The 110,984-nt window shown below is 66.6% G+C and carries 113 protein-coding genes and 1 tRNA gene (1 of these 114 running past the window's edge); 65 read left to right on the top strand and 49 right to left on the bottom strand.

The window, feature by feature from the left end:
* The 3 genes from DI606_RS02460 to DI606_RS02450 form a co-directional block, all read left to right on the top strand.
* Nucleotides 1–1,813: the 3' portion of a ferrous iron transporter B gene (locus tag DI606_RS02460; RefSeq protein ID WP_293979517.1), read on the top strand. Its footprint begins 44 nt before the window's first position; only the last 1,813 of its 1,857 coding nucleotides appear in the window; its start codon lies beyond the left edge, outside the window; its stop codon occupies nucleotides 1,811–1,813.
* A 26-nt stretch (nucleotides 1,814–1,839) separates the two neighbouring features.
* A complete protein-coding gene (ssb, locus tag DI606_RS02455) occupies nucleotides 1,840–2,436 on the top strand; it encodes a single-stranded DNA-binding protein (RefSeq protein ID WP_293979516.1) in 597 nt (198 codons plus the stop codon).
* Nucleotides 2,437–2,747: 311 nt separating this feature from the next.
* Entirely contained in the window at nucleotides 2,748–2,879 is a 132-nt protein-coding gene (locus DI606_RS02450) for a hypothetical protein (protein WP_293979515.1), read from the top strand.
* Nucleotides 2,880–2,881: 2 nt separating this feature from the next.
* On the opposite strand, the gene DI606_RS02445 is transcribed toward DI606_RS02450, so the two are convergent.
* The 3 genes from DI606_RS02445 to DI606_RS02435 all read right to left on the bottom strand — a co-directional run bounded on the left by DI606_RS02445 (nucleotide 2,882) and on the right by DI606_RS02435 (nucleotide 4,614).
* Entirely contained in the window at nucleotides 2,882–3,757 is an 876-nt protein-coding gene (locus DI606_RS02445) for a UTP--glucose-1-phosphate uridylyltransferase (protein WP_293979514.1), read from the bottom strand.
* 78 nt (nucleotides 3,758–3,835) lie between these two features.
* Complete coding sequence (locus tag DI606_RS02440; RefSeq protein ID WP_293979513.1) at nucleotides 3,836–4,324, bottom strand: hypothetical protein; 489 nt, start codon at nucleotides 4,322–4,324, stop codon at nucleotides 3,836–3,838.
* Between the two features lie 116 nt (nucleotides 4,325–4,440).
* The gene (locus tag DI606_RS02435) at nucleotides 4,441–4,614 is read right to left on the bottom strand and encodes a DUF1674 domain-containing protein (protein ID WP_293979512.1); all 174 of its coding nucleotides are present in this window, start codon (nucleotides 4,612–4,614) and stop codon (nucleotides 4,441–4,443) included.
* Nucleotides 4,615–4,704: 90 nt separating this feature from the next.
* On the opposite strand from DI606_RS02435, the gene htpX reads away from it, so the two are divergent.
* The 11 genes from htpX to DI606_RS02380 all read left to right on the top strand — a co-directional run bounded on the left by htpX (nucleotide 4,705) and on the right by DI606_RS02380 (nucleotide 16,999).
* Nucleotides 4,705–5,634: a zinc metalloprotease HtpX gene (gene htpX / locus DI606_RS02430; protein WP_293979511.1), complete on the top strand. Its 930-nt coding sequence runs from the start codon at nucleotides 4,705–4,707 to the stop codon at nucleotides 5,632–5,634.
* A gap of 45 nt (nucleotides 5,635–5,679) precedes the next feature.
* Nucleotides 5,680–6,972, top strand: a complete 1,293-nt coding sequence (locus DI606_RS02425) for a transcription antitermination factor NusB (protein WP_293979510.1) — start codon at nucleotides 5,680–5,682, stop codon at nucleotides 6,970–6,972.
* Between the two features lie 53 nt (nucleotides 6,973–7,025).
* Nucleotides 7,026–7,514 carry a diguanylate cyclase gene (locus tag DI606_RS02420; RefSeq protein WP_293979509.1) on the top strand — a complete coding sequence of 163 codons (489 nt, stop codon included), beginning with the start codon at nucleotides 7,026–7,028 and terminating at the stop codon, nucleotides 7,512–7,514.
* 90 nt (nucleotides 7,515–7,604) lie between these two features.
* The gene (gene rpe / locus DI606_RS02415) at nucleotides 7,605–8,267 is read left to right on the top strand and encodes a ribulose-phosphate 3-epimerase (protein WP_293979508.1); all 663 of its coding nucleotides are present in this window, start codon (nucleotides 7,605–7,607) and stop codon (nucleotides 8,265–8,267) included.
* A complete protein-coding gene (locus DI606_RS02410; RefSeq protein ID WP_293979507.1) occupies nucleotides 8,264–10,030 on the top strand; it encodes a heparinase II/III family protein in 1,767 nt (588 codons plus the stop codon). The genes rpe and DI606_RS02410 overlap by 4 nt, the downstream gene beginning before the upstream one ends.
* Before the next feature lie 53 nt (nucleotides 10,031–10,083).
* A complete protein-coding gene (locus tag DI606_RS02405; protein ID WP_293979506.1) occupies nucleotides 10,084–11,043 on the top strand; it encodes a phosphatase PAP2 family protein in 960 nt (319 codons plus the stop codon).
* A gap of 14 nt (nucleotides 11,044–11,057) precedes the next feature.
* On the top strand, nucleotides 11,058–12,647 hold the full coding sequence (purH, locus tag DI606_RS02400; RefSeq protein ID WP_293979505.1) for a bifunctional phosphoribosylaminoimidazolecarboxamide formyltransferase/IMP cyclohydrolase: 1,590 nt from the start codon (nucleotides 11,058–11,060) through the stop codon (nucleotides 12,645–12,647).
* A 167-nt stretch (nucleotides 12,648–12,814) separates the two neighbouring features.
* Nucleotides 12,815–13,147, top strand: coding sequence for a UrcA family protein (locus tag DI606_RS02395; protein ID WP_293979504.1), 333 nt, complete (start codon nucleotides 12,815–12,817; stop codon nucleotides 13,145–13,147).
* A gap of 160 nt (nucleotides 13,148–13,307) precedes the next feature.
* Complete coding sequence (locus tag DI606_RS02390; RefSeq protein WP_293979503.1) at nucleotides 13,308–14,861, top strand: NAD(P)/FAD-dependent oxidoreductase; 1,554 nt, start codon at nucleotides 13,308–13,310, stop codon at nucleotides 14,859–14,861.
* Nucleotides 14,862–14,877: 16 nt separating this feature from the next.
* Nucleotides 14,878–15,264: a GtrA family protein gene (locus tag DI606_RS02385; RefSeq protein WP_293979502.1), complete on the top strand. Its 387-nt coding sequence runs from the start codon at nucleotides 14,878–14,880 to the stop codon at nucleotides 15,262–15,264.
* Nucleotides 15,242–16,999 carry a hypothetical protein gene (locus DI606_RS02380; RefSeq protein WP_293979500.1) on the top strand — a complete coding sequence of 586 codons (1,758 nt, stop codon included), beginning with the start codon at nucleotides 15,242–15,244 and terminating at the stop codon, nucleotides 16,997–16,999. The genes DI606_RS02385 and DI606_RS02380 overlap by 23 nt, the downstream gene beginning before the upstream one ends.
* Here the strand turns inward: DI606_RS02380 and msrB are convergent.
* Genes msrB through DI606_RS02365 form a run of 3 tightly spaced genes read right to left on the bottom strand, consistent with a single transcriptional unit; the run spans nucleotide 16,986 to nucleotide 19,643 of the window.
* The gene (gene msrB / locus DI606_RS02375) at nucleotides 16,986–17,462 is read right to left on the bottom strand and encodes a peptide-methionine (R)-S-oxide reductase MsrB (protein ID WP_293979499.1); all 477 of its coding nucleotides are present in this window, start codon (nucleotides 17,460–17,462) and stop codon (nucleotides 16,986–16,988) included. The genes DI606_RS02380 and msrB overlap by 14 nt on opposite strands.
* A 19-nt stretch (nucleotides 17,463–17,481) precedes the next feature.
* Entirely contained in the window at nucleotides 17,482–18,672 is a 1,191-nt protein-coding gene (locus DI606_RS02370) for an ABC transporter permease (RefSeq protein WP_293979497.1), read from the bottom strand.
* Nucleotides 18,669–19,643: an ABC transporter ATP-binding protein gene (locus tag DI606_RS02365; protein ID WP_293979495.1), complete on the bottom strand. Its 975-nt coding sequence runs from the start codon at nucleotides 19,641–19,643 to the stop codon at nucleotides 18,669–18,671. The genes DI606_RS02370 and DI606_RS02365 overlap by 4 nt, the downstream gene beginning before the upstream one ends.
* Before the next feature lie 43 nt (nucleotides 19,644–19,686).
* On the opposite strand from DI606_RS02365, the gene queG reads away from it, so the two are divergent.
* Nucleotides 19,687–20,727, top strand: a complete 1,041-nt coding sequence (queG, locus tag DI606_RS02360) for a tRNA epoxyqueuosine(34) reductase QueG (RefSeq protein ID WP_293979596.1) — start codon at nucleotides 19,687–19,689, stop codon at nucleotides 20,725–20,727.
* On the opposite strand, the gene DI606_RS02355 is transcribed toward queG, so the two are convergent.
* Nucleotides 20,715–21,080 (bottom strand): hypothetical protein, encoded by a 366-nt coding sequence (locus DI606_RS02355; protein ID WP_293979493.1) that lies wholly within the window; start codon nucleotides 21,078–21,080, stop codon nucleotides 20,715–20,717. The two genes, queG and DI606_RS02355, sit on opposite strands and share 13 nt — an antisense overlap.
* Nucleotides 21,077–21,736 (bottom strand): EI24 domain-containing protein, encoded by a 660-nt coding sequence (locus tag DI606_RS02350; protein ID WP_293979491.1) that lies wholly within the window; start codon nucleotides 21,734–21,736, stop codon nucleotides 21,077–21,079. The genes DI606_RS02355 and DI606_RS02350 overlap by 4 nt, the downstream gene beginning before the upstream one ends.
* A 110-nt stretch (nucleotides 21,737–21,846) precedes the next feature.
* Between DI606_RS02350 and DI606_RS02345 the strand changes: the two genes are divergently transcribed.
* Entirely contained in the window at nucleotides 21,847–22,848 is a 1,002-nt protein-coding gene (locus DI606_RS02345; RefSeq protein WP_293979489.1) for an adenosine kinase, read from the top strand.
* Between the two features lie 24 nt (nucleotides 22,849–22,872).
* Here the strand turns inward: DI606_RS02345 and DI606_RS02340 are convergent, their stop codons facing one another.
* The 3 genes from DI606_RS02340 to tsaD are packed head-to-tail and all read right to left on the bottom strand — an operon-like array spanning nucleotide 22,873 to nucleotide 26,444.
* Entirely contained in the window at nucleotides 22,873–24,396 is a 1,524-nt protein-coding gene (locus tag DI606_RS02340) for a lipopolysaccharide biosynthesis protein (RefSeq protein ID WP_293979487.1), read from the bottom strand.
* A gap of 45 nt (nucleotides 24,397–24,441) precedes the next feature.
* Nucleotides 24,442–25,413 carry an NAD(P)H-dependent glycerol-3-phosphate dehydrogenase gene (locus tag DI606_RS02335; RefSeq protein ID WP_293979485.1) on the bottom strand — a complete coding sequence of 324 codons (972 nt, stop codon included), beginning with the start codon at nucleotides 25,411–25,413 and terminating at the stop codon, nucleotides 24,442–24,444.
* The gene (gene tsaD, locus DI606_RS02330; RefSeq protein ID WP_293979483.1) at nucleotides 25,410–26,444 is read right to left on the bottom strand and encodes a tRNA (adenosine(37)-N6)-threonylcarbamoyltransferase complex transferase subunit TsaD; all 1,035 of its coding nucleotides are present in this window, start codon (nucleotides 26,442–26,444) and stop codon (nucleotides 25,410–25,412) included. The genes DI606_RS02335 and tsaD overlap by 4 nt, the downstream gene beginning before the upstream one ends.
* A gap of 44 nt (nucleotides 26,445–26,488) precedes the next feature.
* Here tsaD and hemC point away from each other — a divergent pair, with 44 nt between their 5' ends.
* From hemC to DI606_RS02310, 4 genes are all read left to right on the top strand, one after another.
* Entirely contained in the window at nucleotides 26,489–27,415 is a 927-nt protein-coding gene (gene hemC / locus DI606_RS02325; RefSeq protein WP_293979481.1) for a hydroxymethylbilane synthase, read from the top strand.
* The gene (locus DI606_RS02320) at nucleotides 27,412–28,083 is read left to right on the top strand and encodes a uroporphyrinogen-III synthase (RefSeq protein WP_293979479.1); all 672 of its coding nucleotides are present in this window, start codon (nucleotides 27,412–27,414) and stop codon (nucleotides 28,081–28,083) included. The genes hemC and DI606_RS02320 overlap by 4 nt, the downstream gene beginning before the upstream one ends.
* A gap of 7 nt (nucleotides 28,084–28,090) precedes the next feature.
* Nucleotides 28,091–28,987, top strand: coding sequence for a hypothetical protein (locus tag DI606_RS02315; RefSeq protein ID WP_293979478.1), 897 nt, complete (start codon nucleotides 28,091–28,093; stop codon nucleotides 28,985–28,987).
* Nucleotides 28,988–29,115: 128 nt separating this feature from the next.
* Entirely contained in the window at nucleotides 29,116–29,862 is a 747-nt protein-coding gene (locus tag DI606_RS02310; protein WP_293979477.1) for an alpha/beta hydrolase, read from the top strand.
* Here DI606_RS02310 and gltX read toward each other — a convergent pair.
* Nucleotides 29,859–31,187 carry a glutamate--tRNA ligase gene (gltX, locus tag DI606_RS02305; protein ID WP_293979475.1) on the bottom strand — a complete coding sequence of 443 codons (1,329 nt, stop codon included), beginning with the start codon at nucleotides 31,185–31,187 and terminating at the stop codon, nucleotides 29,859–29,861. The two genes, DI606_RS02310 and gltX, sit on opposite strands and share 4 nt — an antisense overlap.
* Nucleotides 31,184–32,839, bottom strand: a complete 1,656-nt coding sequence (locus DI606_RS02300) for an NAD+ synthase (protein WP_293979473.1) — start codon at nucleotides 32,837–32,839, stop codon at nucleotides 31,184–31,186. The genes gltX and DI606_RS02300 overlap by 4 nt, the downstream gene beginning before the upstream one ends.
* A gap of 127 nt (nucleotides 32,840–32,966) precedes the next feature.
* Between DI606_RS02300 and DI606_RS02295 the strand changes: the two genes are divergently transcribed.
* A complete protein-coding gene (locus DI606_RS02295) occupies nucleotides 32,967–33,902 on the top strand; it encodes a ribose-phosphate pyrophosphokinase (RefSeq protein ID WP_293979471.1) in 936 nt (311 codons plus the stop codon).
* A gap of 6 nt (nucleotides 33,903–33,908) precedes the next feature.
* On the opposite strand, the gene DI606_RS02290 is transcribed toward DI606_RS02295, so the two are convergent.
* The gene (locus tag DI606_RS02290; RefSeq protein ID WP_293979469.1) at nucleotides 33,909–34,145 is read right to left on the bottom strand and encodes a hypothetical protein; all 237 of its coding nucleotides are present in this window, start codon (nucleotides 34,143–34,145) and stop codon (nucleotides 33,909–33,911) included.
* Between the two features lie 76 nt (nucleotides 34,146–34,221).
* Here DI606_RS02290 and hisN point away from each other — a divergent pair, with 76 nt between their 5' ends.
* The 6 genes from hisN to pheT all read left to right on the top strand — a co-directional run bounded on the left by hisN (nucleotide 34,222) and on the right by pheT (nucleotide 40,025).
* On the top strand, nucleotides 34,222–35,034 hold the full coding sequence (gene hisN, locus DI606_RS02285) for a histidinol-phosphatase (RefSeq protein WP_293979467.1): 813 nt from the start codon (nucleotides 34,222–34,224) through the stop codon (nucleotides 35,032–35,034).
* 136 nt (nucleotides 35,035–35,170) lie between these two features.
* The gene (gene rpmI, locus DI606_RS02280; protein WP_066699836.1) at nucleotides 35,171–35,374 is read left to right on the top strand and encodes a 50S ribosomal protein L35; all 204 of its coding nucleotides are present in this window, start codon (nucleotides 35,171–35,173) and stop codon (nucleotides 35,372–35,374) included.
* Between the two features lie 13 nt (nucleotides 35,375–35,387).
* Nucleotides 35,388–35,750: a 50S ribosomal protein L20 gene (gene rplT, locus DI606_RS02275; protein WP_007711871.1), complete on the top strand. Its 363-nt coding sequence runs from the start codon at nucleotides 35,388–35,390 to the stop codon at nucleotides 35,748–35,750.
* A gap of 84 nt (nucleotides 35,751–35,834) precedes the next feature.
* Nucleotides 35,835–36,449 carry a LysE family translocator gene (locus DI606_RS02270; RefSeq protein ID WP_293979466.1) on the top strand — a complete coding sequence of 205 codons (615 nt, stop codon included), beginning with the start codon at nucleotides 35,835–35,837 and terminating at the stop codon, nucleotides 36,447–36,449.
* 70 nt (nucleotides 36,450–36,519) lie between these two features.
* Nucleotides 36,520–37,611: a phenylalanine--tRNA ligase subunit alpha gene (gene pheS, locus DI606_RS02265; RefSeq protein WP_293979465.1), complete on the top strand. Its 1,092-nt coding sequence runs from the start codon at nucleotides 36,520–36,522 to the stop codon at nucleotides 37,609–37,611.
* The gene (pheT, locus tag DI606_RS02260; protein ID WP_293979463.1) at nucleotides 37,608–40,025 is read left to right on the top strand and encodes a phenylalanine--tRNA ligase subunit beta; all 2,418 of its coding nucleotides are present in this window, start codon (nucleotides 37,608–37,610) and stop codon (nucleotides 40,023–40,025) included. The genes pheS and pheT overlap by 4 nt, the downstream gene beginning before the upstream one ends.
* 43 nt (nucleotides 40,026–40,068) lie before the next feature.
* On the opposite strand, the gene DI606_RS02255 is transcribed toward pheT, so the two are convergent.
* The 7 genes from DI606_RS02255 to DI606_RS02225 all read right to left on the bottom strand — a co-directional run bounded on the left by DI606_RS02255 (nucleotide 40,069) and on the right by DI606_RS02225 (nucleotide 42,513).
* On the bottom strand, nucleotides 40,069–40,302 hold the full coding sequence (locus DI606_RS02255) for a hypothetical protein (RefSeq protein WP_293979462.1): 234 nt from the start codon (nucleotides 40,300–40,302) through the stop codon (nucleotides 40,069–40,071).
* Nucleotides 40,303–40,334: 32 nt separating this feature from the next.
* Nucleotides 40,335–40,586 carry a hypothetical protein gene (locus tag DI606_RS02250; protein WP_293979461.1) on the bottom strand — a complete coding sequence of 84 codons (252 nt, stop codon included), beginning with the start codon at nucleotides 40,584–40,586 and terminating at the stop codon, nucleotides 40,335–40,337.
* Between the two features lie 28 nt (nucleotides 40,587–40,614).
* On the bottom strand, nucleotides 40,615–40,902 hold the full coding sequence (locus tag DI606_RS02245; RefSeq protein ID WP_293979460.1) for a hypothetical protein: 288 nt from the start codon (nucleotides 40,900–40,902) through the stop codon (nucleotides 40,615–40,617).
* Nucleotides 40,903–40,932: 30 nt separating this feature from the next.
* The gene (pspC, locus tag DI606_RS02240; protein WP_293979459.1) at nucleotides 40,933–41,313 is read right to left on the bottom strand and encodes an envelope stress response membrane protein PspC; all 381 of its coding nucleotides are present in this window, start codon (nucleotides 41,311–41,313) and stop codon (nucleotides 40,933–40,935) included.
* A 1-nt stretch (nucleotide 41,314) separates the two neighbouring features.
* The gene (gene pspB / locus DI606_RS02235; protein ID WP_293979458.1) at nucleotides 41,315–41,581 is read right to left on the bottom strand and encodes an envelope stress response membrane protein PspB; all 267 of its coding nucleotides are present in this window, start codon (nucleotides 41,579–41,581) and stop codon (nucleotides 41,315–41,317) included.
* A gap of 4 nt (nucleotides 41,582–41,585) precedes the next feature.
* A complete protein-coding gene (gene pspA, locus DI606_RS02230) occupies nucleotides 41,586–42,254 on the bottom strand; it encodes a phage shock protein PspA (RefSeq protein ID WP_293979456.1) in 669 nt (222 codons plus the stop codon).
* A gap of 85 nt (nucleotides 42,255–42,339) precedes the next feature.
* Entirely contained in the window at nucleotides 42,340–42,513 is a 174-nt protein-coding gene (locus DI606_RS02225; RefSeq protein ID WP_293979454.1) for a hypothetical protein, read from the bottom strand.
* A gap of 186 nt (nucleotides 42,514–42,699) precedes the next feature.
* Here DI606_RS02225 and pspF point away from each other — a divergent pair, with 186 nt between their 5' ends.
* Nucleotides 42,700–43,731 (top strand): phage shock protein operon transcriptional activator, encoded by a 1,032-nt coding sequence (gene pspF / locus DI606_RS02220; RefSeq protein WP_293979451.1) that lies wholly within the window; start codon nucleotides 42,700–42,702, stop codon nucleotides 43,729–43,731.
* Nucleotides 43,732–43,738: 7 nt separating this feature from the next.
* Here pspF and DI606_RS02215 read toward each other — a convergent pair whose 3' ends face one another.
* Nucleotides 43,739–44,617, bottom strand: coding sequence for a 3-hydroxyacyl-CoA dehydrogenase NAD-binding domain-containing protein (locus DI606_RS02215; RefSeq protein WP_293979450.1), 879 nt, complete (start codon nucleotides 44,615–44,617; stop codon nucleotides 43,739–43,741).
* Between the two features lie 182 nt (nucleotides 44,618–44,799).
* Between DI606_RS02215 and DI606_RS02210 the strand changes: the two genes are divergently transcribed.
* The 7 genes from DI606_RS02210 to DI606_RS02180 all read left to right on the top strand — a co-directional run bounded on the left by DI606_RS02210 (nucleotide 44,800) and on the right by DI606_RS02180 (nucleotide 50,634).
* Nucleotides 44,800–45,264 (top strand): YbgC/FadM family acyl-CoA thioesterase, encoded by a 465-nt coding sequence (locus DI606_RS02210; RefSeq protein WP_293979449.1) that lies wholly within the window; start codon nucleotides 44,800–44,802, stop codon nucleotides 45,262–45,264.
* Nucleotides 45,261–45,965 carry a protein TolQ gene (gene tolQ, locus DI606_RS02205; RefSeq protein WP_293979447.1) on the top strand — a complete coding sequence of 235 codons (705 nt, stop codon included), beginning with the start codon at nucleotides 45,261–45,263 and terminating at the stop codon, nucleotides 45,963–45,965. Before DI606_RS02210 ends, tolQ begins: the two co-directional genes overlap by 4 nt.
* A gap of 34 nt (nucleotides 45,966–45,999) precedes the next feature.
* Nucleotides 46,000–46,476, top strand: a complete 477-nt coding sequence (gene tolR, locus DI606_RS02200; protein WP_293979446.1) for a protein TolR — start codon at nucleotides 46,000–46,002, stop codon at nucleotides 46,474–46,476.
* A gap of 18 nt (nucleotides 46,477–46,494) precedes the next feature.
* Complete coding sequence (locus tag DI606_RS02195; protein ID WP_293979445.1) at nucleotides 46,495–47,559, top strand: cell envelope biogenesis protein TolA; 1,065 nt, start codon at nucleotides 46,495–46,497, stop codon at nucleotides 47,557–47,559.
* Nucleotides 47,556–48,890, top strand: coding sequence for a Tol-Pal system beta propeller repeat protein TolB (gene tolB / locus DI606_RS02190; RefSeq protein WP_293979444.1), 1,335 nt, complete (start codon nucleotides 47,556–47,558; stop codon nucleotides 48,888–48,890). The genes DI606_RS02195 and tolB overlap by 4 nt, the downstream gene beginning before the upstream one ends.
* A 106-nt stretch (nucleotides 48,891–48,996) precedes the next feature.
* Nucleotides 48,997–49,521: a peptidoglycan-associated lipoprotein Pal gene (gene pal, locus DI606_RS02185; RefSeq protein WP_293979443.1), complete on the top strand. Its 525-nt coding sequence runs from the start codon at nucleotides 48,997–48,999 to the stop codon at nucleotides 49,519–49,521.
* Nucleotides 49,522–49,587: 66 nt separating this feature from the next.
* Nucleotides 49,588–50,634 (top strand): LacI family DNA-binding transcriptional regulator, encoded by a 1,047-nt coding sequence (locus DI606_RS02180; RefSeq protein WP_293979442.1) that lies wholly within the window; start codon nucleotides 49,588–49,590, stop codon nucleotides 50,632–50,634.
* 6 nt (nucleotides 50,635–50,640) lie between these two features.
* Here the strand turns inward: DI606_RS02180 and DI606_RS02175 are convergent, their stop codons facing one another.
* Entirely contained in the window at nucleotides 50,641–51,174 is a 534-nt protein-coding gene (locus DI606_RS02175; protein WP_293979441.1) for a hypothetical protein, read from the bottom strand.
* Between the two features lie 63 nt (nucleotides 51,175–51,237).
* Entirely contained in the window at nucleotides 51,238–52,515 is a 1,278-nt protein-coding gene (purD, locus tag DI606_RS02170; RefSeq protein WP_293979440.1) for a phosphoribosylamine--glycine ligase, read from the bottom strand.
* A gap of 7 nt (nucleotides 52,516–52,522) precedes the next feature.
* Between purD and xseA the strand changes: the two genes are divergently transcribed.
* The 3 genes from xseA to DI606_RS02155 are packed head-to-tail and all read left to right on the top strand — an operon-like array spanning nucleotide 52,523 to nucleotide 55,078.
* A complete protein-coding gene (gene xseA / locus DI606_RS02165; RefSeq protein ID WP_293979439.1) occupies nucleotides 52,523–53,992 on the top strand; it encodes an exodeoxyribonuclease VII large subunit in 1,470 nt (489 codons plus the stop codon).
* Nucleotides 53,993–54,011: 19 nt separating this feature from the next.
* Nucleotides 54,012–54,224 (top strand): DUF2093 domain-containing protein, encoded by a 213-nt coding sequence (locus DI606_RS02160; protein WP_293979438.1) that lies wholly within the window; start codon nucleotides 54,012–54,014, stop codon nucleotides 54,222–54,224.
* A gap of 8 nt (nucleotides 54,225–54,232) precedes the next feature.
* Nucleotides 54,233–55,078, top strand: coding sequence for a M23 family metallopeptidase (locus DI606_RS02155; protein WP_293979436.1), 846 nt, complete (start codon nucleotides 54,233–54,235; stop codon nucleotides 55,076–55,078).
* On the opposite strand, the gene DI606_RS02150 is transcribed toward DI606_RS02155, so the two are convergent.
* Nucleotides 55,079–55,615, bottom strand: a complete 537-nt coding sequence (locus tag DI606_RS02150) for a hypothetical protein (protein ID WP_293979594.1) — start codon at nucleotides 55,613–55,615, stop codon at nucleotides 55,079–55,081.
* Nucleotides 55,616–55,985: 370 nt separating this feature from the next.
* On the opposite strand from DI606_RS02150, the gene DI606_RS02145 reads away from it, so the two are divergent.
* Entirely contained in the window at nucleotides 55,986–58,868 is a 2,883-nt protein-coding gene (locus DI606_RS02145; protein ID WP_293979435.1) for a TonB-dependent receptor, read from the top strand.
* A 117-nt stretch (nucleotides 58,869–58,985) separates the two neighbouring features.
* Here DI606_RS02145 and DI606_RS02140 read toward each other — a convergent pair whose 3' ends face one another.
* Both DI606_RS02140 and clpB read right to left on the bottom strand, forming a co-directional pair.
* A complete protein-coding gene (locus DI606_RS02140; RefSeq protein WP_293979433.1) occupies nucleotides 58,986–59,717 on the bottom strand; it encodes a 2OG-Fe(II) oxygenase family protein in 732 nt (243 codons plus the stop codon).
* 78 nt (nucleotides 59,718–59,795) lie between these two features.
* Entirely contained in the window at nucleotides 59,796–62,375 is a 2,580-nt protein-coding gene (clpB, locus tag DI606_RS02135; protein WP_293979432.1) for an ATP-dependent chaperone ClpB, read from the bottom strand.
* A 208-nt stretch (nucleotides 62,376–62,583) separates the two neighbouring features.
* Here clpB and DI606_RS02130 point away from each other — a divergent pair, with 208 nt between their 5' ends.
* The 7 genes from DI606_RS02130 (at nucleotide 62,584) to DI606_RS02100 (ending at nucleotide 70,916) form a co-directional block, all read left to right on the top strand.
* Nucleotides 62,584–65,451 (top strand): pitrilysin family protein, encoded by a 2,868-nt coding sequence (locus DI606_RS02130; RefSeq protein WP_293979431.1) that lies wholly within the window; start codon nucleotides 62,584–62,586, stop codon nucleotides 65,449–65,451.
* Between the two features lie 23 nt (nucleotides 65,452–65,474).
* Entirely contained in the window at nucleotides 65,475–65,777 is a 303-nt protein-coding gene (locus tag DI606_RS02125) for a hypothetical protein (RefSeq protein ID WP_293979430.1), read from the top strand.
* Between the two features lie 122 nt (nucleotides 65,778–65,899).
* Nucleotides 65,900–66,352, top strand: a complete 453-nt coding sequence (locus tag DI606_RS02120; protein ID WP_293979429.1) for a MarR family transcriptional regulator — start codon at nucleotides 65,900–65,902, stop codon at nucleotides 66,350–66,352.
* Entirely contained in the window at nucleotides 66,349–68,400 is a 2,052-nt protein-coding gene (locus DI606_RS02115; RefSeq protein ID WP_293979428.1) for an FUSC family protein, read from the top strand. The genes DI606_RS02120 and DI606_RS02115 overlap by 4 nt, the downstream gene beginning before the upstream one ends.
* On the top strand, nucleotides 68,397–68,612 hold the full coding sequence (locus DI606_RS02110) for a DUF1656 domain-containing protein (protein ID WP_293979426.1): 216 nt from the start codon (nucleotides 68,397–68,399) through the stop codon (nucleotides 68,610–68,612). The genes DI606_RS02115 and DI606_RS02110 overlap by 4 nt, the downstream gene beginning before the upstream one ends.
* A complete protein-coding gene (locus DI606_RS02105; RefSeq protein ID WP_293979425.1) occupies nucleotides 68,609–69,511 on the top strand; it encodes an efflux RND transporter periplasmic adaptor subunit in 903 nt (300 codons plus the stop codon). Before DI606_RS02110 ends, DI606_RS02105 begins: the two co-directional genes overlap by 4 nt.
* Nucleotides 69,504–70,916, top strand: coding sequence for an efflux transporter outer membrane subunit (locus DI606_RS02100; RefSeq protein WP_293979423.1), 1,413 nt, complete (start codon nucleotides 69,504–69,506; stop codon nucleotides 70,914–70,916). The genes DI606_RS02105 and DI606_RS02100 overlap by 8 nt, the downstream gene beginning before the upstream one ends.
* Nucleotides 70,917–70,959: 43 nt before the next feature.
* On the opposite strand, the gene DI606_RS02095 is transcribed toward DI606_RS02100, so the two are convergent.
* Complete coding sequence (locus tag DI606_RS02095) at nucleotides 70,960–71,472, bottom strand: outer membrane protein assembly factor BamE (protein WP_293979421.1); 513 nt, start codon at nucleotides 71,470–71,472, stop codon at nucleotides 70,960–70,962.
* Between the two features lie 169 nt (nucleotides 71,473–71,641).
* On the opposite strand from DI606_RS02095, the gene DI606_RS02090 reads away from it, so the two are divergent.
* The 3 genes from DI606_RS02090 to dinB all read left to right on the top strand — a co-directional run bounded on the left by DI606_RS02090 (nucleotide 71,642) and on the right by dinB (nucleotide 73,871).
* Complete coding sequence (locus DI606_RS02090; RefSeq protein WP_293979592.1) at nucleotides 71,642–72,166, top strand: ubiquinol-cytochrome C chaperone family protein; 525 nt, start codon at nucleotides 71,642–71,644, stop codon at nucleotides 72,164–72,166.
* Entirely contained in the window at nucleotides 72,163–72,705 is a 543-nt protein-coding gene (locus DI606_RS02085; RefSeq protein ID WP_293979419.1) for a DUF177 domain-containing protein, read from the top strand. The genes DI606_RS02090 and DI606_RS02085 overlap by 4 nt, the downstream gene beginning before the upstream one ends.
* Before the next feature lie 83 nt (nucleotides 72,706–72,788).
* Nucleotides 72,789–73,871 (top strand): DNA polymerase IV, encoded by a 1,083-nt coding sequence (dinB, locus tag DI606_RS02080; RefSeq protein WP_293979417.1) that lies wholly within the window; start codon nucleotides 72,789–72,791, stop codon nucleotides 73,869–73,871.
* Nucleotides 73,872–73,874: 3 nt separating this feature from the next.
* Here the strand turns inward: dinB and DI606_RS02075 are convergent, their stop codons facing one another.
* The gene (locus DI606_RS02075; protein ID WP_293979416.1) at nucleotides 73,875–74,669 is read right to left on the bottom strand and encodes a DUF1134 domain-containing protein; all 795 of its coding nucleotides are present in this window, start codon (nucleotides 74,667–74,669) and stop codon (nucleotides 73,875–73,877) included.
* A 234-nt stretch (nucleotides 74,670–74,903) separates the two neighbouring features.
* On the opposite strand from DI606_RS02075, the gene DI606_RS02070 reads away from it, so the two are divergent.
* A tRNA-Ser gene (locus DI606_RS02070) sits at nucleotides 74,904–74,995 on the top strand.
* Between the two features lie 33 nt (nucleotides 74,996–75,028).
* On the opposite strand, the gene DI606_RS02065 is transcribed toward DI606_RS02070, so the two are convergent.
* Entirely contained in the window at nucleotides 75,029–76,342 is a 1,314-nt protein-coding gene (locus DI606_RS02065; protein ID WP_293979415.1) for a chloride channel protein, read from the bottom strand.
* Between the two features lie 212 nt (nucleotides 76,343–76,554).
* Between DI606_RS02065 and DI606_RS02060 the strand changes: the two genes are divergently transcribed.
* Nucleotides 76,555–77,109 carry a phosphotyrosine protein phosphatase gene (locus DI606_RS02060; RefSeq protein WP_367119453.1) on the top strand — a complete coding sequence of 185 codons (555 nt, stop codon included), beginning with the start codon at nucleotides 76,555–76,557 and terminating at the stop codon, nucleotides 77,107–77,109.
* On the opposite strand, the gene DI606_RS02055 is transcribed toward DI606_RS02060, so the two are convergent.
* The 4 genes from DI606_RS02055 to DI606_RS02040 form a co-directional block, all read right to left on the bottom strand.
* Nucleotides 77,075–78,292 (bottom strand): carboxylate--amine ligase, encoded by a 1,218-nt coding sequence (locus DI606_RS02055; RefSeq protein ID WP_293979411.1) that lies wholly within the window; start codon nucleotides 78,290–78,292, stop codon nucleotides 77,075–77,077. The genes DI606_RS02060 and DI606_RS02055 overlap by 35 nt on opposite strands.
* Complete coding sequence (locus DI606_RS02050) at nucleotides 78,289–79,269, bottom strand: hypothetical protein (protein ID WP_293979409.1); 981 nt, start codon at nucleotides 79,267–79,269, stop codon at nucleotides 78,289–78,291. The genes DI606_RS02055 and DI606_RS02050 overlap by 4 nt, the downstream gene beginning before the upstream one ends.
* Nucleotides 79,270–79,370: 101 nt before the next feature.
* Entirely contained in the window at nucleotides 79,371–79,865 is a 495-nt protein-coding gene (locus DI606_RS02045) for a flavin reductase family protein (RefSeq protein WP_293979408.1), read from the bottom strand.
* A 42-nt stretch (nucleotides 79,866–79,907) separates the two neighbouring features.
* Nucleotides 79,908–82,169, bottom strand: coding sequence for an NADP-dependent malic enzyme (locus DI606_RS02040; protein WP_293979406.1), 2,262 nt, complete (start codon nucleotides 82,167–82,169; stop codon nucleotides 79,908–79,910).
* Nucleotides 82,170–82,308: 139 nt separating this feature from the next.
* Between DI606_RS02040 and mutS the strand changes: the two genes are divergently transcribed.
* Complete coding sequence (gene mutS, locus DI606_RS02035; RefSeq protein WP_293979404.1) at nucleotides 82,309–84,957, top strand: DNA mismatch repair protein MutS; 2,649 nt, start codon at nucleotides 82,309–82,311, stop codon at nucleotides 84,955–84,957.
* Nucleotides 84,958–84,966: 9 nt separating this feature from the next.
* Nucleotides 84,967–87,729 (top strand): [protein-PII] uridylyltransferase, encoded by a 2,763-nt coding sequence (locus DI606_RS02030; RefSeq protein WP_293979402.1) that lies wholly within the window; start codon nucleotides 84,967–84,969, stop codon nucleotides 87,727–87,729.
* Here DI606_RS02030 and DI606_RS02025 read toward each other — a convergent pair.
* The 12 genes from DI606_RS02025 to DI606_RS01970 form a co-directional block, all read right to left on the bottom strand.
* Nucleotides 87,726–88,229: a L,D-transpeptidase family protein gene (locus DI606_RS02025; protein WP_293979400.1), complete on the bottom strand. Its 504-nt coding sequence runs from the start codon at nucleotides 88,227–88,229 to the stop codon at nucleotides 87,726–87,728. The genes DI606_RS02030 and DI606_RS02025 overlap by 4 nt on opposite strands.
* Nucleotides 88,226–89,287 carry a GTP cyclohydrolase II gene (gene ribA, locus DI606_RS02020; protein WP_293979399.1) on the bottom strand — a complete coding sequence of 354 codons (1,062 nt, stop codon included), beginning with the start codon at nucleotides 89,285–89,287 and terminating at the stop codon, nucleotides 88,226–88,228. The genes DI606_RS02025 and ribA overlap by 4 nt, the downstream gene beginning before the upstream one ends.
* A complete protein-coding gene (locus tag DI606_RS02015; RefSeq protein ID WP_293979397.1) occupies nucleotides 89,284–90,084 on the bottom strand; it encodes an exodeoxyribonuclease III in 801 nt (266 codons plus the stop codon). The genes ribA and DI606_RS02015 overlap by 4 nt, the downstream gene beginning before the upstream one ends.
* A gap of 277 nt (nucleotides 90,085–90,361) precedes the next feature.
* Nucleotides 90,362–90,997 carry an outer membrane lipoprotein carrier protein LolA gene (locus DI606_RS02010; protein ID WP_293979395.1) on the bottom strand — a complete coding sequence of 212 codons (636 nt, stop codon included), beginning with the start codon at nucleotides 90,995–90,997 and terminating at the stop codon, nucleotides 90,362–90,364.
* 263 nt (nucleotides 90,998–91,260) lie between these two features.
* Nucleotides 91,261–93,585 (bottom strand): DNA translocase FtsK 4TM domain-containing protein, encoded by a 2,325-nt coding sequence (locus tag DI606_RS02005; protein WP_293979393.1) that lies wholly within the window; start codon nucleotides 93,583–93,585, stop codon nucleotides 91,261–91,263.
* Between the two features lie 142 nt (nucleotides 93,586–93,727).
* Nucleotides 93,728–94,216: a GNAT family N-acetyltransferase gene (locus DI606_RS02000; RefSeq protein WP_293979391.1), complete on the bottom strand. Its 489-nt coding sequence runs from the start codon at nucleotides 94,214–94,216 to the stop codon at nucleotides 93,728–93,730.
* On the bottom strand, nucleotides 94,213–95,094 hold the full coding sequence (locus tag DI606_RS01995; RefSeq protein WP_293979590.1) for a DMT family transporter: 882 nt from the start codon (nucleotides 95,092–95,094) through the stop codon (nucleotides 94,213–94,215). The genes DI606_RS02000 and DI606_RS01995 overlap by 4 nt, the downstream gene beginning before the upstream one ends.
* Before the next feature lie 28 nt (nucleotides 95,095–95,122).
* The gene (gene ispG, locus DI606_RS01990) at nucleotides 95,123–96,280 is read right to left on the bottom strand and encodes a flavodoxin-dependent (E)-4-hydroxy-3-methylbut-2-enyl-diphosphate synthase (protein WP_293979389.1); all 1,158 of its coding nucleotides are present in this window, start codon (nucleotides 96,278–96,280) and stop codon (nucleotides 95,123–95,125) included.
* 52 nt (nucleotides 96,281–96,332) lie between these two features.
* The gene (locus DI606_RS01985; RefSeq protein WP_293979387.1) at nucleotides 96,333–97,634 is read right to left on the bottom strand and encodes an OmpP1/FadL family transporter; all 1,302 of its coding nucleotides are present in this window, start codon (nucleotides 97,632–97,634) and stop codon (nucleotides 96,333–96,335) included.
* Nucleotides 97,635–98,028: 394 nt separating this feature from the next.
* Entirely contained in the window at nucleotides 98,029–99,405 is a 1,377-nt protein-coding gene (gene pgmG, locus DI606_RS01980; RefSeq protein ID WP_293979385.1) for a phosphoglucomutase/phosphomannomutase PgmG, read from the bottom strand.
* Entirely contained in the window at nucleotides 99,402–99,824 is a 423-nt protein-coding gene (locus tag DI606_RS01975; protein ID WP_293979383.1) for a DnaJ domain-containing protein, read from the bottom strand. The genes pgmG and DI606_RS01975 overlap by 4 nt, the downstream gene beginning before the upstream one ends.
* Entirely contained in the window at nucleotides 99,824–100,630 is an 807-nt protein-coding gene (locus tag DI606_RS01970) for a division plane positioning ATPase MipZ (RefSeq protein WP_293979382.1), read from the bottom strand. Before DI606_RS01970 ends, DI606_RS01975 begins: the two co-directional genes overlap by 1 nt.
* A gap of 107 nt (nucleotides 100,631–100,737) precedes the next feature.
* On the opposite strand from DI606_RS01970, the gene panC reads away from it, so the two are divergent.
* Nucleotides 100,738–101,583 (top strand): pantoate--beta-alanine ligase, encoded by an 846-nt coding sequence (gene panC, locus DI606_RS01965; RefSeq protein ID WP_293979381.1) that lies wholly within the window; start codon nucleotides 100,738–100,740, stop codon nucleotides 101,581–101,583.
* 8 nt (nucleotides 101,584–101,591) lie between these two features.
* Here panC and DI606_RS01960 read toward each other — a convergent pair whose 3' ends face one another.
* On the bottom strand, nucleotides 101,592–102,032 hold the full coding sequence (locus DI606_RS01960; protein WP_293979379.1) for a CopD family protein: 441 nt from the start codon (nucleotides 102,030–102,032) through the stop codon (nucleotides 101,592–101,594).
* 13 nt (nucleotides 102,033–102,045) lie between these two features.
* Nucleotides 102,046–103,089 carry a uroporphyrinogen decarboxylase gene (hemE, locus tag DI606_RS01955; protein ID WP_293979377.1) on the bottom strand — a complete coding sequence of 348 codons (1,044 nt, stop codon included), beginning with the start codon at nucleotides 103,087–103,089 and terminating at the stop codon, nucleotides 102,046–102,048.
* Between the two features lie 290 nt (nucleotides 103,090–103,379).
* On the opposite strand from hemE, the gene DI606_RS01950 reads away from it, so the two are divergent.
* The 11 genes from DI606_RS01950 to DI606_RS01900 all read left to right on the top strand — a co-directional run bounded on the left by DI606_RS01950 (nucleotide 103,380) and on the right by DI606_RS01900 (nucleotide 110,479).
* Nucleotides 103,380–104,204: a pyruvate, water dikinase regulatory protein gene (locus DI606_RS01950; RefSeq protein WP_293979376.1), complete on the top strand. Its 825-nt coding sequence runs from the start codon at nucleotides 103,380–103,382 to the stop codon at nucleotides 104,202–104,204.
* Nucleotides 104,201–104,806: a Maf family protein gene (locus DI606_RS01945; RefSeq protein WP_293979375.1), complete on the top strand. Its 606-nt coding sequence runs from the start codon at nucleotides 104,201–104,203 to the stop codon at nucleotides 104,804–104,806. The genes DI606_RS01950 and DI606_RS01945 overlap by 4 nt, the downstream gene beginning before the upstream one ends.
* A complete protein-coding gene (gene aroE, locus DI606_RS01940) occupies nucleotides 104,803–105,630 on the top strand; it encodes a shikimate dehydrogenase (RefSeq protein ID WP_293979374.1) in 828 nt (275 codons plus the stop codon). The genes DI606_RS01945 and aroE overlap by 4 nt, the downstream gene beginning before the upstream one ends.
* A complete protein-coding gene (coaE, locus tag DI606_RS01935) occupies nucleotides 105,627–106,220 on the top strand; it encodes a dephospho-CoA kinase (protein ID WP_293979373.1) in 594 nt (197 codons plus the stop codon). The genes aroE and coaE overlap by 4 nt, the downstream gene beginning before the upstream one ends.
* A 32-nt stretch (nucleotides 106,221–106,252) precedes the next feature.
* Complete coding sequence (dnaQ, locus tag DI606_RS01930) at nucleotides 106,253–106,945, top strand: DNA polymerase III subunit epsilon (RefSeq protein WP_293979371.1); 693 nt, start codon at nucleotides 106,253–106,255, stop codon at nucleotides 106,943–106,945.
* Nucleotides 106,946–107,023: 78 nt separating this feature from the next.
* The gene (raiA, locus tag DI606_RS01925; RefSeq protein WP_293979369.1) at nucleotides 107,024–107,617 is read left to right on the top strand and encodes a ribosome-associated translation inhibitor RaiA; all 594 of its coding nucleotides are present in this window, start codon (nucleotides 107,024–107,026) and stop codon (nucleotides 107,615–107,617) included.
* A 181-nt stretch (nucleotides 107,618–107,798) separates the two neighbouring features.
* A complete protein-coding gene (locus DI606_RS01920) occupies nucleotides 107,799–108,266 on the top strand; it encodes a PTS sugar transporter subunit IIA (RefSeq protein WP_293979368.1) in 468 nt (155 codons plus the stop codon).
* Complete coding sequence (locus DI606_RS01915) at nucleotides 108,226–108,714, top strand: PaaI family thioesterase (protein ID WP_293979366.1); 489 nt, start codon at nucleotides 108,226–108,228, stop codon at nucleotides 108,712–108,714. Before DI606_RS01920 ends, DI606_RS01915 begins: the two co-directional genes overlap by 41 nt.
* Nucleotides 108,704–109,045: a DUF1491 family protein gene (locus DI606_RS01910; protein ID WP_293979364.1), complete on the top strand. Its 342-nt coding sequence runs from the start codon at nucleotides 108,704–108,706 to the stop codon at nucleotides 109,043–109,045. Before DI606_RS01915 ends, DI606_RS01910 begins: the two co-directional genes overlap by 11 nt.
* 179 nt (nucleotides 109,046–109,224) lie before the next feature.
* Nucleotides 109,225–109,872: a cell wall hydrolase gene (locus DI606_RS01905; protein WP_293979362.1), complete on the top strand. Its 648-nt coding sequence runs from the start codon at nucleotides 109,225–109,227 to the stop codon at nucleotides 109,870–109,872.
* 112 nt (nucleotides 109,873–109,984) lie between these two features.
* Nucleotides 109,985–110,479, top strand: a complete 495-nt coding sequence (locus DI606_RS01900; protein WP_293979360.1) for an MmcB family DNA repair protein — start codon at nucleotides 109,985–109,987, stop codon at nucleotides 110,477–110,479.
* Nucleotides 110,480–110,497: 18 nt separating this feature from the next.
* On the opposite strand, the gene DI606_RS01895 is transcribed toward DI606_RS01900, so the two are convergent.
* A partial coding sequence (locus DI606_RS01895; protein ID WP_293979358.1) for an ankyrin repeat domain-containing protein occupies nucleotides 110,498–110,984 on the bottom strand: 487 nt, incomplete at its 5' end.

Here is a 110,984-nt window from a genome sequence, read left to right as displayed (position 1 = left end):
CGGCAAGAGCGCGCTGTTCAACGCGCTGACCGGCGCGCGGCAGAAGCTGGGCAACTATCCCGGCGTCACCGTCGAGCGCAAGGCAGGCCGTCTGGCGCTGGCCGATGGCCGTCCGGTCGAACTGGTCGACCTGCCCGGCACCTACAGCCTGTCGCCCGGCAGCCCGGACGAACAGGTGACGCGCGACATGGTTCTGGGGCGACAAGCGGGCGAGAAGCGCCCCGACGCACTGGTGATCGTGGTCGATGCGTCCAACCTCGACAATCATCTGCGCTTCGCCCTGGAACTCATCGCGCTGGGCCTTCCCACCGTGCTGGCGCTCAACATGGTGGATCTGGCGACGCGCGACGGACTGGAACTGGATGCGGCGATCCTATCGCGCGAACTGGGCGTGCCGGTGGTTTCGACGGTCGCCGTACGCAAGCGCGGTCTCGACCATCTGCGCGAGGAACTGGGCGCGGCGCTGGGCGGCGCACAGGCCCCCGCCCCGGCCCGGCCCGACCGAGATTTCGAAGCCACCCGCAAGGAAGCGCGGCGCATCGCCCGCGCGACCGTGGTGCGCGAAACGCCCTCGCGACGATTGACTGCGGCGGTGGACCGGGTGGCGCTGCATCCCGTGGCAGGCCTGATCCTGCTGCTCACGCTGCTCTTCGTCATGTTCCAGGCGGTCTATAGCTGGTCGGCCGCGCCGATGGCGATGATAGAGGGGGTGGCCGAAGCCGCCGCCGGGGCGGTGCGCGAAACGCTGCCAGACGGTATCGTGCGGTCCTTTCTGGTGGACGGCGTCATCAACGGCGTTGGGTCGGTGATTGTATTCCTGCCGCAGATCCTGATTCTCTTCTTCTTCATCCTGATGCTGGAAGCGACCGGCTACATGGTCCGCGCCGCCTTCCTGATGGACAGCCTGATGGCGAAGGTCGGCCTGTCGGGCCGGGCTTTCATCCCTCTCCTCTCCTCCTTCGCCTGCGCGGTGCCTGGAATCATGGCGACCCGCACGATCGCCGACCCCAAGGACCGGCTGACCACGATCCTCATCGCCCCGCTCATGACCTGTTCGGCCCGGCTGCCGGTCTATGCCGTCATCATCGGTGCCTTCATTCCGGCGCGCGACATCGGCTATGGCATCGGCTTGCAGGGCTTCGTCCTCTTCTGCCTCTATGTCGCAGGGATCGTCGGCGCGATGCTGGTCGCGCTGATCCTGCGACTGACGGTCACCAAGGGCACGAGCGGCGGATTCCTGATGGAAATGCCCAAATATCAGTGGCCGCGCCCGCAGGACATTCTACTCGGCCTGTGGCAGCGCGCGGTCATCTTCCTGAAGCGCGCGGGCACGATCATCTTTGCCTCGACCGTGATCCTGTGGCTGCTGCTCAGCTTCCCGCGCGTGCCGGACGGCAATCCCACCAGCCAGGTCGATCATTCGATCGCCGGGCGGATCGCGGGCGGGTTGCAGGTCGTGCTGGCACCGGTCGGCTTCAACCGCGACATATCGCTGGCGCTCATCCCCGCGATGGCCGCGCGCGAGGTGGCGGTGTCTGCGCTCGCGACCGTCTATTCGATCGACGCGGGCAGCGACGAGGCGGCGCTCGAACAAAGCCTGGGAGACCGGCTGAAACGCCAGTGGCCGCTGCCCACCGCGCTCGCTTTCCTCGCCTGGTTCATTTTCGCGCCCCAGTGCATCTCCACCATCGCGGTAACGCGGCGGGAGACGAACGGGTGGAAATGGCCGCTTTTCATGGTCGGTTACCTGTTCCTGCTCGCATATGTGGCAGCCGGTATCACTTTCTGGACTGCGAGCGCTGCGGGACTATAAGGGCCGATCAACGCATCGGAGGAATCATGGCAGGCTCGGTCAACAAGGTCATTCTGGTCGGCAATCTGGGTGCCGATCCGGAGGTCAAGAGCTTCCAGAACGGTGGCAAGGTGTGCAACCTGCGGATCGCCACGTCGGAAAACTGGAAGGACCGCACGACCGGGGAGCGCAAGGAGCGCACCGAATGGCATAGCGTCGCGATCTTTTCCGAAGGTCTCGTAGGCGTGGCCGAACGCTTCCTGCGCAAGGGGTCGAAAGTCTATATCGAAGGCCAGTTGCGCACCCGCAAGTGGCAAGACCAACAGGGCAACGACCGTTACACGACCGAAGTCGTGTTGCAGGGTCTGGGTTCGGTCCTGACGATGCTCGACGGTGCGCCCGGCGGTGGCGGCGGTCAGGGCGGCGGCGGGCGCGGCCAGGGTGTGTCCGACTGGAGCGGCGGCTCCAGCGGCTTTGGTGGCGGCGATTATGACGATTTCGGCGGTCAGGGCGGCGGTTCGGGCGGCGGCTATGGCGGCCAGGGCGGTGGACGCTCGCAAGGCGGCGGTAGCGGCAATTTCGGCGGCGGGCGTGCCGGTGGGCCGAATTTCGACAACGATCTGGACGATGAAGTGCCGTTCTGACGCTGTCCCGCCGCGCGGCTAGCCCGGTACGGCACCGCCGTGGCGCCGGGCGCGCGGCGGGCGCCGTTCCCACAGGGAGCGAGCGACGCAGCGGCGTCTGACGGTTTCGCGTTCGATATCCTGCTCAGCGATTCGGTCGTCGCCCATGGCACGTTTGCGCTGCGCATCCAATCCTCAAGCGCCGCGCGAGGCGTAGGAGAAGCTGGAAGGGGATATATTGCGGTCGGCGTAGATGCCTGATCGCTTCCGTCGATGGAAGTGAGCGGAATAATCGACGCGACCGTCCGAGGATAGCGTCCTATATCGGACGCATGTCCAGAATCGAAACCGCCGTCGCCCTGCCCATCCGTCGCATGGTCCACCCCGCCCAGCTTGCCCTGGGCAGCGCCATCGCCCTGTCGGGCGTGGCGCTGCTGCTGATGGGTACGATGCCCCCGCTATAGGATCAGCGAGCCAGTTCCTCGGTCGCGAAAGCGCGAATATGCTCGCGCAGGTCTTCGCGCTCCAGCGACAGGGCCAAATTGGCCTCGATATAGCCCGCCTTCGACCCGCAGTCGAAACGGCGGCCATCGAAAGTGACGCCGTGGAAGGGCTGCTTGCCGATCAGCGATGCCATCGCGTCGGTCAGCTGGATTTCGCCGCCCGCACCCTTTTCCTGCGTCTCGAGGATTTTCATCACGTCGGGCTGAAGGATGTAGCGGCCCGGCAGGATGAGGTTGGATGGCGCGGTGCCGAGCTTGGGCTTTTCGACAAGGCCCTTGACCTGCGTCAACGCGCCATCGCGGGCACCGGGATCGATGACGCCGTAGCTGGGTGTCTGCTCCATCGGGATTTCGAGCGCGCAGACGAGGTTGCCGCCGACCTTTTCATAGGCGTCGACCATCTGCTTCATGCAGCCGCGCCCGGGCGCGCCCTTCATGAATTCGTCGGGCAGCAGGATCGCGAACGGTTCGTCGCCGACGATGTCGCGCGCACACCAGATCGCGTGGCCAAGGCCGAGCGGCTCCTGCTGGCGCAGGAATACGGCATTGCCCGGATCGAGCCGCGTACCCTCCAGCGCCGACAGGTCCTTGCCGCGTTCGCGTTGCGTCACTTCGCATTCGAAGGCGATGTCGAAATAATCCTCGATCGCGCCCTTCCCGCGTCCGGTGACGAAGATCATCTGTTCGATCCCCGCCTCGCGCGCTTCGTCGACGGCATATTGGATCAGCGGACGGTCGACGACGGGAAGCAATTCCTTCGGCACCGCCTTGGTCGCGGGCAGGAACCGCGTGCCGAGGCCGGCTACGGGAAAGACGGCTTTGCGGATACGCTTGGTCAAGGTCGATTCCCCTGTGGACGCAGTTGCATTGTCTTTGCCGCGCCTGCGAGAAAGGTCAAGCGAAGCGGCTGACGCTATCTAGACGGCGAGCAGGCGGGTGGCGATGGTTTCGAGCGCCGCGATTTCCGCTTCGAGTTGATGCAGCGCGATATGCTGGATGTTGTTGCGCCCATCGCGGCAGGTGAAGCCCCCCTCCGCTGGCTGATGAAATCCCTGTATGATGAGCGCGCGAAAACGGTCGATGCGCTGCATGTTGCGCTCGATCTCCGAAATTTCGGTGAGCGCGCTGGCGTTGCGGCGGTCGCGCATGGCGACCATGGTGCGCAATTCGGTCATCAGTTTCGCCATGCTGGGCCGCGTGCGCGCGCCCACGGTGCGGATATCGCCCATCGCCTCGCGCATCAGCCCGATCTTGGTTTCCAGGCTTTGTTCCAGCATCGTCCAGGCGCAAACCAGCCGCCCCACCGCGCAGAGCAGCGCCGCATCCTCCGGCGCGTAATCCGAAACCGTCTTCGTCGTCATGTCAGCAACCAGATGCACACCCACGCTCTTGTCTCCCTCTTGCATGGCGGTGTGCACAGGGCCGGACGGATAAGGCCAGAGCAGGCGGCAAGGCTCCTCGCGCCAGCGGCACGATCCATCGTCAATCGTGCATAATCATCGGCGAAGCGTGGTGCGAAATATCAGAAATCTATCGCGATTCCCTTGCGCTCCCAATCGCCGTAGCGGGTGGGGCTCAGTTCCTCGTCGTTACGCGACGGCGCGTCCAGGGGATCGGGGGCGGGCAGCGGCGGGCTTTTCGAAAGATGCTCGGGCGGCTTCACATGCGCCGGACGCTTGCCGTTGAAAGTTCCCATGGCGGCGGCCTTTTCAAATTGCGGGCGGGGCCGGTCAACCCCATATTCAGCTTGAACCCGCTATCTGGGCGGGGAAGGAGTGTATTGCAAGTGAACGGGATGAAGACGGCCATGCTGCTGGCGGCGCTGACCGCCCTGTTCATGGCGCTGGGCTATACGCTGGGCGGCACCGGCGGGGCGATCGTCGCGCTGCTGGCGGCGGCGGGCATGAACCTCTTCACCTTCTGGAACGCCGACCGCATCGTCCTGTCCATGCACGACGCGCGGGAGGTCGACGCCACCAACGCGCCCGATTTCTACAATCTGGTGCGTGACCTTGCGCAGCGGGCGCAGCTGCCGATGCCGCGCGTCTATATCATCGACCAGGACGCGCCCAACGCCTTTGCGACCGGGCGCAATCCGCAGAACGCCGCCGTCGCCGCGACCACCGGGCTGCTGTCGATGCTGAGCCGCGAGGAGGTGGCGGGCGTGATGGCGCACGAACTGGGCCATGTGAAGCATCGCGACACGCTCATCATGACGATGGTGGCGACGATTGCGGGCGCGATTTCGATGCTGGCGAATTTCGGCCTGTTCTTTCGCGGCGGCGATCGGGAGGGGCATGGCAATATCGCGGGGAGCCTGCTGGCGGTATTGGTCGCCCCCTTCGCCGCGATGATCGTGCAGATGGCGATCAGCCGCACGCGCGAATATGGCGCGGACCGCGCGGGCGCGGAGATCAGCGGGAATCCCCGTGCGCTCGCGTCCGCGCTCGCTCGGATTTCGGGTGCGGCGCAGGCCATCCCCAACCCGGTGGCGGCGCGCAATCCGGCGACGGCACAACTCTACATCGTCCCTACGCATGTGAGCGAGTTGTTCTCGACCCATCCGGCGACGGAAAAGCGCATCGCCGCGTTGCAGGACATCGCAGCGGAGATGGGCGCGCCCGCCCTGGCACCCGCGTCGCGCACGGCATCCGCACTCGCCCCGGTGGCGACGCCGGCCCGCCCCCGCAGCGCGCTGGACCCGCACCGGCGCTGACGAAGGACGGTTGCTTTTGGCCGGGATTGGCCTAACCGCCTGCCCATGCCCAGCCGCCGCCCCGCCCCCCGCCCCGAAGACGTCCCCGGCCTGCCCGCCCGCCGCGCGGCGCTGAAGCTCCTCGACGCGGTGCTGCGGCGCGGCGAACCGCTGGAACAGGCGCTGCACGGCGCGGGACAGGGATTGCCGCGGGAAGACCGGGCGCTGACCCATGCCATCGCGGCCGAGGTGCTGCGCCACTTGCCCGACCTGGACGCCCTGATCGACGGAGCGACAAGGCAGGTGCTGCCCGACGACGCGAAGGCACGGATGGTGCTGCGCATCGCGCTTGCCCAGACGTTGAAGCTCGACACGCCGCCCCATGCCGCGATCGCGACCGCTCTCCCTTTGGTGGACGGCGGGCCCCGCAAGCTGGTGCATGGCGTGTTCGGCACCGTGACCCGTGCGACACCGATCCTGCCCGATCCGCCGACGCTCCCCGTCGAGGTGGCGGACCGGTGGGCCGCGCAATGGGGCGAAGCGATGCCGCAGGCGGCAGCGCGCGCCTATGCGGTGAGGCCGCCGGTGGACATCAGCTTGCGCGACGCAAGCGAGACAGCGACGTGGACAGTTCGAACGGGGGGCGCTTCTTTCGCGCCCGGCCATGTCCGCCTGCCCGAAGGGGTCGCGATCCCCGACCTTCCCGGCTTTGCCGAAGGGGCATGGTGGGTGCAGGATATCGCGGCATCCTGCGCCGCGCGGCTGCTGGGCGGCGGGGGCGGGCGCACCGCGCTCGACCTGTGCGCCGCGCCCGGCGGCAAGACGATGCAGCTGGCCGCAGCGGGATGGCAGGTGACGGCGGTGGACCAGTCGAAGAAGCGGCTGGAGCGATTGTCCGAAAATCTGGCGCGCACACGGCTGGACGCACAGGCGGTGCAGGCGGACCTGCGCCAGTGGCAACCGGATGCGCCGGTCGACGCGATCCTGCTCGACGCGCCCTGTTCGGCGACGGGAATCTACCGCCGCCATCCCGACGTGCTCCATCGCATCGGCCCGCGCCAGATCGCTGAGCTGGCGGAATTGCAGACCGAACTGCTGGCCCGTGCGGCCGGGTGGCTGAAGCCGGGCGGGCGGATCGTCTATGCCACCTGTTCGCTCGAACGGGCGGAGGGGGAGGATCAGGTAGAACGCTTCCTGAAAGATCGCGGCGACTTCGCGCTGGCGACGCCCGAAGCGGGCGCCCTGCCGGACGGCATCGCGCCCACGCCCGAGGGGTGGCTGCGCACCCTGCCCGATACGCTGGCGGCGCAGGGCGGCACCGATGGCTTCTTCATCGCCGCCCTGACAAAAAGACCGTAGAGATTGTTAACCCCGCTTCGGTTAGGGTCACCGCCGTAACGAAAGGGGTTCTCATGCGTCCGGTCGAACCGCTACCGCTGCACCATAGCTGGCCGCTGTTCGATCTGCGCGCGCATCTTTCGACCGCCGCGCTCGACCCGGATGCAGCGGAGCATGAGGAGGCGCTGGCGGAACGCGGGCTGGGCCTGTGGCGGTGCGACCTTGCCGACAACCGATTGAGCTGGAGCGTGGGGGTTTACGACCTGTTCGGGCTGGAACGCGGATCGCCGGTCGACCGATGCCGGGCGGCCGCGCTCTATACCCCGGATTCGCGCGATGCCATGGAGCGGCTGCGTGCCTATGCGATCGGCCACAAGCGCGGCTTCACGCTGGACGTCGACATCGACCGGGCGGACGGCGGGCGCTGCGCGATGCGCCTTGTCGCAGCGCCCGTGCTGGACGCGCAGGGAGACGTGATCGCACTGCACGGGGCAAAGCAGCTCCTGCCCCGCGACGCCGCACCTTCGCGCGGGCTGGCGCCGGCCATTTTCGTCATGCTTTGAACAGGTTGGGCAGGCGCGGGCCGCCCACGTTCGGATCGCCGAAAATCCTCGTTGCCCTCTGCCCGGACGGGCACTAAGGCGAACGGTCACATGACCTGTCCTGTCCTCATTTCCCCATCCATCCTCTCCGCCGATTTCGCACGGCTGGGCGAGGAAGTCCGCGCCATCGACGAAGCCGGTTGCGACTGGGTGCATATCGACGTGATGGACGGGCATTTCGTGCCCAACATCACCATCGGCCCGGCGGTGGTGAAGGCGCTGCGCCCGCACACGCAAAAGCCGTTCGACGTGCACCTCATGATCTCTCCGGTGGACCTTTATATCGACGCCTTCGTGAACGCGGGCGCCGACATCGTCACCGTCCATCCCGAAGCGGGGCCGCATATCCACCGCACCGTCCAGCACATCAAGTCGCTGGGCGTGAAGGCAGGCGTGGTGCTGAACCCCGGCACCCCGGCCAAGATGTTGGATTATCTGATCGACGACGTCGACCTGATCCTGGTCATGAGCGTCAATCCCGGGTTCGGCGGGCAGAGCTTCATCCCCAACCAGTTGCGCAAGATCGAGGCGATCCGCAAGATGATCGAGAAGTCGGGCCGTGACATCCGCCTTCAGGTGGACGGCGGCATCGATCTTTCGACCGCGCCGCAGGCGATTGCGGCGGGCGCGGACGTGCTGGTCGCCGGCACGGCGACCTTCCGTGGCGGGCCGGGCGCCTATGCCGACAATATCCGGGCGCTGCGGGGCGGGTGAACGAGGCGCGCCGCCTCCCCGCCCGCAAGGGCCAGAGCCCTGCCGCCGAGCCGGAAGAGGACGGCATCGAGCAGGGCAAGCGGCTCATCCGCGTCGCGGATGACAAGGGGCTGTCGCTGGCGCAGCGGATCGCCAACCAATTCTACTTGCTCAGCTGGAAGACGCCGATCCACGGGCGGCGGCTTAAGGGCAAATATCCGCTGAAGCTGCTCGCCGTGCCTGACGACGCGGTGCCCGGGGACGCGCGGGCGGGCGCGGCGTTGCGGGCGGGCTACCTGCTGTTCCGGGGGCAGAAGCAGATTATCGCCTCGCTCGACTTCGCGCGGCTCGATCTGCCTTCTCCCTTTGCCGACTATCTGCACAGCTTCCGCTGGCTGCGCGATCTGGCCGCGAGCGCCAGCCGGGAACAGGGCGCGCCGATTGCCGAAAGCATCATGCGCAAATGGCTGGAGGCGCACGCCGAAACGCCGAGCGAACCGGCATGGCGCGCCGACAATGCAGGATGGCGGCTGCTGTTCTGGACCGCGCACGCGCCGCTGATCCTGTCTTCGAGCGACCTTGTCTATCGATCTCTGGTGCTGAACTGCATCGCGCGCACCGCCCGGCATCTCGACCGCAGTGCCGACAAGGGGCCGATGGGCCTGCCGCGCCTTGCCGCGTGGGGCGGCATTCTGGCCGCCGCGCTGCTGATCCCCGGCGGCGAAGCGCGGCGCGTCTTCGGCGAAGCGGGGATGAAGCGCGCAATCGACAGCGGCTTCCATGGCGATGGCGGCATCGTGTCGCGATCGCCGCTGGCGCAGATGGAAGCGGTGATGCTGCTGACCATGGTGCAGGCGGTGTATCAGGTGCGGCGGGAAACGCCCCCGCCCTGCATCGGCGACGCGCTGGCGCGCGCGGTTCCCGCGCTGCTGGGCCTTGCTCATGGCGACGGCGGCCTTGGCAACTGGCAGGGTGCGGGCGCGATTGCCCCCGACACCGTGCGCGCGGTGGTGGAGGCGAGCAGGGTGCGCGCCCGCCCGCTGCGGCAGGCGCGCGACTGGGGGTATCAGCGGATCGCGGCGGGCGCGACCGTCGTGCAGGTCGATGCCGCGCCGCCGCCGGTCGCGCATCTGGCGGCGGCTGGCTGCGCGTCCACCGGCGCGATCGAGATCAGCGACGGGCCGCAACGCCTGATCGTCAATTGCGGGGGCGCGGCGCTGGAAGGCGCATGGGTGCCGCGCGACCTGGCGCAGGGGTTGCGCACCACGGCAGCGCACAGCACGCTGGTGCTCAACGATAGCAATTCGACCGCGCTGCAGCCCGACGGAACGCTGGGCAAGGGCGTGACCGAGGTCGAACTGACCCGGCAGGAAATGGACAATGGCAGCCGCATCGACATCAGCCATGACGGCTATGTCCGGCGGCTGGGCTATGTCCACCGCCGGCTGCTGATGGTGAGCGGCGACGGGCGCGAGGTGCGGGGCGAGGATATGCTGACGCCCGCCGAACGCCGCCGCAAGCCGGTGCGCCAGCCGGTGCAGCTGCGCTTCCATCTCGCGCCCGGCGTCGAACCCACGCTGACCGCCGACAGCCAGGGCGCGGTGCTGCGCATCGACAGCGGCACGATGTGGCAGTTCCGCACCGGGGCAGGCATGCTCGCCGTCGAGGAAGGCCTGTGGGTCGACGGCGACGGACGACCGCATCCCACGCGCCAGCTGGTGGTGAGCGCCGAGGCGCTGCCGGGCGGGTCCAATATCGGCTGGTTGTTCAAGCGGATGGGTTGAGGGCAGACTGGTCGTGACGGTCGGTTAACGGTTGGTCGCTAGGGTTCGCAGCCATGCCCGGTAGCCATCCCTCGCCATCCAATTCCCCGTTTTCCGGTCCCGCACGGCGCATCGGCTGGATCGCGGTCGCGCTCAGCGTGCCGGGCGCGGTGACGGTCGTCCTCGCCAGCGGCATGCGTACCGTCGCCCAGAGTTTCCTGCCGGTCGGCCTGCCCGCCATCCTGCTGTTGGCAGCCCACATCGTCTATGCGCGCTGGCGGCCCGATCCCCGTGTCGTCGACGCGACCGGCCTTATGGCGATGATGATCCTCGCCTGCATGCTGGCGGCGGTGATCAGCCATGCAGGATTGCGCCTGCGCTTTCCTTACGTTGACGAGAGTCTTGCAGCCGCCGACCGGGCCATGGGGTTCGGCACGCCTCGCCTTGCCCTGAAGCTGGCCCTGAGTCCAGTCTGGGGCAACTGGCTGGCAGCGGCCTATGTCAGCAGCTTTCCAGCTGCCTTTCTGCTGGCGCTGGCGCTGTCTCTAACCCAGCGGGCGGAGCGCGCATGGGAACTGGCGGCGGCCTTTAGCGCGTGCATTCTGGCGGCGGCGGCGGCATCGGTTTTCTGGCCCGCCATTGGCAGCATGGTGTATCATGCCGTCGACGGAACGAAGGGATTGCCCCCCGGCAGCGGAAACTACCACCTCGCTGCCGTCGCCTATTACCGGTCCGGCGACGCACCCTCGCTCGACATGGCTCGGTTCAGCGGCATCGTCACGATGCCGTCCTTTCACATGATCCTGGCACTGATCGTCCCATTCGCCCTGCGCGGAACGGGATGGCCGTTTCAGGCAGCGCTGCTGTGGTGCGCAGTCGTCACCCTGTCCACCATCGGCATCGGCGGGCATTATGTCGTCGACCTGATCGCGGGCGTGGTGTTGTGGGCCGGGGTCGCCTGGTGCACGCGGGGCTGTATTTTTCCCGAAGGGACGCTTAAGGGACCGCGCAACGCCGTCCTGTCCGTGCCCTAAGAGAAAGCCTTTCCATGACCGACGTGACCATCAAGCGCGCCCTTCTGTCCGTGTCCGACAAGACGGGGCTGGTGGAATTGGGCAAGGCGCTCGGCGCGCATGGGGTGGAACTGGTGTCGACCGGCGGCACGGCGAAGGCGCTGCGCGAGGCGGGGCTTGTCGTCATGGACATTTCGGACCTCACCGGTTTCCCCGAAATGATGGACGGGCGGGTCAAGACGCTGCACCCCAAGGTGCATGGCGGCCTGCTCGCCGTGCGGAACAATGCCGAGCATGTGGCGTCGATGGACGAACATCGGATCGGCGCGATCGACCTTGTCGTCGTCAACCTCTATCCCTTCGCCGCGACGGTCGCCAAGGGCGCCGAGCGCGAGGAGATCATCGAGAATATCGATATCGGCGGCCCGTCGATGGTCCGCTCCGCCGCCAAGAATCACGAAAGCGTGGCGATCCTGACCGATCCCGCCGACTATGCCCGCCTGATCGCGGAGATGGGCGAGAAGGGCGGCGCGACCAGCTATGACTTCCGCCGGATGCTCGCGGCCAAGGCCTATGCCGCGACCGCCGCCTACGATGCGACGATCGCCAGCTGGTTCGCCTTCGCCGATCAGGGCGTGACGTTCCCCGAAAGCCTGTCGGTATCGAACCGGCTGGGCGCGACCCTGCGCTACGGCGAAAACCCGCACCAGTCCGCCGCACTCTACCTGCCGACCGGGCCGTCCGCCAACGGCATCGCGCAGGCGCGGCAGGTGCAGGGCAAGGAACTGTCCTACAATAACTACAACGACGCGGACGCCGCGCTGGAGCTGGTGAGCGAGTTTCGCGACGGGCCGCCCACCGTGGTGATCGTCAAGCACGCCAACCCGTGCGGCGTGGCGACCGGCGAGACGCTGATCGAAGCCTATGAGGCTGCGCTTGCCTGCGATAGCGTGTCCGCGTTCGGCGGCATCATCGCGGTCAACCGCCCGCTCGACGGGCCGACCGCCGAAGCGATCAGCGGCATCTTCACCGAAGTGGTCGCCGCGCCCGACGCGGACGAGGATGCAAGGGCGATCTTTGCGAAAAAGAAGAATCTGCGCCTGCTGCTGACCGGCGACCTGCCCGATCCGGCGCGTCCGGGCCTTCAGATGAAGAGCATCGCGGGCGGAATGCTGGTGCAGAGCCGCGACAACGGACGGGTGACGCGCGACCAGCTCAAGGTCGTGACGCAGCGCCAGCCGACCGAGCAGGAGGTGAAGGATTGCCTGTTCGCCTGGACGGTGGCGAAGCATGTGAAGTCGAACGCCATCGTCTATGCCCGTGACGGCAGCACCGCAGGGGTGGGCGCGGGCCAGATGAACCGCCTCGAATCGGCGCGCATCGCCGCGTGGAAGGCGAAGGACGCAGCGGAAAAGGCGGGCTGGGACACGCCGCGCACGGTCGGTTCGGCGGTCGCGTCCGACGCCTTCTTCCCCTTTGCCGACGGATTGCTGGCGGCGGTCGAGGCCGGTGCGACGGCCGTGATCCAGCCGGGCGGTTCGATTCGCGACGACGAAGTGATCGCGGCGGCGGACGAGGCGGGGCTGGCCATGGTCTTCACCGGGATGCGGCATTTCCGGCACTAAGTCGTTGATCTGCCTGCCCGGCTGATCTTCGCATTCGCAAAAAGCGCGGAAATCAGCCATTTTCCGCCAAGTGGCCTCTTTTCAAGCACGGGGCGTGCACTTATTTAGAGCGCGACCCTGCTTCCATGTCAGACGTGGGGCGAACTTCGTTCGACAGGAGACCTTGGATGACCAACAAGATGCTGGCGGCGCTGGCCGCCACCCTCGCCCTTTCCCTTCCCGGCGTCGCGAGCGCGGGCAGCACCGACATGGACGTGATCGTCGATGGCAGCACCGGATCGCAGACGCGGTCGATGACGGTGTCGCTGACCGACCTCAACCTTGCGAATCGGTCCGACCTGCGCCGCGCCGACTATCGCCTGATCCGTGCGTCCAAGCAGGTGTGCGGTTACATGAGCGGGTCGATCATGCCGGTGACCGAGGATTATCGTACCTGTTACGGCAGCGCGATCGACAGCGCGCGCAACGATCTCAACACGCTCGCGCAGCGCATGGGCTGACACCCCCGCGTCACGCGGTGGATCAAGGGCCGTCCCGCATCGTCGGGGCGGCCCTTTGGCGTTTTGCCGACGGCATCATCCTTACCGGCCATTAACCAGTCCTTAGAGGATTTCCTTCACTCCGGCAGACATGAAGGACAAGCCCGAGGACCCGTCTGTGATGCCGCGCACCGAACGCCCTGTGGATGCCGCCGTGGATGTCGCCATCATCGGCGCGGGACCGGCGGGACTGACCGCCGCCTATCTGCTGACCAAGCAGGGGCTGTCGGTCACCGTGATCGAAAAGGATCCGACCTATGTCGGTGGGATCAGCCGCACGGTGGAACGGGACGGATTCCGGTTCGACATCGGCGGGCACCGGTTCTTTTCCAAATCGCAGCAGGTCGTGGACCTGTGGAACGAGATCCTGCCGCACGACTTCATCCAGCGTCCGCGCATGAGCCGCATCTATTACGAGGGCAAATTCTACAGCTATCCGCTGCGCGCGTTCGAGGCGTTGTGGAACCTCGGTCTGTGGCGTTCGACGCTGTGCATGGCGAGCTTTGCCAAGGCGAAACTCTTTCCCAACCGCCATGTCCGCTCGTTCCAGGACTGGACGGTGAATGCGTTCGGCCACCGGCTGTTCTCGATCTTCTTCAAGACCTACACCGAAAAGGTATGGGGGATGCCATGCGACGAAATGTCGGCGGACTGGGCGGCGCAGCGGATCAAGGGGCTTTCGCTGTGGGGCGCGGTCACCGACGGCCTCAAGCGCAGCCTTGGCCTGAACAAAAAGCCCAATGACGGCATGGCGACCAAGACGCTGCTGGAAACCTTCCGCTATCCCCGCCTCGGCCCCGGCATGATGTGGGACGCGGCGCGCGATCATGTGGTGGCGGGCGGCAACCGGGTGCTGATGGGGCACAGCTTCAAGCGGCTGGAAGAGGATCGCGCGAACGGACGGTGGCGACTGGTGGCGCAGGGGCCGGACGGCGACGTCGCGATCGACGCCGCGCATGTCATTTCCTCGGCGCCCATGCGTGAGCTTGCGGCGCGCATCCATCCCCTGCCCGCGTCGCTCCCTGCGGCGATGGACCTTAAATATCGTGATTTCCTGACCGTCGCGCTGATGGTGAAGGGCGAAGACATCTTTCCCGACAACTGGATCTACATTCACGATTCCAAGGTGCAGGTCGGCCGTATCCAGAATTTCCGCAGCTGGTCGCCCGAAATGGTGCCCGACCCGAGCCTCGCCTGCGTCGGCCTCGAATATTTCTGTTTCGAGGGCGACGGACTGTGGGCCTCTGCCGACGACGACCTGATCGCGCTCGCGACGAAGGAAATGGCGATCCTCGGCCTGTGCCGACCCGACGATGTCGTGGGCGGCGCTGTGGTGCGGCAGGAAAAGGCCTACCCCGTCTATGACGACGCCTATGCCGCCAACGTGCTGGCGATGCGCACCGAGCTGGAAGCACGCTATCCGACGCTGCACATGGTGGGGCGGAACGGGATGCACCGGTACAACAACCAGGATCATGCGATGATGACGGCGATGCTGACCGTCCGGAACATCGTCGCGGGCGCGCGCATCCATGACGTGTGGCAGGTCAACGAAGATGCCGAATATCATGAAGCGGGCGACGAAGGGCAGATCGGCGGACAAAGTGCCGACGCCGATGCGCAGGCCGCGCTCGGCAGCGTGCGCGCCGTGCCCGAGCGGCTTCGGGCCGCCTGATCCCATGGCGAAGGCGATGGCGATCGTCCTGATGCGGATGACCTTCGCCCGCTATCTGCTGGCGAGCGTCTGCGCACTCGCGTGCGATTTTCTGGTCTTCATGGCCATGTCCCGCGCGGGGCTGTGGCCGATGGGCGCGGCGGCGGGCGGCTATTGCGCCGGCCTGCTGGTCCATTGGCTGCTGAGCGTCCGCTTCGTATTCCTCCGCGATGCCGACGCGTCGCCCGCCCAATGCGCGGGGTTCGCGCTGAGTGCGCTCGCCGGGCTGGCGGTCACCACCGTCCTTGTCGGCGGCCTCACCGCCATCGGCCTGCCGCCCGCCACGGCCAAGGCGCTGGCGGTGCCGGTGAGCTTCCTCGCCGTCTATGCGATCCGCCGCTATGGCGTCTTTGCGCGCGCCTGACGTGCGGACCGCCGCCCCGCGCGCGCTGATCGCGTGGCTGCTGTGCTGCGCGGCGATGCTGTGGCTGTTCCGGGGCGCATATCCAACGTTCGGCTTCAAGGATCCGGACGATGCGATGCGGCTGGCGCAGGTGCGCGACTGGCTGGCGGGGCAGGCGTTCTGGGACGTGAGCCAGCATCGGGTGAACCCGCCCATCGGCGGCCCGATGCACTGGAGCCGCATCGTCGACATGCCCATCGCCGCAATCATCCTGATGCTGCGCCCGCTTATGGGTGCGACCGGGGCGGAACTGGTCGCGATGATCGCAACGCCGCTGTTGCTGCTGGGCGGGCTGGCCACGGCGATCTTCGTCGCGGCGCGCCGGCTGGCGGGAGCGCAGGTAGCGCTGGGCGCTGTCCTGCTGCTGTGCGTGACGCCGACCATCCTCGTCCAGTTCACGCCGCTGCGCATCGACCATCATGGGTGGCAGATCATGCTGGCGGCGGTCGCGCTGGCAGGCGCGCTGGACGCACGCACGGGGCGCGGCGGGATGGTCGCCGGGATCGCACTGGCGGTCTGGCTCCAGATTTCGAGCGAGGCGCTGCCCTATGCGGCGTTGCTGGGCGCGCTGTTCGCGCTGCGCCACTGGATCGACCGGGACGAATCGAAACGCTTCGTCGCCTATGCCGCGACGCTCGGGGGATGCGCGCTGCCGCTGCTCGTCCTGCTGCGGGGACCGGGGGCAGCGCTGATCCGCTTTTGCGATGCCCTGTCCTACGCCTATGTCTGGCCGCTGGCCGCGATGGCGGTCGCGGTTCCGGTGGCGGCCCGGATCGTCGGGCTGGGCAGCGCCACGCGTCGCCTGGCGATCGCGATGCTCGGCGGGGGCGTTGCGGTCGCGCTCTTCGCGATCACGGGCGGGCCGTGCGTCACCGGCGATCCCTTCGCCGCGCTCGGCCCGGTCGCCTATCGTTTATGGTATCTCCAGGTGATGGAGGGTCGCCCGATCTGGGAACAGACCCGCGCATTGCAGGGCCTGATCCTGCTGCCCGCGCTGGTCGGCATGGCAGCCACGCTGGCGGCGGCCCGCTGCGCGCGGGGAGGCGAGCGGGCGCGCTGGCTGGTGACCGCCGCGCTGCTGGCGGGGGCGGCGGCGGTGTCGGTGATGGTGATGCGCGCCTTGTCGGTCGCGCATGTCTTCGCACTGCCCGGCATCGCCTGGGCGATCCTTGCCGCATTTCGCCGGGCGCAAGCGGACAGTCGGGCGACCGTGCGTGTGCTGGGATCGGTGGCGCTGGTCATGCTGACCCCGGTGGGGCTGTGTTCGGCCTGGGCGGCGCTGGCGTCGAAGGACGATGGGGCCGAGCGGCCTGCGGTCAACTGCCGCGCGGCGCAGGTGCTGGCACCGCTCAGGGCGCTACCGCCCGCAACGCTGTTCGCGCCCATCGACATGGGGCCGGATATCCTCGTGCAGACGCACCACAATGTCATCGGCACGGCGCATCACCGCAACGCGGTGGGCATCACGGCGGTGATCGACGGGTTCGTCGATGCGCCGGACGCCGCCCGTGCGGTCATCGGCCGGACGAGCGCCGCCTATGTCGTGGGGTGCGAGGGCCTTAACGAGAACAGGATTTACGCGAAGGACAATCCACGCGGGCTGGCGGCGATGCTGGAACGGGGCGTCGTGCCCGGCTGGCTGGAGCCGGTGCCGGTGAAGGCTCCCCTGCGGCTCTACCGTATCAGGCGGGAGTGAAAGCCATGGCGACACCGTTCATGCAATAACGCTTGCCGGTGGGCTTCGGGCCGTCATCAAAGACATGACCCAGATGCCCGCCACAGCGCGCGCAATGCACCTCGGTACGGGCATAGCCGAGGTCCAGGTCGCGACTCGTCGCGACCGCCCTGGGCAGCGGCGCCCAGAAGCTGGGCCAGCCGGTGCCGCTGTCGAACTTGGTTGTCGAGCCGAACAGCTTCTGCGCGCAGCCCGCGCAGGAAAAGACGCCCTTGCGATGCTCCCGGTTGAGCGGGCTGCTGTCGGGATATTCGGTCGCCTGCTGCCGCAACACCTTATAGGCCCAGGGGCTGAGCTTCTTGCGCCATTGCGCGTCGGTGAGAGTGTAGGGATAGGCGGCTTCCGCCTCGCCGGGCAGGAACTGCCAGAGCGCAAGCGCGCCCGCGCCGCTTGCAAGCCCGCCAAGAAAATGCCGCCGGTTCATGATAGGGCTCCTACGCCGTTCAGCCTGTCGCGGGCCTGAACAGATTCGTCCACCAACGCCCGCCCGACTGCATCACATGCCGGCGGAATAGGACGACGCCGACGCGGATGATGAAGCCGACGAATAACGCCTGCCATAGCAGCGCGAGAAGGTGCGGCCAGAGCGCGGCGTCCTGCGCCGCGCGCACGATCATGGCGAAGGGCGAACTCCACGGGAAGATGCAGGCGGCGACCTCCGCCGTCGATCCGGGATGTTCCACCGCATAGCTGGCGAACAAGAAGATCAGCATCTGCCCCATGGTGATCGGCATGTTGAGCGTCTGCACTTCGCGCACCGTTGCCGCCTGGGCTCCGATGCCGAGGAACAGCGACCCCAAAAGCGTGTAGGCCATCGCGAAATAGAGGATGGCGAGGAGAAGGAACGCGGGCCAGCCGACTGCGGGCGCAGGCAGGGCCGAAGGCTGGCCGCCGAGCGCTGCGAAGACGGCGAAGGCCGTGCCGCCCCAAAAGGCGATGCCCACGAAGCTCATCGCCAGCATCGCCATCAGCTTGCCGAGGAAGATCGCGTCGATCGGCACGGCGGCGGCGAGAATCTCGATGATCTTGTTCGTCTTTTCCTCCACCAGATTGGACAGGATCATGCCCGCCAGCAGGATGGTGAGGAAGAACATGATGACCTGCGCCACGCGACCGACGAGCAGTCGGCCCTGCGCCTGCGCGCCGAGGCTGGTGGCGACTTCCTGCCGCTCGACCGCGACGAAGCGCAGCGTCCGCTCGGCCAGGGCGGCGGTGGAAAGCAGGCTCACATCGCCTTGCAGCCGGTCGAGATCCTCCGCCTTGCCCGTCAGCCGGGGGCGGGACAAAGTGCCGGTGAGCACCGCCACGGCCCCGTTGCCGGGCCGGGCGAGCAGGCCGCGCGGATCGTCGGTGGGAGCGATCAGGCGGACGCGGGCAATCGCCTTGTCGCCCATGCGTTCGACGAGACGCGTATGGGCGCGACCGATCGCGGCATTGTCCCGCGCCGACATGGCGACGCTTATCACGGGGCGAAGGTCGGTGCTGCTGATCTTGTCGCCGAGGCCGCCGAAGGCGAAACCGATGAGGATCGGCAGCAGAGGGCCGAGCAAGAAGAAGAGGAACGTGCGGGAGAACACGACGGCGGTGAAATCCCGCCGGGCGATGACGAGGGCGGCGCGCCACAATGCGCTCATGCGGCGTCCTCCTGCGGGCGGGCATCCATCGCCCGCGCAGCGTCGGGACCGGCGATGGCGACGAAGGCGTCATGCAGCCCGGGCCGTTCGATCGACAGGCTTTCGATCCCGGCCGAATTGTCGATCAGCGCCCGCAGCAGCGGCTCTATCCCCCCGTCAGGGAGCGTGAAATGCCATGCACCGTCCTGCGCCACGGTGTCGGACGGCAGGGCGCGCCGCCATGCGCCGTCGACGGCGTGGGTGCGCAGCCGCACCTGCGGACGCAGACGGTCGCGCGCCTGCGCGGGCGTGCCCTCGAACCGGATGCGCCCGCCCGCGACGATGGCGATGCGTTCGCATAAACGTTCGGCATGGGCGATGACATGCGTGGAAAAAAGGATGGTGACGCCGCGCCTGGCCTGTTCGCGAATCAGCGCCTCCAGCTTTTCCTGGTTGATGGCGTCGAGACCGGAAAAGGGTTCGTCCAGTACGATGAGGCGGGGTTCGTGGACGATGGTGCCGAACAGCTGCACGGTCTGCGCCATCCCCTTGGACAGTTGGCGAACCGGTTTTTCGACGGATGCGCCCATGCCGTGCGTCTCCAGCATCGCCTTCGCCCGCCTGCGCCCCTCGGCCAGCGGCAGGCCGCGCAGCGCGCCCATGAAGGCGATCGCCTCGAACGCCTTCATCGAGGGGTAGAGGCCCCGCTCCTCCGGCAGATAGCCGACCTGCGGCGCCATGCGCAGCGGCTGGTCCGCGCCCAGCAGGGTGCGGTGGCCCTCGTCGGGATCGACGATGCCGAGCAGCGTGCGCAGCAGCGTGGTCTTGCCCGCGCCATTGGGGCCGAGAATGCCGTAGATGGTGCCGGCGGGCACCGCGATGTCGATACCGTCCACCGCACGGAAGCCGCTGAAAATCTTGACAAGGCCATGGCCTTCGACCGCGTTTCCGGGGTAGGGAGCTGCCGCAGGGGCCGGTGTGTCGCCGATCATTCCGCCCTGATAAGCTGGACCCGTGCCCGTGCCTATAGAAACATTGGAACAGCGGCTGAAAAGCGAGGCAGCGCGCTTGGGCTTCGCCGCGTGCCGGATCGCGACCGCCGACGCCGCGCCGGGCGCCGGGCAGCGGCTGCGCGCGTGGCTGGACGCAGGGCATCATGGCGACATGCTGTGGATGGAGGACCGGGCGGAGCAGCGCGGTTCGCCCAAGGGGCTGTGGCCCGACGTGCGCAGCGTCGTGATGCTGGGCATGAGCTATGCCCCTAGGCGCGATCCGCTGGCGCTCGCCCACGTGCCCGACCGTGCGCGGGTATCGGTGTATGCGCAGGGAAAGGATTATCACGATGTGGTCAAGAAGGCGCTGAAGGCGCTTGCCCGCTGGCTGGTGGAGCAGCAGGCGGGCAGCCTCAAGGTGTTCGTGGACACAGCCCCCGTCATGGAAAAGCCGCTGGCGCAGGGTGCGGGCCTTGGCTGGCAGGGCAAGCACAGCAACCTCGTTAGCCGGGACCATGGCAGCTGGCTGTTCCTGGGGGCGATCTATACCGAAATCGTCCTGGAACCCGACGGCCCGGAACGCGACCATTGCGGCAGTTGTACCGCCTGCCAGGCCGCCTGCCCGACCGACGCCTTTCCCGCGCCCTATGTGGTCGATGCGCGGCGCTGCATCTCCTACCTCACCATCGAACATAAGGGGCCGATCCCGCACGACCTGCGCGCAGGGATCGGCAATCGCGTCTACGGCTGCGACGATTGCCTGGCGGTGTGCCCGTGGAACAAGTTCGCGGACCATGCGGCGGCGAACAGGGCATTCGTCGGGCGTGCGGAACTGGCCGCGCCCGCCATCGCCGACCTGCTCGACCTTGACGACGCGGCGTTCCGGGAGATTTTCGCCGGATCGCCGATCAAGCGGATCGGGCGCAACCGCATGGTGCGCAATGCCGCCATCGCGGCGGGCAACAGCGGCGACGCGGGGCTGATCCCACGCCTTGAGGCTTTGTTGGACGACGCCGATCCGGTGGTGGCGGAAGCGGCGCGATGGGCGGTGGAGCAGCTGGCGGGCGCGGGCTATTTCGCCTGAAGCGCGGTCGCACACCCTGCGGGATCGACATCGGCCCCGGCAGGCGTGCGCGCGTCGACATGCGTCACCACCGGCTCCCGCCCCTGCGCGGGCGCGTAGAGATAGGCGTCGAGCACGCAGCGCCCGTTCGCGAATTGCAGCTTGCGTACGGTCGTTTCGCGAATGTCGAGGCGGGGCTGTCCGAACAGGCGGGTCAGCGCCTTCGCGTCCGACCCCATGAGCGGCCCCTGTTTCAGGAACGCGCTGGCGGGCGGACCGGCGGGCGGGGGCGTATAGCCGGTGGCAGGCACCACGCCGCCGCAGGCCGCAAGAGGCGCGAGCAGCAGGATGGGAGCGAGGCGGGATGGGATCATGGCCGTGTCTTTCGCCCGAGCAGCATGTGCACCGCCATAGCCGCGCTGAAGACGGGCGCAAGCAGGTTGACCAGCGGAACGAGGAACAGAAGCGCCGAGACGAGCCCCATGAGCCACCGGCCGGTGCGGGAAACCGGCGCCAGCGCGGGATGGCGCGGTTCGACCAGATCGGCCATGTCGCGCCCGAGCAGGTAGGCGTTGAGGGCGAGGAACAGCCCGACCGTACCGATCCCCGTCACCAGCAGCACGAGATAGGCGGGCAGCGCCAGCAGGTTCCAGCCGACGGTCCGGCGCAGCGATGCCAGCGCGAGCCGCACGCTGCGCCCCCATCCGACAGGCCGCGCGGCGACATGCGGGTAATCGGCGCGCTCCACAGCCTCGACGATGTCGTCCGCGAACAGGCTCATCACCGCCATCGCCGTCGCGCGGAACAGCAGCCACCCCGCCGCGACCAGCGCCAGCGCCGTGGCGGTCGCTTCCGCCGCGCTCCCGCCGCCCCAGCCGAGCCAGAGGCGCAGGCCATGGACAACCGCCCACAATCCGCCCGCTAGCGCTGCGAAGAGCAGCAGCGTCAGCAACAGCGTCTTGCCCAGCAGGCGCAGGGCCGCCGCCTGGAAGATCGAGGGGACGGCGCGCAAGGCAGCGTGGAGGACCATGACCCATCCTATCCCCCCGCCTGCCGCCCCCGTCAATCAGCGGCGTTGCGCCGGTCCGCCCCCGTCGGTAGAGACAGCGAAATTTTTCTCCCTTTTCCGAAGGACCTCGCGTGACCGCTTCCGCCCCTACCCTCGACGTCGTCGCCATCGGCAATGCCATCGTCGATGTCCTCGCCCGCAGCGACGACGCGTTCCTCGCCGAACATGCGCTCACCAAGGGGGGCATGCAGTTGATCGACGCGGAAATGGCCGAAACGCTGTATGCCGACATGCCCCAGGCGAAGGAGATCAGCGGCGGATCGGCGGCGAACACGCTGGCCGGGCTGGCTGCGCTGGGCAAGGCGTGCGGTTTCATCGGACAAGTGAACGACGACCAGCTGGGCGCGGTATTCGCGCATGACGTGCGCGCGCTCGGCATCCGGTTCGACACGCCTGCGGTGCAGGGCGATGTGCCGACCGCCCGCTGCCTGATCCTGGTGACACCCGACGCGCAGCGGACGATGAACACGTTCCTCGGCGCGTCGCAATTCCTGCCCGAAGACGCGCTCGACCTCGACATGATCCGGTCTGCGGGCATCCTCTACCTGGAAGGGTATCTGTGGGACCCCGAACAGCCGCGCGCGGCGATGCGCGCCGCCATCGACGCGGCGCGGGACGCGGGGCGCAAGGTCGCCTTCACCCTGTCCGACAATTTCGTGATCGACCGGCATCGCGCCGATTTCATCGACCTGATCGAACAGGGGCTGATCGACATCCTCTTTTCCAACGAAGGTGAGATCCGTTCGCTGGCGGAGGTCGAGGATTTCGACGGCGCGCTGTCGCGCTTTGCCGGCAAGGTGCCGGTGCTGGTGTCGACGCGGGGCGAACGGGGCGCGGTGGCGATCGTCGATGGCGTGCGGTATGAAGCGCCCGCCGCGCCGGTCAGCCAGATCGTCGACACGACAGGGGCAGGCGACCTGTTCGCCGCCGGGTTCCTCGCCGCGCATATCGAAGGGCGTTCGGTCGAGGATTGCCTGGCGCTGGGCGCGGCGGCGGCGGCGGAAGTGATCGCGCATTGGGGCGCGCGGCCCGAAGACGATCTGGTGGTGATCCGCGACCGCCTGTTCGCCTGACGACACTGAACGGAAGGCGGCGGGTCAGTCCGCCGCCTTCTGCTTGCGGAACAGCGTCCGATCCTCCGGGCCAAAGCCCCAGCGCCAGATGACGATGCCATAGGCGCCCAGGATCGCCCAGACCCCGAACACCAGCTCCACCCATTCGTAGCGCGGCGGCACCGACACGAACGCCGCCCCCACGACGCAGGCGACACCCGCCGCGATCAGCAGCGGCCAGCGCCATGCGTTGATCGGCGCGTCGAGCAGGCGTGAGAGCAGCCGCGCTTTCACCAGCGCGCTGACGCCGAGCGCCAGGCACAGCGCCAGCGCGGGCGCCGCCGCGATCCACATCACGGGCAACCCCATGTGCCGGGCGAGAAGGATCAGGATGAAGCTGAAAGCGGCCTGCAATCCGATCATGACCAGCGAGATCATGAGATTGCGGTGGCGCGCGATGTAGACGAGCGCCGATTCGCTGACCACCGCCGTCGCGGCGACGACTTCGGCGAGCAGCAGGAAAGCGAGCGCGCCTGTGCCGCCGACGAAATGCGGCCCCACCAGACCCATTACCGCTTCGCCCGGAATGCCGAGCGCGAGCGCGATGCCCGCCTGCGCCGCGATGATCCAGAAGCCGACCTGGCTGACCTGCCGCGCGATCGCCCCCAGATTGTTTTCCGCAAGGTTGCGGGTGATGACCGGACCGAGGATGGGGTCGAAACTGGTCTTGAGCTTTTGCGGCAGGGACGCGACCTGTTGCGCGACATAATAGATGCCGATGACCGCCGGACTGACGAACAGGCCGAGGATAGCCATGTCGAGCCGCCGCGATCCCCACTCCACGCCGTCCGCCGCCGCGAGCGGAAAGTTGCGCCGGGCAAGCCGCCACAATCGCAGGGGATCGGGCCGCCAGCCGCGCGGCACGCCATAATGGCGCGCCAGCGGAAGCAGCGAGGCGACGAGCGCCGCGATCATCGATACGGCATAGGACAGGATGAGGCCGTCGCGCTTGGAATAGAAGGCGAAGGCGAAGGCACCGATGCTGATCGCCCACGGTTCGATGATCGCGCGGGCGCGCACGGTCGCGCCGACGTCGAACCGGTAGGCGCAGGCCGCAAGTGCGACGTCCGATCCCGCGACCGCGATCACGGTCAGCGCCAGCAGCCGGTCAAGGCCGTTGATCGTGCTGTTGGGGAACATCGCCTGGGGGAAGGCGACGAGGATCGCGGCCCCCAGCACGGCGGCAAACAAAGTTACCGCCATGGCGTCGGTGACGACATGGGCATGGGGCCGCTCCGTCTGCGCGAGCGCGCCGGCAAGGCCGCGCTTGAGGCCGAGCGTCGCGATCTGCGCGACGAATTCGACCACCAGCACCGCATAGGCGAACCGCCCGAGCGCATCCGCGCCGTACCAGCGCCCGGCAATGAACAGGAAGGGCAGCCGCGCCGCCAGCCGAAGCAGGAAACCGAAGATATTCGTGCGCCCGCCCTTCGCCAGTGCGGCGATATCGTCCCTGTCGTCAGGAAGGGTGCGATCCGTCGCCGTGAGGGGAGGCTGGGCCTGGGTCATCGCTGCGGACGGCTTGTAGGGAGTTTCGGGCTAATGCGCGACGGGTTATTCGGGGCGCAGCGGACGCGCGAGGAGCGCGTCGATCACGTGCCCCAGCGGCGCGGCGTCGGCCAGCAATGCACAGACCGCTTCCACCACCGGCATTTCGACGCCGACGGCGCGCGCCGCGTCGCGCAGCACCGGCGCTGTATGCGCGCCTTCGGCCACGGTGCGGCGATTGGCGAGCAGGTCGGCGGCGCTCTGCCCCTCGCCCAGCCCCTTGCCGAGCGAAAAGTTGCGCGAATTGGTAGACGAGCAGGTGAGGACGAGATCGCCCAGCCCCGAAAGGCCGCCCAGCGTTTCCGCCCGCGCCCCGCGCGCAAGGCCGAAGCGCGTCATTTCGGCAAAGCCGCGCGAAATGAGCGCGGCGCGGGCGTTGAGGCCAAGGCCCGCCCCCTCCGCAACGCCGCAGGCGATGGCGAGCACGTTCTTGACCGCGCCGCCGATCTCCGCGCCGATCACATCGTCGGACACATAGGGGCGGAAGGAGGCACGGGCGATCCGCGTCGCGAGCCGCTGCCCCAGATCCTTGTCCTCGCAGGCCAGCGTGATCGCGGTCGGCAGCCCTTTTGCCACCTCATGCGCGAAAGTGGGGCCGGAAAGAACGGCGATGGGCGAGGACGGCTGCGCGTGCTGCGCGACCTGCGACATGAGAAGGCCTGTGCCCGCCTCTATCCCTTTGGAACACAGGACGAGCGGCACGCCTGCCGGAGCCTGCGCCACGACGGAGCGCAGATGCTGCGCCGGGCTGACGACGAGCAGCAGGTCGCAATCGGCAAGGTCTGCCATCGCGCTGCTGGCGCGGATGCCGGCTGCCAGGGCGATGCCGGGCAGATAAAGCGGATTTTCGCGACGCATGTTGATCGCGTCCACCACGTCCGGCTCCAGCGCCCACAGGGCCACGTCCTGTCCATCCGCCGCCATGAGCTGCGCCAGCGCGGTGCCCCACGCGCCTGCCCCGATGATTCCCGCCTTCATGCCTTGACCCCCGCTCCCCGCGCCTTTTCCGCCGTCGGATCGAGCGGCCAGCGCGGCCTTGCCGGGACCGTCAGGTCGTCGACCAGTCCCACGGCATAACGCTCGGCCCCCGCCCAGGCGATCATGGCGGCATTGTCGGTACAAAGCCAGAGCGGCGGCGCGACGAAGGGCAGGTCGCGCGATGCGGCAAGCGTTTCGAGCGCGGCGCGGATCGGGCCGTTGGCCGCGACGCCCCCGGCGACGACCAGTGCCGCGATGCCGTCGCACCGATCCAGCGCGCGACGGGTGCGGTCGATCAGGCAGTCGATCACCGCCTGCTGAAAGGATGCGGCGATATCGTCCGTGCGATACCGGCCCGACTGGGCAGCGCGCATGACCGCGCTCTTGAGCCCCGCGAAGGAGAAATGCGGCTCGGGCGTACCGACCAGCGGGCGGGGAAGCGGCACGGCGGCAGCATTGCCCCGCGCCGCCGCCTGTTCCACCAGCGGCCCGCCGGGATAGCCGAGGCCGAGCAGCTTGGCGGTCTTGTCGAACGCTTCGCCCGCCGCATCGTCGATGGTGGTGGCAAGGCGCGCATAATCGCCCGGCCCCTTGACCAGCAGCAACTGGCAATGGCCGCCCGACACCAGAAGCAGCAGATAGGGAAAGCGCAGGTCGCGGTCGGCAAGGCGGGGCGAGAGGGCGTGCCCTTCCAGATGATTGACCGCGATCAATGGCTTGCCAGCCGCGTGGGCCAGCGCCTTTCCCGTGACGAGGCCGACCATCACGCCGCCGATGAGGCCCGGTCCCGCCGTCGCGGCGATCACGTCCACGTCCGCCAGCGTCATTTTCGCGTCGGCGAGCGCCGCCTCGACCAGCGGAGTCAGCATCTCGACATGGGCGCGGGCGGCGATTTCGGGCACCACGCCGCCATAGGGCCGGTGCGCTTCCTCCTGCGTGGCGAGGCGGTGCGCGAGAATGCGACCGTCCGCGCTCACCAGCGCGGCGGCGGTTTCGTCGCAGCTCGATTCCAGGCCCAGGATGATGGTCATTGCCGCTTCCATCTAATGCCGCCGGACAGTAGAGCAAGCCGGATATGTTTTTGACAGACAGACCGTTGCGCCTGGGCACCAGGGGATCGCCGCTGGCGCTGGCGCAGGCGCATATGACCGCACGGGCGCTGATGGCCGCGCACGGTTGGGGCGAAGAGGCGATCGAGATCGTTACCGTGCAGACCAGCGGCGACCGCATTCAAGACCGCGCGCTTGCCGACATCGGCGGCAAGGCGCTGTGGACCAAGGAACTGGACCGGGCGCTGGTGTCGGGCGCGATCGACTTTGCCGTGCACAGCATGAAGGATGTCGAGACGATCCGTCCGGACGAATTCCGCATCGCCGCGATGCTGCCCCGCGCGGACGTGCGCGACCGGCTGATCGGGGCGGAGAGTTTCGAGGCGCTGCCCGACCAGCCGCTGATCGGCACCAGCTCGCCGCGCCGGTCGGCACAGGTGAGGCGGCTGCGGCCCGATGCCACGATCACGCTGTTCCGCGGCAATGTGGCGACGCGCCTGTCCAAGCTGGCGGCGGGCGAGGTTCATGCGACATTGCTGGCGGCAGCTGGCCTCGACCGGCTGGAGCAGCAGGGCGTGGGCGCGGCGCTGCCGGTCGACACGATGCTGCCCGCCCCGTCGCAGGGTGCGGTCGGGGTCGAGACGCTGGACGACAATGACGCGGTGCTCGAAGCGCTGGCCGCGATCAACGATGGCGACACCTTCGACGCGGTGATGAGCGAACGCGCGGTGCTGGAGGCGCTGGGCGGCACATGCCATTCGCCGATCGCCGCGCTGGGCGTGATCGAGCATGGGGCGGTTCGCCTGCGCGCCGAGATCATCAGCCCGGACGGCACGGAAACGGTGCGCGAGGAATGCCGCCTGTCCCGCGACGACCGGGCGGCGGCAAAAGAAGTCGGTCGCGCCCTGCTCGACAGGGCGAGCCCGGCGCTGCGCGCACTGTTCGAGGGATGAGGCGCATCATCGTTCTGCGTCCCCAACCTGCCGCCACCCGCACGGCGGACAGGGCGCGGGGGATGGGCATGGACGTGCGGGTGCATCCGCTCTTCGCGCCGCGGGCCGTGGCGTGGGTCCCGCCGCCGCCCGGCGATTTCGACGCGCTGCTGTTCACCAGCGCCAACGGCGTGCGACTGGCAGGCGGGCGGATCGATCGGTATCGCGCGATCCCGGCCTATGCGGTGGGCAGCGCGACGGCGCAGGCGATGGCCGACGCGGGCTTTGCCGATGTGGGGTGCGGAGAAGGTGACGGCAGTGCGATTGCACGGCGCATCGCGGCGGATGGGCATAGGCGGGTGCTGCACCTGGCTGGCACGACGGTCGCGGCCATGGACGCAGGGCCGCTGCAGGTGACGCGCATTCCCGTATACAGCATGGCGGCGCTGCCGCACGACCCCGCGCTGGCGGCGGACGCGGAGCCGGGATCGATACTGCTGGTCCATTCCCCGCGTGCGGGCGAACGGCTGGCGGAACAGTTGGTCGGAACCGCCCGCTCAGGGTTGCACGTCGTCGCCATCAGCGCCGCGGCGGCGCACGCCTGCGGGAGGGGATGGGCCAGCGCCACGCACCCGGCGTCGCCGCGCGACGACGATATGCTGGCCCTCGCCCGCCGATTGTGCGAATGACTGCGCCATGAGCGGTGAAAGGGTCGGAATGAGCGAGGAGGAGGGGGCTGGCGGCGCCGGAGCGCCCAGCCCGAAGCGCGGGCGAGGCGCAATGCCGGTCATCCTCCTTGCCGTTATCGCCTTCGCGCTGGGCGTGGGCGGCACCATCTGGGCATGGCCCTTCATGCAGAAACAGCGGAGCGGACAACCGCAGACCGGGGTAGCCCGCGCGCCCGCTTCGGCCCCGGCGACAGCGCCCGCCCGCAGCGCCGCAGCGCCCCTTTCTCCGCAGGCCGAACAGATGCTGGACGGGCGCATCGCGCAGTTGGAGGACCGGCTGAACCGGATCGTGGTCGAGGCGCAGGCCGCGTCGGGCAATGCCGCGCGCGCCGAAGGGCTGCTGGTCGCGTTCGCCGCGCGGCGTGCGCTCGATAGCGGACAGCCGCTCGGCTATGTCGAGGGGCAGTTGCGGCTGCGCTTCGGGCAGGCCCAGCCGCGCGCCGTCGCCGCGATCATCAATGCCGCGCGTGAGCCGATCACACTGATAGACCTGCGCGCAGGTCTGAACGGCATTGCCGACCGGCTGACCAAGCCGCCGGCAGGCGCCAGCTGGTGGGACATGGTGGCGCGCGAAGCGCGTGAGCTGGTGACGATCCGCCGCGAGGCCACGCCCTCCCCCCGGCCCGAAGTCGCGATGGAGCGCGCGCTGCGCTACATCGACAGCGGGCGCGTGAATGCCGCCCTGTTGGAAGTGCAGAAGATGCCCGGCAACCGTATCGCGGACGGTTGGATGCAGGCGGCACGGCGTTACATGGAAGCGCGGCGCGCGCTCGACCTCATCGAAACGGCGGCGATCCTCGAACCGCGCCAGCTTCGCACCGCCGAGGGCGGGGCTGTGGCGCAGACCTCTCCGCTCGCGCCCTAAAAGCGCTGTCACAATCGACGAACCGTTCGTCGCGGTCGTCGAAACCGATGGACGCAGGGTGCGTTTGTCACGACAATGTCATCTTTCCCCGTCGCCCGTGGCACGGGACATGAGGATTTGTCGTCGCCGTGCCGCCTGCCGTTCAATATGTCAGCCATTTCTGGAAGGATCGCCTTGCGACCGGGCCACGCCCGCCGCAGGTGCCGACGTTGCAGCATCTGCTCGGCAATCTGAGCCTGCCCTTCGACCTGGCTCGTACGCGCGCACAGGCGGAGGCGCTGGCCTCCCGGATCGACGGGGACGGGCGGCAGGTTCTACTGATCCCCGGCCTGATGGCGTCCGAACAGCGGATGGAATGGATGCGGCATATCCTTACCGCCGCAGGATTTGCCGCGCATGACTGGGGCATGGGGCGGAACTTCGGCCCGCGTCCCGACAGCCTGGAAAAGATCGACGCGCGCGTCGACGCGATCCGGCAGCAAAGCAGCGCGCCCGTGACGCTGGTGGGTTGGAGCCTGGGTGGGCTCTATGCGCGCGAATATGCCAAGTTTTCGCCGGAAAAGGTCGGCGGCGTGGTGACGATGGGCACCCCCTTTTCGGGCGATCCCCGCGCCAATCACGCCTGGCGGCTTTATCAGCTGGTGTCGGGCTTTCCCGTCGACAGACCGCCTTTCCCCTGCACGCGCGAGGAAAAGCCCCCGGTGCCCACCGTTGCGCTGTGGTCGCGGCGCGACGGCGTGATCCTGCCCGAATGCGCCAAGGGTCGTGCGGGTGAGCGGGACAAGGCGATCGAGGTCGATTGCACCCATATGGGCTTTGCCGCGTCGCCCGAAGGCATATTGGCGGTGGGCCAGGCGCTGGAAGCGATGGCCTAGACCGACAGGCGCCGCAACGCTTCGTCCCGCCCGATCAGCGGCAGGAGCAGCGCCATGTCCGGCCCATGATCGAGCCCGGTCAGCGCACGGCGCAGCGGCAGAAACAGCGCCTTGCCCTTGCGCCCGGTCCGATCCTTGAGCACGCCGGTCAGCGTGCGCCATATGTCCGCATCGAAGGAGACGTCCGACAGGATCGCGTGCGCCGCCGCCAGATAATCCCGGTCATCCGCGTCCGGTCCCGGCGCATCGACAGGTCCGGTGACGATGCGCCACCAGTCCGCCGCGCCCGCCACCGTTTCGAGATTGGGGCGGATGGCGTCCCAAGCGGCGACATCCATGCCCTGGGGCAAGCGATCCGCCACCGCTTCGTGGGGAAGAAGGTGCACGATCTTTTGATTGAGCGTTGCCAGTTCGACTTCGTCGAAGCGGGCGGGCGCACGACCGAAATGGGCGAAATCGAACGAATTGATCAAGGGCGCCACGTCAACGAACGGTTCGACCGGTTGCGAACTCCCAAGGCGCGCGAGCAGGGAGAGGAGCGCCGCCGGTTCGATCCCCCGATCGCGGAAATGGGCGACGCCGAGCGACCCCAGCCGCTTCGAAAGCTTGCCCTCCGTGCCGGTCAGAAGCGCTTCGTGCGCGAAGGACGGGAGCGGCGCGCCGAGCGCGTCGAACATCTGGATCTGCGTCGCGGTATTGGAAACATGATCCTCCCCCCGCAGCACATGGCTGACGCCCATCGCGATATCGTCGATGACCGACGGCAGCATGTAGAGCCACGATCCGTCCGCCCGGCGGATGACCGGATCGGACAGCAATCGGGGGTCGAAACGCTGCTCCCCCCGGATGAGATCGGTCCAGACGATCGGCGTGTCATGATCGAGCTTGAACCGCCAGTGCGGGACGCGCCCTTCCGCTTCGAAAGCTGCGACCTGCGCAGGCGTCAGCGACAAGGCGGCGCGGTCGTAGACCGGGGGCAGGCCGCGCCCGAGCAGCACCTTGCGCCGCAGATCGAGTTCCTGCGCGGTTTCGTAAGCGGGGTAGACCCGCCCCTCGGCCTTCAGCGCCGCAAACCGATCTTCGTAAAGGGCGAAGCGGTCGGACTGTTTCTCCTCCCCGTCCCAGTCGAGGCCGAGCCATCGGAGGTCGGCGCGGATCGCATCGGCATATTCCGGGCGCGACCGTTCGAGGTCGGTGTCGTCGAGCCGCAGCAGGAACCGCCCGCCGGACTTGCGCGCCCACAGCCAGTTGTGAAGCGCGGCGCGGATGTTGCCGACATGCAGGTGCCCGGTCGGGGATGGAGCGAAGCGGGTGGTGACTGTCATGTCGTCCTGAAGGCATTGGTGATGGGATAGCGGCGGTCGCGCCCGAAATTGCGGGAGCCGAGCTTGACGCCCGGGGGCGACTGGCGGCGCTTATATTCCGCGACGTACAGCAGGCGCTCGATCCGGGCGACGGTGTCCCGGTCGAAACCGCGCGCGACGAGCTGGTCCACCGACAATTCCTCCTCGACCAGGCCGTAGAGGATGGGGTCCAGCACCTCATAGGGGGGCAGGCTGTCGTCGTCGCGCTGGTTGTCGCGCAGTTCGGCGCTGGGCGGCTTGGTGATGACGCGGTCGGGCATCACCGGGCCGGACGGCCCGAGGCCGAGCGAGGGCCTGGCCGTATTGCGCCAGCGGCTGAGGTCGAAGACGGTGGTCTTGTAGGCGTCCTTCAGCACCGAATAGCCGCCCGCCATGTCGCCGTAGATGGTGGCGTAGCCGACCGACATCTCGCTCTTGTTGCCGGTGGTGAGCAGCATATGGCCGAACTTGTTGGACAGGGCCATCAGCGTGACGCCCCGAATGCGCGATTGGATATTCTCTTCGGCAAGATCGCGCTGGCGGCCTTCGAACACGGGGCCGAGCATCGCGTCGAACGCACCGACCGCCGGTTCGATGGGGATGCTGTCGTAACGCACGCCCAGCAGCCGCGCACATTCGACCGCATCGTCCAGGCTTTCCCGGCTGGTGAAGCGCGAGGGCATCATGACACACCAGACGCGGTCTGCCCCGAGCGCGTCGACAGCGACCGCAGCGGACAGGGCGGAATCGATGCCGCCCGACAGGCCGAGCACGACGCCGGGGAACCGGTTGCGGTTCACATAGTCGCGCAGGCCCAGCACCATCGCGTTGTAGATGTCGGCCGGTCGATCGTCGAGCGCATGGCGATCGCCCGGAACGCAGGTCCAGCGACCGTCCCGCCTTTCCCAGTGCGTGAATGCCAGCGCCTCTTCCCAGTCGGGCAGCTGGTGCGCGATCGTGAGGTCGCCGTTCATGACGAACGACGCCCCGTCGAACACCAGTTCGTCCTGCCCGCCGACGCGGTTCAGATAGACGAGCGGAAGCCCCGTTTCGCGCACCCGCGTGCCGGCGACGGCGTTGATGCGGCGGTCGTCCTTGTCCACCTCGAACGGGCTGCCGTTGGGGCTGATGAGGATATCGGCGCCCTGTGCTTTCAGATGCGCGGTGACGAAGGGGAACCAGATGTCCTCACAGATGGGGACACCGATCTGGACACCTTTGAACGGGATGGGCGCGGGCAGCGGGCCGGGGGCGAAGAGGCGCTTTTCGTCGAACGTCCCGTAATTGGGCAGCTCGCGCTTCTGGCGGATCGCGGTGACCGCCCCCCCCTCGAGCAGGGCGACGACGTTGAAGAGCACGCCCTGCGACGCGACGACAGTGCCCACCAGCATCGCCGGGCCGCCGTCCGCGGTCGCCTGCGCCAGCCGGTCCAGCTGCTCGTTCGCGCGGTCCAACAGCGCGGGCTTGAGCACCAGATCCTCAGGGGGATAGCCGATCAGCTGGAGTTCGGGGAAGACGATGAGGTCCGCACCGGTCGCGCGCGCACGCCATTCCAGCATCGCGTCGGCATTGGCGGCAAGGTCGCCCACGCTTTGAGTGGCCTGCGCCAGGGCGATCACGAGTTTTTCGGTCATGGGCCGCGCCCTAGTCGATTTTGCGTACGGGCGCAAAACGCCTTTCCACCCGCGTCGCCCGCCGCTACAGGGGCCGCGTCTTGCGTACCGTCATCGTTCCGTCACGTCATTTCGGGGAGTCTTGGCCATGAAGCTCATGACCGGCAATTCCAACAAGCCGCTCGCGGCCGCCATCGCCGATTATATCGAGATTCCCCTGACCGACGCCAGCGTGCGTCGGTTCGCCGACGAAGAGGTGTTCGTCGAAATCCACGAGAATGTGCGTGGCGAGGACGTGTTCGTCATCCAGTCGACGGCCTATCCCACCAACGACAACCTCATGGAACTGCTGATCATGATCGACGCGCTGAAACGCGCGTCGGCCAAGCGGATCACGGCGGTCGTCCCCTATTTCGGCTATGCCCGGCAGGACCGCAAGCCCGGCCCCCGCACCCCGATCAGCGCCAAGCTGGTGGCCAACCTCATCACCACGGCGGGCGCCGACCGGGTGCTATCGGTCGACCTCCATGCCGGCCAGATCCAGGGCTTCTTCGACATTCCGACCGACAATCTGTTCGGTGCGCCGGTCATGTCCGCCGATATCCAGGCGCGGTTCGGCGACCGCAACCTGATGGTCGTGTCGCCTGACGTGGGCGGCGTGGTGCGTGCGAGGGCGCTCGCCAAGCGGCTCGACAACGCGCCGCTCGCCATCGTCGACAAACGGCGCGAGCGCGCGGGCGAATCGGAAGTCATGAACATCATCGGCGACGTGAAGGGCCGCTTTTGCGTGCTGATCGACGATATCGTCGATTCGGCGGGCACGCTCTGCAACGCGGCCAATGCACTCAAGGCCGCCGGCGCGGAAGAGGTCGTCGCTTATGTGAGCCATGGCGTGCTGTCGGGCGGCGCGGTGGCGCGGGTCGAGGCGTCGGACCTGCTCGAACTGGTCATCACCGATTCGATCCAGGGCACCGACGCGGTCAACGGCGCCCAGCGCATCCGCCACCTGCCCATCGCCCCGCTGCTGGGTGAGGCGATCAAGCGCATCGCGGACGAAAGTTCGGTGTCCAGCCTGTTCGACTGAACCGCGTCAGGTCGGCGGCATCAGGAGAAGCGGCGTTGCGCACAAGAGGATGAGCGCGACGACGATCCGCTGCCCGCGCGAAATGCCGAGCGGCTTTTCGCGCCAGAGCATCGGGCAGGCCAGCACCGCAAGCGCGATCAGCAGGTCGGATATCGTGTCCGAACCGCCGATCGGCATGTCCTGCCGCAATGCCAGGCCGCCGAACAGCGCCAGGAAACTCACGATCCAGCCAATCAGCGCCATGTCCGCCCCTTTCCCGTCGCCTGTCTAGAACGGCACGGTTGCGGAAGGCTTAAGCGATCCGCTAGGGCCTTGCGCCATGACAACCCGCGACGACCTTGCCCTTGCCCACCGCCTCGCCGATGCCGCGGGCGAGGCGATCCGCCCCTTCTTCCGCGCGCGCTACGAGGTGGAGGTGAAGGCCGACAAGTCGCCCGTCACGCAGGCCGACCGCGCGGCGGAGGCGGCGATCCGCGCGATCCTGGAGAAGGAAAGGCCGGGCGACGGCATCGTCGGCGAGGAATATGGATCGGATCGCGCCGATGCCGAGCGGGTGTGGATTCTGGACCCCATCGACGGAACGCGCAGCTTCATTGCGGGGCGGCCGATCTTCGGCACGCTGATCGCGCTGACGCAAGGGGGGTGGCCGACAATCGGCATCGTCGACCAGCCGGTCGCACGCGAACGCTGGGCCGGGATGAGCGGCCAACCGACCTGCTTCAACGGCAAGCCCGTGCGCACGCGCGCCTGCTCCAAACTGGAAGGCGCCGGCATCGCGACGACCAGCCCGCACCTTTTCGCCGATGGGGACGTGCCGCATTATATGGCGCTCGTCGCTGCGGTGTCGGGCGGTTCGCCGCGCCAAGGGCCGGTCTATGGCGGGGATTGCTATAATTACGGGCTGCTGGCGTCGGGCTTCCTCGACATCGTGATCGAATCGGGCTTGCAGAGCTACGACTTCGCTGCGCTCGTGCCGGTGGTGGAGGGCGCGGGCGGTCTGATGTGCGATTGGAACGGGGAGCCGCTGACGGCGGACAGCGCAGGCCATGTGCTGGCGCTGGGCGATCCGGCACGGCTGGAGGACGTTCTCGAAGCGATCCATGACTCAGGGCACGACCACCACCATCCCTGACGGCGACACGGCGAATCGCTTGCCTTTTTGCAGCAGGGCTACTAAGGGCCGCCGTTCGCGATATTCAGTGAGACCGCCCGGCTAACGAGGGCTGCCGTGGCTGTCTGTAATCGTCGCGCTGACAAAGGAGACGAAAATGCCCAAGATGAAGACCAAGAGCGGTGTGAAGAAGCGCTTCAAGTTCACCGCCACCGGCAAGGTCAAGCATGGCGTCGCTGGCAAGCGTCACCGCCTGATCAGCCACAATGCCAAATATATCCGTCAGAACCGCGGCACGTCCGTCCTGTCGGACGCCGATGCCGGTCATGTGCGCCTGTGGGCGCCCTATGGCCTCAAGTAAGGAGTTCTGACCCATGGCACGTGTCAAACGTGGTGTAACCACCAAGGCGAAGCATAAGCGGATTTTGGATCAGGCGAAGGGCTATTACGGCCGTCGCAAGAACACCATCCGCATCGCGCGCCAGGCCGTCGAAAAGGCCGGCCAGTACGCCTATCGCGACCGCAAGGTGAAGAAGCGGACCTTCCGCGGTCTGTGGATTCAGCGCATTAACGCAGGCGTTCGCGCCGAAGGCCTGACCTATTCGCAGTTCATGCACGGTCTGAAGCTGGCGGGCGTCGAACTGGACCGGAAGGTTCTGGCCGACATCGCGATGCATGAAGGCGAGGCGTTCAGCGCCATCATCGCCCAGGCGAAGGCTGCGCTGCCCGCGGCCTGATCCGACGGATCGCAAGATCGTCAAAGGGCGCCGGGGCAGATGCCTTCGGCGCCCTTTTCGTTTGTCAGTCGAGGGGGCGTTTCCATGTCGCTGCATCTCTGGTGGATTTACGTCACGGCGGTTTTCCTGATTTCGGCGACGCCGGGGCCGAACATGTTGCATGTGATGACGCAGAGCATCGCCCATGGCCCGCGCCGGGCGATCAGGACCATGGCGGGCCTGATGAGCGCGGTGTTGCTGTGCCTGATCGCGTCCGCGCTGGGCCTTGGCGCCTTGCTGAAAGCATCGCCGCGCCTGTTCGACACGTTGCGCTATGCAGGCGTTGCCTATCTCGTCTGGCTGGGCATCAAGGCATGGCGCGCGCCGGTGGGCAAGAAGGGCGAGGCGCAACCGGTGCGGTCGGACCGCGCGCTCTATGCCACCGGCCTGCTGACGGGCCTGTCCAATCCCAAGCTGATCGTATTCGCCGCCGCGCTCTTCCCGCAATTCATCGTGCTGGACCGCCCCTTCTGGCTCCAGCTCGGCATCCTCATCGCCAGCTTCGTGGCGATCGAGAGCTTCTGGTACGGCGTCTATGCGCTGGGGGGCACGCGCCTTGCCCGCTGGCTGGAACCTGCCAACCGGCAGAAGCTGTTCAATCGGGGGACCGGGCTGCTCTTCATCGGCTTCGGCGGGGCGCTGCTGGGCGCGCGCGCCTGACCCTTTCCTTGCGGCCCGCGCGCGGTTAAGGCGCGTCCTGTTCCGCCAGCACAGGCATTGAGAAAAGAAGATGACCGAAACAAGCGCATTGAAAGCCGGCCTGATCGCCGACATCGAGGCCGCCGATACGCTCGACGCGCTCGACGCGCTGCGCGTGGGTGCACTCGGCAAGAGCGGGGTGGTGACGGCGCTGCTCAAGACGCTCGGCGCGATGTCGCCCGACGAGCGGCTGGAGAAGGGGCCTCCGATCCAGGATCTGCGCGAAGGCGTGACGGCGGCGATCGCGGCCCGGAAGGCGGCGCTGGAGCAGGCGGCGCTGGACGCGAAGCTGGCGTCGGAGCGAGTGGACATGACCCTGCCCGTCGACGCGGCTCCGCAGGGCAGCGTCCATCCGGTGAGTCAGGTGATGGACGAACTGGCGGAAATCTTCGCCGATCTGGGCTTTTCCGTCGCAACGGGGCCGGAGATCGAGGACGATTGGCATAATTTCACCGCGCTCAACATTCCCGAGACGCACCCCGCGCGGGCGATGCACGACACTTTCTATTTCCCCGATGACGAAACGGGCCGGAAGATGCTGCTGCGCACGCACACCTCGCCGGTGCAGATCCGCACGATGATGAGCGCAACGCCCCCCATTCGCATCATCGCGCCGGGCCGCGTCTATCGCAGCGACAGCGACGCCACGCACACGCCGATGTTCCACCAGATCGAAGGGCTGGTGATCGACAAGGGCATCACGCTCGGCCACCTCAAATGGACGCTGGAAACTTTCCTCAAGGCGTTTTTCGAGCGGGAGGACATCGTCCTGCGCCTGCGCCCGAGCTATTTCCCCTTCACCGAACCGTCGGTCGAGGTCGATGTCGGCTACACGATGGTGAACGGCCAGCGGATCATCGGCGGCGATGGCGACGCGAGCGACGGCGGATGGCTGGAGGTATTGGGCAGCGGCATGGTCAACCGCCGCGTGATCGAGGCATGCGGGCTGGACCCCGACGAATGGCAGGGATTTGCCTTCGGCACCGGGGTCGACCGCCTCGCCATGCTCAAATATGGGATGAACGACTTGCGAGCCTTCTTCGACGGCGATCTGCGCTGGCTTAGACATTATGGTTTCTCGGCGCTCGACGTGCCGACACTGAGCGGGGGAGTGGGCGCATGAAGTTCACTCTTTCATGGCTGAAGACGCATCTGGTCACCGATGCGGAGCTGCCGACTATCCTCAAGACGCTGAACGCCATCGGCCTGGAGGTCGAGGGGGTCGAAAATCCGGCGGAGAAGCTGGGCGCGTTCCGGATCGCCAAGGTGCTGACAGCGGAACGGCATCCGCAGGCGGACAAGTTGCAGGTGCTGACCGTCGACCAGGGCGACGGCGTGCCGCTTCAGGTCGTATGCGGCGCGCCCAACGCGCGCGCGGGACTGGTCGGCGTGTTCGGGGTCGAGGGTGCGGTGGTGCCGGTGAACGGCATGGTGCTCAAGAAGACCGCGATCCGTGGCGTCGAATCCAACGGCATGATGTGCTCCTTCCGCGAACTGGAACTGGGCGAGGATCATGACGGGATCATCGAACTGGCGGACGACGCGCCGGTGGGCCAGGTCTATGCCCGGTGGGCGGGCCTCGACGATCCGGTGATCGACGTGTCGGTGACGCCCAACCGGCAGGACTGCATGGGCGTGCGCGGGATCGCGCGCGATCTGGCGGCGGCGGGTCTCGGCACGCTCAACGACATCATCGTGCCGCAGATCGCGGAACAAGGCCCCGGCCCCGACATCCGCATCGAGGATGCCGAAGGCTGCCCCGCCTTCTACGGCCGTATCGTGCGCGGGGTGAAGAACGGCGCGTCGCCCGAATGGATGGCAAAGCAGCTCAAAGCCATCGGCCAGAAGCCGATCAGCGCTCTGGTCGACATCACCAATTACATCATGATCGACCTTGGGCGCCCGCTGCACGTCTACGACCTCGGCACGCTCCGCGGCGGGCTCGTTGCGCGGCGGGGCCGGGCGGGCGAGCAGGTGCTGGCGCTCAACGGCAAGACCTATACGGTCGACGAAACGATGACCGTGATCGCCGACGACGAGGCGGTCCACGACATCGGCGGTATCATGGGCGGCGAACATTCGGGCGCGCAGGACGGCACGACCGACGTGCTGATCGAATGCGCCTATTTCACGCCGGAGCGGATCGCGGTGACGGGGCAGAAGCTCGGCCTTGCGTCCGACGCGCGCGGAAGGTTCGAGCGCGGGGTCGACCCCGCCTTCCTCGACGACGGCCTGTCGATCGCGACATTCCTCGTCACCCATCTGTGCGGCGGTACGCCAAGCGAAGCGACGCGCGTGGGTGCGCCGCCGGTGGTTCCCCGGACGATTGCCTATCGGCCCGAACGGTGCCTGGCGCTGGCCGGGGTAGATGTGCCCGCCGACGAACAGAAGCGCATCCTCGCCAAGCTGGGTTTTGCCGTCAGCGGCGAAGCGCGGAGCATCGAATATCAGGACGGAATGCCGGTCGATGTGGGCGGCGAGTGGACCGTCACGGTGCCGAGCTGGCGGCGCGACGTGGACGGATGGCCCGACATCGTCGAGGAAGTGGTGCGGATCGTCGGGCTGGACCATGTGCCATCGACACCCCTGCCCCGCATGCCGGGCGTCGCGCGTCCCACCGCCACGCCCGAACAGCTGGTCGAGCGGCGCGTCCGCCGGACGGCGGCGGCACGCGGCCTTGCCGAAGCGGTCAACTGGTCTTTCCTGTCCGAGAAGGAAGCCGCAAGCGTGGGCGGCGGGCACTGGACGCTCGCCAATCCGATATCGGAGGAACTGAAGGTCATGCGCCCCTCGCTGCTGCCGGGGCTTTTGTCGGCGACGCGGCGCAACATGGATCGCGGGGCATCGTCCGTTCGCCTGTTCGAGATCGGTCGCCGTTATTTCGCACAGGGCGAACGAGCGACGGTGGGCTTCGTGCTGGCGGGCGAGAAGACCGCGCGCGGCTGGCGATCGGGCAAGGCGCAGGCGTTCGACGCGTTCGACGCCAAGGCCGAATTGCTGGCGCTGCTGGCCGCGGCGGGCGCGCCGGTCGCCAATCTCCAGAACTTCGGCGACGCGTCGGCGGCCTATCATCCGGGCCAGTCCGGCACGTTGCGGCTTGGCCCCAAGGCGGTGCTGGCCGAATATGGCGTGCTGCACCCCGCCCTTGCCCGACAGTTCGGCCTGACCGGCACGACGGTCGCGGGTGAAATCTTCCTCGACGCCATTCCCGCGCGGCGGCGGAGCGGATCGCTTCGCGCGCCCTATGCGCCGCCGCCGCTCCAGGCGGTGAAGCGCGACTTCGCCTTCCTCGTTCCCGCCGATCTGGAGGCCGACGCCCTGGTCCGCGCGGTCAGAGGCGCGGACAAGAAGAGCATCGTCGACGTGCGCCTGTTCGATGTCTTCGCCGGGCCGGGCGTGGACGAAGGGCAAAAGTCGCTGGCCGTCGAGGTGACGTTGCAGCCGGGCGAGAAGAGCTTCGGTCAGGAAGAGCTGGAAGCGATCAGCGCTGCGATCGTCAAGGCGGCGCAGAAGCTGGGCGGAAGCCTCAGGGCCTGATCGTTCGGAGATGCGCGGACGGGGCAGACCCCCGTCCAGCGCATCAAAGGTCGACGCCTGCCGCGATCGCTTCGAGCTTGCGGATGCGTTCCTTGAGGTCGGCGACCTCGATCCGCGCGGCGGCTGACGGCGGCGCGCTTTCGCGCGGCTGGCCGATCAGTTCGGCGCGCTTATAGTCGAGCCAGCCGTTCCAGCCGCGCAGCGCCGTGACCGCGACGATGGCGACACCTGCAACGGTGGTGGTCGCCAGGGTGATGTAGAGAGTGGGGTCTTGCATGGAGTGCCTCCCTGTCGAAGCGTGCCGAGCGGTCAGTCGCGCTCGCGCAATTTGTCGAATTCCCGCTCCAGCGCGGTGGAACTGTCGGTCGCGAGGCGTTCCAGCACGGCGACCCGGTCCTTCAGCCCCTTGACCTCGGCCCGCAGGCGCTCGGCCTCCGGGTCCGGACCGCGATGGGCGAAATCCTCGCCCCGGTCGCGGCGCACGACGCCCATCTTGGCCTTCACGATCTGGACGATGCCGACGATCGCGATGATGGCGACGACCATTTCGAACGAATTCATATATGTCTTCCTTCCTTGCGCGACCGGGTCAGCGCAGCGCGTCGATTTCTCGGGCGGTGCGGACGGCGGGATCGGTGGCGATCCTCTCCAGCACGGCGATCCGTTCCTCAAGGCGGCTGATGCGGCCCGTCAGCTTTTCGTTTTCGCTCGATAGGAGATCGATTTTTCGACCGGCGTCGGCGTCCATTCGATGAACGCTGTTTCCGGCATCATCCTCCAGGGGATAGCCGTGCTTCGCGCGGATCCAGGTGTTCAGGATCGTACCGCCCGCGACACAGGCGCAAATCAGGACGGGAAAGAGCCAGGACCATTGCATGATTGATCTCCCTGTTTCGTCTCGGGCTGCTCAGCGCAGGCTGTCGATTTCGTCGGCGAGGCGCGTGTTGCGGCTGGTATAGTAGATTTCGATGTCCGACAGGCGGCGGTCGATGTCGCGGAACTTGGAGCGCACATCGCGGGTGGAGCGCGCAGGGTTGGTGCGCACGCCCTGCCAGAATTTCTCGTCGTCCCGGTCGGCATAGAGGCCCGAAGGCTTGTTGTCGGCAAAGTAGACGGCGGCGAAATAGGCGATCAGCGACCAGGGAAAGGCACCCATCAGCGTGATGAGGACGGCGCCGACCCGGACCCAGACCACATCGATCCCGGTATAGTCGGCGATGCCCGAGCACACGCCCATCCATTTGCCATTCTTCTTGTCGAGGTAGAATTTGGTACGGCGGGCGCTCATGTCAGTTCCTCCGGTCGAAGCTGTAGTCGTCCGTCTCCTGCGGACGTGCGGGGCGGAAATCGGGATTGTCGGCGGCGACGATCCGTTCGACCGTTTGCAGCCGTTCTTCCATGCGGCGGGCGAGAAGGTGGAGTTCGTCCAGCAGCTTCTCGTCCTCATCGGTGATCTTGGGCGCCTGCTTCCACTTGGTGACATAGTGGAAGATCAGCCAGGGCATGCCGATGAACAGCATGCCGCAGACCATGATCGGGAGGAAGATGTCTTCCATCGGTTCAGCCCCCCTTGTTCATCGACGCCTTGAGCGCGGCGAGTTCGGCATCGACCTTGTCGGATGACTTGAGCTCGGCGATCTCTTCTTCCAGCGTCTTGGGCTGCTGACCCAGGTTCATGGCGTCGGCGCGGCCTTCGGCGATGTCGACGCGGCGTTCCAGCATGTCGAAACGGGCGAAGGCTTCGTTGACCTTCTCACCGGCATAGGCTTCGCGCACGCGCAGGCGATTTTCCGCGCTCTGAATGCGGGTGACGATGCTGTTCTGGCGAGCGCGGGCTTCGCGCAGCTTGGCCTGAAGCTTGGCGATGTCCTCTTCCGAAGCGGCCAGCGCCTCGTCCAGGGTCGAGATCTCGTGATTGAGCTGCTCGGCCATGTCGGCGGCCTTCTGCTTTTCCACCAGCGCGGCCTTGGCCAGATCCTCGCGATCCTTGCTGAGCGCCAGTTGCGCCTTGTCGGTCCAGCTGTCCTGCAAAGCCGTCAGCTTGGCGATGTGGCGGCGCATTTCCTTCTGGTCGGCAATGGTGCGGGCGGCGGACGCGCGCACCTCGACCAGCGTTTCCTCCATTTCGAGGATGATCATGCGGATCATCTTCGCCGGATCTTCCGCCTTGTCGAGCAGGTCAGTCACATTGGCGGCGATGATGTCGCGGGTGCGGGAGAAAATACCCATTTGAACGTCACTCCTGGTCTTGTCTCATGTGCGATGCCGGGGCGGGCGAGAGGGGGCTTCCCGCCCCGGCCTGATATCGCTTCCCTTACGCCAGATAGCGCATGGAAGCGGGGGCGTCATGGATCGCGAGAACGGGGGCTTCGCTGGCGCGGGCCGGACCGACCGCCGAAAGGACCATGGTCGATCCGAACAGGACGGCGGCGATGGCGACAGACATAAGCTGGCCGATTTCGCGAACGTTGGTGGTTTCCTTTTGCATTTCGATACTCCCTGAACCTTGGCCTTCATGTGGTTCCGCTGTTTCGGTGCGGATTGCCCATAGCATTGCAGAGGCCGTGCCAATTTGCCAAAAACCCCAGTTTTCTGCCGTTTTTTAACTTATGCGGCGGCCCAAGGCAAACATGCCACTTGCCAACGAATAGGAAATTTCACCATAAGTTGGCGCATGGAGAAAAATACGCAGTTCGTGGGCCAGAGCTTCGCCTTCCTCGACGCGGTCGAGCTGGCCGGGCGTGCCGCCGAACTCAACCGGCCGGTGCTGGTGATCGGCGAGCGGGGCACCGGCAAGGAATTGATCGCCGAGCGGCTGCACCACCTCTCCCCCCGCTGGGGCGAACCGCTGATCGTGATGAACTGCGCCGCCCTCCCCGAAACGCTGATCGAGGCGGAACTGTTCGGCCACGAACAGGGCGCGTTCACCGGCGCGACCAAGGCGCGACCGGGCCGGTTCGAGGAAGCGGACGGGGGCACCTTGTTCCTCGATGAACTGGGGACATTGTCGATGGCCGCGCAGGAGCGGCTGCTGCGCGTCATCGAATATGGCGAGGTGACACGCATCGGCGCATCGCGCCCGCTGCGCGTCGACGTGCGCATCGTCGCGGCGACGAACGAGGATCTGCCCGCCGCCGCCGATGCCGGGCGCTTTCGCCCCGACCTGCTCGACCGGTTGAGTTTCGAGGTCATCACCCTCCCCCCGCTGCGCGCGCGCGAAGGCGATGTGCCCGTGCTGGTCGATCATTTCGGCAGGCGCATGGCGGCGGAACTCAACTGGCCGCAATGGCCGGGCTTTTCCGCCGCCTGCGCCGCCGAGCTGGAAGCGCATGACTGGCCGGGCAATGTGCGCGAACTGCGCAATGTGGTGGAACGCGCGGTCTATCGCTGGGACGAGCCGAGCCGACCGATCAGCCGCATCACTTTCGATCCCTTCGCGTCGCCGTGGAAGCCCAAGTCCCTCATGCCGCGCGGGGCGGAGGCGCCGGTCGCCGCCCCGCCCGCAGGAGCAGCGCCCGCGACCTTATCCTGCGCCCTCGATGCGATCAGCGACCTGCGCGCCGCCGTCGACGCGCATGAGGCCGCGATCGTGCGCGCGGCGCTGGAGCGGCACCGCTACAACCAGCGCGCGACGGCCAAGGGCCTGGGCCTTACCTACGACCAGCTGCGCCACTGCATGAAGAAACACGGTCTGAGCGCAGCATGACGCCCGGTCAGCGGGTCGGCACCGGTTCCGGTCCCGAATAATCGTAGAAGCCGCGCCCGGTCTTGCGCCCATACCAGCCCGCTTCGACATATTTCACCATCAACGGTGCGGGGCGATATTTGGGATCGCCGGTCGTGCTGAGAAACACGTTCAGGATTTCGAGCGCGGTATCGAGGCCGACGAAATCGAGCAACGTCAACGGGCCCATCGGATGGTTGAGCCCGAGCTTGCAACCCTGGTCGATGTCGGTGACGCTGCCCACGCCCTCGCCCAGCACGAACACGGCTTCGTTGAGCATGGGGAGCAGGATGCGGTTCACCACGAAACCCGGCGCGTCGAACGCATGGACCGCGGTCTTGCCGATCCGGGTCGCATAGGCTTCCACCGCAGCGACCGTTTCGGGCGCGGTGGCAAGCCCGCGGATGACCTCGACCAGAACCATGACCGGCACGGGGTTGAAGAAATGGAGGCCGATGAACCGGCCCGCGTCGGGCGCAGCCTGCGCCAGTCGGGTGATGGGGATCGAGGATGTGTTGGTCGCGAGGATAGCGTCGGGGGCGAGCAGCTTGCCCACATCGGCGAAGATCGCGCGCTTCACCTCTTCCCGCTCGGTCGCGGCCTCGATCACGAACTGCGCCTCGCTTAATGGGGCGATCTCGCCCACGGGGGCGATGCGCGCCAGCGTCGCGTCGGCGTCGGCCTGCGTCATCTTTTCCTTTTCGACCGCGCGCGACAGCAGCTTGGCGATGTTCGCCTTGCCCTTTTCGGCACGGGGCAGGTCGATGTCGGACAGGATGACGTCATAGCCCGCCTGAGCGGACACCTGGGCAATGCCGATGCCCATCTGGCCGGCGCCGATCACGCCGATCGTCTGAAAATCCTTCATCCGTCATTTCCCTCCATGCCAAAAAGCTGCCCTTCGCCATAGCGCCACGCCGGTCGAGCCACCAGAGGGAGAGCCCTGTCCGTTTGCCGAGAGGCAGGAAGACGAAAAAGTGCCGACGGATCGCCTAGGCCCGTCGATTTCCCGCTTTGCGTCGCGCCTGCGCCATGGTTAAAAGCCGCCCCATGTCCCTGCCCACCCTGATGCCCGCGTCCGGACGCTTCGTGGCCGCCGTGCATCACTTTCCGCTGCGCGTCTATTTCGAGGACACCGACCTTTCCGGCCTTGTCTACCATGCCAATTATCTGCGCTATATGGAACGCGCGCGGTCGGACATGCTGCGCATCGCGGGCATCGACCAGCGCGGCGAGCATGAGGGCGGGCATGGCGTCTATGCCGTCGCCGACCTGTCGATCCGATACCGCCGCCCGGCGCGTCTGGACGATGACCTGACGGTCGTGAGCCGCGTGACCGAAGTGAAGGCGGCCAGTTGCACCATTGCGCAATCGGTCGTGCGGGACGATGAAGAGTTGACGACCGCACGCATCGCCGTCGCCTGGCTGACGCCGCAGGGCCGCCCGCAGCGCCAGCCGAAAGCCTGGACCGACATTTACACCCGCCTGTTGCAAGGGGAAGACATTCACCCATGAGCCTCAACCTGCCTGCCGCTGCGATATCCGACGCCGCGACCCTCTCCCCGTTGGCGCTGTTTCTTCAGGCCGATATCGTCGTCAAGGGCGTGATGATCGGCCTGTTGCTCGCCAGCATCTGGACTTGGGCGATCATCATCGGCTTTTCCGTGACGCTGCGTCGCGCGTCGAAGGAAAGCCGCGCTTTCGAAGGCGATTTCTGGAAGGCGGAGGATATCGACCGCTTTTACGAAACACGCGGCAAGGCTGAATTTCCGGCTGCCAAGGTGATGGCGGCGGGCGTCACCGAATGGCGTCGCTCGACCGCGCAGCGGGTGATCGACCGCGAAGGCACGCGCGACCGCCTCTCCACATCGATGGCGAGCGCGATCGCGGCGGAGATAGACCGCCTGTCCGACCGGCTGAACGTGCTGGCGACGATCGGGTCGGTCGCGCCCTTCGTCGGCCTGTTCGGCACGGTATGGGGGATCATGCGGGCCTTCACCTCGATCGCGGCGGAACAGAATAGCAGCCTGGCGGTCGTCGCGCCCGGCATCGCCGAAGCGCTGTTCGCGACCGCCATCGGCCTGTTCGCCGCGATCCCGGCGGTCATCGCCTACAACCGCTTCAGCCATGGCATCAATCGTCTCGAATCCGCTCTGTCGCGCTTTGCCGACGGCTTTTACGCGACGTTGAGCCGCGAATTGGAGGCGCAGCGATGATCCGCGGCTCCGCTGTCCGCAGGGGCGCGCGATAATGGCGATGTCCGGGCCGCCCTCCAGCCGTCGCGGGCGCGGGCGCGCGCCGATGGCGGACATCAACGTGACGCCGCTGGTCGACGTGATGCTGGTGCTGCTCATCATCTTCATGGTGACCGCGCCGCTGCTGGTGACGGGCGTGCCGGTGAACCTGCCCGAAACGCGCGCCAAGGGGCTGGACGCCGACGCCAAGCCGACCGTGGTGTCGATCGACCGCGACGGCGGGCTCTTCATCGACGAGACGCAGATCAGCGACGCCGACCTGCCCGATCGTCTCGCCGAAATCATGTCCGCCAACGCAGGCAAGGCGGAGCCGCCGCAAATCTTTCTGCGCGCGGACACCGCGCTGGACTATGGGCGGGTGATGCGGGTGATGGGCGAACTCAACCGCGCGGGCCTCAACAAGGTGGCACTGGTCAGCACCGGTGCCGAGGGTGGGGGCGAAGCCCGAGATGTCAGCGCCGGTTCAGAATAGGGGCCATAGGTCAGGATCATGGAGCGCGCGGAAAAGATCGGCCTGGGCGTCGCGACGGCGGGGCATGTCCTGCTGTTCGGATTGCTGTCGGTCGGGTTCCTGGCGACGCCCAATCCGATCAAGCTCAAGTCGCCGCCGATGGACGTCAGCCTGGTGGACGACGTAGCGCTGCAATCGAGCGCGCCGCAGGTGTCGACCCAGCCCCCGCCGCCCAGTGTCGCGCCCGAGAAGGGACCGACCGAAGACGCCAAACCCGCGCCCGAACCAGAACCGCAGCCTGAGCCTGCACCCGCGCCGCCGCCCAAGCCGCAACCGCAGCCCAAGCCGACGCCCGCTCCGCCACCGCCTCCCAAAAAAGTGGCGAAGGAAGAACCGGCAAAACCGAAAGACAAGCCCACGCCGCCCCGGAAAGAGGTGGCGAAGGCGCAGCCCAAACCAAAGCCCAAGCCTGCGCCGGAAAAGCCCGCACCCAAGGCAAAATCCGCTCCGGAAAAGCCCAAGGCCGCCGCGCCTGCCCCATCCAAGCCGACAAAGACGGACGCCAAGCCCTCCACGTCCGCCAAGCCGGCGAAAAGCGAAGCCAAGACCGCTGCTCCTGCAAAGACCGGCGAAGGAAAGGCCAAGGCGGCGGCTGCGCCATCGGGCCAGGGCAAGGCGGACAAGCCGCGTGGGTCTTTGCTCGGCAAGGATTTCCTCAAAGGCATCGACACCAGCGACGACGCTCCGCGCAAGGCCGCGCCGCCCGCCGCCGCAACGATGGGGCCACAGCAGAAAGCCGCGCTGGACGCCGAAATCCGGCGGCAGTTGAAGCCGCACTGGCGCCCGCCTTCGGGCGCGGACGCCGACAAGCTGGTGACCCTGCTGGAAGTGCGGCTCGACCAGAACGGCAATGTCGTGGGCCAGCCGGAAGTGATCGACCAGCAGGGCGTCACCGCCAGCAACCGCCCGCAGGCGAAGCTTCATGCCGAGCGCGCGATCCAGGCGGTGAAACTGGCGTCGCCTTTCCGGAATTTACCCGGCGAATTTTATGACCAATGGAAATGGCTGCGGCCACTCCGCTTTGACGCGAGGCTGAACCGATGAAGAGCATTTTCTGGCACCGCCTGTCGCTGGCCATCGCGACACTGGCGGCGACGATCGCAGCGCCCGCCATGGCGCAGCTTTCGGTGGACGTGACGGGCGACATCGACAGCAATCTCAAGATTGCCGTTCCCCCTCTCCCCGCTCAGCAGGAAGCCGATACGCCTGCGGGCAGCGCCACCGATCTTGGCCGCAAGATCGCCGAGGTGATCGCGTCCGACCTTAAGGGATCGGGCCTGTTCGATCCATCGGGGCCGGGCGGCCTGCCTATAGTCGCATTCCCCGAAGTGACCAACCCCGCCTACGCCAAATGGGGTGCTTATCAGGCGCTGGTGCAGGGCTTCGTGCGCACGAGCGGCGGGGAAGCCGACATCACGGTGGGATGCTATCTCTACGACGTGGCGCTGAAGCAGGAGCTGACGCGGCAGGGCTATGTCGTCTCGCCCAGGGACTGGCGGCGCGCGGCGCATAAATGCGCGGACGCCATCTATGCCCGGCTGTCGGGCGAAAGCCCCTTCTTCGACAGCCGCATCGCCTATATCGCCGAAAGCGGCCCCAAGGGGAACCGGACCAAACGGCTCGCCATCATGGATTCGGACGGCGCGAACCACAGGTTCATCACCAACGGCCAGTCGCTGGCGCTGACGCCGCGCTTTTCGCCCGATTACAAGTCGATCGTCTATGTGAGCTATCTGGGCAGCCGGGTGCGCATCTACATCTACGATATCGGCACGGGGCAGCAAAAGCTGGTGACGGAAAGCAACAATCCCACCTTCGCGCCGCGCTGGTCGCCAGATGGGCGGACCATCCTGTTTTCCATGGCGGTGTCGGGCAACACCGACATCTACAAGATCCCCGTCGGCGGCGGAACGCCGGTACGGCTGACCACCTCGCCGGGCATCGATGTCGGCGGCAGCTTCTCACCCGACGGCAGCCGGATCGTGTTCGAAAGCGACCGGTCGGGCGGGCAGCAAATCTATGTCATGAACGCGGACGGATCGAACCAGCGCCGCATCAGCCATGGCGGAGGCCGTTATGCCACGCCCGAATGGAGCCCGCGCGGCGACCTCATCGCCTTCACCAAGCTGTCGGGCGACTTCAAGATCGCGGTCATGACGCCCAGCGGCGACAATGAGCGCATCCTGACGAACGGCTGGCAGGACGAACAGCCGACATGGTCGCCCAACGGCCGGGTGCTGCAATTCTTCCGCACGACTCCCGGTCGCGACGGCGGCAGCCAAGTGTGGCAGGTCGATCTGACCGGCGTCAACGAACGGCGCATCCCGACTCCGCTCAGCGGATCGGACCCGGCCTGGGGACCGTTGCTGCCCTGAACCGCGATACCGACCTACCACCCCGCCCCGCTTGACCGCCCGGCGCCTTAGGCAGACCATGGCGCATCTTTGGTGGACAGGCGACATATTCGAAGAGGAGACCCCGATGAAATTGTCCCGGACCCTGATCGCGGCCACCGCCGTCATCGCGCTGGCCGCCTGTTCCAAGAAACCGCCCAAGCAACTGCCGCCGGCGCCCGTCGACAACAGTGCCGGGATGGGAAGCCAGACCGGTGGGACCGGTACATCGACCGGCACCGTTCGCAAGGGCAGCCAGGAAGATTTCATGGCATCGGTTGCGTCCGACCGCATCTTTTTCGGCCTCGACCAATATGACGTCGATGCGCAGGATCAGGCGACGCTTCAGAGCCAGGCCGCCTGGTTGCAGCAGAATCCGAGCGTCCGCGTCACGATCGAAGGCCATGCCGACGAGCGCGGCACGCGCGATTACAACATCGCGCTGGGCGAACGCCGGGCCAATGCGACTAAAAACTATCTTGCCTCGCTCGGCATCGCGCCCAGCCGCATGACGACCGTCAGCTACGGCAAGGAGAGGCCCGCCGCGCTGGGTTCCGACGAAGCGGCATGGGCGCAGAACCGTCGCGCGGTGACGGTCACGGTTCAATATTGATCCCCGGCGCTTTCCGTCCTTAAGGATGATTTGCCTCGTCCCCGTTCCACGCTAGGAACGGGGACGATGGAAAAGCCGCGCTCTGCCAAATTGCCCACGATCCGGGATGTCGCCGCCCTTGCAGGGGTGTCCGTCATGACCGCATCCCGCGCCATCAACGGCAAGGCGCTGGTGAGCGACAAGGCGCGGCGGGCAGTAGAGGAGGCGGTGCGCGCACTGGGCTATGTGCCCAACGCGTCGGCCCGCGCCCTGGCAGGCAGCGCCGACCGGCGCGTGGCGCTGCTCCACAGCAACAGCACGACCTCCGCCTATCTGGGCGAGTTGTTGCTGGGCGCGCTCAGCGAAGCGCCACTGCGTCATCTGCATCTGGTCGTCGAACAATGCGCGCCCGGCGCATTCGCCGCCGAGATCGTCGACCAGGTGGCACAGGCGCACGTCGCAGGCGTCATCCTGCCGCCGCCGCTCTGCGACTGGGAGGAACTGGTGGAGGGCTTGCGCGCGCGCGACATCGTCGTGGTGTCGGTCGCGCCGGATCGCGACGGGCCTGACATGCTGGCGGTCGGAACCGACGACCGCCACGCCGCCTACGACCTCACCCGGCACCTGATCGAACTGGGTCACAGGCGGATCGCCTTTATCGAGGGCAACCCGCGCCACAGGGCCAATGCGCGGCGCGTGCAGGGCTTTCGCGATGCGCTGACGCAGCATGGGATCGATATCGACCCGGCGCTCATCGTGCCGGGCGATTTCAGCTACCGGTCAGGACTGGATGCCGCAGAGCGGCTGATGACCCTGGACGAGCGGCCTACCGCGATCTTCGCCTGCAACGACGATATGGCCGCCGCCGCGATCACGGTCGCGCACCAGCGGCGCATCAACGTGCCCGCCGACATCAGCATCTGCGGTTTCGACGACACGCCGCTCGCCAGCGCGATCTGGCCTGCGCTGACAACCATCCGCCAACCGATCCGCGACATGAGCCGCGAAGCCATCGGCCTGCTCGCCATGCGCTTTCGCAGTCAGGACGACGGGGCGGAAGACATCATCGGCAAGGTGAAGCTCGACTATCAGCTGATCCGTCGCCAGTCGGACGCAGTGCCTGCAAGCCACTGAACCCCGTCAGAGTTTTCCGTATTTCGCCTCGAAGCCCGCGATATCGCCGGCGGCGAGATATTTCGCCTGATCCACCCACTGGTCGCGCACCGGACGGCCCTTGAAATTGCCGAGCCGCGCGTCGATGGCGGCAATGTCCGCGTCCGACCAGTCCGCGATCTGGGAAAAGCGGGTGACGCCAAGTTCGATCAACAGATTGTGCAGTTTGGGCCCGACGCCCTTGAGCTTCAGCAGATCGTCCGCCTGCCCGTCCGATGCCGCCGCCACAGGCTGCAAGGCCGGTTCGGGCGCGGCGGCGAGCGGGGCAGGATCGGGCTCTACCGGCGGCGCGCTGGGCGACACTGAAGGCGGGGAGGCGGGCTGCGGCGCTGCCGGCGGGATCGCCGCGACTTCGACTTCCGGGGCGTCGACGACGGTGGCAGGGGGCGCTTGCGTTTCCGCATCGTCCCTGCGCTTGCCCGACAGGAGGAAAACGAGGGCGATGACGACCAGCAGGCCGATCAGCAGCCACAGCCCATAGTCCATGAAGAATTCCTGCATCGCGCTCTCCCCGTGTCGGTTCCGGCGACATCTAGGGATATCGCGCCCCGATGCGCAAGGGCGTCAACCGCGTTCGCGTGCCGCTTCGCGCCAGCCGATGTCGCGGCGGCAGAAGCCTGTCGGGAAATCAACGGCATCGACGGCGGCATAGGCGGCGGCCTGCGCTTCCGCCACCGAACCGCCGGTCGCCGTGACGTTGAGCACGCGCCCTCCGCTTGCCACCAGCTTGCCGTCGCGCTGCGCGGTGCCCGCGTGGAAGACGTTCGCCCCTGTCGATTCCGCCGTTTCGATCCCTTCGATCGCGCCACCCTTTTCGGGCGTGCCGGGATAGCCCTTCGCCGCCATGACGACCGTGAGCGCCGTGCGATCCGCCAGCGTGACCGGCCCCTGTTCGGCCAGCCGCCCCTGCGCCACCGCCAGCAGCAGATCGATGAGGTCGCCGTCGAAACGCATCATCAGCACCTGGCATTCAGGGTCGCCGAAGCGGGCGTTGTATTCGATCAGCTTGGGGCCTTCGTCCGTCAGCATAAGGCCCGCGTAGAGGACGCCCGAATAAGGCATTCCATCGGCGGCCAGCGTATCGACGGTCGGGCGGACGATGGTGTCGATCACCTGACGCTCCAGATCGGGCGTCAGGACGCGCGCGGGGCTGTAGGCGCCCATGCCGCCGGTGTTGGGACCGGTATCGCCATCGCCCACGCGCTTGTGATCCTGCGCCGAGCCGAAGGGCAGGATGACGCTGCCGTCCGTCAGTGCGAAGAAGCTCGCTTCCTCGCCGGTCATGAATTCCTCCAGCACGACTTCCTCGCCCGCCGCGCCGAACGCGCCCGAGAACATGTCGTCCAGGGCGGCAAGCGCCTCATCGCGGGTCTGGGCGATGATGACGCCCTTGCCCGCCGCGAGGCCGTCCGCCTTGATGACGACGGGGAGCGCGAAATCGTCGAGCGCGGCGATTGCGCCATCCTTGCTCGTGACGCGGACATAGGCGGCGGTGGGGATGCCCGCACGCTGACACAAATCCTTGGTGAAGCCCTTCGACCCCTCCAGCTGGGCCGCTTTCTTGCCAGGGCCGAAGACCGGTACGCCGATGGTGCGCAGATTGTCGGCGAGCCCGTCCACCAGCGGCGCTTCCGGGCCGATGACGACAAGGCCGATCGAATGACGGACGGTGAAATCGAGCACCGCGCGATGATCCGTGGCGTCGAGGTCGACCAGTTGCGCATGCTGGGCTATGCCCGGATTGCCCGGCGCGGCATAAAGGGTCGACAGCCGGGGCGATTGCGCCAGCTTCCACGCCAACGCATGTTCGCGGCCACCGCCGCCCAACAGAAGGATGTTCATTTCGCCCATGTCCCCGGAATATGACGCCTATGACAGTTCGGGTCGCCTGTTAGCCGAGGAGCGGGCCGGCGACAACGCGCCGCCGCTGACCGTCAGCGAATTGTCCGCGTCCCTGAAGCGCACAGTGGAGGACCGGTTCGGCCATGTCCGGCTACGCGGCGAGATTTCGGGGTTCAAGCGCGCGGCTTCGGGGCACCTCTACCTCTGCCTCAAGGACGACAATGCCGTTATCGACGGGGTGATGTGGAAAGGCGGGGCGCAGCGCCTAGCCTTCGCCGCGCAGGATGGGGTGGAAGTGATCGCCACCGGCAAGCTCACTACCTATCCCGGGCGGTCCAAATATCAGATCGTGATCGACCGCATGGAGCTGGCGGGCGAAGGCGCGCTGATGGCGTTGCTCGAAAAGCTCAAGGCCAAGCTGGCGGCCGAAGGTCTGTTCGCGCCGGAGCGCAAGAAGGCGCTTCCCTTCCTGCCGCGGGCCATCGGCGTCGTCACGTCGCCCACGGGCGCTGTCATCCGCGACATATTGCATCGCCTTTCGGATCGCTGCCCGACCGACGTGCTGCTGTGGCCCGTGCTGGTGCAGGGGCAGGGCGCGGCGGAGCAGGTGGCAGCGGCGGTGCGCGGCTTTTCCGCGATGGACGACCGAAGTCCGCTTCCGCGTCCCGACCTGGTGATCGTGGCGCGTGGCGGCGGATCGATCGAGGATCTGTGGAGCTTCAACGAAGAGATTGTGGTGCGAGCGGTCGCGGAGTGCACCATTCCGATCATCTCGGCGGTGGGGCATGAAACGGACACGACCCTGTGCGATTACGCCGCCGACCGGCGCGCGCCGACGCCGACGGCAGCAGCGGAAATGGCGGTGCCGGTGCGGGCCGAGCTGCTGGCGGGGCTTGGCGAAATGGGGTTGCGCGCGGGACGCGCGGTGCGCCGCAGCGCAGCCCAGGCACGCGAGCGGCTGGACATGCAGGTGCGGCTGATGCCGACGCCCGATACGCTGCTTAGCCCTCAACGCCAGCGGCTCGACGATGCGACGCTGGCATTGCAACATGGGATGCGGCACCGGCTGGCGGAAGCGCGCGCGCATTTGAGCGACGCGGGCGCGGCGCTGCGCCCGCCGCTGCTGCGCCAATATGTGCGCCGGGCGGGGGAACGGCTGGACAGACTGACGCTGCGTCCCGATACTCTTACCCGCGCGCTCGCCGAGCGCACCACTGCGCTCGATCGCGTGTCCCGCCATTTCGCCTCGCTCGACCCCGACCTGCCGCTACAAAGGGGCTATGCGCGGGTGATGGCAGGCGACCGGGTCGTGCGCAGCGTCGATACAGCGCGGGAAGCGGGCGCGGTGACGCTGCATTTCCACGACGGTACTGTCGGCGCCGCGGTGACGGAAAGCGCCGTCGCACCCCCGCCCCGTCCGCCACGGCGCGGGCGCGACCGCGAGGATGCACCGCAACAGGACCTGTTTTCCCTATGACCGAAAGAAAGGCCGATCTATGCTGATGTCCAACCGGGACCGGCCCGCCCGGCTCCGCTACCTGCCCTACAGTTTCCGCGTGCTGCAAGCAGGGGATCATGTCGTCTGCGCCGTCAGCGGTGAACGCATCCCGCTCGATCAGTTGCGCTATTGGAGCGTCGCGCGACAGGAACCCTATGCGAACGCCGAAGCGTCCACGCAAGCGGCGCTGAAAGCGGGCGTTATCCGATGAGGCCGGCCATGCTGATCGTCTCGGCGGCGGCGGCATTGTTGCCGGTGGCTCCGGCCTTTCCGCAGCAGGTCGCGTCGAGCCGGGCGGAAGGGTTCGCACTGACGGGCACGCCCGTGCAGGGCGGGATCGTGACGGGACAGGCACCCGATGGGACCATGGCCTTGCAATTCGACGGCAAGCCCGTTGCCATGGATGCCGATGGACGGTTCCTTATCGGTTTCGACCGCGATGCCTTGCCCGCCGCGCGGCTTCAGGCCCGCTTGCGGGACGGGCGCACCGTTGACCGAAGCCTGACGGTTGCGCCACGGGACTGGCGCATCGAGAGGATCGACGCGCCGCTGCGCCCCACAAAGGACAATGACGCCTTCCTGGCGATCCGGCGCCCCGAACTGGACGCAATCGCTGCCGCTCGCAGGATCGTGACCGATGCGGACGGGTGGCGGCAATCCTTCGTATGGCCGCGCATCGGTCGCATATCCGGCCTGTTTGGGTCGCAGCGCGTCTATCAGGGCGTGCCCGGCGCCTATCACAGCGGAGTGGATGTGGCCGGGGCGACCGGCGAGCCCGTCGTCGCGCCGGCCGACGGTGTCGTGATCCTTGCCGCCAGCGACAAGCCTTATACGCTGGAGGGGCACTTGCTGATGATCGACCACGGTCATGGCCTCAACAGTGCCTTCCTGCACCTGTCCCGCATCGACGTGGGGGTCGGCGACCATGTCCGGCAGGGGCAACGGATCGGCGCGATCGGTGCAACCGGTCGAGCCACGGGACCGCATCTGCACTGGGGCATGAAATGGAACGACGCCCGCATCGACCCCATGCTGGTGGCAGGGCCGATGCCGAACGCTCGTTGATCAGCGAACGCGCTTCATCCGAACCGCCCGACCGCCGTTCACCTTGCCCAAGAAGCTGCCCATGGCGGCGCGACGGATCTCGATCTTTTGGCCCACCTTGGGCGCAGAACCGGTAATGGCTTCGGTGGTCATCCACTGCGCTCCGTCTTCCAGCCCGATCTGCCACTTGTCGTAGCCAAGCGCGCGGAGTGACCCGATTGTGGTTTCGATATGGCTGAAACCCTCTTCCCTTGCTTGATCGTCATCATCCCCGCCCCCCAGGAAAGGCAATTTGGGGAATGAAAAGCCGAAAAGAGTCTTTCGCGTTTTCTTCAATTCGCTCTTATCGAGCACGACCACTTCATCTCGCTGAGCAGCCACGTCCATCTCGCCTACCTGTCGATCGAAGCAGGCAAGCCGTTCCGCATTATCGGCAATGCCGCGGCATTGCAGGAGGTTGGTAAATATTTCCGGACGCGGCTGCAACTTGGGTGCCGCGACCGCTCCCCCACTCATCAACACCCCCGCGACGGCGCTCGCCAACAAGCCTGTCTTCATCATATCCGGATCCCTGCCTGAATGTCGCCACATCAATGCACTGCCAGCCAGATGCGTCAACACCGCGCCTGCGCGGCAATGCATGTCGCCCGCTCACATCACATAAGAAGCATCTTTGCTACACCAAAGGAACGGCCGACGTAATTATCTTGCCGCACCCCGCAAAACGCCGACGCTTCGCGTTGTTGCATTTTTGATACATAGCACTCCAAAAGCAGAGCATGTCCTTCTCGCCCGCTTTACAGCGCGCCTAACCCCTTGCAGTTTCACCCGATCCATATGGGGGGAATGCTGTCGGGCACCAAGTCCCCCTGTCTGGGCCACTTAAGTGGCAGATGATCTGCCAAACTCCAGAGCAAGGGACTGGACCGTGAAAACATTTTCGAAGAGGGCACTTCTGCGTGCCAGCGCCGCTCCGGCGATCCTGGGCGTGTCTTTGATCGCGACGGCTGCGGTCGCGCAGGATGCGCCGCAGGCTGCAGACGCGAACGGTGAATCGGTCATCGTCGTTACCGGGTCGCGTATCGCACGCCCTGACCTCGACAGCACCAGCCCGCTGAACGTCGTCAGCGCCGGCGACATCGCCCTCAAGGGCGGTTCTAGCAACATCGAAAACGTGCTGAACGACTTGCCGCAGGTGACGGCGACGACCAGTTCTGCATCGAACAACCCCGGCGGCGGCGTCGCCACCGTCAATCTTCGCGGTCTCGGCTCGCAACGTACGCTGGTGCTGGTCGACGGCCGTCGCTACATGTCTTACGACGTCAACCAGATCGTCGACCTCAACACCATCCCGTCCGCACTAATCGAGCGCGTAGACGTAGTGACGGGTGGCCAGTCGGCTGTCTATGGTTCGGACGCGATCGCCGGTGTCGTCAACTTCACCCTGAAGCGTGACTTCCAGGGCGTTGCCGTCAACAGCAGCTATGACCTGACCGACCGCGGCGACGGTGCCGTCTGGGACGTCAACGGCACGATCGGTGGCAATTTCGAAGATGGCCGCGGCAACGCGACCGTGTTTGTCGGCTACACGCAGCGTAAGGCCGTTCTGGCCGGTGCGCGCGGCTTCGCTCGCAACGCTCTGGTCGACAATGGTGACGGCACCTTCACCACGGGCGGTTCGCCGTCGGTTCCGCAGGGCCGCATCACCGTCCCCGGCCTCGGCGCCGCTTCGGGCCTGGGCTGCGACACGCAGGACTTCGCCGGCAGCGTCAACACCTGTTATGTCGGTGCGACCGACGCATACAACTATGCGCCGATCAACTATCTGCAGGTGCCGCAGAAGCGCTTCGTCGTGTCGGCGATGGCCCACTATGAAATCAGCGATGCGTTCCAGCCTTACCTGGAAGCGCAGTTCGTCAACAATCGCGTCGCCGCTCAGCTGGCTCCGACCCCGATCAGCAACGGCACGCCCTTCGGCGACGGCGTGATCGGCCAGATCCCGCTCTACGTGAACTCGACCTTCTTCACGCCTGCTCTCCAGAATGCGCTGCGCACGCTGGATACCGACGGCAACGGCTATGTGAACGCGAACTTCAACTATCGCACGACGCAGCTTGGCCCGCGCATCAACGACGACGACCGCAATGCCTATCGCTTCGTGACCGGCATGAAGGGCGATATCGGCGCTGGCTTCAGCTACGACGCATACTACATGTATTCGCACACCAAGAATACGCAGCGTCAGGCCGGTAACGTCGCGATCGACAAGTTCCTGCAGGCGACAAACAACGTTCTACTGAACGGTGCCCTGGTTTGCGCCGACGCCTCGGCTCGCGCTTCGGGTTGCGTTCCCGCCAACATCTTCGGCTTCGATCAGCTGAGCGATGCGGCAGCCAAGAACCTGGCGATCACCGCGACCAACGTCGAAACCTATACCACGCAGGTCGCTTCCTTCGCTGTCACCAACCCCTCGATCTTCGATCTGGGCGCAGGCGGTGTGGGTGTCGCGGCAGGTGTGGAATACCGCAAGGAAGCCGGTTCGGTTAACCCCGACACCTATCTTGCAAGCGGTAACGTCGCAGGCTTTAACCCCGGTCAGGCGACCTCGGGTTCGTACAACGTGACCGAGTTCTTCGGCGAAGTCCGCATGCCGCTGCTTCGTGACAGCATCATCCATCGCCTCGACCTCAACGGTGCGGCTCGCTATTCGAAATATTCGAATGCGCCCGGCAACGTCTTCACCTGGTCGGCTGGCGCTGAACTGTCGCCGATAGAAGACATCACCTTCCGTGGTCAGTATCAGAAGGCCGTTCGCGGTCCGAGCGTCAACGAACTGTTCCTCGGCAACACTGTCAGCTTCGATGGCAATGCGGACCAGTGCGGCACTGCCGCAGCTCGTACCGGCCAGCTGAACGCGATCTGCGTCGCCCAATTCAACGCAGCGGGCGCTCCGCTGACGAACATCGGCAACGCGGCCATCCAGGATCCGAACAACGTCAACCCGGTTCGCTTCCTCGGTGGTAACTCGGGTCTGCGTGAAGAAACGGCGAAGACCTATACCGTCGGTGTCGTGTTCCAGCCTCGCGCTCTGCGCGGCTTCAGCGCTACCGTCGATTACTACAACATCAAGATTGATAACTACATCACCAGCGGTGTGGGTACGCAGTCGATCGGCAACCTGTGCTTCAACAGCTTCAACCAGGATTATTGCAGCCGTATCTCGCGTAACTCGATCGGTGAAATCGACAGCTTCCGCGACGGTTACGTCAACAGCGGCGGCCTGAAGAACCGTGGTATCGACGCCAACGCTACCTATCGTATCGGCATCGGCGAGATTCTGGGTGGCAAGGAAGCCAACCTGATCTTCTCGTTCGATGGTACGCGTCTGCTGAAGAACGACTTCACGCCGGTCGTCGGTCAGAACCTGACCTACAACTGCGCCGGGGCCTTCGGTGCCAACTGCGGCGTTCCGACGCCCAAGTGGCGCCACACGTTCCGTACCACGCTGGACACCGAAAAGTTCGAGCTGTCGTTCTTCTGGCGCTATGTAGGTTCGTCGCATGACGACGATCCAGACACGGTCTATGCTTCGGAACGCTTCAAGGCGATCAACTACTTCGATCTGTCGACGGCTTTCCACGTGAACGACAACTTCACGCTGCGTGGCAACATTGTGAACCTGTTCGACAAGACGCCGCCGCTGGCTGCAAGCACGCAGAACGGTGGTAACGGTGAGCAGAGCAACACCTTCCCGACCATCTACGATGTGCTGGGTCGCCGCTTCTCGATGACTGCAAGCCTACGCTTCTGATCCGAGAACGGAACGTAAGAATGATGGGCCGCCAAGCGATTGGCGGCCCATTGTCGTTTTGGCAGGGAAAAGCTGCGGATATTCGTCGCTGCTTCGATTCGGCTCTGCGAGATTGAGCTAGGCGACGCCCTTACGCAGCCAGCCGGTGATGGACAGCCGCTCTTCCTGTGCGAAGGGCGTGACGTAGCTGACGCTATGGGGCTGACCGACACTGAAGAGGCTGATAGAATTGAAGATCGGGACGAAGGTTTCGGCGACGCGACTGTCGACATCATGGAACAGCAGCAACCCGCCCCATTCGGTGCGCCAATTGTCGCTCAGGTTCAAGACATAGGCGAATAGCCGATCCTTGCCGGGAATGACGTCGTCATGACCGGTCAGGAAATCGCCGGATCTGTAGCGTGTGGCCTGCACATCGGCGAAACCGATATCCTGTCGACCCGTCACATTCCGAAAGAGGCCGAGCGTCTGCGGACTGTTGATCCATTGCCCGAAATGATGGAGCAGATCGTCTCCAACCCCTTGCTGGATATCGATGTCGGACACGCGACGATTGTCGAATTGAAATTGGAAGGCGGACGCGGCCTTTTCGTAGAGAGCGATGTTCAGCCTCTTCCTTACGCTTGGGTCCAGTGCGTCAAAGTCGCCGCTCGCGATTTCGAACACCTTTTCCTCGCCATTGATAACGTGCGTCCAATCAACTTCATTTTGGAGATGGTCACGTAAGGTGTCGGCCGATGACGCGGTCAGGAAGTTCGGTATCTGGATGCGCTGTCTGGCACCAAACAACTCCTGCCATGCGAGGATGTCGATGTCAGAGTGGATCGCAATGTCGCTGGCTTGGGGCATGATCCCTTGTATCGTCATTTGCCGACTTGACCATGTCCGACCGGGCGTTCTCGTTTGGAGATGCCCGGTCGGGCTGGATTATCCGACATCCAGCTTTAACGCCCCATCGCCATCCTCGACGTGCACGGTTGCGCCGTCAGGGACTTCGCCGCGCAGGATGAGGTCGGCGAGCGGGTCCTGCAGGTAGCGCTGGACCGCGCGCTTGAGCGGTCTTGCGCCGTAGACCGGGTCGTACCCCACCCGTCCCAGCCACGCCCGTGCGCCTTCGGTCAGGTCGAGGCTGATCTTCCGGTCTTTCAGCAGTTGCCCGATGCGGGCGACCTGGATGTCGACGATCGGTGCCATATGGGCCACGCCCAGCCGGTGGAAGAGGACGATCTCGTCGAGCCGGTTGAGGAATTCGGGGCGGAAGTGGCTACGGACTACCTCCATTACCTGATCCTCCACCTTTTCCACCGGGTCCTCGTCCCCCAGGCCCGCGATATACTGGCTGCCGAGGTTCGATGTCAGCACGATGATCGTGTTGGTGAAATCGACCGTGCGGCCCTGTCCATCGGTCAGTCGCCCATCGTCCAGCACCTGAAGCAGGATGTTGAACACGTCGCCATGCGCCTTTTCCACCTCGTCGAAGAGGACGACCTGGTAGGGGCGGCGGCGGACCGCTTCGGTCAGCACGCCGCCTTCCTCGTAACCGACATAGCCTGGAGGCGCACCGATGAGGCGAGCGACGGAATGCTTTTCCATGAACTCGCTCATGTCGATACGCACCATCGCGCTGTCGTCGTCGAACAGGAATCCGGCGAGCGCCTTGGTCAGTTCGGTCTTGCCCACGCCCGTGGGGCCGAGGAAGAGGAAGGAACCGAGCGGACGGTTAGGATCCTGTAGCCCGGCGCGGCTGCGGCGAACGGCGGTGGACACGGCCTTTACCGCGTCCGCCTGGCCGATGACCCGCTTGCCAAGCTCGCTTTCCATGGCGAGCAGCTTCTCACGCTCGCCCTCCAGCATCCGGTCGACCGGGATGCCGGTCCAGCGGGAAACCACGGCGGCAATGTCCTCGGCGGTCACTTCCTCGCGCAACATCGCGCCCTTGGACGCGGACTGCGCCTGCTCCAGCTGCTTTTCGAGGCCGGGGATGGTGCCATATTGCAGTTCGCCCGCTTTCGCATATTCGCCCGAACGCTGCGCCTGTTCCAGCTGCAGCCGGGCGGCGTCGAGCTGTTCCTTCAGCTTCGCCTCGCCAGCGATCTTGTCCTTTTCCGCCTGCCAGCGCGTCGTCAGTTCCGCCGACTGCTGTTCCAGATTGGCGAGATCGCCCTCCAGCGTCGCGAGACGGTCCTTCGACGCCTGATCGCTTTCCTTGCGCAGCGCCTCTCGCTCGATCTGAAGCTGCATGATGCGGCGGTCGAGATTTTCGATTTCCTCGGGCTTGCTCTCCACCTCCATGCGAATGCGGCTCGCCGCTTCGTCCATCAGGTCGATCGCCTTGTCGGGCAGGAAACGGTCGGTGATGTAGCGGTTGGACAGCGTCGCGGCGCTGACGATCGCGCTGTCGGCGATGCGCACCCCATGGTGCGTTTCATATTTGTCCTTGATGCCGCGCAGGATCGAGATCGTGTCCTCAACCGTAGCTTCGCCCACGAAGACGGGCTGGAACCGCCGCTGGAGAGCAGGGTCCTTTTCGACATATTTGCGATATTCGTCGAGCGTGGTCGCGCCGATGCAGTGCAGTTCGCCACGCGCGAGGGCGGGCTTGAGTAGATTGCCCGCGTCCATCGCCCCTTCCGACTTGCCCGCGCCCACCAGCGTGTGCATTTCGTCGATGAAGAGGACGATCTGGCCGTCCGCGCCCTTCACTTCGTCGAGTACGCCCTTCAGCCGTTCCTCGAACTCGCCGCGATATTTGGCGCCCGCGATCAGCGAGCCCATGTCGAGTGCCATCAGCGTCCGGTCCTTGAGCGTATCGGGCACGTCGCCATGAGCGATACGGAGCGCAAGGCCCTCGGCAATCGCCGTCTTGCCGACGCCGGGATCGCCGATGAGGACAGGGTTGTTCTTGGTACGGCGCGCGAGGATCTGGATCGTGCGGCGGATTTCCTCGTCGCGACCGATGACCGGGTCGAGCTTGCCCTCGCGCGCGGCGGCAGTAAGGTCGCGCGCGAACTTCTTGAGCGCGTCGTAGCGATCCTCCGCGCCTGCGGTATCGGCGGTGCGCCCCCCGCGCAGTTGATTGATCGCGGCGTTGAGCGCCTCAGCCTTCACGCCCGCCGCCGCCAACGCCTTGCCAGCGGCGGTCGTGGTGGCAAGGGTCAGCGCCAGGAGCAGCCGTTCGACCGTCACGAAACTGTCGCCCGCCTTCTGCGCGACCTGCTCGGCCGAATCGAGTACGCGCACGGCATCGTTGTCGAGCCCGGGCGTCTGCTGCGCGCCGCTGCCCGAGACGGACGGCACCTTGGCAAGCGCGGCGTCGGTGTCGCGCAGCGCAACCTGCGCCGATCCGCCCGCCGCCTGGATCAGGCCGGACGCCATGCCCTGCTCATCCTCCAGCAGCGCCTTGAGCAGATGTTCCGGGCTGATCCGCTGATGGCTCATCCGGATCGCCACGGTCTGCGCCGACTGGAGGAAGCCCTTGGCACGGTCGGTGAATTTTTCGAGGTTCATCGCAAATCCCACTCTCACTTGAATGCCGAGAATGTAGTGTTGCCCAAAAACAACACAAGGGGCCAGGCGCAATATTGGCGCGTGGTCGGCAGCACACGCGGCGAGCGTCGTTTATCCATATTGCACGGTCCCCCTGCCCCGCTATGGTGCGGCCATCTGTGGCGCATTCGTCGCCGCGCCGGTCCCCGCCGAACGCAAGAGGCCTTCCATGATCCTGTCTCCCCTGTCGCGCCGCCTTACCCTGATGGTCGGCCTGTCCGCGCTCGCCCTGACCCATAGTGCCGGGGCGTTAGCGCAGAGCGCCACCGCGACCGCTGCGCCTGCGCCGCTGTCCAGCCTGGTGGCGAAGGTGGACATTCCCTATGAGGAGTTCCGCCTGCCCAACGGCCTGCGCGTCATCGTCCATACCGATCGCAAGGCACCCATCGTGGCCGTGTCCGTATGGTATCATGTCGGATCGCGCTTCGAACCTGCCGGCAAGACCGGCTTCGCGCATCTGTTCGAGCATCTGATGTTCTACGGTTCGGAAAATGCGGACGGCCCCTTCTTCGGGCGGCTGGAGGATATCGGCGCGACCGACTGGAACGGGACGACCTGGTTCGACCGCACCAATTATTTCGAGACGGTGCCGACCGGCGCGCTGGACCGGGCGCTGTTCCTCGAATCCGACCGGATGGGACATCTGTTGGGCGCGGTGACGCAGAAGAAGCTCGATACCCAGCGCGGCGTCGTGCAGAATGAAAAGCGCATGGGCGAGAACGAGCCCTATGGCCTGGTCGAATATGCGCAGCTCGCCGCACTGCTGCCCGAAGGCCATCCCTACCGCCACTCTACCATCGGGTCGATGGCGGACCTCAATGCCGCGAGCCTTGCGGACGTGCAGAGCTGGTTCAAGACGCATTACGGCCCCAACAACGCGGTGCTGGTGCTGGCGGGAGATATCGACGCGGCGACGGCGAAGGCGAAGGTCGGCAAGTGGTTCGGCAACATCCCGACAGGCCCCGCGCCCGTCGATGTCGATGCGACCGTGCCGACGCTGCCCAAGGATGCAGAGGTCGTCATGCACGACAATGTCGCGGCGACGCGGCTGTATCGCAACTGGATCGTGCCGGGCGTCAATTCCGCCGATCTGCCGCAACTCGACATCGCGATGGCCGTGTTCGGCGGGCTGGCGTCATCCCGCCTCGACAATGTGCTGGTGCGCGACGAGAAGGTCGCGGTCGGGGTGAAAGCCAGCATCCAGCCGTTCGAGAAGCTGTCCATCGCCGAAATCACGGTGGACGTGAAGCCGGGCACCGATCCGGTGGCAGTGGGCAGGCGGCTCGACCAGTTGCTCGCCGACTATCTCGCCAAGGGGCCGAGCGCGGACGAGGTGCTGCGCGCCGCGACGGGGCAGGCTTCGGGTACGATTTCGGGGCTGGAGAAAGTCGGTGGCTTTTCGGGCAAGGCAGTGACGCTGGCCGAGGGCGCGGTCTATTCGAACGATCCGGCGAAGTACAAGAAGGACTTGGCCGTCTATGCCGCCGCCACGCCGCAGTCGGTCAGCGCGGCGGCGCGCAAATGGCTGGGCCGCCCCGTGCTGCGCCTGACGGTCGCGCCGGGCGAACGGAGCGCTGCGGACAATGCGCTGGCGGGGAATGCGACCCATCGCCCGGCCTATTTCCAGCAACCTGGATCGTCCGCACCCGCCGCCGCCGCGCCCCCTGCCCCCACCAGGGTGGCCGAGCCGCCGATCCAACCGGTCAAGGACCTCGACTTTCCCGATGTCGAGCGCGCGACGCTCAAAAACGGGATCAAGGTCGTGTTCGCGCGACGGACGGCGGTGCCGACGGTGCGCGTTTCGGTGGCGTTCGATGCGGGCAATGCGGCGGACGACCGGGCGAAGCTCGGCACGGCGGGCCTTGCCACCGCGCTGCTGGACGAAGGCACCGCCACTCGCACCGGCAGGCAGATCGCCGAGGAACAGGAAAGGCTGGGCGCGGCGATCAGCGCGGCCAACGGCATGGACCGCACCACGGTCGGCCTGTTTGCGCTTAAGCCCAATCTCGACGCGTCGCTCGGCCTGCTGGCAGACGTGATCCGCAACCCGGCGTTCAAGCCCGAGGAGGTGGAACGACTGCGCGGACAGATCCTGACCCGCATCAAGGCGGAAAAGACCGAGCCGATGGCCATCGCGCAGCGGATGCTGCCGCCTTTGCTCTACGGGCAGGCGCATCCCTACGGCATCCCGTTCACAGGGTCCGGCACCGAAACCGGGGTCAAGGCGGTGACGAGGGCGGACCTGACCCGGTTCCACGACACATGGCTGCGTCCCGACAATGCGACCGTATTCGTCGCGGGGGACACGACGCTGGGCGAGTTGATGCCGCTTCTGGAAAAGCGGTTCGGCGACTGGAAGCCGGCGGCTGCGGCCAAAGGGGTCAAGACGTTCCGCATGGACCGGATGGCGCGCCCGGCGCGGATCGTCCTGATCGACAAGCCGCAAAGCCCGCAGTCGATGATTCTCGCGGGCCTCCTCACCGGCAAGAAGGGCACCGACAATCCGGTGACGCTCCAGACCGCGAACGAAGTGCTGGGCGGTTCCACATCCTCGCGGCTCATCACCGACCTGCGTGAGACGAAGGGGTGGGCCTATTCCGCCGGGACCGCGCTGCCCGGCGTCAAGGATACAATCCCGCTGCTGGTCTTCGCACCCGTGCAGACCGACAAGACGGGCGAGTCCATCGTCGCTGCCCGCCAGGACATCCGGGATTATCTGACCGCGAAGGGCACGACGCAGGCCGAGCGCAACCAGACGATCAACAGCCAGATCCTGTCGCTGCCGGGGAGTTTCGAAACGTCGTCGGACCTTTTGTCGGCGATGATGCGTAACGACCTGATCGGTCGGCCCGACGATTATTACGAGACGCTGCCCAAAACCTATCGCGCGATGACCGCTGCCGATCTGGACAAGGCCGCCCGCGAGGCGATCGATCCCGACCGGCTGATCTGGGTGGTGGTGGGGGACGCCAAGCTGGTGCGCCCGCAACTTGACGCGGCGGGGCTGCCGGTGGAAATGGGCACACTGGCCGATTGACGGACACGTAAAGGAGATATGAGATGGCTGAAGTCGATGGCGCTTACGATTGCGTCGCGAAGACTCCGATGGGCGACCAGAAGGGTGTGTTCACCGTCATCAGCAGCGGCGACCGCTTCAACGGCACCTTTGCAGGCATGATGGGATCGCTGGACGTGACCGAAGGACAGGTGGCGGGCAACAAGCTGACCTGGAAGATGGAAATGACCATGCCGATGCCGATGACGCTGGAATGCGAGGCGGAGGTCCAGGGCGACGCGATCACCGGGACGATGCAACTGGGAGCGTTCGGCGCGTCGGCGTTCAACGGCACCCGACGCGCCTGATTCCCATCGTGTGAGCAAGGAAAAGCGCTCCGACCCGTGGGTCGGGGCGTTTTTTTGCGAGACAGCGACGTAGACAGTCGAACCATAGTTGAAAATTTTCGTTAGTTAGCTACCTAACGTTTATGTCGACTCCGGAGCATCGCCGCCTGCTGGGCCACAAGATCGCCGCCGTCGCCCGCCAGTGGCGGCGTGTGGCGGACGATATGCTGGGCGAGCTGGGCGTATCAAACAGCGCGAGCTGGTGCCTTATCCATATCGAGCGCGACGGCCCCGCGCGGCAGGCCGAACTGGCCGAGGCGATGGGCGTGGCGCAGCCTTCGCTCGTCCGCACGCTCGACCAGTTGCAGGGTGCGGGCCTCATCCATCGAGTCCGCCACCCGCAGGACAAGCGGGCGAACCTCATCGGCCTGACCGACGCGGGCGAAGCGCTGGTCCTGCGGATCGAGGAAAGGCTGGGCACGCTGCGCGAATCGATCCTGACCGATATTCCCGACGAGGCGATCGAACTGACCGCCGGATTGCTCGACCTGATCGGCGCGCGCATCGGGGAGCGGAAGCGCCAGAGCCGGCCATGAGCGAGCGGTTCGGCGTTCCTGCCGCGCTCTTTTCGCTGAAAAGCTACGCCGCGGCGATGCTGGCCCTGTTCGTGGCGTTCAGCATCGGGCTGGAGCGGCCCTATTGGGCGTTCCTCACCAGCTATATCGTGGCGCAGGCGATGGCGGGCGCGGTCGTATCGAAGGCGGCGTTCCGTGCCATCGGGACGGTCGTGGGCGCGATGTTCGCCGTCGCGGTCGTGCCCCCGCTGGTGAACGCACCTGAACTGCTGGTGCTGGCGCTGGCGTCGTGGCTGGGGCTGTGCGTGTTCGTGTCGCTGCTCGACCGGACGCCGCGATCCTACATGTTCGTGCTGGCGGGCTATACCGCCGTGCTGATCGTCTGTCCGACGGTGGATGCGCCGCAGACCATCTTCACCGTCGCGTCGCTGCGGGTGCAGGAAATCCTGATCGGCATCGCCTGCGGCAGCCTGGTGCACAGCGTCATCCTGCCCGGATCGGTGACGGGCGCGCTGCTGGCGCGGGTGGAGGCGATGCTGCGCGACGCAGAACGCTGGTCGCGCGATGCCATCGCGGTCGATCCGGTCGAGGGGCTGGACGCCGAACGGCGCAGGCTGGCGCAGGACATCACCGAACTGCACCAGATGTCGATCCACCTGCCCTACGACCTCAGTCGCCAGGCGCCGCGCGTGCGCACGGTGCGCGCGCTCCAGGACCAGTTGTCGCTGCTGCTGCCGCTGGGCGCGGCGGTGGAGGATCGGCTGGCGCAGTTGAAGGCGGTCAGCGGCGGGCAGGCCCCTGCCCCGGCGCAGGCGCTGATCGCCGACGTGCGCGACTGGCTCGATTCGCCGGTGGTCGACAATGCGACCCGCGCGGCGCGGGCGCAGGCGCTGATCGACCGATGCGCCGCGATGGAGCCGCCGCTGCGCGCGGACAGCGGCTGGGCCGATATGCTGCGTCTCAGCCTCTATGCCCGGCTCGCGACGCTGATCGCTGCGCATCGCGATTGCCGCGACCTGCACGACCAGATGGCGACGCACCACCGCGCCGCCGTGACGCCGCGCGTGGCGCAGTTGCTTGCCGTGCGCGGCAGCCGCGCGCTGCACCGCGATTATGCGGGCGCGGCGCGGGCGGCGTTCGGCGCTTGGCTGACGATAGTCGTGGGCAGCGCGCTGTGGATCGGCAGCGGCTGGCACGACGGGGGCACGGCAGTGATGCTGGCGGGCGTGTTCCTGGCGTTGTTCGCGGCGCAGGACAATCCGCTCGCGCCGCTCAAGGGCTTCATGATCGGAACGCTGGTGGCGACGGCGCTGGGCGCGCTCTATGGCTATGCGATCATGCCGCGGCTCGACGGGTTCGGCGAACTGGCGCTGGCCTACGCGCCGCCGCTGCTGGTGCTGGGCGCGATGATGGCGTCGCCGCGCTGGATGGGGATCGCGCTGCCCACGCTACTGGGGCTCGGCAGCCCGGTGCTGCTGTCGGACCGCTATGTCGGCGCGTTCCAGAACTATGCCAACGGTGCGGTGGCGCAGATCGGGGGGATTTTCTTTGCGATCGTGATGGCGGGGCTGCTGCAATCGGCGGGGGCCGAGCGCGCCATCGCGCGGACGGTGCGCGCGGGATGGCGCGACATCGCCAATCGGGCGACGATGATGAGCGCGCCTGACGTGCGCGGGTGGATCAACCGGATGCTCGACCGCATCGCCCTGCTCGCTCCCCGCCTTGCCGCCACGCGCGCGGACAGCGGCGCGCCGCTCTACGACGCGCTCCGCGATCTGCGCACCGGGGTTGCCATCGGGGAACTCAAGCAGGTGCGGATCGCGCTGCCCCCGGCGGAGGCGGAACCGCTCGCCCATGTGCTGAGCGGCGTGGCGCACCATTATCGCGGCCTCGACCCCGTTGCGCCCGCGCCCGCCGACCCCGCCCTGCTGCACGCCATCGACGCCGCCATCGGCGACCTCGCCGCCCATCCCCGCCCTGCCGTGCAGCGCGAAGGGGTGCTGGGCCTGGTCAGCCTGCGCCGCAACCTCTTCCCGCAGGCGGAAGCATATAGGAGAGCCGCCGCATGACCGGAGAGATCGCGCTGGGCGGCATTTTCGTGCCGACGCTGTTGCTGCTGGGGCTGATCGCGCTGGCGCTGACCTGGGCGGCGACGCGCGTCGTCGGCGCGCTCGGCCTCTATCGTTTCCTTGCCTATCGCGCCGCGGTGGACCTCAGCCTCTTCGTACTGATCCTGTGCGCGCTCGCTTTCCTCTTCCCCTCCCTTGGACTGAACCCATGAAGCCGCTTTTCGCCACCCTGTCCCGCAGCGCCGCCACGATCCTGATCGTCATCGCCGCCGCCATCGCCGCGATCTGGATGTGGAATCACTATGAACGCAGCCCCTGGACGCGCGACGGGCGCGTGCGCGCCGACGTGGTGCGGGTGACCCCCGACATCAGCGGCCTCGTGACGTCGGTGGCGGTGCGCGACAACCAGCGGGTGAAGGCGGGCGACCTGCTGTTCGTCATCGACACGCCGCGCTATGCGCTGGCGCTCGACCAGTCCAAGGCGCGGATCGAAAGCGCGCAGGCGACGCTGGCGCAGGCGCGGCGCGAGGCGAAGCGCGACCTGGCGCTGGGCGACCTGGTCGCCGCCGAAACGCATGAGCAGAATGTCGCGCGGGTGGCGACGGCGCAGGCGGCGCTGGCCGAGGCGATGAGCGCGCGCGACGCCGCCGCGCTGAACCTCAAGCGCACGCAGGTGCGCGCGTCGGTCAACGGCGTCGTGACGAACCTAGACCTGCATCCGGGCGACTATGTCGGCGCGGGCACGCAGGCGCTGGCGCTGATCGACAGCGATTCGCTGCGCGTAGAGGGCTATTTCGAGGAAACGAAGCTCGGCCTCATCTGCATCGGCGCGCCGGTCGCCGTGCGGTTGATGGGCGAGCCGCAGGAACTGCACGGGCGGGTGGAAAGCATCGCCTACGGCATTAACGACGACAGCCGGTCGAACGCGGGCAACCTGCTGCCCAATGTCGAACCGACGTTCAGCTGGGTGCGGCTTGCCCAGCGGATTCCGGTGCGGGTCAGGCTGGACCGGGTGCCCGCCGGACTCCGCCTGATTTCCGGGCGGACCGCGACGGTGACGGTGCAACCGGCGGCGCGGGACGCGAAGCCAGGGGAATGCCGCCATGCGTAAGGGGATCGCCGCAGCCGCAGGCGCGCTGCTGCTGTCGGGCTGCGCCACCGCCGGGCCGGACTATCGCCCGCCGGCGGAAAGCGCGGCGACGGCGGCGGCGGCGACGGGCCCCTTCCATTCGGCGAGGGGTGCAGCCTTTGCGCAGGCCGAGCCGCCTGATCGCTGGTGGCGGCTTTATGCCGACCCGCGCCTCGACACGCTGATCGAAGAGGCGCTGGCCGCCAACGCCGACCTGCGGCAGGCCGGGGCGAATGTGGAACGCGCGCAGGCGGTGCTGCGCGAGGCGGAGGCGGGACGCACCATCGGCACCGACGTGTCGGCGGGGACGACGCTGGCGCGGCCTTCGGGCACGGGATACAGCCTGCCGGGCGTCGCCAGCTACGACCTTGGCCTCGCGGCATCCTACCCGCTCGACCTGAACGGTCGCATCCGTCGCGCGATCGAGGCGAGCGGCGCGGACGTGGAAGCGGCGCAGGCGGCGCGCGACTATGTGCGCGTCGGCATCGCGGCGGCGACCGCCCGCGCCTATGCGCAGGTGTGCGCCGCCAATTTCAGCCTGGCCGTCAATCGCCGCGTCGTCGCGCTGCAACGCGATACGCTGACCGCGACGCAGCGGCTGGCGCGCGGTGGGCGAGGCACGTCGTTCGACGTGAGCCGCGCGCAGGCGGCGGTGGAGGCGAGCGCCGCCGCCCTGCCCGCGTTCGAGGCGCAGCGGCAGAATGCGCTTTACCTGCTGGCGACGCTGCTGGGACGCCCGCCCGCCGACTATCCGGCCGGGGTCGAGAGTTGCGCGGCGCTACCCTCCATCGGGCAGCCGGTGCCGGTGGGCGACGGCGCGGCGCTCATCCGGCGGCGGCCCGACATCAGGCAGGCGGAACGCGCCATCGCGGGCGACACCGCGCGGCTGGGCGTGGCGATGGCCGATCTTTATCCGCAGGTGAGCATCGGCGGGTCGGTGGGGCTGTCGGGGCCGGTCAAGGCCATCGGCGGACCGACGAGCTTCGGCTTCAGCTTGGGGCCGCTGCTCAGCTGGAGCTTTCCCAACCGCCCGGTGGTGCGCGCCCGGATCGCGCAGGCCGATGCGCAGGTGCGCGCGGATCTGGCCGGGTTCGACGCGAGCGTACTGGAAGCGTTGCGACAGGCGGAAAGCGCGCTCGAAACCTATCGCCGCGATGCCGAGCGGGCGGCGGCGCTTGATCGCGCGCGCGACAGCGCAGCGACATCGGCGGCGCAGGCAGGGCGATTGTTCCGGTTCGGGCGGGGCGACTTCCTGTCGCTGCTCGACGCGCAGCGGAGCCTCGCCAGTGCCGAGGTGACGGCGGCAAGCGCCCGCACGCAGCTGGTGCAGGACCAGATCGCGATCTTCCTGGCGCTCGGCGGAGGCTGGGGCGAAAGCGCGCCCTGACCGGATCGGCGGGCCGCGTGACCTGCCGGAACGGACGAAGGACCTAGCTGCCGTTCGGGCCGCCGGTGTTGCTGCCCGCGCCCGCGCCGCCCATGCCGCCTGCACCGACCGCACCGATATTGCCGAAGATTTCGTCGAACAGGCTGCGATGGCGACCCAGCGTCGGCGTCTTGTCGCCCGAGGGCGAAATGCGCGCGATCTGTTCCATCCCCATGCGGTCCACCGCCGTCACGTTGCCCGCGGGATCGAACCGCACGCGCAGCACCGTCTGCTCGACCGGCTTGGGATTCGAAAAGGCGAGAGCCCGCATCGTGCGCGAGACATAATACCAGTCCTGCTCGCCGAACTGCGACACGAAGCTGGGACGGCCCAGCGTCCCTTCGACCGAGGCGCGGTTGTCGATGCCGGGCTGCACCGAATCGACCAGCAGCTTGTCGACCTGATAGCCCTGATGCGTGCGGATGCGGGTGCAGGCCGATGTGCCGAGCAGCGACGCGCTGAGGCCGATGGCGATCACGAGACGCCCACGGCGGGAATGGCGGCTGAACTGCGGCATGAATGTCTCCTGCGGGCGCGCCCGCCTGTCCTTGGCGAATACTTGCATTGTCGCCATTGCATCGTGCGACGCAGCGATCAATATGGAATTGCGTGGCCGCCCACAAGGGGTGGCAGGGCGTGCCCTGCGCCGCGCCACCTGTACGAACCCTGACGAAAAGTTGCCCGCCATGCCGTCCGCCCCTTCCTTTCTCCAGCGCCTGATGGGTCGCGCCGATCCGCGCGCCGGGCTGCGGCCGCTCTACGACGCGATCGTGCGCGAGGGGCGGCAGCCGCACTGGTATGTCGAAGGCGCGGTTCCCGACACGATGGACGGGCGGTTCGACATGATCGTGGCGATCCTGTCGCTGGCGCTGATGCGGCTGGAACAGCAGGGGGCGGCGCAGGAATCGGTGTGGCTGACCGAATTGTTCGTCGACGACATGGACGGGCAGTTGCGGCAGGAAGGAATTGGCGACGTGGTCGTGGGCAAGCATGTCGGGCGGATGATGAGCGCGCTGGGCGGACGGATCAGCGCCTATCGTTCGGCGCTGGAGGGCGGCGGCGACCTTACCGAGGCGCTGCGTCGCAACCTCTATCGCGGGGAGCCGGTCGATCCCTGCGCGATCGACCATGCAGAGGGTGCGTTGCGGGCGCGCTGGACCCGGTTGGGATGCCTCAGCCGTGACGCGATGCTGGCAGGAGATATCGGATGACGGGCAGCCAGGAGGCTTTAGTGCCGGAATTTTCCCGCATGGTGAAGGTCGATCAGGTCCGGCGGATGGCCGTCGAGACGCATATCGCCGCAAACGACGCGGAGCGGGCGGCGCTCGCGCGCCGGTTCGGCCTTGTTGCGCTCGACCGGCTGGAGGCGGATTATAGCCTGAGCGAGGAAAAGGACGCGATCCTGGCGCGCGGGCGGGTGCGTGCGACGCTGGCGCAGCCCTGCGTCGCGACCGGGGAGCCGGTGCCCGAAATCATCGACACCGATTTCGCCCTCCGCTTCGTAGTGGAAGCCGCCGACACGCCGCCCGAAGGCGAGGAACTGGAACTCGACGCGCAGGATGTCGACACCGTCGGCTATGACGGGCAGGCGCTCGACATGGGCGAGGCGGTGGCCGAGACGATGGCGCTGGCGATGACGCCCTTTCCCCGATCGCCGGACGCCGACGCTTATCTGAAGCAAGCGGGCGTCCTGAGCGAAGAGCAGGCAAGCCCGTTCGCGGCGCTTCTGGCGCTGAAAGACAAGGGCTGAAGCGCATCGGCCGAACGCGGCTGTCGCGCCGGGCCACACGCGCTGTTTACCTTTCGTTCCGCTCTATGCCATAAGGGCGTGCCATGGAGTCCGCCCCGCGCAAGATCATCCATATCGACATGGACGCCTTTTACGCGTCGGTCGAGCAGCGCGACGATCCGGCGCTGCGCGGGCTGCCCATCGCGGTGGGCGGCGGCGGACCGCGCGGAGTGGTCGCAACCTGCTCCTACGAAGCGCGGCGGTTCGGCGTGCGGTCGGCGATGCCGGGTGGGCGGGCACGGCGGCTGTGCCCCGATTTGCTGTTCGTGAAGCCGCGCTTCGACGTATACCGCGCCGTGTCGCATCAGGTGCGCGAGATTTTCGGTCGCTTCACCGATATCGTTCAGCCGCTCTCGCTCGACGAAGCCTATCTCGACGTGACGACGAACAAGCCGGGCATCGCGTCGGCGACGCAGATCGCGCAGGACATCCGCCGCATGATTCGCACGGAAACGGGGCTGACTGCGTCGGCCGGCGTGTCCTACAACAAGCTCATCGCCAAGCTCGCGTCGGACCAGAACAAGCCCGACGGCGTGTGCGTGGTGCGCCCGCATGAGGGCGCGGCCTTTATCGCGGCGATGCCGGTGCGGCGCATCCATGGCGTAGGTCCGGTGACGGCGCAGCGGATGCAGGCGCTGGGCATCGAAACCGGCGCCGACCTGCGCGCGCGCGACATGGCGTTCCTTCAAGCGCATTTCGGCAGCGCGGCAGGCTATTACTACCGCGCGGCGCGGGGGGAGGACGACCGCCCGGTGCGCGAGCGCGAAGGACGCAAGTCGGTGAGCGTGGAAGACACTTTCTTCGACGACCTGACCGAAGAAGCCGCGCTGGTGGCGGAGTTGGACCGGATCGCGGCGAACCTGTGGGGGCGAATCGACAAGGCGGGCGCGTGGGGGCGCACGGTGGTGCTCAAGATCAAGTTCGCCGATTTCCGCATCATCACCCGGTCCCGCAGCTTTCCCGCCCCCGTGCGATCGCCCGACAAGCTGGCGCAGGCGGGACGCGAACTGTTGCTGGCGCAATTGCCGCTGCGCATGGGCGCGCGCCTGCTCGGCCTTGGCGTCCATAATCTGGAGGGCGAGGATGCGCCCGACCGGGAGGACGGACAGCTCGCCCTGTCGCTGTAGCCTTTAGAAGGGCAGCCAGTTCCGCTTTTCGGTGAACTTCATATAACCTGCATTGATGCCCAGCCGATAGCCGACCCCCAGGCGAATCGGGATCAGCACGACATCGCCCCAGCGCAGGTAGCTGGCGGTGAAGCCCCCCACCAGATAGGCAGTGCCCTCCGCCGCCGGGAAGCGGTGGTAGAGGTCCTGCGTGTCATAGAGATTATAGACGAGGATGAAGGTGTTGGACGCATTGCCGCCCACGTCGAAACCGATCGACGGGCCGGTCCAATACACTTCGCGCTTGCCCTCCACCTTGTGGTTGAGCGTGCCCGATCCGTAGCGCAGCCCGACGACGAAAGCGCCCGACGCCTCCCGCCCGGCGATGTAGGCGTTCGGGCGTCCCTGATCCTTCAGGACTTTCTCGATGATGCCCGCGAGGCCCTCTGCCCCCTTGCCGAAGACGCCCTCCGCCGCGCCGATAAGGTCGTCCTGCTGGTAGGATTCGCCCGGCGAGATCGCGGCGGGCGGCGAGTTGGGTGTCACCGGCGCGCCGGTGGCGGTGGTGGCATCGCCGGAAGGGGCGGGCGCGGGCTGGGGCGCGGGCGGATCGTGGCGCACCGCAGGATCGACGCCGGGGTCGGTCGGCGCGGTACGCGGCGGCGGCGGCGGTGCAAGATCGGCGTCGATGGCGGTGTTGGGATCGACCGTCCGCACCTGCGCGCCTGCCAGCGGGCTGAACGCCAGCCCCGCCAGCGCGCCTGCCCACAGTGCCGCCCGCGCCATCCGCGATCCCGCGCGCCCGGTGATGCCCATCATGTCTCTTACACTCCCCGCCAGACCCTCCGGGGCCGGTTTGAGCGCGCAGAATAGCGGGAAGGATGCTGAAACCGCAATGAACGAAAGCCGACATGAGTCGCGATTGCGTCGGCCCGATGCTTTGCCGCCCAGCGCCCCGTAAAAAATCGCACTGCAGGACCGTTGCCATGTCGCAAAGCCCCCGCTATAGCCGCGCCCTAGCCACGGTCCGCCTTGCAACGGGCCAATTCGCGCGGAGACGTGGGTGAGTGGCTGAAACCAGCGGTTTGCTAAACCGTCGTAGCCTTAAGGGGCTACCGAGGGTTCGAATCCCTCCGTCTCCGCCAATTTTTCATTCCGTTGCCGCCGCGTTCCAGCCCTCAGGCTGGGTTGGTCGGCTGCGGCATGAATTTCTGCGACAGCGCATGATAGAGCCGGTCCTTGCACACCAGCTGAGCGGTGAAGTCGGCGATGAGGGCGGTCGCGAGCAGGGGCAGGAGCAGGCCCCGACTGGCGGTAGTTTCGGAAATGATGATGACCGCGGTGAGCGGCGCGCGCACGACCCCGGTGAAATAGGCGATCATGCCCAGCAGGATGACGGCGCCGGGAGGATAGGCGGGGAAGAGGCTGCGCAACATGTCGCCTACCCCCGCGCCGACCGACAGCGACGGGGCGAAGATGCCGCCGGGCAGTCCCGAAACCGCCGTCGCCAGCGTCGTCACGAACTTTGCGCCGCCGAACCATAAAGGCACGTCGGCACCGGATATCATGGCGTTGGCGGTCTGGTAGCCCGTGCCCCAGGTGAGGCCCGTCGAGACGCCGATCAGCGCCACCGCCATCCCGCAGCAGGCGGCGAATCGAACCGGGCGGGCGCGTAGCCACGCCATGGGCGACCAGGCGGTCCGTCCCGCCGCCAGCATGGCGCGGGAAAACAGACCGCCGGCCAGGCCGCCGAAAATCCCGGCGACGGGCGCGGCGAGTATCGCCTGCTGCACGGACAGCGTCTGATGCATCACGCCGAAATAGACATAATCGCCCGCAAGGCCGAGGCTGACCATACCGGCGATCAGCACCGCCGCCATCACCAGCAGCGTCATGCGCTGCTCATAGGCGGCGGCCAGTTCCTCGATCGCGAAGGCGACGCCGGCGAGCGGCGTGTTGAATGCCGCCGCGACGCCTGCCGCGCCGCCTGCGATATAGACAGAGGCGCGCAGCGGTATCCCCATCAGGCGGTGGGCATAGGCCATGATCGCGGCGGACACCTGCACCGTCGGCCCCTCGCGCCCCACCGATGCACCCAGCAGCAGCGCGGAGAGGGTGAGGCCGAGCTTGGCGACGACCGTGCGCGCTGAAACGAGGCGGTCGAGCCCGGCATCGGGATCGCGTGACGCGGCCATCACCTGCGGAATACCCGATCCGGCGGCGGCAGGAGCGAAGCGACGCGTCAGCCAGACGACACCGGCAAAGCCCACCGGCGTCACGATCAGCGGCGCCCACCACCAGCGGCGGGCGAAACGCAGGAACATGGCACCGGCATCGTCCGCCGCCTTCGCGAACAGGAGCGCGACGAGGCCGACTACGATCGCACCGCCCAGGATTGCGATGCGCCGACGCCACACCATCGCTTCGGGTCCATGGCGGCGCATCAGGGCGCGCAATCGACGGAGCGAGAAACGGGGGGCTGGCATCGTCATCCTTCCGCCGGGAATCCGACCGTGGAGAGGAACGCCCATCGCATGATGTGTGCGGGGCGCGGTGGGGAGTCGCAGCCTCCCTAGCGCGAAGCGGCGGCAAGGGGAATCCGCAAGGCCCGAAAGCGGGAAAAAGCAGCCATGGCCGCAAAGACGTGACGATGATATACGCCAAGGCCCGACAGCGCATTCCCAACAGGCCCGGCATTCCAGACATGATGCGATCTTCCTTCGGCACCGTTCGCGGGCTCGTGCGCCTGCTACTGTCCTATCCTCAGGCGGCGCTGGGGCTGGCTGCGGTCGCTCCCCCTGCCCGGCCCGAAACGGTGCGGCGTCTGGTCTTCGTGTGTCAGGGCAATATCTGCCGCAGCGCCTTTGCCGACATGGTAGCGCGGGCGCAGGGCGTTGAAAGTGCGTCCTTCGGCCTGTCGACGGACACGGGTCGCCCCGCGCACGAACCGGCGATCGTCGCGGCGGGCGCGCTGGGATATGCGATGGGGGATCATCGCGCGGTCGATGCCGTCGATTTTGCGCCGCGCGAAGGCGACCTGCTGCTGGCGATGGAGGTGCGGCAGATGCACCGTCTGGCGGCCGATCCCCGCCTTTCGCATCTGCCGCGCCAGCTTCTGGGTCAATGGGCGACCCCGCCGATGCCGCATCTGCACGATCCCTACAGCCTCGACGATCGCTATATGGCGACCTGCCTCGCCCGGATCGAGCGGGCGGTGAAGCGGCTTATCCGCGATTATTCCGGCGCAAGGCTTTCCTGACCATCTGCCCGATGTCGCGCAGGAACGGGCCGGGATCGGACGGCGCGAAGACATAATAGCGCCCGCGCGGGTCGAGAAAGCCTGTGACATAGGCAGCGAAATCGGCCATCGGCGTCAGCCGGAAAAAGGGGTCGCTGATACGGTCGGGGCTCATCAGGACGCGGGCCAGCCTTTTGGTTTCGGGCACCATGTAGCGCGCACGCACCCCCTCGCGCGGGCGGGGCGGGGCATCCGTCTGCCCGAGCACGGCGCGGCGATAGGCCTCCCACGCGAAATGCGCGCCGCTGTGGTGGGCGAGCGGAAGGCTGCCCCAGAAGCGCCCGTTGACCTCCATCAGCCAATAGCGCCCGGTGTCTGGCTCATGGCGATATTCGACCATCGCCGGGCCGCTCCAGTCGAGCGCGCGCAGCAACCGTTCGGACAGCGCCATCTGCGCGGCATGATCCCGATCCGGTTCGGCACGGCATAGCGTCGATACGCCGCCTTCGGGCGGCCATTCGTGGAGGCGGCGGTGCTGGAAGCGCAATGTCGCGCGACCGTTCGCCATGAAAAGCATCTGCCCCAACCCCACGCCGCCGCAATATTGCTGGATCAGCGGCCAGCGCCCGATGGAAGCGTAGCGGTCGAGCAACGCCAGCAGTTCGCGGGGCGTGTGGATATAGCCGGTCTTGATCCATTCCAGTCCCGCCCGCTCCAGATCCGCCATGACTTGCGGCGGATTGGCCCATTTGGCGACGAGCGGATAGTGCATGGCCCCGGCGCGGGCGGCGAAGTCTTCGCCCGCTTGAGGTTGCCACGTTTGGGGGACGAGCAGGCCGATCCGCTGCGCGATGTCGAGCGTGCGGCGCTTGTCGATGACGTTGGCGAGCGGCTCTGTCCGGGGGACGAGGATGTCGCAGTCGCCGATCCGCGGCGGCAGGGCCGACAAAGCGAGCAGGTCGCCCTCCGAGATCGCCAGCACCGCACGCGCGCCAGTCCGCGCGATGAGGGCGGGGAGCCAGTCCGCAGGGTCGCCCTGCGGCCGCAGCGACCAGTCGCGGCAATGGCGCGAGGCGAGCGCAATCGACCCCGGCGCGCGGGCGACGCCATGGACGGGCACGCCATGCGCGCCCAGTTCGCGCACGATGGTGAGCGCGATGGCGTTTTCCATACCGATGACGATAGCGACCGGATGCTGGCTCACACAGGCGCCAGCCTATGTTCGTAGCGCCATGTCGCCCATGCCTGCTGCGCCTGCCGCATCGCGGTGCGCCAGCCGTCGGGCGCGGCGCGGGTCAGCGGATGCGTCGGCTCCGAGGACGGGTCGGGATTGAGATCGGCGAAGCCCGCGGCGGTGACGCCGGGGAGCGTGGCTGCCGCGCGGCACAACGCTTCGAATCGGGCCATGACCGTGCCGTTGGGCCGCTGCCGGTCGCGGGAGAGCATTTCGAAACTATGGGTGACGACGACATAGGCGGGATGCCGCTCGGTCACAGCATGGCTCAGGCCCGCGCGCATCTCCGCCGCCGACATGGCGCACACCTGCGCCGGGCGAAAGCCGCCGGGACGGTCGGCGATACCCGAGACAGGCAGTTCGGTGACGCCATGCAGGCGATGCGGCGCAATCTGCGCGGGATCGGCAGCGATAGCGCAATCGCGCCCGAGATAGGCCGGGTTGACGCTGCTGTCCCAGGCGACGCCGATCTGCGCCAGCGCCCGCAGCGTGTCGTCGTTGGCACCGAAATTGCCCGCGCGAAAGGCGCGGATCGCCGGTGCGCCCGCATCCTCCAGCCATCGCTTGGCAAGGCTCAGGAGGACGACCTGATCGGCAAGGGTAAAGTCGCCGATGTTGCGCCCCAGCCGCCCGCCTACCGGCGATTCCTTCGCCCATTCCAGCCATTCGGTGTGGATGTGCATCTGCACCTCATGCCCGCGCGCGACGATTGGCTCCACGATCGGGCGCAGAAAATCGATTCCGTGCACCAGCGCAGGCAGCGGATCGAGGAAGAAGACGCCTTTGAGACCGTGGCGCTCCAGCGTTGCCATCTGCCAGCCGATGCCGGTTTCCCGGCCGCCCGCCTCCGCCCGGATCGACAGGCGGATATTGTCCGCCAGCGTCATGCCACGCCGCTGGAAGGCGGCGGACAATTCGGTGTCGACGGTGACGAGGAGCGCGGTCATGGACGGTCCGGGGGACAAGAGGAATGCCCGCTTTAACCCATGAGGGTTAAGGACGTGTAATATATCCTGCCCTATGTCCTCCAGTCCGTGTCCGGGAGGCGTCAGTCCAGCAGGGCGAATTCGCCATAGCTGCCCTGGAAGAACAGCAAAGGCCGCTCCGCCCGGTCGACCTCCAGCGCGGCGACCCGGCCAAGGACGATATAATGATCCCCCGCTTCGTGGACGGCGTCGAGCGTGCAGTCGATCCATGCCACCACATTGTCGAGGATCGGCGATCCGTTGGCCGATGCGCGATGGGCGACATCGCGGAACTTGTCCTGCCCCGGTCCCGCGATCTGGCGGCAGAGCGCGAGTTGGTCGGCGGCCAGGATGTTGACGCAAAAACGGCCCAGCTTTTCGATACGGGGCCAACTGGTCGAGCTTTTGGCGGGGAAGAAGGCGACGAGAGGCGGATCGAGCGAGACCGAAGTGAAGGACCCCACGACCATGCCGACCGGCGCGCCATCCTCCTCCACGGCGGTGACGACGCAGACGCCGGTAGGGTAATGGCCCAGAACGCGACGAAAGGTCGCACTGTCGAAACTCACGTCGCTCACTCGGCTCACTCCTCTTGGTCGATTATGCCTGTCCACGCTCGGTTAGAGCGCGATGCCGCCAGCCGCCAGCACCGCCAGCGTCAACAGTTCCGATGCGTTCGACGCCATCGTCGCGATCTGCACCGATTTTTCCATGCCCACCAGCAGCGGCCCGATCATCGACGTGCCGCCCAGTTCGCGCAGCAGCTTGGCCGAAATATTGGCCGATTGCAGCCCCGGCATGACGAGAATGTTCGCCGGACCCGACAGGCGGCTGAACGGGTAATTCTTCATGACCGCGGGGTTGAGCGCCGCGTCGGGCGTCATTTCGCCTTCATATTCGAAATCGACACCGCGTTCGTCCAGGACCTTCACGGCATCGCGCACATTTTCGATGAACGCGCCGGGCGGATTGCCGAAATTGGAATAGGACAGGAAGGCGACGCGCGGATCGTGGCCCATACGGCGGGCGACCGCGACGGTCCCTTCCGCGATATCGGCCAGTTCGGTCGCGGTCGGGCGTTCGTTGACGGTGGTGTCGGCGAGGAACACCGTCTTGTCCTTCGCCACCATGACATGAATGCCGAAGGGGGATCGGCCCGCCGCCGGGTCCATCACCCGCTTCACCTCGCGCAGCGTCTGCGCATAGGGGCGCGTCATGCCGGTCAGCATTGCGTCTGCCACGCCCATCTTGACCAGCAGCGTGCCGAAGATGTGGCGATCCCGGTTCACCATGCGCTCGCAATCGCGGCGGAGATAGCCGCGCCGCTGAAGCCGGGCGTAGAGCAGGTCGACCATGTCGGGAACGAGCGGGGAATTGACGCTGTTGTGCAGCTCGTAGCTTTCGGGATCGCGCACGCCGAGCGCCCGCAGCTTGTCCATCACCTCGCCCCGACCCACGAGCACCGGCACGCCATAGCCCAGTTCGCGGAACTGGATGGCGGCGCGCAGCACCACCTCCTCCTCCGCTTCGGCAAAGACGACGCGCTTGGGGTTGGCCTTGGCGATCTCATAGGCGCTGGTCAGCACCGACGTGGTGGGATTGAGCCGCGCCTTCAGAGACTGGCGATAGGCCGCCATATCCTCGATCGGCCGCTGCGCCACGCCGGTTTCCATCGCCGCCTGCGCGACGGCGGCGGGCACGACTTCCATCAGGCGCGGGTCGAAGGGCGCAGGGATGATATAGTCGGGACCGAAACTGTGCGAGCGGCCATAGGCCTTCGCCACTTCCTCGGGCACGCGTTCGCGCGCCAGTTCGGCAATGGCCTTGGCGGCGGCGAGCTTCATCGCCTCGTTGATGCCCGTCGCCCGCACGTCGAGCGCGCCACGAAAGATGAAGGGGAAGCCCAGGACGTTGTTGACCTGGTTGGGAAAGTCCGACCGACCCGTCGCGACGATGGCGTCGGGACGCGCGGCCTTCGCGATAGGGGGCAGGATTTCAGGATCGGGGTTCGCCATCGCGAAGATGATCGGCCGGTCGGCCATGGAAGTCACCATGTCCGCCGTCATCGCGCCCGCGACCGAAAGGCCGAGGAACACGTCCGCGCCCTTCACCGCTTGCGCCAGCGTACGGGCGTCGGTCCGCACCGCATGGGCGGACTTCCACTGGTTCATCCCTTCGGTGCGGCCCTGGTAGATCACGCCCTTGCTGTCGCACATGATGACATTGTCGTGCCGCACGCCCAGCGCCTTGATGAGTTCGGTGCAGCTGATCGACGCTGCGCCCGCGCCGTTCACCACGACCTTCATGTCCTTCATGTCGCGTCCGGTCAGGAGCGCGGCATTGAGCACGCCCGCCGCCGCGATGATCGCCGTGCCATGCTGGTCGTCATGGAAGACCGGAATGTTCATCCGTTCCTTGAGCGCGGTTTCGATGACGAAACATTCCGGCGCCTTGATATCTTCCAGATTTATGCCGCCGAAGCTCGGCTCCATCAGTTCGACAGCGTCTATGAAGCGGTCGACATCCTCGGTCTTGAGTTCGATGTCGATGGAATCGACATCGGCGAAGCGCTTGAAGAGCACCGCCTTGCCTTCCATCACGGGCTTCGACGCCAGCGCGCCCAAATTGCCCAGGCCCAGGATCGCCGTCCCGTTGGAGATGACCGCGACGAGATTGCCCTTGGCCGTATAGTCGTAGGCGGTCGCCGGGTCCGCGGCGATGGCGCGCACGGGGACCGCAACGCCGGGCGAATAAGCCAGCGACAGGTCGCGCTGCGTCGCCATCGGTTTGGACGCGATGATCTCGATCTTGCCGGGGCGACCGGTGGAGTGAAAGAACAGCGCCTCGCGCTCGGAAAATTCCACGCTGGACGTGTCGGTCATGGTGCGCACCCCTGTAACGGAACGATGGGGCGGCCCTAGCGGCAACATCCTCTTGTGGGCAAGTGCGAGACGCGCAATTTTGCTGCGGGCGGCGCGAAGCTCTGGTTTCGCGGGCGGCTTCGCGTTATCGGCCTTCGCCATGGCTTCCCCGTCCGACAGCAGCCCCCCGCCGACCCCGATGATGGCGCAATATCTGGCGCTGAAGGACGAAGCGAAGGATTGCCTGCTCTTTTATCGCATGGGCGACTTTTTCGAACTGTTCTTCGAGGACGCGAAAATGGCGGCGGCCACGCTCGACATCGCGCTGACCAGCCGGGGCGAACATGGCGGGCAGCCCATTCCGATGTGCGGCGTGCCGGTGCACAGCGCCGAAACCTATCTCGCCCGGCTGATCCGGGGCGGGCATCGCGTCGCCATCGCCGAACAGACCGAAACCCCCGCGCAAGCCAAGGCGCGGGGCGGCAAGACGCTCGTGGCGCGGGCGATCGTACGCTACGTGACGGCGGGCACGCTGACCGAGGAGACCCTGCTCGACAGCCGGCGGGACAATCTGCTCGTCGCGCTGGCCCAGGTGGGCGGCGACGATACAGGCGAAGTCGGCATCGCGGCGGCGGATATTTCGACCGGCCGGTTCGAAACGATGTGCTGCCCTGTGAGCGACCTGCCCGCCGAACTGGCGCGCCTGCGCCCGAGCGAAACGGTGGTGGCGCAGGGATCGCCGCTGGACCTGCCCGATTGCCATCCGTTCGACCGTGCCGCCTTTTCAAGCGCGAAGGCGGAAGACGCGCTCAAGCGCCTGTTCGGGGTCGCGACGCTGGACGGGTTCGGGCAGTTCGGGCGGGCGGAACTGGCGGCGATGGGCGGCCTCGTCGCCTATCTCGACCATGCGGGCAAGGGTACGCTGCCCTTCCTCGCCCCGCCGCTGCGCAAGGCGGGGGGCGCGCATGTCGCCATCGACGCCGCGACGCGCGAGAGCCTGGAGATCGTCGCCACGACGGCGGGGACGCGCACAGGGAGCCTGCTCCACGCCATCGACCGCACGGTGACCGGCGCGGGCGCACGGCTGCTGGCGCAGGATCTGTCGGCGCCGCTGCTGGACCTTGCCGCGATCGAGGCGCGGCTGGGGCTGGTCCGGCTGCTGCATGACGAGGCGGGATTGCGGGACCAGCTGCGCGGCGCGCTTCGCTCGCTGCCGGACATCGGGCGGGCGCTGGGGCGCGTGGCGATGGGGAGAGGCAGCCCGCGCGACCTGGGGCAGCTGCGCGACGGGCTCGGCGAAGCGCGAATGCTGCGCGAGCGGCTGGGGCGGATCGCGGACATGCCGCCTTTGCTGGCGCAATTGCTGCCCGCGCTGGACGGGCATGGCGCGCTGGTCGACGCACTATCCCGCGCGCTCGTCTCCTCTCCCCCGACCGAGACGGCGAACGGCGGCTATATCGCCGACGGCTTCGACCCCGCGCTCGACGACCTGCGGCGCATGGCGGGCGACGGACGCCGCGCGATCGCGGCGCTGGAAGCGAAATATCGCGAGCAGACGGGCATCTCCTCGCTCAAGATCCGGCACAATGGAGTGCTCGGCTATCATGTCGAGGTACCCGCGCGCGTCGCCGACACGCTGATGGCCCCCGACAGCGGTTTTACCCATCGCCAGACGCTGGCCGGCGCGGTGCGTTTCAATTCGGTCGATCTGCACGAGGAAGCAGGCCGCGTGGCACAGGCGGGCGCGCACGCTCTGGTAGCCGAGGCGGCACATCTGGAAGGGCTGATCGAGGCGGTACTCGACCGTAAGAGCGATATCGCGAGAGCGGCGGACGCGCTGGCCCGGCTCGACGTGGCGGCGGCGCTGGCCGAGCGGGCGGCGGAAGGCGGCTGGACGCGGCCGCAATTCGTCGCGGGCGACCATGCGGGCCAGTGCCTCGACATCGTCGGCGGGCGGCATCCGGTGGTCGAGGACGCGCTGCGGCGGGAGGGCCAGCCCTTCGTCGCGAACGATTGCCGCCTGTCCCAAAGTGACAGGCTGTGGCTCGTTACCGGCCCCAATATGGGCGGCAAGTCGACATTTCTGCGGCAGAATGCGCTGATCGTCATCCTCGCGCAGGCGGGCGGCTATGTCCCGGCGGAAGCGGCGACGATGACGCTGGTCGACCGATTGTTCAGCCGCGTGGGCGCGTCCGACAATCTGGCGAAGGGACGCTCGACCTTCATGGTCGAAATGGTAGAAACCGCCGCGATCCTGAGCCAGGCGACCGAACGCAGCTTCGTCATCCTGGACGAAGTGGGCCGTGGCACGTCGACCTATGACGGCCTCGCCCTCGCCTGGGCGGTGGTGGAAGCGGTGCATGAGGTCAATCGTTGCCGCTGCCTGTTCGCGACCCACTATCACGAACTCACCCGGCTCGCCGAAACCCTGCCTTCGCTGTCGCTTCACCATGTTCGCGCGCGCGAGTGGAAGGGCGATCTCGTCCTGCTGCACGAACTGGCGCAGGGGCCTGCCGACCGCAGCTACGGCCTTGCCGTCGCGCGGCTCGCAGGGCTGCCGCCCGCCGTGCTCAGGCGCGCAAAGGACGTTCTCGGGCGGCTCGAAGCGGGCAAGGCGAAGACCGGCGGCATCGCGGCGGGTCTCGACGACCTGCCCCTTTTCGCCGCCGCCGCCGCGCAGGAGGAAGACGCCTGCGATCCGCTCGTCGAGGCGATCGAAGCGATCGATGCCGACGCCCTGTCCCCGCGCGAGGCGCTCGATCACATCTATCGTCTGAAACAACTGGCCGCGCAGCGGCAGCGCGACTAGATAGCGTCCATGGTCATGCAGTTCCCCGCCCTCGGCGCGCGCCGCGCCATCATCGACCGGCGGGCCATATCCGACAGGATCAACGCCCTCGCGCAGGAGCAGGGGGGCGATGCGTTGCAATTGCGCGCGCTTATCGTGCGGGAACTCAAGGCCGCGCTGGAGGAAGGCCGGGCGGAGGTCGCGCGGCGGCTGGAGGCCAGGCCCACGCGCGGGCGCGAGACGGTGACTGCCTTCGCCTTCCTCATCGATCAGATTCTGCGCCTGCTGTACGACGCGACCACCCATCATCTTTATCCTTCCGGGGACCGCAGCACCGGCGAGCGGATCGCGCTCATTGCGGTGGGCGGATATGGCCGCGGCGAAATGGCGCCGCACAGCGATGTCGACATCGGCTTCATCACACCGTGGAAGCCGACCGGATGGAGCGAGCAGGTCATCGAATCCATGCTCTATTCGCTCTGGGACCTGGGCCTCAAGGTCGGGCATTCCAGCCGCTCGGTCGACGAGACGATGCGCATGGCCAAGAGCGACCTTACCGTACGCACCGCCCTGTTGGAGGCGCGCTATGTCTGGGGCGATCGCGCGCTTTACGAGGAAACCTCCACCCGCTTCGACGCGGAAGTGATGCAGGGCAATGCCCGCGCCTTCGTCACCGAAAAGCTGGAGGAGCGCGACGATCGACACCGGCGCATGGGCGACAGCCGCTATGTCGTCGAACCCAATGTGAAAGAAGGCAAGGGCGGGTTGCGCGACCTGCACACGCTGTTCTGGATCGGCAAATATGTGAACCGGGTCCGTTCGGTCGCGGAACTGGTCGGTGTCGGCCTGCTGACGCAGAGCGAGCTTCGCCAGTTCCAGAAAGCGGAGGATTTCCTCTGGGCGGTGCGGTGCCACCTCCACACCATCACGGGCCGCGCCGAAGACCGGCTGACCTTCGACCTCCAGCTGGAGATCGCGACCCGGATGCGCTTTACCGCGCGGGCGGGTCAGTCGGGGGTAGAGCGGTTCATGCGCTATTATTTCCTGAACGCCAAGACGGTGGGCGACCTGACGGCGGTGTTCCTGGCGCACCTGGACGACCAGATGGGCCCCAGGGGGCGGCGCTACATTCCCGCGATGTTCCGTCGGCCCAAGAAGCTCGACGGCTTCGTGCTGGAACGGGGGCGGCTGGCGTTGCCGAGCGACGATTTCTTTCAGCAGGATCCGGTGCGGATGCTGGAGATTTTCGCGGTGGCCGATCGCCACGGGCTCCAGATTCACCCCAGCGCGATCCGCGCGGCGAGCAGGGACGCGAGCCTCATCACCGCCAAGGTGCGACGCGATCCCCGCGCCAACATGGCGTTCATGGATGTCCTGACCTCACCGCGCGATCCCGAAACGGTGCTGCGCTGGATGAACGAATCGACCGTGTTCGGACGGTTCGTTCCCGATTTCCGCCGCGTCGTCGCCCAGATGCAGTTCGATATGTATCACCATTATACGGTCGACGAGCATACGATCCGCGCGGTCGGGCTGCTGGCGCGAATCGAAAAAGGGGAACTTGGCACCGACCATCCGCTCGCGACGGAACTGATGGGCAAGATCCTGTCGCGCCGGGTGCTCTATGTCGCGGTGCTGCTGCACGACATCGCCAAGGGTCGCGGCGGCGATCATAGCGTATTGGGCGCGGAGGTCGCCGAACATCTGTGTCCGCGCCTCGGCCTCACCCCTGCCGAAACCGAAACGGTCGCCTGGCTGGTGCGCTATCACCTGCTGATGTCGGCGACCGCGTTCAAGCGCGACCTGGCCGACTACAAGACGATCCTCGATTTCGTCGACGTGGTGCAAAGCCCGGAGCGGCTGCGGCTGCTGCTGTGCCTGACCGTGGTGGACATCCGCGCGGTGGGCCCGGGCGTCTGGAACAGCTGGAAACGGCAGCTGCTGGGCGATCTTTACGACGCGGCGGAAGAAGTGCTGCGCCTTGGCCACAAGCAGAAGGGCCGGGGTGAGCGGGTCGTCGCCAAGCAGCATGGGCTGCGCGCGGCGCTGGGCATGGACGAGGCGGAGTTCGCCGCGTTCAGCGCGCGGCTGCCCGAATCCTACTGGATCGCCGAACCCGACGACATCCTGATCCACAATGCCCAGCATATGCTGGCGGCGGGCGATGCGCCGCTGTCGATCGCCGCGCATTATTATCCGCAGCGCGGGGCGACACTCGTCACCGTCTATGCCGCCGACCATCCGGGGCTGTTCTACCGCATCGCAGGCGCCATCCATCTGGCGGGCGGCAACATCATCGACGCGCGCATCCATACCACGCGCGACGGGGTCGCCATCGACAATTTCCTGGTGCAGGACCCGCTGGGCGGCGCGTTCCACAGCCCTGACCAGCTGACCCGCATCCGCAACGCGATCGAGGATTCGCTGTCCAACCGGCACCGCCTCATCACCAAGCTGTCGGCGCGGCCCCTGCCCCGCACGCGAGCCGAAGCGTTCCGCATCGAACCCAATGTGCTGATCGACAACAAGGCGTCGAACCGCTTCACCGTGGTCGAGGTCAACGCCCGCGACCGGCCCGCGCTGCTGTTCAGCCTTGCCAATGCGCTGTTCCAGTCGAAGGTCACGGTGCACAGCGCCCATGTCGCCACCTATGGCGAGCGCGCGGTCGATACCTTTTACGTCACCGACCTGCTGGGCGGAAAGATCGAGAGCAAGGCACGGTTGCAGACGCTGGAGCGCCGCCTGCTGGAGGGCGCGGGGAGCGACGTCGGCCAGGCGCTGGAAATGGCCTAGGCGACGATGTCCATGACGTCGCCCGGACGAAGCAGCGGCAACAGCCGCAACATGTCGGCCCTGTCCACAGCGACGCATCCGGCGGTGGGGCGGCCTTCGGACAGATGGAAGAAGATGGCGCTGCCCATACCCGGCCGGGGCGGTGCGTCGTTGTGGCCGAGGATCACGATCACGTCGTAGGCATCGTCGGCGCGGATCAGAGTTTCCGCGGAAAAGCCGCGCGGCAGCCGCACGGGACGGTTGTAGGCGGGGTCCGCCGGATCGTCCGACCAGCCGTCCCCCGCCCGCACCCAGCGCCACGGCAGACGAATGCCGCGCGGCGCGGCTGTGTCGGGGCGCAGCAAAACGGCGCGAATGGGCCAGCGCCCGACCGGTGTGCAACCGTCGCCCTCCCGCTTCGCGTCGGCGGCGCAGGCACCGCCGCGCCCGACTGTGCAAAGCATGTCGAGGTCGCCGAAGGTCAGGCGGCCCGAAGCGCATGCGACCCGCACGACATTCACAGCTGGTGGCCGGTGCGGTCGCGTTTGGTGGCGAGATAGCGTTCGTTATGCGGATTGGTCGGCAGGATGATCGGCAGCCGTTCGACCACCTCAATCCCCGCCGCCTCCAGCCCCGCGACCTTGTCGGGATTGTTGGTCAGCAGCCGCACGGCGCGTACGCCCAGAAGGTCGAGCATCCGCGCTGCCACCGAAAAGTCACGCGCGTCGATGGCGAAGCCCAGGCGGACATTGGCGTCGACCGTGTCGAACCCCTGATCCTGAAGCGCGTAGGCGCGCAGCTTGTTGACGAGGCCGATGCCCCGTCCCTCCTGCCGCAGGTAGAGAAGGATGCCCCAGCGGGCGTCGGCGATCTGGCTCAACGCATCGTGGAGTTGCGGCCCGCAGTCGCATTTGAGGCTGCCCAGAACGTCGCCTGTCAGGCATTCGCTGTGGATGCGGATGACGGGCGGGGTCCCGTCGCGCTGCCCGATCACCAGCGCGACATGTTCGCGCGGTTCGTCGGGGCTGCGGAAGGCAACGATTTCCGCAGATTCGCTGGTGGCCACGGGCAGGCGCGCGCGAGTCGCGACAGCGAGATGGACAGCATCGTCATAGGTCGCGATATCGTGCGTATCGAGATCTACTTCGACCCCGCCATCGGTGGCGGCAACGAAGAAAGCGGGGAGGATGCCCGCCAGTCGGGCGAGCCGCAAGGCCGCCGCGGCGGCATGGGGCGCCACAAGCGGGAGCGCACGGAACGGGCCCTTGAGCGGCGACGCGAGATCGAGCACCGGATCGGAAATGGCCGTCGCCACATCCGCGTCGATCCACGGTGCGCGCTCCAGCAGCACGGGCAAATCGGGATCGGCGGCGGCAAGCTGGTTCGCAAGCTTCAGCGTTTCGGCCCGCGCGGCGGAAATGAGGATGTCGGCGCGGCCCAGAGGATCGAAATCCGCCAGCGTCACAGCGTCCGCCCCCTCCACCGCCATCAGCCGCAGGGCACCGTCGCCCGCCCGCAGGCGGATCGGCCAGCCACGGCGCAGCGCGTCGATGGCCCGGGCGGCGGTCCGGCCGGTCATGGGAAGGCGAACTCGGTAATGATGGGAATATGGTCGGACGGCTTGACCCAGCTGCGCGCGGATTCGACGACGCGGTGACTGACCGCTTTTTCCGCCACGTCGCGCGTCATCCACATATGGTCGAGCCGCCGCCCCCGGTCGGATGCCGCCCAGTCCTTCGCCCGATAGCTCCACCAGGTATAGAGCCGGGCGGGCGCGGGATGGAAGTGGCGACCGATGTCGACCCAGTCGTTGGACGCCTGAAGCCGGGCCAGCGTTTCGCATTCGATGGGCGTATGGCTGACCACGTCGAGCAGCTGGCGGTGGCTCCACACGTCGCATTCGAGCGGAGCGATATTGAAATCGCCGGTGAGGATCGTCGGCTTGTCGTCGAGCGCGCCGGACCATTCGATCATGCGTTCGAGAAAATCGAGCTTCTGGCCGAACTTGGGATTGACCGTGCGGTCGGGCACGTCGCCTCCGGCGGGGACATAGACATTCTCGATCCGCACGCCGTTGTCGAGCCGGACGCCGACATGGCGCGCTTCGCCATTGGCCTGCCAGTCGAGCCGGTCGTCCTCCCACATCGGCACCTTGCTCAAGATTGCGACGCCATGGTGCATCCGCTGGCCGTTCAGCACCTGATGGACATAGCCCATGCGGCGGAACATGTCGGTCGGGAAGATGTCGTTTACGACCTTCGTTTCCTGAAGGCACAGGACATCGGGCGCTTCGTCCCGCAGCAGCTGTTCGACGATGTCGATGCGCGCCCGGACACTGTTGATGTTCCAGGAGCAGATGGAGAGCGTGTCGGCCATGCCAAGCCACCTAGGAGCGCGCGCATCGTTGCGCAAGCGGTCGCAAGGTCCGGCGGGCGGCGCGAGAACGCACAAAGTAAGACCCCCGCTCCGGGGGCATGGAACGGGGGTCTCGATCGCGCCCTTGAAGCGCTTTGCGACGCGAAGGGGAAACCGGGTAACAGGGGGGAAAATCCCGGTGGTCTCTCGCGCCGTGGATGTTTGGATAGCGCGATCCATATGAGCGCTGGATGAACGAAAAGGGCGCTTTTTCCGTTCGTCTCCCCCAAGGCTCTTTTTATCCTCCGGATCGGCCGCGCGGACGCGGATCGGTCCAGCGGAACGCCGAATCCGCGACCGGCACGCCATAGCGCTGGTTGGAAAGGCGGACGGCAGTTCGATTGTTCTGCGAATCGAGCGATACCCAGCCATAGAGCGTCAGCCCTGCCGGACCGGAAGCGTCACGCTTGAAGATCATGGTGATGGTGCCGAATTCGGGACGGCGCGGATCGCGCGCCTGCACGCTGAGGATGGACGGATCGTCGGTCGCGATCACCTTGCCGAATTTCGACAGGTCCTTCGACGGGTCGATCAGCGCGCCCAGCGGCGAATTGCCGATAGGCCAGCGCTGAACCTGACGCACGTCATAGTCGATCACGGTCAGCGCCTTGCCGTCGCCCACGATCAGCAGCGGCACGCCCTTTTGATACTGGAAACGGATTTTGCCCGGTTGCCTGAGCGTCAACTGACCGGTCAGCGTTTGGCCGTTGCGGTCGGTCTGGCTGAAATCGGCGGTCATGGTGGTGACGGCGCGGATATAGGATTGCACCTTCGCCAAATCGGACTGGGGCTGCTGCTGCGCTATGGCCGCACCGGCCAGCGTCATGGCCGGCACGGACAGGGCAAGCATGAAGGGCGCCATGATGCGCTTCATCGGGATCGACTCCATGATGGTGGGAAACGGGGTTCTAGGTCGTGGCGATTGAACCCGCTGTGAACCCGGTCGTTCCGTTGTAGCAACATTTTTGGCGCGAGCGTCGGTGAAGCACCCAAAAAAAAGGCCGATCACGAAGACCGGCCCGAAAGTTTTAGGAGAGGATGCCTGAAAGGCCCGTTCCTTATGCGGGGCAGCGCGTTATGCTGCAAGTGCGAACGACGTTGTTGCGGTTGCGTAATATGCAATCGCCGGTCGGTCCATCAGATCGGATTGCCGTTTTCATCGCGCAGCACTTCGCGGCGGCCCACATGGTTGGGCGGGCCGACCAGCCCTTCTTCCTCCATGCGCTCGATGAGGCGGGCGGCGCTGTTGTAGCCGACGCGCAACTGGCGTTGCAGCCAGCTGGTCGACGCCTTCTGATTTTCGAACACCAGCTGGCAGGCCTTGCGGAACAGCTGGGCGTCGGGGCTGTCGTCGCCTAGGTCGACGCCGTCCAGCGCGAAGCTGCCTTCCTCCGGCTCCTCGGTCACGGCGGAGATATAGTCGGGCTGCCCCTGCGCGCGCCAGTGATCGGCGACCACGCGCACCTCGTCGTCGGACACGAAGGGGCCATGGACGCGCATCAGCCCCTTGCCACCGTGCATATAAAGCATGTCGCCTTTGCCCAGCAGCTGTTCCGCGCCCTGTTCGCCCAGGATCGTGCGGCTGTCGATCTTGCTGGTAACGAAAAAGCTGATGCGGGTCGGCAGGTTCGCCTTGATGACGCCGGTGATGACGTCGACCGACGGCCGTTGCGTGGCGAGGATGAGATGGATGCCCGCAGCGCGCGCTTTCTGCGCCAGACGCTGGATCAGGAATTCGACTTCCTTGCCCGCCGTCATCATGAGGTCGGCCAGTTCGTCCACCACCACCACGATCTGCGGCAGCGGCTGGAAGTCGAGCTGCTCCTCCTCATAGATGGGCTTGCCGGTTTCTGCGTCGTAGCCGGTCTGGACGCGACGACCCAGCGGCTTGCCCTTCGCCTTGGCGGCGCGGACCTTCTCATTATAGTTGGCGAGGTTGCGGACCGAGATCGACGCCATCATGCGATAGCGATCCTCCATCTGCTCCACCGCCCATTTGAGCGCGCGAATCGCCTTGCTCGGCTCCGTCACCACGGGCGCGAGCAGATGCGGGATGTCGTCATAGGTCGACAGTTCCAGCATCTTGGGATCGATCATGATGAGCCGCAGCTGATCGGGCGTCATGCGGTAGAGCAACGACAGGATCATGGCGTTGAGGCCCACCGACTTGCCCGACCCGGTGGTGCCCGCGATCAGCAGGTGCGGCATCGGCGCCAGATCGGCGATGATCGGTTCGCCCGAGATATTCTTGCCCAGAATGATCGGCAGGGTCGCTTCCTGCCCGAACTGTTCCGACGTGATAAGCTCGCGAAAGGACACCCCCTCCCGATGGGCGTTGGGCAGTTCGATGCCGATGACGGTGCGGCCCGGAATGGTCGCGACGCGCGCCGAGAGCGCGGACATGTTGCGAGCGATGTCGTCGGCCAGCGCGATCACGCGGCTCGCCTTGATACCGGGCGCGGGTTCCAGTTCGTACATGGTGACGACCGGGCCGGGGCGCACTTCGGTGATGTTGCCCTTCACATGGAAGTCGTCGAGTACCGATTCGAGCAGACGGGCGTTGCGTTCCAACGCAGCCTTGTCGATCTTGCCGCCCTGGTTGGCGGGGATGGGATTGAGAAGGTCGGGCGAGGGCAGCGAGCTGTTGCCGAACAGATCGTCTTGGCTGACCGGGGCCATCGCGCGCTGGGTCGGCGCGGGCTTGGGCGTCTGGATGGTGATGGGCGGCTTGGGCTCGTTCGACACCTGTCGCCGTGGCGTGATGACTCGCTCCGCCGGTTCGTCGTCCTCGTCGAAAAACTCTTCGCGCGGCGACGGTCCCGCCAGCGCCAGAGCCGGTTTCGGCAGGCTGAGGCGGGGAAGTGTCGGGCGGCGCAGCGCGATGATCGGCTTTTCGAGCGCGAGGCTGCGATACCAGCAGAATAAACCCGCGATCAGCGCCACGACGATCAGCACGCCCTTGATCCAGGGCGCCGCGACGGGGGCCTGCGCGGTCAGGCTGGCGATGCCCTTGGCGGTGACGAGCCCTATGACCCCGCCCCACCCGGCGGGCAGGCCGACGAGCGGTTCGGTCTGGAACAGGGAAAGCGCGATGCCGACAAGGGCGATGCCGAGCAGGCTCTTGCCGAACTGCCCCTTCCACCCGCTCATGTCCTGATCGCCCCACAGCCGCCGCGCGGAGATCGCCATCAGCGGAAGGATCAGCGCGACCGGCACGCCCAGCAGCCAGAGCAGGAAATCGGCGGCCCACGCGCCCGGCGGCCCCATGATGTTGGCGACCTGATCGCCTGCGACCGTGTTCATCGACGGATCGCTCGGCGCGTAGCTCAACAGCGCGAGAGCGAGGAACAGCGTGGCGGCGATGAGCGTCAGCGCGCCGATCAGCGCGCCGCTGCGGATAAGGCTGCGCTTGAGCATTTCGCGCCATTCCGGCTGTCTCTTGACGGTGCGCCCGACGGCCATGATCTGCTTGTGTCCCCCAAATGTTCCGTTTCGGCACAATGCGCCGAGGCGGGAGTCTGCGTCAAGGGTGGGCAGCGGCGGCTCGTCGCGGCGGGCAGGCTAGAGGCGGTAGACGGGGAACCGTCCCGGGATCGCCCCCTGCCTACCCCGCAGCAGAACTCAGCGCAAAGAGCGCGTCGCCGTCCACCCGCTGCACCGTCCATTCGTCCATCGGCTGCGCCCCCAGCGCACGATAGAAGGCGATGGCGGGCGCATTCCAGTCGAGCACCGACCATTCGAGCCGGGCGCAGTCGCGCTCGATCGCAAGGCTTGCAAGGCGGGCGAGCAGCGCCTTGCCCGCGCCCAGCCCCCGCGCCTGCGGCAGCACGAACAGGTCCTCGAGGTAAATACCCGGCCGCGCTTCGAAGGTCGAGAAATTGTGGAAGAAGAGCGCGAAGCCGACCGCTGCGCCCTCGTGCTCGGCGATCAGCACCTCGGCCATCGGGCGCGGCCCGAACAGATGCCGCGCCAGCATATCGCGATCCGCCTTCACCGCGTGAGTGAGGCGCTCATAGTCGGCGAGCGCGCGGATGAAGGTCAGGATCGTGTCGATATCTTCGGGCCGTGCGTCCCTGATGCCGATGTCGCTCATACCGCTCCTGCCTCCACATGGGCGAGGTCCGCCCGCTTTGCGCGCGCGGCGATAAGGCACCCGGCGACGATCAGCAAGGCGCCCGCCAGCGTCGTCCCTGTCACCCGCTCGCCGAAAGCCAGCCAGCCGATGATCGCGGCCCACAGGAACGCGCTATATTCGACGGGTATGAGCCGCTGCGCCTCCGCCCGGGCATAGGCCCAGGCCAGCGCCGCCAGCGACGTGAAGGCGAGTGTCGCTGCCAGCAGCACGAGAGGCAGCGCGTGCAGCGGCGGCGTCGCGACCAGTAGCGGAGCGCCCAGCGCGAACACGCCGAGCATGACGAGATGCTGGAAAAAGGCGACTTCGATCGGGGACGCGACCTGCGCCTGTTGCCGCTGGATGATGAGGTTCCAGGCAAAGAGCACGGCCGATGCCAGCACCGCCGCCGCGCCGGTCAGCGCATCTGGCGCATAGCTGCCCGAAAGCTTGCCCGAAAGGATGACGCCGACGCCCACCAGCCCCAGCAGCGACGCACCGATGGCCTGCCGCCCGACATGCTCCTTGAGCAAAAGGGCGGCGAGATAGAGCGCGATGAGCGGCGCGATGAAGGACAGGGCGATGGCTTCGGCCAGGGGCAGCCGCATGATCGCCCAGAAGAACAACGCCGCCATCGCCGCGACCACAACCCCGCGCAGCACGTGGATGCGCAGTACCGCCGCGACCGGCCAACGCTGGCGCGTCAGCAGCATCAGCGCAAGGCCGAACACGGTGCCTGTGACGGCGCGCCAGAACAACGCGTTGTAGAGGCCGATGGACAGGCTGAGCCCCTTCATCGTCGCGTCCATCACCGAAAAGAGCGCGACACCCAGGCAACAGACGGCGAAGGGAATGGCGATACCGCGCGCGGCCACCGGTCGCGCCGCCTTATTCCGCCGCGACCTTACCCGCGTCGGTGGTGTCGGATTCCAGTTTGGCGGCCTCGATCTCGGCCGCCTTGGCTTCGACCAGAGCCACGATATGATCGATCATGCCTTCGTCCTGCACCGTATGATCGGTAAGGCCCGACAGATAGACCATATGCTTGCCCGCGCCCCCGCCGGTGAGGCCGATGTCGGTTTCGCGCGCTTCGCCCGGGCCGTTGACGACGCAACCCAGCACGGACAGCGACAGGGGCGTATGGATATGCTGGAGCCGTTCTTCCAGCGCCTGGACGGTACGGATCACGTCGAAACCCTGCCGCGCGCAGGACGGGCACGAGATCACCTTGACCCCGCGAGTGCGTATGCCGAGCGATTTCAGGATTTCGTAGCCGACGCGCACTTCCTCTTCGGGTTCGGCGGAGAGGGAAACGCGGATCGTGTCCCCGATCCCGGCCCAGAGCAGGTTGCCGATACCGATGGCGCTCTTGACCGTCCCGCCGATGAGGCCGCCCGCCTCGGTGATGCCGAGGTGGAGCGGGCAATCGACCGCTTCGGCCAGTTGCATATAGGCCGCGACGGCGAGGAACACGTCGCTCGCCTTCACCGCGACCTTATATTCGTGGAAATCCTCGTCCTGAAGCAGCTTGATATGATCGAGCGCAGATTCGACCAGCGCTTCGGGGCAAGGCTCGCCATATTTTTCGAGCAGATCCTTTTCGAGCGAGCCTGCGTTGACGCCGATGCGGATCGAGCAGCCATTGGCCTTGGCCGCGTCCACCACTTCCCTGACCCGCGCCTGCGAACCGATGTTGCCCGGATTGATGCGCAGGCAGGCCGCGCCCGCATCCGCCGCTTCCAGCGCGCGCTTATAGTGGAAATGGATGTCGGCAACGATCGGTACGCGGGCGGCGCGCACGATCTGCTTCAGCGCTGCGGTCGATTCCTCGTCCGGGCAGGACACGCGGATGATGTCGACGCCCGCATCCTCGCACCGGCGGATCTGGTCGACCGTCGCGCGCACATCGTGCGTCAGCGTGTTGGTCATGGTCTGGACCGTCACAGGCGCGTCGCCGCCCACGGGCACGTCGCCGACCATGATCTGGCGGCTCTGGCGGCGCGCGATGTCGCGCCAGGGGCGAAGGCCGGGATTATGGTCGGACATGAAAAAGGGGCTCCGTAAGATACGAAGCCCCTATAGTCATTCGCGGGCGATATTAGAAGCGCAGCGTGACCGACGCCGCCACCTGATCCGCATTGCCGCTCGTCTGCGCCAATGTCGTCGCCGTGACCGTCGCGGGGGCGGGGAAATAGCTGTCGGGGCGGATGATGTTCGCCTTTTCGACGAAGGTGTGGGCGTAGCTGACGTTGAGCGCCGCAGCGGGCGAAATGTTGAAGGTCGCGCCGCCGGTCAGCCAGACGCGGTCGCCATCGGGCACGCGCGTCGTCAGATGCTGCGGATTGGTGGGGGTGCGGTCGAACATCGTGCCCGCCCGCAGCGTCAGCGCAGGGCTGACGTCATATTCCGCGCCCGCGCTGACCGAATAGCTGTCGCGATAGTCCAGTTCCTTGTTGGTGGTGCCGGCGGCGGAGGTGATGGCGATGCCCTTGAACTTGGACCAGTTGTACCATTTGCCGGTCAGCATCGCGCGCAGGCTGGGGGTCAGCCTGTGCATCATCGACACGGTGACGATGTCGGGCAGGTTGAGCGGCGCGGTGGCCGCGAAGCTGCCGTTGCCTGCCGCGATCGGGCCCACCAGGCCGGACACGGTCTGCGTCCCCGCCAGCTTCTGGTTGATGCCCTTGCGGAAATGCACGCCGAAATTGGTGTCGCCGGTGGTGTAGAACAGCCCTGCGTTCCAGCCGACCGACCAGTCGTTACCCTTCAGCTTGGCGAAGCCGTCGGTGGGTACGAGCGGAGACAATTGCGGCAGCGCGTTGGTCAGCGTCGCTTTCACATATTGCACGTCGACGCCACCGCCCACGGACAGGCGGTCGGTCAGCTTGTAGGCGAAAGAGGGCTGGATATTGTAGGTCTTAAGATCGGTGTAGAGCGAGTCGTACCGACCGAAAAAACCGTCTTCATATTCCAGCTTCAGGCCGAAAGGCGCGTTGACCCCGAGACCGAGCCAGAGCCGGTCGCTGATCTGCGCGCTGGCGTAGAAGCTGGGGACCGGGATCACGCTTTCGAACGGATTGCCGCCGTCATTGCCCTGCACCGGCACGCGCAGGGTCGAGCCAGGAACCGAGCGGGAGGTGCCGCGATTGCTCTGCCGCGCCGAGGGCATCAGCGCAGAGCCGCCCGCCGACAGCTGAATCCCCTGAAGCTGCGTCATCGCGGCAGGGTTGAAATAGATGGTGGAAGGGTCGTCGCCCGCTGCGGCACCGCCGGACAGGGCACGCCCGGTCTCGATCGGCGACTGTTCCTGAAGATAGAAACCGCCAGCGAAGGCACTGCCCGGCGCCGCGAGCGCAAAGGTGGCGAGAAGGCTGGAGGCGAAGCGACGATGAAGGGACATGGCAGATCCTCTGCTGGAAAACGCGACTTTCGTTGGGCCATGCGACGGGGGCACCGATGCGCGAGCGGCCTTGCAAGTTGCCGTTTACGGAAGGTTGCAGGGGATTTCCAGCGCCGAACGCAGGCCGTCCGGGCATCGTTACGCGGGCAGGTCGGCTTGACGCTACGGCGTCAAGTGCATGGACCGGTATCGAAAGGGCAAAAAAAAGCCGCCCGGAGGGGCGGCCTTGAAGTTTTAGGAGAGGATGCCTGAAAGGCCCGTCCCTTTTGCAGCGCAGCATGACCTGCCGCAAATGCGAAAAACGGGGGGTCGATTGCATTATTTGCAATCGTAACGCGACGCTTCGGTTTCCGTAAGGGAAAGTTGCGCGATAAAACTTTTCCCTGATGAAATTTTATGGACCGGTGGGCAGCGAAAGACCCGTATCGGCAAGGTGCGACTCGACCTCCGCAAGCAGATTCGCGAGCGCGGCGGCATCCCGCCCCTCTGCACGCACGACCAGCGCGCCCTGCGTGTTCGATGCGCGCAGAAGCCACCAGCCGTCGGCGGTGCGCACGCGTAAGCCGTCCAGATCGACGACATCCGCACCCGCGCGCCGCAGTCGAGTAGCCACTGCGTCCACGATCCCGAACTTTGCCTCATCGGGGACGGCGATGTGCAGTTCCGGCGTGATCGCGCCTGTCGGCATCGCAGCGGCCAGGGCCGAGATGGGGCGAGCAGAGGCGGACAGGAGGCGGATCAGCCGGACGGCCGCGTAGAGCGCGTCGTCATAGCCCGGATGATCGTCGGCGAAGAAGAGGTGCCCGGTCGTTTCCCCGCCCAGCACCGCGCCAATCTGCTTCATTCTGGACTTGATATGACTGTGCCCCGCCTTCCACATGTCGGGCTGCCCACCCACCGCGGCGATCCGGTCGAATATGGTCTGGCTGGTCTTCACATCGCCCACGATCCGGGCGTCGGGATGAGCCCGAACCATATCGGCGGCGAAGATGCCGAGCAGGCGGTCGCCCGCAATGGCGCGTCCCTCTGCGTCGATCACTCCGATCCGGTCGCCATCGCCATCGAAAGCCACGCCGAAATCGAGCCGTCTGGAAAGGACCAGCGCGCGCAGATCGGCAAGATTGGCGTCTACGGCAGGATCGGGATGATGATGGGGAAAACGACCGTCGACTTGGGTGAAGAGCAGGTGATGCTCACCGGGCAGGCGCTGCGTCAATTGTTCGACCGCAGGCCCCGCCGCGCCGTTCCCTGCGTCCCAGCCCACGCGCAGGGGACGCCCGTCGAAGCCCTGCATCAGCCGCGCGACATAAGGTTCGAGCATGTCGGCGCTTTCGATCCGACCCGATCCGCTGTCCCAGTCGCCCCGCGCCGCCATGTCGCCAAGGCGCTGGATATCCGCGCCGAAGAAGGGCGCATGGGCGTGCACCAGCTTGAAGCCGTTCTGGTCGGCGGGGTTATGGCTGCCGGTTATCTGTATCCCGCCATCCACATCGCCTGTCATTTCGGCATGATATAGCATCGGCGTCGGACCGAGGCCGATGCGCACCACGTCGATACCGGCCTGCGTGACGCCATCGACCAGCGCGCGCTCCAGCATCGGCGAACTGATCCTTCCGTCATAGCCGACCGCCAGCCGCCGACCGCCCGCGCGGGCGACTACCGTCGCGAAACTGCGACCGATTGCACGGGCGTCGGCCTCATGCAGGGTTTTCCCCACGGTGCCGCGCACGTCATATTCGCGCAACACGGCGGGATGGAACAGGTGGCTCATGGTTCGGCGCGATCGGCCAGCAGAATGTCGCGCGCAGCGTTGATCTGGGCGGCGAGCGCTTCGGTGCCCCCCTTGTCGGGATGGACCGATGCGATCAGGCGACGGTGCGCGGAGCGGATCGCGACGGCGTCCGCATCGGGCGTTACCCCCAGCAGCGCGCGCGCCTGCGCGATCGTATCGGCACGGGGCGCCGCAGCGGGCACGGGGCGCTTGGCACGGCGCTTGCCCTGTTTTGCGAAGAAGAGCGCCGCGCCCACCAGCAACGGCGCGCCGATCGCCGGCTTGCCCTTCGCCGCCAGCACCGCGCCGACCAGCGCCGCGCCCAGCACCATGCCGTCCTTCGCGCTCATGCGTTGCAGCTTTCCCGTCCAGATCAGCCAGACCGCAAGGCCCGCGAGCAACAGCGCCAGAAGGCCCATCAGGCCGCGCCGAGCATATCCATCGACGCCGCCCCGTCGTGGGCGGGGAGCGCGAGGCCCGACACCATCTCACGCAATTCCTGGCGCGCGGCGATGTGGCTGACGCCAAGGTCGCCCAGATGCCCCTTGTCGAGCAGGGTCAGACCGGAGGGGAAAAGTTCGCGGAAGATCACGCGTTCCGACAGGCCCGGAATCACGCGGAAGCCGACGCGGCGCGACAATTCCATAAGTGCGTCGCCCACCCGCTTCTTGTTGCGTGCATCATGATGCTGGACGCGGTTGCGCAACACAACCCAGTCGATCGAGACGCCGTCCGCCTTGGCCCTCGTCTTGCGCGCTTCGAATATGAGTTCGGAATAGAAGGACAGGCGGCGGACCTTGAAGGTTTCGGCGTCCACTTGCCCGATAAGGTCGAAATCGACGAAGCTGTCGTTCATCGGCGTCACCAGCGTGTTGGCGCGCGCGGCCATGTGCCGGGCGAAGGCATCGTCGCGTCCCGGCGTATCGACGATCAGGAAATCCTTCCCCGCCGCCACCGCCGCCGATTCCGCCTCCAGCGCGTCGATGCTGTCGCCCTTCAGCACCGCAAAATCGGGCGCAGGCAGTTCGATGCCGCGACGCCGCGCGGTTTCGGCGCGATTTTCCATATAGCGGGTGACGGTGCGCTGGCGGGGATCGAGGTCGATCATCCCGACCCTGTGGCCAAGCGTCGTCAGCGCGATGGCGGTATGCACCGCCGTCGTCGATTTGCCCGTGCCGCCCTTTTCATTGGCGAAGACGATGAGATGCGGCTGCGCGTTGGCCATTGGTCGCGTGATGATCCCTGTTGTCGCAAACTGTGTTGACGGTCCCGCCGGCCCGTGCCTTAGCAGGATAGCCCCCTTCCAACGCCCTTATCGGAGCCCTTGTCCCCGTGCAAACGCTGCGTGATGTTCCTGCCCTTCGCTCTGCTGTGGAAATGGTGAGACGCGACGGAAAGCCGCTGGTCCTGGTGCCCACGATGGGCGCGCTGCATGACGGGCACATGGCGCTGGTGGAGGAAGCGCGGCGACACGGGCGGCATGTCGTCGTATCGATTTTCGTCAATCCCCGGCAGTTCGGACCGGGCGAAGACCTCGACGCCTATCCCCGGCGTGAGGCGAAGGACGCGCAGATGTTGTCCGCCGCCGGGGTGGACATTCTTTGGGCGCCGACCGTCGATGTCATGTATCCGACCGGCTTTGCCACCAGCATCGGCGTTTCGGGCGTCAGCGAGGGGCTGGATGGCGCGGCCCGGCCCGGCCATTTCGACGGTGTCGCGACGGTGGTCACCAAATTGTTCAACCAGGTGCGACCCGATGTCGCGATCTTCGGCGAAAAGGATTACCAGCAGCTCGCGGTCATCCGCCGCATGGTCGCCGACCTCGATCTCGACATAGAGATCGTCGGGTTGCCGACGCAGCGGGCCGAAGACGGCCTCGCCCTGTCCTCCCGCAACGCCTATCTGAGCGACGAGGAGCGCAAGGCCGCACTGGCGCTCCCGCGCGCGCTGGGCGAAGCCAAAAGGCAGATCGAAAAGGGTGAGCCGGTGGAAGCCGCACTGGCGAAAGCGGTGGCGACTCTGGCCGCGAGCGGTTTCGATCCCGTCGACTATGTGACGCTGTGCGACGCAGCCACGCTGGAGCCGATGCATGCGGCGGATCGCCCCGCCCGCCTGCTCGGGGCGGCAAAGCTGGGCAGGACGCGCCTTATCGACAATATCGCGGTCGATCCGGCCTGAGGCTCCCCTTAAAAGGGCTTCACGATCACCGCGATCACGATCACCGCGGCAGCGATGCCGGGCACTTCGTTCATCATCCGCAGCTGCCGGTCGGTAAGCGGTCGCTCGCCCCGCGCCAGCTTCTTTACATAGCCCGCGATCCAGCCATGATAGGCCGAAAGGCCAAGGACGAAGAGCAGCTTCAGGTGGAACCAGCCGAAGCTCCACGCGCCGATCTCCACCATCAGCATCAGGCCGAACAGCCAGACGAGCACCAGCGAGGGGTTGAGGATGATCCTCAACAGTCGCGTTTCGCGCTCCACCCATTTGCGGTCCTCGGGCGATCCCGGCGCGGTTTCCTGGTGATAGACGAAGAAGCGCGGCATCATGAAAAGCCCCGCCATCAGAAAGATGACGAAGATCACATGGGCCGCTTTGATCCACAGATAGGCAGCGCCGAGATAGGCCATAGGTCAGAGCTCCTTATTGCCGCACATAGCTAAGCAACGCTTCGACATGCGCAATGGGTGTGTCGGGCAATATGCCATGGCCAAGGTTCATGATGTGCGGTCGCCCGGCGAAGGCGGCGCGGATCGTGTCCACCGCCTGCTCGACCGCCCGGCCCCCCGCAATCAGGGCGAGCGGATCGAGATTACCTTGCACCGGCATCCCTTCGGGTAACGTTTCGTTAGCCCAGCGCGGGTCTATCGTTTCGTCGACGCCTACCGCATCGACCCCTGTCCGCCGCGCATAATCGGCCAGCTTCGCACCGGCGCCCTTGGGGAAACCGATGATGGGCACACCCGGATGGATGGCCTTGAGCTTTTCGATGATCCGTCGGTTGGGTTCGATCACCCAGCGTTCGAACTGCGCGGGCGCAAGGCTGCCGGCCCAGCTGTCGAACAGTTGCACCGCTTCCACACCCGCTGCGATCTGACCGGACAGATAGGTGACGGTCGCTTCGACGATCGCGTCGATCAGCGCGGCGAAGCGGTCCGTCTCCTGATAGGCCATGCGTCGCGCAAGCCCGTGATCCTTGCTGCCCTGCCCTGCGACCATATAGGTGGCGACGGTCCAGGGGCTGCCCGCAAAGCCGAGGAACGTGACCGACGGATCAAGCGCGGCCTTCACCTGTCGCACCGTCTCATACACGGCCTCGAAGCGCGAGAAGTCGGGCGTGAGGGCGGACAGGTCGGTTTGTGCGACAATGGGTGCGAGGCGCGGCCCTTCGCCCGCTTCGAACCAGAGATCCTGCCCCATCGCATAGGGGACGATCAGAATATCGGAAAACAGGATGGCCCCGTCGAAGCCGAACCGGCGCAGCGGCTGGATCGTCACCTCCGCTGCCGCTTCGCTGTCGTAGACCAGTTCGAGGAAGCCGCCCTTCTGCGCCCTGAGCGCGCGATATTCGGGCAGGTAGCGCCCGGCTTGCCGCATGAGCCACATCGGCGGGATCGCGGCGACGTGTCCCCTCAGCACATCGAGCAGGGGCTTCCCGGTCCGGCCGGCAGGGGCGTCTTCGCGCATCTCCACTCTCTCTTCATTATTTAGATTCAAAGGTTGATGGAGATAGATGCTCCGTTGGCAGCGGGGTTTATGCGCAGTCCCCGAATTTGCCAACAACTTGACTCGGACGGGTGGCGCTTAGCTGTCCGAGTCAGGGTGGTTATCCCCGTTATCCACAGGCTGTGTATGGAAAAACCGGCCTGTGGGAGGGCTGTGGACAAGATTCCGGGCTTCGGGGACAAGGAGGAGGGGATAATCTATCCACAATTTCATCCCTTGCTTTATCCACAGCCCCCTCACAGAGATATCCCATGGCGCGCATCCACCTGCATCTCCTCTCCGACTCCACCGGCGAGACGCTGGAGAATATCGCCAAGGCGGCGATCGGTCTGTTCGAGAATGTCGAGGCGATCCGCCATTTCTGGCCGATGGTAAGGTCCGAAGTCCATCTCGACCGGATCATGGAGGAAATCGCCGCCAACCCCGGCCTTGTGCTCTTTACCCTTACCAATCATCTTTTGCGCAAGCGGCTGGAAACGCGGTGCCGGGCGCTGGGCCTGCCCCATGTCGCGGCGCTCGACAGCGTGGCGGACGCGCTGTCCAACATCCTGGGGCAGGAAACGCGCACGCGCCCGGGGCGCAAGCATATCCTCGACGAAGCCTATTTCGCGCGGATCGAGGCGATCCAGTTCACCATTGCGCATGACGATGGCGTGGGTCATGAAAATTGGGAGGAAGCCGACATCCTGCTGGCAGGCGTGTCGCGCGCGTCCAAGACGCCGACCTCCATCTACCTCGCCAATCGGGGCTACAAGACAGCTAACATCCCGCTCGTCCCCGAATCCCCGCCGCCGCGCAGCCTCTATGCGTTGCGGCATCCGATGGTCGTGGGGCTGACGATCAGCCCGGAGCGGCTGATCCAGATCCGGCGCAACCGGCTGCTCTCGCTCAACCAGGCACCCGAAACCGCCTATGTCGATATCGACAAGGTGCAGGCGGAATTGGCCTTCGCCCGGCGCATGTTCGCCGACAACGGATGGCCGGTGATCGACATGACCCGCCGGTCGATCGAGGAAGCGGCTGCCGCGATCATCAACCTGTTCAACGACCGGGAACTGGCGGAGGCGGAAGGATGATCGTCCTCGCCTCCCAAAGCGCCAGCCGCCGCGCGATGCTGACCGCAGCGCAGGTGCCGTTCGAGGCGCTGTCTCCGCAAGTGGACGAGGACGCGGCCAAGGATGCGCTGCGCGCCGATGGCCTCGACGCCCGCGCACTGGCCGATGCGCTGGCGGAATTGAAGGCGCTCAAGGTGTCGCGGCGCGTGCCGGGCGCGCTGGTGCTCGGATGCGACCAGACGCTGTCCATCGGCGAGGGCGAGGATCGCGGGGAGATGATCGACAAGGCGGTGAACCGCGACGACGCGCGCCGCATCCTCCAGCGTCTGTCGGGTCGGGTCCATCACCTCCACAGCGCGGCGGTGGTGGCTCTGAACGGCGATGTCCTGTGGCGCCATATCGAACGCGTGCGCATGACGGTGCGACCGCTGTCCGACGCTTTTATCGATGCCTACCTGGACGCGGACTGGGATGAACTGCGCTGGTGCGTGGGCTGCTATCGGATCGAAGGGCCGGGCGCGCAACTGTTCGCCCGCGTCGAGGGCAGCCAGTTCGCGATTCAGGGCCTGCCGCTGCTGCCTCTTCTTGACTTTCTGCGCATACGCGGCGTTCTTGCGGCATGAGCGACGTCCTTCCCTATGCCGAAGTCATCGGCGATCCGATTGCCCACAGCAAATCGCCGTTGATCCACAATTTCTGGCTGAATGCCCTCCAGATCGAAGCGGAATATCGCAAGACGCATGTGCGGGCGGAGGACCTCGGCAGCTATTTCCTGCGGCGGCGCGCGGACCCCGACTGGCTGGGCTGCAACATCACCATTCCGCACAAGATCGCGGTGATGGATTATGTCGACGATCCGGGCGGCGTGCGGGAACGGATCGGCGCGATCAACACCATCGCGAGCGAAACGGGCGGGCCATTGATCGGCACCAACACCGACGCGGGCGGATTCCTCCAGCCGTTGCTGCGCGACAGATGGAAGGGGCAGAGCGCCGTGCTGGTCGGTGCGGGCGGCGCGGCGCGCGCGATCCTGTTCGCGCTTACCAGCCTGGGCGTGGGCGACATCACCGTCATGGCGCGCGATGCGGCCAAGGGGCAGGCGCTGCTCGACCGCGCGGGTGTCCGGGGTCGGGTGATCGGCATGGCCGACACGCTGCCGCCGGTCGACCTGCTGGTCAATTCGACCTCGCTCGGCATGGTGGGGCAACCGATCCTCGATCTGGACCTGTCGCCTTTGCCGACCGGTGCGACGGTCTACGATATCGTTTATGCGCCGCTCGAAACCGGGCTGCTGAAAGCCGCGCGCGCCCACGATCTGAAGACGCTCGATGGGCTCGAAATGCTGATCGGGCAGGCAGCGCTCGCCTTCGATATCTTTTTCGATGCGCAGGCTCCGCGTGAACTGGACGGCGAACTGCGCGCGATGTTGCTGTCGGGCGAGGAATGAAGGTCTACGGACTGACCGGTTCCATCGGCATGGGCAAGTCGGCGGTCGCCGCGATGATCCGCCGTCTGGGCGTGCCGCTGTTCGACGCCGACGCCGAAGTCCATCGCTTGCAGGGCCCCGGCGGCGCGCTGCTTCCCGCGATCGAGGCGCGCTTTCCCGGGACGATCGGCCCGCACGGCGTCGACCGGGCGAAGCTGGGCGCGGCGGTGTTCGGTCATCCGGTCGAACGGCGTGCGCTCGAAGCGATCGTCCATCCGGCCGTCAAGGCCGCGCGCACCCGCTTCCTGCGCCGCAACCGGTCGCGCCGCTTCGTCGTCCTCGACATTCCGCTGCTGTTCGAAACGCGTGGTCGCACGCGTCTCGACGGCGTGATCGTCGTCACAGCGCCGGCGTGGAAACAGCGCAAGCGGGTGCTGGCCCGACCGGGGATGACGGCAGGGAAGTTCCGGCAGATCCTGCGGCTGCAGACCCCCGACGCGGAAAAGCGCCGCCGCGCCGATCATATCGTCCATACCGGCACCACATTCACCGCGACGCAGGCACAGGTGCGCCGTCTGGTCGCTTGCCTTGGGGCCAAGACAGGTCGATAAGGGTCAGTCCCAAGAGTCGATGCGAAGAGGCGATGCGCGAGGTTATTTTCGACACCGAAACGACAGGATTCGATCCGGCATCCGGGGACCGGATGGTCGAGATCGGCTGCATAGAACTGATCAATCGGGTGCCGACCGGGCGCACTTTTCATGCTTATTATCATCCCGAACGCGACATGCCGGCGGGCGCCTTCGCCGTGCACGGGCTGTCCGCCGACTTCCTCGCCAAGCATCCGGTTTTCGCCAAGGGTGCGCTCGACCTGCTCGCATTTCTGGAGGACAGTCCGCTTGTCGCGCATAATGCGCGCTTCGATTTCGGCTTCCTCAACCATGAACTGCGCCTGTGCGGCCATCCCGAAGTCGCGATGGACCGGATGATCGACACCGTCGCCATCGCGCGGCAGATGCATCCCGGCGCAAAGCACAGCCTCGACGCGCTCTGCACCCGCTATGGCATCGATCGCAGCCATCGCATCAAGCACGGCGCGCTGCTCGACGCGGAATTGCTGGCGCAACTCTATATCGAACTGACCGGCGGTCGGCAGATCGGCCTCGGTCTTGGACAGGAGGAGGACAAAGAGATCGTCAGGGTGGAACTGACGGCGGATGCCGTGGTTCGCCCTGTGCGTCCTGCGCGGGTCTTTGCGGCCAGCGCGGCAGAGCTGGAGCGGCATGCGGCGTTTATCGCGACGCTGAAGGAGCCGCTCTGGTTGCAGGAGGCATAGACCCTTATTAAGCGGCCTATGCCTCCCGAATGAACCCGGCCGCCGTCCTGGCGGTCGGCAAGAATAAGGAGAAGGCATATGGATATTCGTGTTTCCGGACATCAGGTCGAAACGGGCGACGCGCTCAAGAGCCACGTCACCGATCGTTTACAGGCCGTTGCCGAGAAATATTTTTCCCGCGCGCTTTCCGCTCAGGTTACGTTTCGCAACGCTCCCCACGGCGCGTTCCATTGCGACATTGTCTGCCATGTGATGACCGGCCTCATCCTCAAGGGCGCGGGCGAGGCGCAGGACGCGCATCCCGCTTTCGACCAGGCCGCAGATCGCATCGAAAAGCAGCTGCGCCGCTACATGCGCCGCCTGAAGGATCGCAGCGCGCAGGCCGCCGCCGCCGAAGCGCAGCGCGCCAGTTTCGCCACCGTCGATGACATCGACGGGGCGGGATACACCATCTTCGCCGGTGGCGGCGAGGAGGAAGAGGCGCAGGATGCGCCGCTGATCGTCGCCGAAACCCGCGTCGACATTCCCGAAGCCAGCGTGTCCGATGCTGTCATGATGCTGGACCTGCGCAACACCAATGCGCTGCTGTTCCTGAATGCGGGCACGGCAGCCTACAACATGGTCTACCGTCGCCATGACGGCACCATCGGCTGGGTCGAACCGCGCGCATGAAACAGGCCGGACGCCGGTGAAAAGCCGGGCGTCCGACAGGGAGGGAGCGGCCTGCCGCCCCCTCCTCCGCCCGGAGCCGCTGTTGACCTCAACCCGCAGGCAGCTTATGGGGCCGGGCTTTCACAGCTCGGGGAAAGATGCGCTCCTTTCGTCAGCGCGCCCCGCCGGTTTCGGATTGATCATGGTTGATTTCAACGACATCGTTTCGCCTGAAGCGCTGGGCACGGGCGTTGCCGCCAATGGAAAAAAAGCGCTGTTCCAGAAGATCGCTTCGCTTGCGGCCTGCGCCTACGGCCTTGACGCCGACGAGGTGGGCGATGCGCTGTTCGAACGGGAAAGATTGGGATCGACCGGCTTTGGCGGTGGCGTCGCCATCCCCCATGCCAAGATCGCGGGCCTCGACCGCCTGTGCGGTGTGGTCGTGCTGCTGGAACCGGCAGTGCCGTTCGACGCTGTCGACGATGCGCCGGTCGATGTCGTTTTCGCACTCCTGTCGCCGGTCGACAGCGGCGCCGAGCATTTGAAAACGCTGGCGCGTGTGTCGCGCTACCTGCGCGACGAAGCGGTGGTGACGCGCTTGCGGGGTGCCAAATCTACGGGCGCGCTTCATGCGTTGCTTTCGGGCGCGGGCGCGCGTGACGCCGCCTGAGGGCCTGACCGGCGAGGAGGCGCATTTCCGGGCGCTGGAGCAGCTTTATGGTTCGGCACCGATCAACCGGTTGTTCCGGTCGGAGTTGTCGATCCCGCAGGCCGGACGATCCATCATAGATTTCGACGTGGATGAAAGCCAATTCCACGCGGCCGGGGCGGTGCATGGCACTGTATATTTCAAAATGCTGGACGACGCGGCTTTCTACGCCGCCAACAGTTTGGTGAGCGACCGATTCCTGCTGACGACGGCGTTCAACCTTCTCTTCACCCGCCCGGTGGGGCCGGGCCGACTCCGGGCAGAAGGCCGGTGGATCAGCGGCAAGCGGCGGGTCTATGTCGCCGAAGCGAGTCTGATCGATTCGGACGGGGAAGAGGTCGGGCGCGGCACGGGCACGTTCATGCGCTCGCAATTTCCCCTCTCGTCGCTGCCTGGCTATGGCGGCTGACGCCCGGTTGACCAGCGCAATGCTGGTCGGGGCGTTGCGGCGACGCGTCGCGGCGCAGGGCGGCTTTGCCACGGTCATCGCGAAAGGCGATGAGATCAGCGGCGTTATTTTGGTGCAGGCACTTGAAAAAGGGCGCTATTGTGGGCTCTTCGAACGCGTGGCCGACGGCCGGGGCGGCTATGGGCTGATGCGGTGCGGACCCTCCATGGACGAGTCGCCCGATGCGCTCGATCAATATCTGGGGCGTCGCCGGCGATCCGACCCCGACCTGTGGGTGGTGGAACTCGACATCCCGGATGCAGAACGGTTCGCCGCTGAAACGATCTGCTGATCGTTGACTCCCCGTCACGGTCCGGGCAGAGCGCCCGGCACGCCAACGCGCAGGTTGTCGCATTCGCCCATCGGGGGGCGGGCGCGGTAAACACGCAGACGGGAGGCGGCAGGACGTCGAGCAAGAATATGGGTGGAAAATCGACGTTCCGGCCAAGAACCGCCTTATTTTGAGTCGAAATGAGTTTCCGTTTGAAAGCCGCGATCACCGCGGCCTTTGCCTTGTCCGCGATCGCCGCGGCCACGGCGTCCGACATGTCGATCGCGGGGGAAGCGATCCCGTCGGCAGTTTCCATCTCCAGCATGCTTCCGCAAGCGCCCGCAGCCGGTTCGTCCGCTGTCGTTTTCGCCACGCCGCGCGAAGTTACGCAGTCGCTTGGCGATCATAACCATTCCAACCCCTCCGAAGTTCCCGCACACAGCCTCGCTGCTCTGGTCGATGCCCAAGGCGTCCCCGAGGAGCTGGATGGCGACATGAAGTGCCTGGCCGGAGCCGTCTATTTCGAAGCGAAGGGTGAAAGCTTGGAAGGCCAGCTGGCCGTCGCCCGCGTCATCATCAACCGTGCCAAGTCGGGTCGCTTCGCCAGCAGCCTGTGCGGCGTCGTCTACCAGCCCAGCCAGTTCAGCTTCGTGCGCGGCGGCGGCATGCCCCCCATCCGCACCGAAAGCCGCAGCTGGCGCGAAGCCGTCGCCATCGCACAGATCGCGACGGAAGACGAATGGGATAGCCTCGCCGAGGGCGCGCTCTATTTCCACGCCCGCCGCGTGTCGCCCGGCTGGGGCAAGACCCGGCTTGCGTCGATCGACAATCACATCTTCTATCGCTGACCGGTCGCGCCGGGCGGCGCGCCGTTTCGACTAATGAAATGCGACAGGCCGGTTCGGAGCGATCCCGAATCGGCCTTTTCTTTTGTTCTCATCCTGTTCTAATGATGCAGGCATGGATACCGCTCTGACCGATGCCTGCTCGCCCCTCACGGACGGAACGGCGCTTGCCGTGGCGCGCGGTACGTTGAGGCTTTTCTATCGCCACGACATGAGCGGACTGCTCGAAGTACCCCTGCCCAACGGGCGGCGGGCCGACATCATGGCAATCGACGGGGCGGGACGGCTGACGATCGTGGAAATCAAGTGCAGCCGTGCCGACCTGCTGGGCGACATGAAATGGCCGGATTATTTCGACTATTGTGACCGCTTCTTCTGGGCGGTTCCTTCAGGGTTCGACCTTGGCCTGTTCGACAGCGAGGCGCTGTGGCCAGGGCGCACGGGCCTGATCGTTGCGGATCAATATGATGCCGAACTCGTCCGCCCCGCGCCGGTAGAGCCGCTGGCGGCAGCCCGGCGCAAGGCTGAAACGCTGCGCTTCGCGCGCCGGGCGGCCCGGCGGCTGACTGCGATCAGCGATCCCGATCACGCCGCCGAACTGGGCTGGTAGCCAAGCGGCATCTTTCGTTCAGAACACCGGGCCTTGTACCGGCCCGGATGGCTTCTCGCTGCTTTTCGCCGCGTCGAGCGCCTCGATAAGGCCCGGCGTCCTGTTGTCCCGCTGCGCATAGTCGCGCGCGGACATGCCCGCTATGGTGTCGCGCTTGTCCGGGCTCGCGCCCTGCGCCACCAGCAGGCGGACGAGGCCCACATCGCGTAGCTGCACCGCGCGGATCAGCGGGGTTTCGCCGCTGTCGTTCGCCTTGTCCACCTGCGCTTTGTAAGCCAGCAGCGTGCGCACGCCATCCTCGAACCGGCCCTGCACCGCATTCATCAGCGGCGTGTTGCCGCCGGTGTCGGCCAGGTTCGGATTGGCACCCTTGGCGAGCAGGAAGGTGAGCCAGGTCGCGTCGCGGCGGGCGACGACGATGTGCAGCGCATTCTGCCCGGTGCTCACGTCGCGGCTGTTGATGACGGTGGATCCGGGCTTCTGGATCAGGTCGGTGACTTTCTGC

The organism is Sphingobium sp., assembly GCF_003248505.1.
In the GTDB taxonomy this organism is placed as follows: Bacteria; Pseudomonadota; Alphaproteobacteria; order Sphingomonadales; family Sphingomonadaceae; genus Sphingobium.
Note: the sequence above shows the minus strand (reverse complement) of the source record. Positions and strands in the feature narration are given on the sequence as shown.

Bases quoted from the DNA above. Each gene is read 5' to 3' on its own strand.
- ssb (WP_293979516.1), top strand. From the start codon at position 1,840: ATGGCAGGCTCGGTCAACAAGGTCATTCTGGTCGGCAATCTGGGTGCC.
- DI606_RS02450 (WP_293979515.1), top strand. From the start codon at position 2,748: ATGTCCAGAATCGAAACCGCCGTCGCCCTGCCCATCCGTCGCATGGTC.
- DI606_RS02440 (WP_293979513.1), bottom strand. From the start codon at position 4,324: ATGCAAGAGGGAGACAAGAGCGTGGGTGTGCATCTGGTTGCTGACATG.
- DI606_RS02435 (WP_293979512.1), bottom strand. From the start codon at position 4,614: ATGGGAACTTTCAACGGCAAGCGTCCGGCGCATGTGAAGCCGCCCGAG.
- DI606_RS02425 (WP_293979510.1), top strand. From the start codon at position 5,680: ATGCCCAGCCGCCGCCCCGCCCCCCGCCCCGAAGACGTCCCCGGCCTG.
- DI606_RS02420 (WP_293979509.1), top strand. From the start codon at position 7,026: ATGCGTCCGGTCGAACCGCTACCGCTGCACCATAGCTGGCCGCTGTTC.
- rpe (WP_293979508.1), top strand. From the start codon at position 7,605: ATGACCTGTCCTGTCCTCATTTCCCCATCCATCCTCTCCGCCGATTTC.
- DI606_RS02405 (WP_293979506.1), top strand. From the start codon at position 10,084: ATGCCCGGTAGCCATCCCTCGCCATCCAATTCCCCGTTTTCCGGTCCC.
- purH (WP_293979505.1), top strand. From the start codon at position 11,058: ATGACCGACGTGACCATCAAGCGCGCCCTTCTGTCCGTGTCCGACAAG.
- DI606_RS02395 (WP_293979504.1), top strand. From the start codon at position 12,815: ATGACCAACAAGATGCTGGCGGCGCTGGCCGCCACCCTCGCCCTTTCC.
- DI606_RS02390 (WP_293979503.1), top strand. From the start codon at position 13,308: ATGCCGCGCACCGAACGCCCTGTGGATGCCGCCGTGGATGTCGCCATC.
- DI606_RS02385 (WP_293979502.1), top strand. From the start codon at position 14,878: ATGGCGATCGTCCTGATGCGGATGACCTTCGCCCGCTATCTGCTGGCG.
- DI606_RS02380 (WP_293979500.1), top strand. From the start codon at position 15,242: ATGGCGTCTTTGCGCGCGCCTGACGTGCGGACCGCCGCCCCGCGCGCG.
- msrB (WP_293979499.1), bottom strand. From the start codon at position 17,462: ATGAACCGGCGGCATTTTCTTGGCGGGCTTGCAAGCGGCGCGGGCGCG.
- DI606_RS02370 (WP_293979497.1), bottom strand. From the start codon at position 18,672: ATGAGCGCATTGTGGCGCGCCGCCCTCGTCATCGCCCGGCGGGATTTC.
- DI606_RS02365 (WP_293979495.1), bottom strand. From the start codon at position 19,643: ATGATCGGCGACACACCGGCCCCTGCGGCAGCTCCCTACCCCGGAAAC.
- DI606_RS02355 (WP_293979493.1), bottom strand. From the start codon at position 21,080: ATGATCCCATCCCGCCTCGCTCCCATCCTGCTGCTCGCGCCTCTTGCG.
- DI606_RS02350 (WP_293979491.1), bottom strand. From the start codon at position 21,736: ATGGTCCTCCACGCTGCCTTGCGCGCCGTCCCCTCGATCTTCCAGGCG.
- DI606_RS02340 (WP_293979487.1), bottom strand. From the start codon at position 24,396: ATGACCCAGGCCCAGCCTCCCCTCACGGCGACGGATCGCACCCTTCCT.
- DI606_RS02335 (WP_293979485.1), bottom strand. From the start codon at position 25,413: ATGAAGGCGGGAATCATCGGGGCAGGCGCGTGGGGCACCGCGCTGGCG.
- tsaD (WP_293979483.1), bottom strand. From the start codon at position 26,444: ATGACCATCATCCTGGGCCTGGAATCGAGCTGCGACGAAACCGCCGCC.
- hemC (WP_293979481.1), top strand. From the start codon at position 26,489: ATGTTTTTGACAGACAGACCGTTGCGCCTGGGCACCAGGGGATCGCCG.
- DI606_RS02320 (WP_293979479.1), top strand. From the start codon at position 27,412: ATGAGGCGCATCATCGTTCTGCGTCCCCAACCTGCCGCCACCCGCACG.
- DI606_RS02315 (WP_293979478.1), top strand. From the start codon at position 28,091: ATGAGCGGTGAAAGGGTCGGAATGAGCGAGGAGGAGGGGGCTGGCGGC.
- gltX (WP_293979475.1), bottom strand. From the start codon at position 31,187: ATGACAGTCACCACCCGCTTCGCTCCATCCCCGACCGGGCACCTGCAT.
- DI606_RS02300 (WP_293979473.1), bottom strand. From the start codon at position 32,839: ATGACCGAAAAACTCGTGATCGCCCTGGCGCAGGCCACTCAAAGCGTG.
- DI606_RS02295 (WP_293979471.1), top strand. From the start codon at position 32,967: ATGAAGCTCATGACCGGCAATTCCAACAAGCCGCTCGCGGCCGCCATC.
- DI606_RS02290 (WP_293979469.1), bottom strand. From the start codon at position 34,145: ATGGCGCTGATTGGCTGGATCGTGAGTTTCCTGGCGCTGTTCGGCGGC.
- hisN (WP_293979467.1), top strand. From the start codon at position 34,222: ATGACAACCCGCGACGACCTTGCCCTTGCCCACCGCCTCGCCGATGCC.
- rpmI (WP_066699836.1), top strand. From the start codon at position 35,171: ATGCCCAAGATGAAGACCAAGAGCGGTGTGAAGAAGCGCTTCAAGTTC.
- rplT (WP_007711871.1), top strand. From the start codon at position 35,388: ATGGCACGTGTCAAACGTGGTGTAACCACCAAGGCGAAGCATAAGCGG.
- DI606_RS02270 (WP_293979466.1), top strand. From the start codon at position 35,835: ATGTCGCTGCATCTCTGGTGGATTTACGTCACGGCGGTTTTCCTGATT.
- pheS (WP_293979465.1), top strand. From the start codon at position 36,520: ATGACCGAAACAAGCGCATTGAAAGCCGGCCTGATCGCCGACATCGAG.
- pheT (WP_293979463.1), top strand. From the start codon at position 37,608: ATGAAGTTCACTCTTTCATGGCTGAAGACGCATCTGGTCACCGATGCG.
- DI606_RS02255 (WP_293979462.1), bottom strand. From the start codon at position 40,302: ATGCAAGACCCCACTCTCTACATCACCCTGGCGACCACCACCGTTGCA.
- DI606_RS02250 (WP_293979461.1), bottom strand. From the start codon at position 40,586: ATGAATTCGTTCGAAATGGTCGTCGCCATCATCGCGATCGTCGGCATC.
- DI606_RS02245 (WP_293979460.1), bottom strand. From the start codon at position 40,902: ATGCAATGGTCCTGGCTCTTTCCCGTCCTGATTTGCGCCTGTGTCGCG.
- pspC (WP_293979459.1), bottom strand. From the start codon at position 41,313: ATGAGCGCCCGCCGTACCAAATTCTACCTCGACAAGAAGAATGGCAAA.
- pspB (WP_293979458.1), bottom strand. From the start codon at position 41,581: ATGGAAGACATCTTCCTCCCGATCATGGTCTGCGGCATGCTGTTCATC.
- pspA (WP_293979456.1), bottom strand. From the start codon at position 42,254: ATGGGTATTTTCTCCCGCACCCGCGACATCATCGCCGCCAATGTGACT.
- DI606_RS02225 (WP_293979454.1), bottom strand. From the start codon at position 42,513: ATGCAAAAGGAAACCACCAACGTTCGCGAAATCGGCCAGCTTATGTCT.
- pspF (WP_293979451.1), top strand. From the start codon at position 42,700: ATGGAGAAAAATACGCAGTTCGTGGGCCAGAGCTTCGCCTTCCTCGAC.
- DI606_RS02215 (WP_293979450.1), bottom strand. From the start codon at position 44,617: ATGAAGGATTTTCAGACGATCGGCGTGATCGGCGCCGGCCAGATGGGC.
- DI606_RS02210 (WP_293979449.1), top strand. From the start codon at position 44,800: ATGTCCCTGCCCACCCTGATGCCCGCGTCCGGACGCTTCGTGGCCGCC.
- tolQ (WP_293979447.1), top strand. From the start codon at position 45,261: ATGAGCCTCAACCTGCCTGCCGCTGCGATATCCGACGCCGCGACCCTC.
- tolR (WP_293979446.1), top strand. From the start codon at position 46,000: ATGGCGATGTCCGGGCCGCCCTCCAGCCGTCGCGGGCGCGGGCGCGCG.
- DI606_RS02195 (WP_293979445.1), top strand. From the start codon at position 46,495: ATGGAGCGCGCGGAAAAGATCGGCCTGGGCGTCGCGACGGCGGGGCAT.
- tolB (WP_293979444.1), top strand. From the start codon at position 47,556: ATGAAGAGCATTTTCTGGCACCGCCTGTCGCTGGCCATCGCGACACTG.
- pal (WP_293979443.1), top strand. From the start codon at position 48,997: ATGAAATTGTCCCGGACCCTGATCGCGGCCACCGCCGTCATCGCGCTG.
- DI606_RS02180 (WP_293979442.1), top strand. From the start codon at position 49,588: ATGGAAAAGCCGCGCTCTGCCAAATTGCCCACGATCCGGGATGTCGCC.
- DI606_RS02175 (WP_293979441.1), bottom strand. From the start codon at position 51,174: ATGCAGGAATTCTTCATGGACTATGGGCTGTGGCTGCTGATCGGCCTG.
- purD (WP_293979440.1), bottom strand. From the start codon at position 52,515: ATGAACATCCTTCTGTTGGGCGGCGGTGGCCGCGAACATGCGTTGGCG.
- xseA (WP_293979439.1), top strand. From the start codon at position 52,523: ATGTCCCCGGAATATGACGCCTATGACAGTTCGGGTCGCCTGTTAGCC.
- DI606_RS02160 (WP_293979438.1), top strand. From the start codon at position 54,012: ATGCTGATGTCCAACCGGGACCGGCCCGCCCGGCTCCGCTACCTGCCC.
- DI606_RS02155 (WP_293979436.1), top strand. From the start codon at position 54,233: ATGCTGATCGTCTCGGCGGCGGCGGCATTGTTGCCGGTGGCTCCGGCC.
- DI606_RS02150 (WP_293979594.1), bottom strand. From the start codon at position 55,615: ATGAAGACAGGCTTGTTGGCGAGCGCCGTCGCGGGGGTGTTGATGAGT.
- DI606_RS02140 (WP_293979433.1), bottom strand. From the start codon at position 59,717: ATGCCCCAAGCCAGCGACATTGCGATCCACTCTGACATCGACATCCTC.
- clpB (WP_293979432.1), bottom strand. From the start codon at position 62,375: ATGAACCTCGAAAAATTCACCGACCGTGCCAAGGGCTTCCTCCAGTCG.
- DI606_RS02130 (WP_293979431.1), top strand. From the start codon at position 62,584: ATGATCCTGTCTCCCCTGTCGCGCCGCCTTACCCTGATGGTCGGCCTG.
- DI606_RS02125 (WP_293979430.1), top strand. From the start codon at position 65,475: ATGGCTGAAGTCGATGGCGCTTACGATTGCGTCGCGAAGACTCCGATG.
- DI606_RS02120 (WP_293979429.1), top strand. From the start codon at position 65,900: ATGTCGACTCCGGAGCATCGCCGCCTGCTGGGCCACAAGATCGCCGCC.
- DI606_RS02115 (WP_293979428.1), top strand. From the start codon at position 66,349: ATGAGCGAGCGGTTCGGCGTTCCTGCCGCGCTCTTTTCGCTGAAAAGC.
- DI606_RS02110 (WP_293979426.1), top strand. From the start codon at position 68,397: ATGACCGGAGAGATCGCGCTGGGCGGCATTTTCGTGCCGACGCTGTTG.
- DI606_RS02105 (WP_293979425.1), top strand. From the start codon at position 68,609: ATGAAGCCGCTTTTCGCCACCCTGTCCCGCAGCGCCGCCACGATCCTG.
- DI606_RS02100 (WP_293979423.1), top strand. From the start codon at position 69,504: ATGCGTAAGGGGATCGCCGCAGCCGCAGGCGCGCTGCTGCTGTCGGGC.
- DI606_RS02095 (WP_293979421.1), bottom strand. From the start codon at position 71,472: ATGCCGCAGTTCAGCCGCCATTCCCGCCGTGGGCGTCTCGTGATCGCC.
- DI606_RS02090 (WP_293979592.1), top strand. From the start codon at position 71,642: ATGCCGTCCGCCCCTTCCTTTCTCCAGCGCCTGATGGGTCGCGCCGAT.
- DI606_RS02085 (WP_293979419.1), top strand. From the start codon at position 72,163: ATGACGGGCAGCCAGGAGGCTTTAGTGCCGGAATTTTCCCGCATGGTG.
- dinB (WP_293979417.1), top strand. From the start codon at position 72,789: ATGGAGTCCGCCCCGCGCAAGATCATCCATATCGACATGGACGCCTTT.
- DI606_RS02075 (WP_293979416.1), bottom strand. From the start codon at position 74,669: ATGATGGGCATCACCGGGCGCGCGGGATCGCGGATGGCGCGGGCGGCA.
- DI606_RS02065 (WP_293979415.1), bottom strand. From the start codon at position 76,342: ATGACGATGCCAGCCCCCCGTTTCTCGCTCCGTCGATTGCGCGCCCTG.
- DI606_RS02060 (WP_367119453.1), top strand. From the start codon at position 76,555: ATGATGCGATCTTCCTTCGGCACCGTTCGCGGGCTCGTGCGCCTGCTA.
- DI606_RS02050 (WP_293979409.1), bottom strand. From the start codon at position 79,269: ATGACCGCGCTCCTCGTCACCGTCGACACCGAATTGTCCGCCGCCTTC.
- DI606_RS02040 (WP_293979406.1), bottom strand. From the start codon at position 82,169: ATGACCGACACGTCCAGCGTGGAATTTTCCGAGCGCGAGGCGCTGTTC.
- mutS (WP_293979404.1), top strand. From the start codon at position 82,309: ATGGCTTCCCCGTCCGACAGCAGCCCCCCGCCGACCCCGATGATGGCG.
- DI606_RS02030 (WP_293979402.1), top strand. From the start codon at position 84,967: ATGGTCATGCAGTTCCCCGCCCTCGGCGCGCGCCGCGCCATCATCGAC.
- ribA (WP_293979399.1), bottom strand. From the start codon at position 89,287: ATGACCGGCCGGACCGCCGCCCGGGCCATCGACGCGCTGCGCCGTGGC.
- DI606_RS02015 (WP_293979397.1), bottom strand. From the start codon at position 90,084: ATGGCCGACACGCTCTCCATCTGCTCCTGGAACATCAACAGTGTCCGG.
- DI606_RS02010 (WP_293979395.1), bottom strand. From the start codon at position 90,997: ATGAAGCGCATCATGGCGCCCTTCATGCTTGCCCTGTCCGTGCCGGCC.
- DI606_RS02005 (WP_293979393.1), bottom strand. From the start codon at position 93,585: ATGGCCGTCGGGCGCACCGTCAAGAGACAGCCGGAATGGCGCGAAATG.
- DI606_RS02000 (WP_293979391.1), bottom strand. From the start codon at position 94,216: ATGAGCGACATCGGCATCAGGGACGCACGGCCCGAAGATATCGACACG.
- ispG (WP_293979389.1), bottom strand. From the start codon at position 96,280: ATGTCCGACCATAATCCCGGCCTTCGCCCCTGGCGCGACATCGCGCGC.
- DI606_RS01985 (WP_293979387.1), bottom strand. From the start codon at position 97,634: ATGTCCCTTCATCGTCGCTTCGCCTCCAGCCTTCTCGCCACCTTTGCG.
- pgmG (WP_293979385.1), bottom strand. From the start codon at position 99,405: ATGAGCCACCTGTTCCATCCCGCCGTGTTGCGCGAATATGACGTGCGC.
- DI606_RS01975 (WP_293979383.1), bottom strand. From the start codon at position 99,824: ATGGGCCTTCTGGCGCTGTTGCTCGCGGGCCTTGCGGTCTGGCTGATC.
- DI606_RS01970 (WP_293979382.1), bottom strand. From the start codon at position 100,630: ATGGCCAACGCGCAGCCGCATCTCATCGTCTTCGCCAATGAAAAGGGC.
- DI606_RS01960 (WP_293979379.1), bottom strand. From the start codon at position 102,032: ATGGCCTATCTCGGCGCTGCCTATCTGTGGATCAAAGCGGCCCATGTG.
- hemE (WP_293979377.1), bottom strand. From the start codon at position 103,089: ATGCGCGAAGACGCCCCTGCCGGCCGGACCGGGAAGCCCCTGCTCGAT.
- DI606_RS01950 (WP_293979376.1), top strand. From the start codon at position 103,380: ATGGCGCGCATCCACCTGCATCTCCTCTCCGACTCCACCGGCGAGACG.
- DI606_RS01945 (WP_293979375.1), top strand. From the start codon at position 104,201: ATGATCGTCCTCGCCTCCCAAAGCGCCAGCCGCCGCGCGATGCTGACC.
- aroE (WP_293979374.1), top strand. From the start codon at position 104,803: ATGAGCGACGTCCTTCCCTATGCCGAAGTCATCGGCGATCCGATTGCC.
- coaE (WP_293979373.1), top strand. From the start codon at position 105,627: ATGAAGGTCTACGGACTGACCGGTTCCATCGGCATGGGCAAGTCGGCG.
- dnaQ (WP_293979371.1), top strand. From the start codon at position 106,253: ATGCGCGAGGTTATTTTCGACACCGAAACGACAGGATTCGATCCGGCA.
- raiA (WP_293979369.1), top strand. From the start codon at position 107,024: ATGGATATTCGTGTTTCCGGACATCAGGTCGAAACGGGCGACGCGCTC.
- DI606_RS01920 (WP_293979368.1), top strand. From the start codon at position 107,799: ATGGTTGATTTCAACGACATCGTTTCGCCTGAAGCGCTGGGCACGGGC.
- DI606_RS01915 (WP_293979366.1), top strand. From the start codon at position 108,226: ATGCGTTGCTTTCGGGCGCGGGCGCGCGTGACGCCGCCTGAGGGCCTG.
- DI606_RS01910 (WP_293979364.1), top strand. From the start codon at position 108,704: ATGGCGGCTGACGCCCGGTTGACCAGCGCAATGCTGGTCGGGGCGTTG.
- DI606_RS01905 (WP_293979362.1), top strand. From the start codon at position 109,225: ATGAGTTTCCGTTTGAAAGCCGCGATCACCGCGGCCTTTGCCTTGTCC.
- DI606_RS01900 (WP_293979360.1), top strand. From the start codon at position 109,985: ATGGATACCGCTCTGACCGATGCCTGCTCGCCCCTCACGGACGGAACG.